The organism is Sphingobacterium sp. HSC-15S19, assembly GCF_050433745.1.
Taxonomy (GTDB): Bacteria; Bacteroidota; Bacteroidia; order Sphingobacteriales; family Sphingobacteriaceae; genus Sphingobacterium; species Sphingobacterium siyangense.
In genome coordinates this window covers 1-115,343 of the sequence record NZ_JBNPWQ010000005.1, presented here as the reverse complement: position 1 = coordinate 115,343, position 115,343 = coordinate 1, and the positions used below count along the sequence as shown (strand labels likewise).

Here is a 115,343-nt window from a genome sequence, read left to right as displayed (position 1 = left end):
CTGGGGTACCTATAGTCAATGGGGAATCGTTGAAAGCTGGAGTATCTGTCCTGAAGATGAAGGCTGGACCCAACGCAAACCCGAACATGGTAAAACTTATTTTGAATACCTCAAGAACTACGAAAATCTACAGACCACCTTTAATCCTACGGATTTCAATCCACAAAAATGGGCCGATGCCGCAAAAGCTGCCGGCATGAAATATGTCGTCTTTACAACAAAACATCACGATGGATTTGCCATGTTCGATACCAAAGAATCGGATTATAAAATTACATCCTCCAAAACGCCATTTTCCACAAACCCAAAGGCAAATGTGACCAAAGAAATCTTCAATACCTTCCGCAATGACGGTTTTAAAATTGGGGCTTATTTCTCCAAACCGGACTGGCACTCCGATTACTACTGGTGGTCATACTTTCCGCCAAAAGACAGAAATGTAAATTATGACCCTAAAAAATATCCGGATCGTTGGCAAAAATTCAAAGACTTTACCTACAATCAAATCAACGAGCTGACCTCAGCATATGGCAAAGTCGACATTCTTTGGTTGGATGGTGGTCAGGTGCGCCCCTTAGAAACCGTTGACAAATCTGTTGACTGGCAACAGACAATCAAAATGGATCAGAATATTGACATGGACCGCATTGGGGGCATGGCAAGGAAAAATCAACCCGGCATTATCGTTGTCGACCGTACAGTACCTGGAAACTGGGAAAATTATGTCACGCCTGAACAAGCGATTCCTGAACATCCCTTGGATATTCCATGGGAAAGTTGTATCACCATGGGAAATTCGTTCAGCTATGTGCCCAACGACCAATACAAACCGACCAAAAAGATTGTTGAAACATTGGTGAAAATTATTTCCCGCGGTGGAAACTACCTATTGAACATAGCCCCTGGCCCAACAGGAGATTATGACCAGGCAGCATACGATCGCTTGAACGAACTGGCAGCCTGGATGAAAATCAATCAAACTGCAGTGTTTGCAACACGTACGATTGCTCCATATCACCAAGGTGACTATTACTACACTAGAAGCAAAGACAGTAAAGTGGTCAATGTATTCCATCTTTCTGAAGGTGATACTTACCAGCAGCCAAATGAATACGTCTTTCAAGTACCTGATAATTTTAGCGTAAAGAAAATCGCTATTTTGGGTCATAAAGGTAAATTAGACTGGTCTCAACGTGGTAACCAAATTACCTTGAGAAGCCCTAGTACACGATTTAGTTATGCGACTGCAATTCAATTACAAAGCAAATAATATAAAATTCCGTTGGATATAATCTAACGGAATTTTATCATTTAACAAGGTCATTGTTTACCGATCACCGCCTGAACATCTCAATATTCCCAAAGCCTCTGCTCAGGAATAAGAAAATAAGTCATCAACAAACTATGGGGTTTTTAGAACCTTAAATTCCAATGAAAAAAATCAACCTATTTCCACTATTTATCCTTTTTTTTCTATCCTCGTGTGCAACGTATAAACCTCAGATCCTGGTATCAGAGCAAATTTTTAAAACAGGCCAGGTTCCATTCCAACAATGCCATGCTTCCACGATTCAAGTCATCGGAAAAGACAGTTTATTGGCAGCCTGGTTTGGTGGTACACATGAATCTAACCCCGATGTTGTCATATGGAGTTCACTGTATAGCCATGGACAATGGCAGCGTCCTGTACAGATTGCAGACGGTATCCTTGGTGACAACCGCTTTCCAACATGGAATCCTGTCTTCTATCAATACCCGCACAGTGACACCCTATCTTTGTATTATAAAATAGGGCCCAATCCCAGAGAATGGAAAGGCTATGTCAAACATTCACTGGATAAAGGAACGACCTGGTCTGCAGAGCAGCAGTTGCCTGAAGGTATTTTGGGGCCCATCAAGAATAAACCGCTCACCTTGACAAACGGACTGCTTCTCTCCCCTTCCAGCACGGAGTCCAAAGAAGAAATCTGGAAAGCACACCTGGAAATCAGCCGCGATCATGGCCGCTCCTGGTCCGTCAGCGCAATACGCCCCGATACCAGTATCCAGGTTATTCAGCCAAGTGTGATCCAACATACAGATGGACGCATTCAGGTGCTCTGTCGAAGTAAAGAAAATAAAGTGATGGCAGCATTCTCAGCAGATGAAGGCCTTACCTGGGGCCCCTGGCAAGCCACAAACCTGCTCAATCCCAATTCTGCCACAGACGCCATCCGTTTAAATAATGGTTTATTTATGATCGTCTTCAATCCGGCTATCGCTGGCAACGACTGGTGGGAAGGACGCACAAAACTGCATGTTGCCATATCAAAGGATGGCTTACAGTGGAAAGATGTCCTAACCCTTGAAGATGGGGTAAAGAACGATGAGTATTCTTATCCGACAATTATTCAGGACACAAACGGTCTTATCCACATCACCTATACCTGGAATAGGAAAAGTATCAAGCATATTGTGCTCAAATAAGAATGATAGTTGTAACAAAAATGGCAGTAACTTCGTTGTATGCTAAAAACCAAGTTATGAGATCAATATCAAAATTATTAACATTATTAGCATATATTGTATCCGTAGGTTGCTCAAAGGAAACTGCTAATCACAACCTCTATCTCGAGGGAACCTATTCAGGAAAATTTATAGTCAGCTATAAAAATCAGGACCAAACTTTCACTGGAGACGTAACTGTACGGTTTAAAGCGGACAGTTTCTTTTGTACAGCAAACAAAAATAGATTTCCTGCAGGTGGCTCAGGAACATATGAGATTAATGGCGACCAAATTATTTTCAAAGATAAAAATGTATGGACCGCCGACTTCGATTGGGCTTTAATATTGAACCACAATTACACCTATTTAGTGAATGGAAACGATCTAACTTTAACAAAAGCTCCCCATCAACATAATAGCTATATCTATAAATTAACGAAGGATTAATTAATAATCCTTCGTTAATTCCAATTCTCCCTTCAACCGGATATCATCGGAAGATGCGCCGACCAAAAGTTTAAACCTGCCTTTTTCCGTCTTCCATTCGTTACCTGCATTCCAAAGTTTGAGGTCCTCCTTGGTCAATTGAAAAGAATAACGTTCTTTCTTTCCTGCGGCAATGTTTTTACGCTCAAACCGCTTCAACTGCATAACAGGTGTCACCACCGAACTTACTTCATCCACAACATACAACTGAGCGACTTCATCGCCCGCCAATTTGCCCTGGTTTACCACGTCGAACGACACTGTACATACAAAATCATTGCCGTTCTCCTTCAGCGAGACCTGTAAATTGGAGTAATCAAAACTACTGTAGCTCAACCCATAACCAAAAGCATACAATGGTTTGGCCGACATTTCCACATAATCGTGATGTTTAGGTTTTGTATGGTTGTAATGTACAGGAAGCTGGCCGACCGAACGAGGTACCGAAATCGGTAATCTTCCAGCCGGATTATAGTCACCGAACAATACATCGGCAATAGCCAGGCCTCCCTCCTGTCCCGGATACCAGGCATTCACGATCGCAGGCACATGTTCAGCGGCCCAATTTAAGTTCAATGGTCTCCCCATAATCGTAACAAGTACAACCGGTTTTCCGGTCGCCTGTATCGCTTTCAGCAACTTGATCTGATCGCCCATCATATCCAAAGAAACGCGATCAAATCCTTCTCCGCTCTCCATATCACTTACCGTATTGGGATCCACATTGGCTGCTCCAGTTGCTTGATACGACGTTTTAAAATCACGTGCACTCGAACCACCCAGGACTAAAACCACCGCATCGGCCTGCTTTGCAGCTGCGACGGCGGCAGCGATATCGGAATTGCTTGTATCACGGATTGCACAACCTTTCACATAATCAACCTTGGTACTGTTACCAACTGCCGCCCGTATTCCGGTCAAGAGGGTCTGAACTTTCCCCTCAGCTTGTGGAGCAGTATAATCGCCCAGCTGATTATAGGCATTGTGGGCATTCGGTCCTATAACGGCTATTCGTTTCAACGATTTACTTAAGGGTAAGATATGCTGATCGTTTTTAAGCAAAACAATCGACTCGCGGGCCACCTGTCTTGCTACCGTTTTATTTTGTGCCGTAGCGACTTTTTGCGCTACCAACTTTTCATCCACATAGGGATGATCAAAAAGCCCCAAATTGAACTTCATTCGCAGTACACGGGCTACTGCTGTATCAAGAACAGCAGGTTCAACGAGCCCCTGTTGGACAGCCTTAAGCAGATTTGAACCATAACCAGTCCCGCTTAGATCGACATCCAATCCGGCATGTATACTTTGTGAAGCCGCTTCTTCTGCAGTCGCTGCTGTTGCATGCCCTCCATTGAGCCCTGATATACTCAGTAGATCCGATACAACAAACCCCGTAAATCCCCAGTCTTTACGTAGAATGTCTTTTAGCAACCAGGGGTTGGCAGAACAAGGAATACCATCAATGCTATTATATGCTGTCATTACCGACCCAGCTCCCGATTTTACAGCACGCTCAAAAGGCGGCAGAAAATACTGTCTCAGGCTTCGTTCTCCAACCGATACGGACTCACCATTGTGACCGCCATCTGGAGCGGCATAGGCTACAAAATGCTTTAAAGTTCCTATTATTTTATCGCGCTCACCTAGCTTCTCACCCTGAAAACCACGGATCATTGCAGTTCCCATCTGACCGATCAGATAGGGATCCTCCCCATAGGTCTCTTCAGTGCGCGACCAACGTGGATCTCGTGCCAAATCTAATACAGGACCATAGCCGTTTTTACCACCCACAGCATAAGTCTCCATGGCGATTGTTGATGCCATATCCTGAATCAACTGTGGGTTCCATGTACTCGCCTGTCCGATCGCGGTAGGGAACACTGTTGCACCAATCGCCATATGTCCATGTGGCGCCTCCTCAGACAACAACAATGGAATCCCTAGTCGAGTACTATCCACCATATAACGTTGGATCGCATTTGTAGCGCGCGCAGCTTCCACAGGGCTCAGGCCATTCAGTAAGGTTTTCTGTGTCCAAGGATCTGCACGTAAGGTTGCCCATAACAATCCGATATGCTGTTCTTTTACTGCCTTTCGCAATTTATTGCTGATTGTAACCTGCTTTCCGTTTTTGCTATACATTTCCCAGCCCAGCAATTTGCTCAATTGCCCGACTTTCTCTTCCACAGTCATTCTTCCCAATAGATCACTTACCCGTTTTTCAATTGGTAATGTACTATTCTTATAGGGCAATTGCTGGGCTTGAAGTTGTGGGCAGAGCAATGTCGCCATTGCCGCCATAAGTAATATACGGACTTTCATAAGTGGATTATTATTTATCTAGTTTTCTTCATTAATCGGATCCGGTTTTATTATTTCACATTATCTATGCAACCGGTTTCCAAACCACTAAATTAACGATTTAGCCTAAATAATCAAGTTAAATTTTGATTCCTAATTCTTTTAATAATCATAGGGCGGCAGCATCGGTTTGAACAGCGTTCATCTAAACAACCTAACACAGGCTTTACTTTATGTATTGAAGTAGAGGAGAGCAAATGGCAAATATCCACGAAATTCATTCTTGCACGTTGGGCAACAACAAAACAGTTAGACAAAGAAAAAACTAATGTGAAAGATTCAATTGCAATTTCATCAAAACAGAATTGAACAAAAAAATAAAGACAGCAAGCCGTCTTTATTTTGAATGTTAAAGGAAATATACTACTTATCTTATTTTGTTGCAGCCGTTCGCTTACCTTGAAAATAGTATTCAATTGGAGCTGCGTATGCTAGAGGATTATTATTGCGCGAAATTAATATGAGCTGATCACCATCAAGCTGTACCTCATAACTTTGGTATGGGCTACTGTCGGCAAACTTGATACTTTTCTTCTCTTTATCATAGGCAAATGCGCGATGCTGTCCTTCAGCAAAAATCAAACTTTCAAATGTCAACTTATCATCCCCACATAGTTCTTTACCACGATTGACAGTGAACTTATTCGCTGATTCAGCAAATGTAAATGTATACACATTATCCTTTTCACAATCTTTCGGTTTGTGCTTCAATTGCTCGTTTGTCGTCCCTTTCGCAGACACGATGGGGCTCCATTCAAAACTTTCCAGCTGTTTTTGAACATCCATAGGTACAGTCATTTCATTTTCCTTACTACAGCTCGTCAGTAAAAAGAGGATTGCAAAACTCCCTGTAAATAATTTATTCATTACGGTTTCCATTAGTTATATCTTGAGAACGATCGTTCTAACAATATCGCTACAATAAAATCAAGCATTTTTAATTAAACAGATAAAAATAGACTAAGATCCGGAAAGCACTTCGCGCCACAAATTAGGATGATCTGTTTGAATAAGACGTACAAAAGGATATTTCTCCAAAAAAGATCGATAAGCTTTCTTTCCCTCCTGTTCTGCTTTGTCGTCATATTCCCCCAAACTATTCATCCAAAAATAAATGCCCTGTTGGCGCAATGCATTAAGTTTTTCGGCATCAATAAATGATTCATCAAGATGGACAATTGAGGTTAATTTCATCTTTAGTATGGCCTCTAGATCCTTCATATTACGTGCCCTCGGAAAAAGCGTGATCGCTGGATTGAGTTTGTAAATCTTGAGCATGTCTTTATAATCATAGAGAAAAAATAGTACCTGGTCTTCCATCCCCTCCTGTTCAACAAGCGCATAGGTTTTCTTAATAAACTCTTTGCGATCTTCTTTAAAATCGAGATCAACAAGGATTTTTCCCTTTGCAACGCGCAAAGCTTCCGATAGCGTTGGTATAACATGATCCGAGCCTTCACCATTAGCCTTTTTGCGTAAGTGAAGCTGTTGAAGCTCGGCATAGGTTTGTTTGGCGACCTCTCCTTGCCCGGTTGTCGTCCGATTGACTGTTTTATCGTGCATCAATACAAGTACACCATCTTTGGTGGCCCGCACATCGACCTCTACCACGGAAGCCCCCTGCCGAATGGCTTCTTCGATAGCAGCAATTGAGTTTTCAGGTTGCTCCAGATGAGCTCCCCGGTGTGCGGCAATGTGTAAACTTTTTTGCTCTAACTTTTTTATTAAATCGATCGACTGAGCATATAAGTGGGTCGTAGAACTTACTATTATACCCAACAGAATAGTAGAAAATAAAATCTTTTTCATTGCTGTATAGTTATTTTTTTGCAATCTCTTTTTGTTATACCTTAAAAACCGGCGATCTCGCTGCAGTTACATCTCAATCGCGTCATGGAGTGAATCCCGCAATTATATTGACGGAAAGTAATCCGGTTTGAATGGATTACCTTCCGTCTATGACGTTCTACTTTTTCGACAACTCGAATGAATCAAACAACTGCCCATTCAGCTTGTAGCTTGAAAAATACAATTTATTTTCGGTCAGCTTGATCACCTGATACAATTGCGTCTGTGACGTTGCAACTTCCATCCAGCGTTCAGAATCAGATTCATACATCTTAGGCCCCGCTACAGACAGGAGATAGACAGGTCGCTTTTTACCCAGCCCGCCACGAGCGTAGGTATGATCGTGGCCCTGAAGGACCAAATCGACACCATATTTCTCGAAAATAGGTTTGAAACGTTCTCTCAAGATGGTATTGTCACGATTTTTTGCCGTAGAGTATACGGGATGGTGCATGACAACAATATTCCATTTTTTTGGTGATGAAGACAACACTTTCTCCAACCACTTTTCCTGTATCGTTGCTGCAGTAGAGTCGAGCATAATCAATTGAGAATTTAGGGAGATCATACGTAGATCCTGGTAATCGAGGTAGTAAACAGCATCTTGTATACCCTCAGGGCCATTCCTTGGCAAGTTGAATTGTGCTTTCCAATGCGGGTCAAGTACAAGCTTCCCAAGCGAGTCGCGACGGTACTCGTGATTACCCGGTGTTGGAACAGCAGGGATCATCTGATGAATAAATCCTGCGGCCTCATGCCATTCTGCCCACTCCTCGTCTGCATTCGAACGATTGATCAGATCGCCCGCGTGAACAATAAAGCGTGCATTCGCTTCCTGCTGGAAAGCACGCCGAATGGCACGTGCCCAGCGTGAACGTAAGTCGTTCTGTGCATCACCCAAATAGATAAATGAAAACGCGCCTGAACGCTCCGCAGTCCTAAATTGGTTCCAGGCACTCCAATTGCTGCCATCTCCAACGCGATAGGCATAAACTGTACCGGGTTTCAGGTCACGGAAGGTTACCTGTCCATAAGCATCCTCTTGCTGTCCTCGCTCGAGCGGTAGCGCTGTTCCATTTATTGTGATCGCGTTTTTTTCAAGTTCTGGATTGCTCTGTTCTTCAGCAATCTGACCAATTATTTTGGTCCTATCCGCATTGATCCGCCAAGAAACAGACTGCGTACTGCTGGGCTCATCGGACCAGGTCAACGTAATCCGATCAGGTTGTTTGTCTTTATTATCCGTCTGGCTTTTCCCTTCCAATAAAGTGCAGCACAGTACTACAGCAAGAAGAATATGTTTGATTTTCATTGTGATATTGATTTTATAAGCGATTTGATTACTCTATTTAATAACTTTTAATTGATGATTACGAATTACCAGGGTTTGTTTGTTCCTTGCAATAACCAAGGTTTTGACCAAGCGCTATTTTCATTATCCGCTTGTGAATAAGCGGTCTTTTCAATACGTTTCAAGGCCTCCTCGGCATTTTTTTGATTCACACTCATTTCGGTTTGCATATAAGGTACACGAACAGGAAGCTGTGTACGAATGGCTGCGGGGCCGGCCTTTAAAGCGGGGTACCCTGTGCGACGATAATCAAACCAGGACTGTGCGGCAGTTGACCAACTGGCGATCCATTTTTGTTCAATGATCTGCACTTGCGTATTTTCAAACGCCACACCTTTCTGACGGATATAGTTGGAATAGTCTGCGCCCTTTCCCCAGCTTGCCAACGATTCCTGTATAGCACGCTCATAATAGGTCTTGGCTGACTCAGGCAGCCCCCATCCTTTCCAGGCTGCTTCAGCCAAAATAAAATTAACTTCGGCAGCAGAAAGCAAGCGTGCTTTTAACAAACTTCCCTTCGCCGAACGATAGCTATCATTCAGGTAAGAAACATGCGGATTGATCGAGGTTTGCCCCGGTGTTGGATTGAGGTTGTAGGCCGAAGGGTTTTTAGATACACTTGGCGGCAGTCCAACATACTCCTTATCGGTATCCACCGGAACGCCTTTGACGACATCTGGCGATACAATCCGAACACCATTAACGATCTTATCTGTACCTGCGGGCTCGTTACTGCGGATCTCAATGGGTATGTCTACCTTTCTTGCCCAAACCGCCAAACGAGGGTCGCCAAGTTCCTGTAGCCGGTCGACCAGTGTTGCACACATTTTCATTCGTCTAAAATTACTTCCACTGGCATCATACACCGTATTTGACGGCCAGGAGTCATTTGCATTATTTCCAACAAAATCCATCAATACATCATCAGTGGTACTCGTAATAATTGGAAATTTATCGGGATTGGCAACAATACTTTCAATCCCCTGTTTGGCAAAGTCAGCAGACTTTGCTGAAATGCGCATATAATACCGTAATGCCAAAGAATTGGCAAAACGACGCCATTTGGAAGCCTTTCCGCCAAAGTAAACATCCGCATTCGCCAGCACCTCATAAGAACCATCGGGGCGGGATAGAAGTTCATTGGCTTGTTTCAACTCGTCGATAATTCCCTTATAGATTATTTCCTGACTATCGTATTTCGGAAAATTATATACAGCATCTCCCAGTTCCGCTTTTAAGGCATCGGTATAAGGAGCGTCTCCCCAGAGATCAGTCATCAATCCGAATAAGTAAGCGCGCATCACCAGCGAAACTCCTGTATGAAAATCCAACCCTAATTTCTCCGCGCGTTTACGCATAAGCTCATTGTCACGTAAAAAGCCATAATAAGCATCCCAACTCAGAATCCCTCCTGTCCATTCGTAGTCATTATGTGAATTGAACCATGCATCAAATTGGGTGTGCTGCATAACTCCGCCAAGATCTGAGAAACTCAATTCGTTGTATTTTTTCGCTGTTCCTGTCAATATCGTCGGCAATAACAGATTGGGATTGGCGTCTTCCTCACTTACACCGTTCGGATTGATATTAAGTTCAGTCAGATCTTTACAAGCTGAAATATTCCATACCATCCCAAGGCCTACTACAGCCATGGTGAATCTCTTCAACTGATTTTTCATTTATGTCGTATATTAAAATGTCACATTTACTTTAAATCCAATAGGCATTGACCAAGGAGTAACGTTGTAGCGCTCAATCCCCTGTTTAAATCCAACACCAGTTTCTGGCTGAAAGGCCATTTCCGGATCTATACCTACTTTCGCTTTGGTCCATAAGATCAGGTTACGGGTATAGACTCCCACGCTGCCATTCTCTATTCCGAGACGTTTCAGCCATTTTCCTGATAAATCGTAGCTAAAGGACAGTTCCCGAAGCTTGATAAAAGAAGCATCAAATGTCGCTGCATTCATAAAATCCCAAGGGTAATTGTCTGAATAAGCGATATATTTTGTTCCTTCACCACCAAGATTCTCTGTATAACCTGTGATATTACCTTTATCATCATATTGTGCGATAACACCTGGATTAAACACCCCAAAATTGCCAACAAGACCACCCACACTGATCGGATAACCACCATACTCTTCGCCTGGTCCTCCAACAATGGGATACCTATTGCCTTGCACGCGAACAAGATTGTTATCGACCAAATAATTGCGTAGCGTTTCGCCTGTCATCCCATTGGGGTTGATCATCTGATCAAGAAAACGCTGCGTGGTTAGGTTCGATTCGAAATAGCGATAGGTCTGCGACATAAATTTCCCGCCAAAACGCATATCTGCGGCAATATTCATCGTCCATTTTTTATAGCGAAGACTTGACTGTAATCCCATCGTGAAATCGGGATTGAAGTTTCCGATTTTGTTTCGGCTATTATTGATCCGTACAGCCTGCCAAGAACCATTTTTATTGAGAATAGGAAAACCATAGTACGGCGACGATTGATCCTCTACGGTCACTAACTTGGAATCGTACAGATCCCCGATCTCTTCCCCGACATAGGTACGTGCCCCACCCCGACCGTCGGTCCAAAAGGTATAGAATTCTACACCATCAGAAAGCTCATCGATACGGGTACGATTGCGATGCCAATTGACACCAACGTCCCAGGACCAATTTTCCTTGGCAATAGGTCGCCCGGAAACAGCAAGTTCAATACCGCGGCTGCTTAACAGTCCGGCGTTGATATTTTTAGAATTGAAACCACTTGATCCGGGAAGTGTTGTTGAAATAATTTGGTTTCTGTTCTCCAGCTTATAGTAGGTTCCTTCAAACTTCAGTCGATTATTCCACATGCCTAGATCCAAACCAAATTCGTAAGATGTTGCAATTTCGGGCTTCAGATTAGGAACCAAGAGTGATCCCGAACGTGTTAGCCGCAATACATCACCCCAGCTACCGGGATTACTCAGTACATTGGAGAGATTATAGGGATAAGTATCATTTCCTACACGTGCAATACCCGCTCTCAGTTTTGCCAAATTGATCGTTTTAGGCAGAGAAAACACCTGGTTAGCCAACACACTTAGGGATGCCGAAGGATAGAAATAGGACCGATTGTTCACAGGTAAGGTGCTGGACCAGTCATTGCGCCCAGTCACATCTAAATAAACCATATCCCTGTAACTTAGATTGATCAGTCCGTAAACACTGTTTATGGCTCTTTCAGAAATTGTACTGTAGAAATCCAAATTTAATGGACTGATATTGGCCAATGTGTAGAGTCCCGGCGTGATTAATCCAGCGCCATTCTTTGAGGTATTTTGCACGGATTTACCACGATTATACCGCAAATTTCCACCCAGTGATCCTGTGATCTGAAAGTCGCTCATCTTCTTTGTATATGCCGTCAGAAAGTCGATATTCTGTTCCATATTCATCAGATTAACAATCCCATAAGCACCTCTGGGTTCGTTCGTATAACTGTAAGGGATTTTTGTTTCCCTATTTTCCCAATAAATATCCGTTGCGTACCGTATCATGGCCGTCCAATCTTTTTTGATGGTCCAATCTAACCGTAAGTTTCCAAAGACGCGGTCTCTTGTAAAAGCATTATTCACTCCATAAGCAAGGAAATACGGGTTATTGTGGTTGCCAATAGACTGTGAACGCTGTTGGATCTGCTCCTGCCCTGGCAACCAATAATCCTGCAATTCCAGAATATTGATGTGAGGTGCAACTTCATAGGCCGCTTGCATCGGATTGGTTCCCCGATTTCCTGCAGGTCTATTGCTGGAGTTATTTCTGCTGGCATCTAGCGAAAGCCCCAATGTCAAACTATTGCGAAGGCGCATGGTCGAATTGATATTCAAGGTGTTTCTGAACAGATCCGAATTGGGGATAATACCCTTATTGGCCATATTGGAATACGAGAAACGATAGTCCAATTTTTCGCTTCTGTTGCTCAGGGAAATCCCATTGGTACTTGTGACCCCAGTCTGGACAAAGTTTTTAATGTTATTTGGGTACGCTTTTAGTTCCGTAGGAATGGGCTTACCGTTCTCGTCAAGCGGACTATTCCATTGGACAGCTTTATACCCCTTATCCAGTGCAGGGCCTACCATAACACTAGACTCCTCCTCAATAACTAAATTGCCGGGCAGGTCGCCTGGTCGCCATGGCAAGGTACCGCTTGCAAATTTGTTATGCAATTCAATAAATTTATACGGGATATCAAATACTGTGTTACTAGTCACAGCAATGGTCATCTTCTCCGCATTCTTACCACTTTTGGTTGTGATCAGCACTACACCATTACCTGCACGTGAGCCGTAAAGCGCAGCTGCACTTGGCCCCTTCAAGATAGAAATATTTTCAATATCTTCGGGATTGATATTGGCAATTGCATTACCATAATCCACTTTGTTGTCGTCACCGATCTGACCAACATTATTTAAACTATTCATCAAGGGCACTCCATCTACGACAAATAGCGGCTGGTTGTCTGTACTTAGCGATGATGCCCCCCGAATCACCATATTCACGCTGGAACCGGTGGGTCCTGTAGAACTAATCGAAACCCCGGGTACTCTACCTGCCATACCAACCAGAAAGTTATCATTATTGACCCGATTGATATCCTCGCCCTTAATTTTACCGACAGCATAACCGAGGGAACGATCCTGCCGTTTGATGCCCAATGCAGTCACGACCACTTCATCCAATTCGTTGTCATCTTCGTTTAAGACCACCTGACGTATACCTGCTGTGCTGGCATCGAGCTTGAGATCGTTCAACTCTTTTTTTTCATATCCAACATGGCTTATCAGTACATCATATACGCCGGCAGCTAGTCGAATAGTCACTTCACCTTTGGCATTTGACAAGGCGCTCTGTCCAGTCAGTGGAATATGCACGGAAGCTCCCCCAATAGGTTGTTTTGTACGATCGACAAGCTGCAATTTCAAGTCATAAGATTCCTGTTTACCCGTATTTTTTACAAGGACAATACCCCCTGACACTCTTTTTGACTTAATGTTGGTCCCGTTCAGGATATAGGCAAGGACTTCCTCGAAGCTCGCATTCTGGAATTTTTTTTCGGCAATTAAAATCCGATCTAATTGGAGCATACTCCGATCGTAGCCGATCGCTTGACCTGTTTGTTTTGACAACTGCAGTACCGCCTGCGCGGCGTTACCACTAGACAAATGAATATTGATATTATCCCAGTAAGTGCGATTGATCTTTTCCAATCCCTCAGCATGGCTATTGGTTACAGCACAAGAGACCATAGCGCAGATGGCAAGCTTTGTCGCAAGGCCGGTAAGCTTAATTATTTTATACATATATTTGTATGAATGTTTTAAACATGAATATTCAGGTGCTCACTGGTCGATTTAGCGGTTTGCCAGATGAGCACTTTTCTTGGGCAGATAAATTATGCTGTTCTACCCCCTACAGCTTATTTGTATAAGATTATTTCATTTTTCTCCCTCCTAAATTTGATTTGATGAATATTGCAAACGATATTCAGCACCTGGTCTAATGACTGTACATGTGGTATCATAAGCGAATAATTGAATGGATCTGTATTCAGATTTTCGGTAAGCAACACAACACCGAAGCGGTTATAGATTATTTCTTTCAGTTCCTTGAAGCTGATGTTATTCAATTGCATACCGCCTTGTGTCCAAAGGCTGATGTAAGCTGGATCGCTATCGAAAGTTTTAAAATCATTTTTAACTACGCTATACCGGACGGCCTTACCTGCTGTAAGGATATGGTTTGCTCCATTTTTTGCATTTAGAACACTCACCCGCCCAGTTTTAACTTCGACCGTCACATGTTTAGTAGACATCGAATTGTTGACGTTGAATGATGTTCCTAGGACTGCAACAGAAACGCTGCCTGTTTCTATCTCAAATGGGTGTAAAGTATCCCGTCTGACCCGAAAGAATGCTTCCCCTCGATCTAAAAAGAATTTTCTATTTGATGCAAAATTCTTACGATCGTAGCGGATACGTGTATTTCCGTTTAAAAAAATAGATGTGCCATCAGGTAACTGAATTTCTTTCAATTCGCCCGCATTCGTAACCGTTTCCGTCAGTAATGCGACCGCTTCTGTCCGCTTCCGAGAAAGCGACATCGGGTTGTGCTGTAAAAATAGCAGACTGATGCCTCCTAGGACCAAAATAGCCGCTGCTGCTGAAAGCCAAGAGAATTTTCTGACCGGTATGTTGGCCACCTTCTTTGCCCTCGCAGGTGCTTCAGCTATTCCTACACGAATAAATAATTCTTGTTTGATTTTTTCCCGATGATTTGCATCGCTAAAGGGATTAATATCATCGTTTGAAATAGACTCGTACCAGTCGTCAACATGACCTTTTTCCTCCTCAGTCAATTTTCCTCCGAGATAATCTGTTATGATAAGTTTAAAGCGTTCTAAATTCACCTGCATTAATTTTTATACTAATACAGATCAAAACGGGCAAAGTACTTTAATTAAATATGTTCTTTATATTAAATAATCATAAAGGAGATAGCTTCCTGCGAGCAATAAAAATACAGAATCGTGGTCCGCAAACCTTCTTGTCAATTCGTACCGCATAATCTTTTTGGCCTCTGACAGGTAGTTCTTAACGGTCTGTTCAGCCAGATTGAGTTCCTTGGCAATTTGTGTTATTGAATAATTGTCAGAACGCATTAAGTAGACTGCTTTCATCAATCTAGGTAATTTGTCTATCGAATCATCCACAATAGCCTCCAGCGCCTTATACCTGGCAAAGGCCTGGCTATCCAAATTGGAAAAAGCGTCCATACGTTCCATTGATTTCTCCAAGACCTGTTTTCGTACACGCTCCGAGGCGTAGTAATTCAGTATTTTGTTTTTGAGGGCTTTGTGGAAATAGAATTTTATATCGGAGTATTCAGTACTCACGAGCGATCGTTTTTCCCAGATATGGATGAATACTTCCTGCACAAGATCCTTAGCCTGATCCTCTTCCCGAAGATGACGAAAAGCGACGGTGTATAGATCCTCCCAATACCGCTCAAAGAAATGGGCAAAGGCAATGGGGTCACCTTCTTTAAAACGCAACACATAGTGGCTATCTACATTGGCTTCGGTAGTTTTCACCTAACAAAGATAGGTTCGTCAGATTATCAAAATGTTAATTTTTCGGGAAGCTTTTATTTGAATACGCTCTATTATTTGAATGAACTGCGCTACTCAAATGAACTGCGCCATTTGAATACACTCCGCTTAGTCTTTGTAAAAAACCATCCCAGGAATTGTTAATAAACATGTTAACTTTCTAGTATAGAGCAGATCTTTTGTTAAAAACGTAGCGGACGTCCTATTTTTTTACAATTAGGCATTTAGGACAAAAACAGTTCAGCTAAAATGTTAACAACAATGTTAATTAACTTGTAATCAGCAACCTTTATGTTAATAACTACTTATCAGTAAAACCTATAAAATTTCATGTAATGACATGTGAATTTAAGTTGAATCATACATATTCGCGGCGTGAAAAACAAAAAATTAGGTAAAAGCTAAGGGTAAATTGAAAGTCGGCTGTCATAAAGATAAAAACTAATCTTTTATGAAACTATCGCCAATCTTACTTATTGGATTATCGCTTCAAGCAGGGTTTACATTCGCCCAGCAACCAGCAGCGCCAAAGCAAAAAAATCAGGTTGTGACCGAAACTGTCAAAGGAACCGTGATAGATAAAAATACCAGATTACCGCTTACAGGTGCCACAATTGTCATTTCATCCAGTGATGGAACAAAGTCTGTAAGTACAGACGCACAGGGCATATTTCGGCTGCAGCAAGTTCCGGTTGGGCGTCAACAGCTTCAAGTTCGCATGGCCGGATATAAACCAGAAGAATTTACAGAATTACTGATCACCAGTGGACGGGAGAATATGGTCAATGTGGAAATGGAGCCGCAAATAAATGCATTAACTGAAGCTGTCGTCTATGCCAATGCCGGAAAACAACCGCTCAACCAGATGGCAATGACGAGTGGACGCTCTTTTTCGCCGGAAGAGACCAACCGCTATGCTGGCGCCTTTTTTGATCCCGCCCGTATGGCACAGAGTTTTCCAGGTGTTGCTGCCGGCGGCGATGACAATGAAATTATTGTTCGCGGAAATTCTCCCAAAAGCTTGCAATGGCGGCTTGAAGGTATCGAAATTGTAAATCCCAATCATTTTGGAGCCGAAGGCGCTGCAGGCGGCGGAATCAGTATGCTCAATACCATGGTATTGGGAAAATCTGATTTCTATACTGGTGGACTTGCCGCGGAATACAGCAATGCAACAGCGGGTGTTTTTGATCTTAGGTTCCGTAAAGGTAATACCGACAAACGCGAATACACATTCAACGTCGGAGTACTGGGCGTAGGAGCAACGTTAGAAGGGCCTTTCAAAAAAGGAAGTGACGCTTCCTATTTGATTAGTTACCGCTATTCTTCATTGAGTCTACTGGAAAAAGTAGGTGTAAAAGTTTCAGACACTGGCGTCCCAAAATATCAGGACCTTTCTTTTAATTTTGTATTTCCCACAAAAAAAGCCGGAACCTTTTCCTTATTCGGTATAGGCGGTTTGGGGAAACTTCAACAAACTGCCGAGCGTAATTACGAAAAATGGGACGAACGAACAGACGCCCAAGATCTAAACTTAAAGTTCAACGCGGGGAGTGCTGGACTAAAACATCAATACATTGCAAACGACAGATTATATTTCACCAATATTGTTTCCATGTCCCTTAGCCGTAATTCCAATAGCACTGATACATTAACACGGGACTATGTTTCCAGCCTCTATCACAAGGACAAATTTACGAATACGGCTCTTCGCTATGCGGGTACGCTAAACTATCGCGCCAACAGTAAAAACACGATTAGAGCGGGCTTAAATGCAAGTTTATTACACTATGACCTCTATGCGCTGTCCTACGACACCGAGCTAGCAGCATTGAAAGAGCGGATTAATGAGACTGGGAATACAAGTACTTATGATGCTTTTGCACAGTTAAAAACAGTTTTGAACGACAAACTAACGCTAAATACAGGAGTACATGCAAATTACTTCGCCTTGAGCAAGAGCTGGTCTATCGAGCCAAGGCTTGGCCTAAACTGGCGTGTAGCCGCAGATCAAACGATATCTTTTGGGACTGGTCTATATAACCGACTGGAGCCCTTGGTCTACTATTTTGCTAAAAGTAGCGATCAAACAAGCCTAGAGCCAAACAAGCCTCTTTCGCCAACGAAATCTGCTCAGGCTGTTATTGGCTATGAAAAGAACCTAAGCAGAACACTCCGGTTTAAGACAGAACTCTATTATCAGCATCTTTATGATGTCCCAGTATCTACAGATTCCGACATCAACTTCTCCTTACTCAATGTATCGGATATTGCAGCTATTGGTACATCAAACTACCGTCAGCTTATCAATAAAGGAACCGGCAAAAATTACGGCATTGAGCTGACGCTTGAGAAGTCGTTAAGTAAGGGGTATTACTTCATGGCAACGACCTCCTTCTTTGATTCTAAATTCAAAGCACGCAATGGCAAAGAATACAACACCACATTCAATACGCGTTATGTAGGAAATTTATTGATGGGGAAAGAATGGACCGTGGGAAAGAGTAAGAATAATCTGTTCGGTCTTAATGCCAAATTAATTTATGCCGGAGGAAGAAAGTACTCTCCTGTTCTGGAAGAAGAATCGCTTCGTTTAGACGAAGAAGTTATTGATCAAGATCGCATCAATACCCTGACTGCCGATCCCTACGTACGTGTTGATTTCTCATCGAGCTATCGGGTTAACCGCAAAAAAGTAAGCCATCTTTTTATTTTGGATATTCAGAATCTCCTTAATAGAGAAAACACTGTGGGTATGCACTACAATTTCAGCAAACGTATCATTGAACCTCAAAAATGGACTGGTATCATTCCGACCATTAACTACCGGATTGAATTCTAATGCCCAATAGTAGCAAGTACAACGGAAAGATTTATTTCCAATCGTTTGTCTCCAGACACGAGGCGCTGAAGACAAACGATTGGATTAATGAGACAAGCTCATGCTTCCAACAATACGCTTATTTATTCACTGTTTTTAAGTTACTAAAACCGATAGCCAACTGAAATACCCAAGGAGCGATTACGTATAGCATTCCCGGATTTATAATCCCCCCATTTGGATTCTAAATTGGCAATTCCTTTCTGAAATTCTATACCGACAAGATAATGTTCCCTAAAAAGATAGTTTACTTTTGCACGAGCGCCATAATCAAAAGGTCTCCCAAGTGTATAATCCCCATACTCACCTTCACTCGAATCATTTTTGAACTTGATATCTCCCTTGTTATCAATTGCAATATCGTCCAGGTAAACAGATTCTGAAGTTTTCCATTTCCCGCCCAATCCATAACCGATATAAGGGCCTATACCGACCTCCAACTTACCTGTACCGATCGTAGCATTAAAGACAACATCGATAGGCATTTCTATATAAGACGTATTCGCTTTAAAATCTTTACCCCAGCCTATAAAACTTCCATCTTTTCGTTTAAAGCCCCGTTTAGCAAACACAAATGCCGGTTCTAAAGAGAAATTATCACTGAGGCGTAATGTGGGACCGAGTCCCAAATACAGGCCTCCGACCGCGGCCGTGCTGGCCTTATCGCCCGCTTTATTTTTAGCATCCACATTTGAAAAGGCGACTCCGGCTTTTACATTCCATTTTGTCTGTGCATAGCCTGCATATGCTCCAAGTGACAGACATAACAATAACGCGGTTTTTTTGATATTCATCATACGAAAAGAAATAGGTTTACATAATTTCCTTATTAAACGACAATCGCTTACAGACGCTACACTGACCTTTGAATTATTGATCCAAATACTCCCAGCAGGCATACCTTTCTAAACAGATATTAACCAAAAATCTTTCGATTTTTAGGCAGGCTGTTACGAAAACGATTGCGAGAAAACGTCCTTATTGTTCTCTATCAATACTGTAAATTCACTTCACAGAAAATTCATTTTTCAGACCAATTAAATCTAAAAGCCTATGATCAAGATCAAGAACACATCCGTTTCGACGAATCGTTGGATGTATCCGGCAATACCATTATCCTGCTTGTTGGTCGTATCTAGCCTGACAACACAAGCGACTCCATTTGCATCTGTTAAGACAAACAGCAAGCTTTCACTGGCCATGCAGCAGACAACCATTCGGGGTAAGGTTTTAGACAAAGATGGCAAAGGCATCGCCAATGTCACCGTTCAGATTAAAGGAACGAATCTAGCAACATCGACCAATGCAAGTGGTTCATTCGAAATCAAAAGTCAACAGAACGACGCAACATTGGTTTTCACGAGCATCGGTTATAAGAGTATCGAAACGAAGGCACAAGCTGGCAACCCGCTTACGATCACCTTGGAGAATGAGTCCAAGGGACTCGACGAGGTTGTTGTTGTCGGTTTTGGTACACAGAAAAAAGAAAATGTAACCGGTTCGGTCTCTTCCATCCAGATGTCCGAGGTTGTGGAAAGCAGACCTGTAACCTCCTTGTCAGCTGGTCTAGCTGGACAGGCGCCGGGATTATATGTTAATCAGGGCTCAGGCAGACCGGGCAGTGATGGGGGAACACTACGTGTTCGCGGACAGGGAACACTCAATAATGCCAATCCACTTGTCGTGATCGACGGTGTTATTGGCGACATGAACTTGATCAACCCACAAGATGTCGAAAGCATATCGGTTTTAAAAGATGCTGCTTCAGCGTCAATTTATGGTTCAAGAGCCGCAAATGGTGTTATCCTCATTACAACGAAAAAGGGTAAATCGGAGCAATTTAAAGTTATTTACAACAATTATTTCTCGAGTCAAAAACCATCCAATACCATTGGAATGGTTTCCAACTATGCCAACTATATGGAGCTGATCAATGAAGGCTATCGCAATGGCGATCCAAATGCTAAGCCCATATTTTCGCAGGAAAAAATTGACCTTTGGCGCCAGGACGCAGGACAGGATCCATTGAAATATCCCAATACGGACTGGGTTTCGGACCTTTTCCAGAACAAAATCAGCCAAAACCACAACCTTTCCTTTACCGGAGGTAGTGACAAAATCAAGTTCTTTGGTTCCTACGGCCTCCTCAATAACCCTGGAATCATCGAACAAGCAACCTATAAACGTCATACCGGACGTATCAATCTAGAAGCTGATGTAAAACCTTGGTTAACGTTGGGAGCCAATATCAATGGTGTCGTTTCCAAAACAGATATAGGCACCAATATCATCGATGATGTATTTACTTTTGCCGCAGCAAGTACTCCGGGGATGGTCCTGCGTGCTCCAGATGGAAGATTTGGTTCGCCAAACAATCCGGAAGATGACCCACAGTCTAACAACGTGCTACACCGCCTTTATGCGCAGAAAGGCAACATCAACAAAAACCGTTTCGTGTCGCGCTTCTACGGAAAACTGAAACCCGTCGAGGGACTTTCCATCGAAGGATCGTACACCTATACCTATGACGATGATTTCGTCTACTCTCAACCCGTGTTCAATGACCGGTGGAACTTTTTGACAAATACAATTGCCTCAGCGGGTACAGGCCGTTCGTCGGTAACTAACGAATCAATCAAATCCCACCGCTATTACATGGATGGAATTGCCAAATATAAAAACAAGCTCTTTGAGAAACTGAACTATGAAGTCATGGTGGGTGCCAGCCAGGAGTATTTTAAAGATGGTTGGTTTGCGGCATCCAAACTCGACCTTGTAGATCCATCCCTGACCGTTCTGAATGCGGCGACTATGGATGCCTCCGCTTCTGGCAATATCACCGATTGGGCTATGCGTTCGTTTTTTGGCCGGATCAACCTATCCTGGGATGACAAATATTTGTTGGAAGCCAATCTACGGACAGACGGTTCATCTCGTTTTATGAGCGGAAAAAGCAGATGGGGAACATTTCCATCCGCTTCCTTTGGCTGGAAAGTTTCCTCAGAAGACTTTTATGACATCAAATGGATGCCTAACCTGAAATTCCGTGCATCATATGGTGCCTTAGGTAACAATGGAACCTCCGATGAGTCTTTCCGCAAAAACGCCAACATCAACAATTATGAATATCAAGCGCTTTATAATCCAACAAACTATGTGTTAAACAACCAGCTCTATGTAGGTTTTGCGCAGACCGTATTGAGTAATGCGCTTCTGACTTGGGAAAACACTTATATCCTGAATGCTGGTTTAGATTTTGACCTTTTCAATTACAAACTAGGGGGCTCGATCGACGTTTTCAACAAAGTAACCGACAACATCTTAATCAACCTGCCTGCTCCGCTTGTCGTTGGAAATGCGACAATACCACGCACCAATGCGGCCAAAGTACGTAATAATGGTGTCGAGCTGAATTTGACTTACCGCGATAAAATTGGCGATAATTTTAAATTCAACATTGGTGGCAACTTTACCTTTATTGACAATAAAGTGGTCAAATTTAAAGGCAATGACAAGTCTATCAGTGGTTCCAATTTACTTCAGGAAGGTTATGCCATTAATACCCAATATATCCTGTTGACCGACCGCATATTACAGACAGATGCTGATATGCAGCTCGTGCAACAGATGATCGATAATGCGCCAATCGATCCAAACACCAATCAAAAAGTAAATCCATTCGCATCCTATGGTACACCTAAAAAAGGGGATCTCTTGTATAAAGACACCAATGGAGACGGCGTCATCAACGACAATGACCGGGTTCCGGTAGGTCATGGTACGGCGCCACGGATGACCTATGGTTTTAACATGGGATTCGATTATAAAGGATTTGATTTCTCGGTCTTCTTGCAAGGTAATGCAGGCAACAAAGTCGTGTGGACGGATGGTTATTACACACCCACTGTTCGCTGGGGCTATCAAATCAATCAGGAAATTGCTGATGGCCGATGGACTGAAGGTGCAACAGATGCAAAATTCCCGCGATTGTTGCCTTATACCGATACAAGAAACACCAAAAACAGTGATTTCTGGTTACAGAACAAGGCATTTATCCGCGTAAAAAATATCCAGCTGGGCTATACAATCCCGAACGATATCACTAAGCGGATACAGGTGCAAAACCTACGCGTATTTGCATCGCTGGAAAATTTTTGGACCATTACCAAATATAAAGGTTTCGATCCGGAGATCAGCGGTACCAACTATCCAACAATGAAACAGGCTGTTTTTGGCGTTAGCTTATCTTTCTAATAAGAAAGAAATGTAACTGGAGGTATCCCCTTCCTGTATTAAATAAATTATGGACAAAAGTTGAGGAGGTGGTTTAACACCTTTGAATATAACACATATCATGAATAATTAATTAAACCTCATGAAAAAAATTTCACTACTCATAGCCGGATGCATTGCTTTATCATCTTGTTATAAGCTTGATACCAACCCCTACAGTCAGGTAAGTGCTAGCACATTCTGGCAGAATGAAGACCAAGCCCTAGCTGGCGTACTGGGCTGTTATAATGATTTAAAGAAAGAAGCCACCTTTGGTTTGCAATTTTCTTACGATGGTCTTACCGATATTGGTCTGGGCTATGATCCCCCGGGTTTGGGCGAAGTGATCAGCGGTACTTTTACGGACCGTTCGTCAATTATTGTGGATAGATGGCAAGCGGGCTACGATCTTATCCAACGTTGTAATCATGCAATCGCGCATATCCAGCCTATGACCATAGACAAGGCCAAACAGGAGGGCTTTATTGCGGAAGCGAAGTTCTTACGTGCGCTGATGTACTTCCAGCTCACCAATCTATATGGCGCCTTGCCGATATACGATGAAACTGTCGACTTGAACAAAGATTTCGCTGATCTTAAAAATAGTCGCTCTTCTGTAGAAGATGTCAATAAGTTTATCCTCAATGACCTGAACTATGCAATTGAGAAATTGCCGGTAAGCTATGATGCAAAGTATTATGGAAGAATCACTAAAGGTGCAGCGTATGCTTTGAGAGGGAAAGTAGCCCTTTACAATAAAGATTGGGCTGGAGCAATCCGGGATTTTGAAGAGATTGTTTACAACAAGACCAACACGTATGGCTATAGTTTAAACACAAGCTACTCGGCCTTATTCACCATGGATGGTGATCAATCGCCGGAGATGATTTTTGCCATTCAGAATATGGGTGGTACGGGTTTCCCTTATGGTATGCCCATGGCCTTCTATATGGGAACGCGTTCAACCTTTGGTAGCGACTGGAACAACTGTATGCCGAGCACACGTCTTGCTGATCGCTACGAAAACCGAGATGGTAGTCCATTCAACTGGAATGATTATTTCCCCAACTATACAACCGATAATGCGGTCAAAAAACAGGCGATGGAGTCTACGCAATCTGGCGGCACACTTACCAAAGTACCAGATACAGCAAAACTGCGTCAGATCTATGCCAATCGCGATCCTCGGATGAATCAAACCTTGATCGTACCATATTCGCATTACTTAGGATGGAATGCAAACAAAGAAAGAGATATGCAGCTGATATTGGCAACCGGTGTAAACGAAAACTTTGGTCAGATCCGCAACAATCGGGGTTGGTACACCTATCTATGGCGGAAATTTGTTCCTGAAGGAAACCTAAAAGGCGCCATTACCGATCGTGCACATACACCGATCAATTTCCCTATCATACGTTTGGGCGATGTACTTTTGATGCTTTCCGAAGCGTACAACGAGTCCAATCAATTGGATAAAGCGATTACTGAGCTTAACAAAGTACGTACACGCTCTAAAATGCCCGCACTAAATAGTGGCAGCTCATTTTTGGTTGTCGGTAACAAAGCAGATATGAGTAAACGTATCCAGCACGAACGGGCCGTAGAACTAGCAGGTGAAGGATGGCGTTATTTTGATCTTAAGCGCTGGAACCTCTTAGAAAGCGTCTCCAAAGACTACATCGAAAAAAGTATTACTGGAGACAATCTCGTCACCCGGGGTTACCAAAGCCGTCATAAGCTTTGGCCAATACCAGGGCAAGAGATTGAAATGAACCCGGCATTACTACCACAAAATCAAGATTGGTAATTATGAGAATTTACTTAATCCTACTATTTTTCCTTAGCAGTTTTTCTTTCCAAAGACTGCTAGGGAAAGATCTGAACCTGCTAACAGGAGCATTTAAACAAGAGAACCTGAAAGCCAGCCTAGGCAATGACAAATCTTGGGTTCCCTACCCGGCTTATTCCGACCGTTTAGCCTGGGATAAGCTGATGGCTCCCTTTAAAGAGCGTATTATAAAAAAGGGAAACGAGGCCCTGAACTACCAGTGGCAGGTCGTCAAAGCAACCGACTACCTTGAATATGAGCGTTCAGGCAACCGCAGCATAATGGAAAAGCCAATGAACGAAAATTGTACTGCGCTGACCAACCTACTGTTGGCGGAGCTTGCAGAAGGACAGGGGCGCTTTGTTGACCAAATCCTAAACGGCAGTTGGCAATTGACGGAAATGGCAACATGGTCTCTCTCGGCACACCTTGGGGCCTTTCAGTCCAGTAAGCGATCATTGCCGCAAGAGCGCACACAAGTAGTCGATCTGATGGCCGGTGATGTAGGCTCTCTCCTCTCCTGGGTTCATTATTTCTTCCGCGATACGTTCAATACAATAAACCCCGAAATCAGTACCCGTCTAAAACAACAGATCCAACAACGCATTATACAGCCCTATCTGGATCGTAACGACATGTGGTGGCAGGCATTTGAACTCAAGGAAGGACAGTTGGTCAATAACTGGAATCCATGGTGTAACTTTAATGTTCTTACGGCCTTGCTTTTGGTTGAGGACAATCCCGATATACAACTGGCGGGAATTTATAAGACAATGTCTTCTGTGGATCGCTTTATCAATTATGTCAAAACAGACGGTGCCTGCGAAGAGGGACCCTCCTATTGGGGCCATGCTGCGGGCAAACTGTACGATTATTTAAAAATACTTTCGCTTGCCACCAAGGGCAAGATCAATATTTTTGATAAACCTGTAATTCGCGATATGGGTGAGTACATCGCACAATCCTATATTGGCGGAGATAAATGGGTAGTTAATTTTGCCGATGCTTCGGCAAAAGGTGGCGGCGATCCACTATTGATCTACCGTTATGGACAGGATGTCAATAGTAGCGAGATGATGCAATTTGCCCGATATATGGAAAATACCGGCGACAAAACTGCAAATTTCAAACCTTCAAGGGATATTTTTCGTGCCTTCGAGGACCTGAGATGCTATCCACAATTAGAGCGTGTTACCGCTTCACTCCCTCAAAATAATGCCAAGTGGTATCCGGAAACACAATTTATATATCTAAAAAAGGGCCCGTTTTTCTTTGCCGCCAAAGGTGGTTTCAATAATGAAAGTCACAACCATAACGATGTCGGGAGTTTTATCTTATACGAGGATCAACAACCACTGTTCATTGACGCCGGTGTCGGCACCTATACCAAAAAGACCTTTAGCGATGACAGATACAGTATCTGGACAATGCAGAGTGCTTACCATAATGTTCCGATGATCAATGGAGCAGACCAATCTTTTGGAAAGGAATATAAAGCTGAAAATGTAGCATTTCTGCCTGCACAAAATAGATTCCAACTTGATATTGGAAAAGCATATCCGAAGTCGGCGAATGTTGAACACTGGAATAGAAGTTACACCCTCGTACAAAATGGGCTGGACATTCAGGATGAGTTTAAAATCACAGGTCCTAAGCAGGCCAATATCATCCATTTTCTGGTTGCTCAGGAACCAAAAATTGGCAAAGGGGAAATCCTCCTCAATAATGGGCACGCAACCCTACACTTTGATGCTGGACAGTTCACGGCGAGCTACGATGTCATTCCTCAAGATGACCCACGTTTGAGTCAGGTATGGGGTAAGGAACTCTATCGCATCAAACTCACCGCTAAAAGCATCAAATCCGCTGGAAAATATACCTTTACGATTCGCCAAGAGGCTATAAAATAAAAAGAATCAGATTATTATGTAACTTACTAAGAATATAAGCCGTTATGAAAAAAAGAAAACCTGGTCTAAAAGCACTTTTTGTGATCACATCCAGTCTGATTGCACTGAGTTTTACAGATCAAAAACCAAGCTTTATTGACACAAGTTTTAGAGCTGCAGAAAAACAATATCAATTTTTAGAACAAGCAGCAGAAAAGCAGCACAAATTTCCACGCACATTGAGTCCTGCAGGAAAACTGGTAGGGACAGACGAATGGGATTGGACCGGCGGTTTCTTTCCAGGGTCACTATGGTATATCTACAACCATACCCATAATAAAGAGACCGAAGCTGCGGCGATCAAATGGACAGAGGCGCTTGAAAAAGCCAAAGACCTTGATCAACATCATGATATTGGTTTTGTGATGTATTGTTCCTATGGCAATGCCATTAAATACCTTAAAGATCCCAAAAAGGTTGCCGCTTACAAGGATATCCTCATCCACTCGGCCAATACTGCGCTTAAACGTTATAATCCGCAGGTGGGCGTCATCAAATCATGGAACGAGAAGAAGTCTTGGGACGGCAAGACCCTATGGAAATATCCAGTCATTATCGACAACATGATGAACCTGGAAATGCTGTGTTATGTGTCCGACTTGACTGGAGATACCAAATATAAGGATGTGGCCATCAGTCATGCCACCCAAACCATGAAAAACCATTTTCGTAAAGACCACAGTACTTACCATGTTGTCGATTACGATGGTAATGGCCATGCTATCCACCAACAAACGAACCAAGGCTATGCCGACAATTCAACCTGGGCACGCGGTCAAGCCTGGGCTATTTATGGATTTACCATGATGTACCGGGAGACCAAAAAACCAGAATTTCTTAAAACGGCAAAAGCGGCGGCAAAGTTTTACATGACCCATCCGAATCTTCCAAAAAATAAAATTCCGTATTGGGATTTTAATGCCGGAAAGCCGGGTTATAAATCGGATGCTGATTTTTCTTCCTTGAAATTAAATTTTGTGCCGCGCGATGCCTCAGCTGCAGCCATTGTTGCTTCTGCACTGATTGAACTCTCAACAATGACCACTGGCACCGAAAGCAAATCCTACTTGACATTTGCTCAGGAAAGCCTGCAAACACTATCAGGAGCCACCTATTTTGCTAAATATGCAAGCAATGGCGGTTTCTTATTGCAGCATAGTGTGGGTAGCTTACCCCATCATTCGGAAATCGATGTTCCGCTGACCTATGCAGATTATTATTATCTGGAAGGTTTGACACGGTTGGAGCAGCTCAAAAAATAAAAATACAAAGGGGAGATATTTAATATCTCCCCTTTGTATTTTTATAAGCTTTCCAATTGAATCTGGATTATTTCTTCCCGATCGCGATTTGGTTACTTACAGTACTCCCTGCGTATTCGCCCTGTGGAAGCGAAACCTCCAGCGATTGATTTACACGAAGCTGTTTATTGACGAGTTGAACCTTCACTGTTTTGGCTCTTTGGAGTGGATCTGCAACATCAAGCTGCATGCTAGTTGTTTCGCGCATACTCAATTGTATGATAGCAGGTTGATCGAGCTTTATAGACCAATTGCCAACTTGGTACGTTCCTGCTTGATAACAAACAATTTGTAGAATCCGGCTCCCTTTATGCTCCACCGCCTGTATATCCGATGTATTCTGCCAAATTTTTAGCTGCTGCATTGCTTTTGTATCAACAGTTTTGGTACCAGGCACAACAATATAAGCATAGCTCGCATTGTTTGGAGCAACAGCATGATCAAACCAAAGCTTGAAGACCTTTCCATGTACAACATCTTTGGAACGGGAACGGTTGATCCGGTACCAGGAACCAACCTGATCTTTGGTTGTCAATCCAACATTCATAGCTGCTGGAAAATAATACAGAACATTGTTATGGGTTATAAAATCGCCTACTTTGACAGATCTCTGTACTGAATCGAGTGCAGACATTTCCTTTCCATTCCAGACAACGGGTCCATTCAGCCAGGTTTGGTTTAAGGTTGTTACCACAGCTTCTGGCGCAGCACAGTGAATCCCAGCCCCCAAACAAACGATTTCCCGATCGAAAAAGAACCAGGCTTTTTGAGCCTTGACCCCGTCGTACTGGACCGACATAGCTGAGGCTCCTGTCTTATCGTTGCTTACGCCGCCTGCAAAGTTATTTGCAGCAAGTGCTCCCCATTGTTCTTTCAATTCCAGGTCGCCCGGATAATCTCGTGTTGTCGTTCCAGGAATTTTATCCCATTCCCATACGGGCATAATATTATAATATTCGGGTCCAAATACCTGAATATTGGTCACACCATCTGACATATTGCGCCCAAGAACGTTTTCTCCATTTCCAGACTCCGATTTATTGGTACGGCTACTGGCCAATCGAACATTAAAGTGGAATTGCTTACGCAGATGAGTCGTGTAGTCTCCTTTCCAGTAATGGCGGTGGACCTCGATATGCTCAGCGTCATAAGGCTGGACGCTATCTAGTTTTGCTAGCGCTTTGTTCCAAATGGTATTTTTGGCGGGATCAATCAACTTCATTTGTTGTAATATGGCGGTCTCCTGTGTTTTTTCCAAGATATTGGGGCGTGAGATCCCGCGACCATGTACATTAAAATCGATATAGCGCGAACGAATAATTGGCAGGTAGGTTTCAGTAAGAAATTGTTCAAAAAGGCCGAGCCTCTTCATGTCTACAGCATAAGGTGTCTCCCGCACATAGGCCATAACTTTTGAGATCCCCTTCAGAAATTCCTCCCCATAGCCTGCAATGTATAATTGAGGGCCATGTTGTAAGTAAGAGAAATCATATTGCAGTCCTTCCTTGCCATTCACGAGCTGTATCGGAAAAAGCAGCTGCTCCATCGCAGCAGCTAAAAGATTTTCATCTTCCAAGATCAATGCACGATAAAAATAGTGCATGGCAATATCACTTTTATTCGCCCCTGTTTTTGTGTAAGGATCGCCACGCTTCATCAGCTCAACAAGTGGAGTCTCTAGTGTAGTAGGAATTTTTTCCTTTCCAAATTTCATCAGGATAAGACAGACACCGATGGCTTTTGGCGAAGCGATCTCGTTATGCCACCAATTTGAAGACTCAAAACGATTATTTGCCCAATATTGTGCGGCAAGCAGGATTTTATCGTAAAGTGATTTTTCCTGATAAGATGCACTTTGTGGAGACACATAGGCAACAATAAGTGTCCTTAACCGATCCAAGTGCTCTCCCGGAGGCCAAAGCGATATTGACTTACTGCTGTAATCGATATCTGCCCAAGTACCGTCAGCACGCAGTTGATTACATAGGCTTAACGTTTTATCTGCATTTGGCAATGGGCCACTTAACTCATCATCGTATACATGCTTTTTAATACGCACAAACGTATCGCTGTTCTGCGCCTTTGCCATAACCAAGGCAAAGGACAATAAAAATAGGATTAGTCCTTTCATCTGTTTTTAGTATTCATTACTTAAGGATATTGTCGTTCTGCGGCTCGTCCGACGACTTCCATCCGGTGTTTCATCAGTTGATTTTGATCATTGTCCAATACAGAGCTTAGCCATTTTGGATTCTCCAGTCCCTTTTCCCATTCCTTCAGTTTATTCAGCATCTCCTTTACACGCTCAGGATACTTCGTGGCTAGATTATGCTGTTCCCGAAGGTCATCCCTAAGATTGAACAATAATATCGGATCATCTTTAACCACAATCAGTTTCCATTCTTTGTGTCGCACAGCACGTGCAATCCCTCGACGCCAGAATAAATAGTCGTGTCCATTTTTCACATCCTTATAGGAAGATAGCAAACTGATGCCATCGATTTGCTGCCCCTGGATGTTCTTCCCTTTTATTGCCTCGATGCTGGTGGGTAAGATATCCATTCCCGATACCATGGCATCTGATGTTATCCCTTTCGGTAGCTTGGCTGGCCATTGCATGATAAGGGGAACCCGGATTCCACCTTCCCATTTCGATCCCTTTAAACCACGCAATTGTCCATTGTCTGCGCCATTATTTGTTGCCGCTCCATTATCATTCATAAAAATGATTAAGGTGTTTTCATAAAGTCCTTCTTGCTTTAAATGTTCAACCAGACGTCCAATATTTTCATCCATATTATCCAGCATAGCCAAGTAAGCACGACGCAATGGATCAGCTACATTTTTATACTTATCAATAGTCTTCAGGGGCGCTTCGACAGGTGTATGCACTGCATTGAAAGCTAAATACATAAAAAAGGGCTGGCTTCGATACTGTTGAATATACGCAATTGCTTTATTGGTCAATGTTTCAGTCAAATAATGAATTGAGTCTTCGGGGACTATACGTCGATCGTCATAAAGCAGCTGCGTTGGCTTCACGGCACCATGGATTGGGAAGTAAGGCCGGTCACCACCGATAAAACCATAGAAATGGTCAAACCCACGTTTCAATGGATTAAATTGTGGACCATCCCCTTGATGCCATTTGCCAATCGCTACAGTTTTATAGCCGTTATACTTCATGAAGTCAGCAATGGTGGCTACCTGCGTATCCATTCCGATATCTTCAGGTGCGACACCCGCAGTGGGACGTTTCGAAATATTATGTTCAAAACCAAAGCGCTGCTGGTAGCGGCCAGAAAGTAAGCCCGCCCGAGAAGGAGCGCATACTGAAGCTGAGGCATAGGCCGACTGAAAACGTACGCCATTTTTCGCAAGTGCATCAATATTGGGGGTATAGACCTCCCTACCGCCGTAACAACCAAAATCATCATAACCTCCATCGTCGCTCAGGATGACAATAACGTTAGGATGTTGCTGTCCGAATACAGAAATCCCAAACCTAAAGAGTATATTCACAAGAGTTAATATACTATAGCAAGTAAATCGGTAGATCATAACATTAGATTTATCCTTAAATGTATCGTTAAATGTATAGGATTTTTTGTTAAAAAACCGCAAACGATTTCGTTAGGCTATTTTTAGACGATTAAAAATAAAGGTCAGAGATGAAAACAGATGAAAAAAAATTGGTCGGTACACTTGCTCATTTTTTGGTCAGTGATTCGGATGGCACTGCATTAAGCTCGTTTTTGTGTTCATTGACCTATCACCCCAGTACCATTAGAACCGAACTCGTTCAATTGTTGAACAAATGGCAAAACAAAGCAGCTGGAACAGTATTTCCCGGGGAGGACCTCTGGACAGATTTTAAGCAACTTGTGGGAAGCAATCCCGATCTTGGCGTGGCTGTGGTTGATGGCTGTAGCATCAACGATATTGCAAGTTTTTACGAAGAAATCAATGCCGTCTACATGTCCAGCGAAAGCTGGAAGATAGGAAGCCTAGATGGCTTTGACGATTTGCTTTACGGTGGATTTGGTAACTTTAAAGATGCTGTTTCACATTGCATTGTTTGGAAGGATATTGCACACAGCAGGGCATCATTGGGCGTTGAAACAACTTTGGCCTATTATAGAGGGAAACTTGGAGCAGAATCACCATTCAATCAAACGCATTTTCAAAAGAAACTAGATGAGCTAAAAGCTGGTCGTGGAGAAACCTATTTTGACATTGTTGCCGATATCATCCAATCGCACCGCAAAGTAATCTGGATTTACAACGGGTATCCTCAGCACAAATCGGTATATTTATAATAACTAAACTTAACATATGAAGCATCTTATCCGCCTAGTTTTCCTGCTCCTATTCTTCCAACAAGTTGCACAGGCCAGTGAGCGACTTAAAGTTGCTGTTGCGGGGCTCAACCATGACCACGTATTCTTGCTTTTAAATTTATATAAGGATAAAAAAGTCGATATTATCGGTATTGCCGAACCGAATCAAACCTTATCAAACAAAATACGAACGCAGTATAATTTACCTGACACAATCTTCTACCATGACTTACCAAGCTTATTGAAACATGTCAAACCGGATGCGGTACTCGCCTACAATCCAACCGATGAGCATATCCTCGTCGCAGAGACCTGTCTCCCGCTTAAGATCCCTGTAATGGTAGAGAAGCCTCTTGCTACGACTCTTTCTGACGCAAAACGTATTGCATTTTTGTCCAAACAGTTCGCAACACCCTTTTTGGTAAATTACGAAACGACCTGGTATAAAAGTAATCAACAGTTGAAGCAGTTGGTCGACAAGGGTGAAATTGGAAAAATCACACGTATACTTGTAAAAGACGGTCACGAAGGACCTAAAGAAATCGGCTGCAGCAATTACTTCCTCGACTGGCTTACTGATCCGAAAAAAAATGGTGGCGGTGCAGTGATGGATTTTGGCTGTTATGGCGCCAATCTGATGACCTGGCTCAAAAATGGAGAAAGGCCAATTTCAGTGACAGCCTTTACACAACAGCTCAAGCCAGAGGTTTATCCAAAGGTAGACGACAATGCCACCATCATACTAAGCTACCGTGACGGCAGCACGGGCATTATTCAAGCTTCTTGGGCTTGGCCATACAGTGTTAAAGATCTGCAGGTTTTTGGCACAAAAGCTCAGCTCTACGCTAAAAATGATAAAGAGCTTCTAAAATACAAACAGCAGAATGATCCACCTACACATATACCGACTACGGTCCCCTATTTTGAGAACCATATTGCCTATCTCGAACAGGTTCTGAAAGATGCTATGGCTCCAGAAAATGATCTCGGATCGATCAATAATAATGTCACTGTGGTCGAAATCCTGGAAGCGGCAAAACGCTCGGCTAAAGAAGGAAAGTCCATTATTTTAAAATAAAAAAGGTCCGTAGCTTGCAATGCTGCGGACCTTTTTCATGCCTTCCCATAAGCCATAGACAAAGCCGATCTGCTCAGTTAATAGATTAGCAATCGGCCTAGTTAGTTGGCTAAGGGTCTAAGGGGTCATCAGGATCGATCGTATAGGCCTCTTCTTTTGCCTTGAACTCGATGATCACATCTGAAATTCGTTTACCCAATGTATAGGGAATATACCCCAATTCACGCATACAACGATCGCCCATCTTTTCCACCGCATCAATGTGCACTTTACTACTGTTAACGATGGCGTATTTATCTTTCGGAAAACCATAATTTAACAGGATACGTGCTGTATTACGCAAATTTGTGGTCGTATGTCTCGCATGTGGATCAATCAATATTGCCGCTTCAGGTACTCCCATAATCTCGATCAGATACTTTTTCATTTCTATTGCCTCAATAAAGCGAGTCTTATAGGGATGTACTTTACCGCCAGACAACACAATAAAAGGGGCCAATTTTTCAAAGTAGCTTCGGGCTGCCATCCGCGCACGTAACATTCCACCTGGACTAATAGGCTGTCCATACACCTCGGGGCCTGCACCTAAGGTCAGCAACAGACTATAGGGATAGCTTGCGAAATCGGTATTTTTGACCGCTTCGTAAGCTTTCTTGTTTTCGAGTTCAATCAGCGGTTCTAGTTGTGCCGCGTCCCATCGCTCATTAATTTCCAACAAGCGTACAGCAGTCATCATGGTCAAAAAAAATGCCGTTTTATGTGTTGGAATATCCTTGCGGACGTCTTGGCGAACATCGTCCAAAAGATGAAGGTAGGCCGCACGTTTTACATCGAAAGAGATCGAATCTATTTTGGGGTAATTGGGACTTTTACCTCCGCCATAGACGTCCACCACATAATTCATTGCCTTTAAATCCTGTTTCAAGGCTTTCGTAAAATAGGCCTTTGCCGTTTCATGATGCAACACACCATAGGTCATTGATGGAATAAGACTAGCCTGAACAAGCTGGTCCAATTTCTTGTTATGCCCAATTTGCTCCGCCAGCTGCTCTGCCAACAGGTCAATTTCGTTCTCCTGCCATTTGAAGGCATTCAAATAGCACATGAGATCGGGACAACTGGCGCTGTTGTTAAAACGTTCGAACCGTTTTTCCAACACCTGTGCTATCGGCTTGGAGCCCACGAGCTCCTGTATAAGGGCAGGATCTTTTAAGAGCAAATAGGATGCATAATAATTCTTCTTGATCAGCCAATCCTGTGGACCGTCAGGCATATTGTTTACTTGACCTTTGGAAATATGCAGGCAGCATATTCCCAAGGTAAGTAACAAGATCTTTCTGATATTTTTTATCATATCTATTCCATTGCAGATTAATAACCAGGATTTTGATACATACGTACCGGATCCAGCTTATATTCATCAAAAGGAATTGGATAGTATCGATCTTTTGTCGAGATATTGGAGATTTTAGCATTTCCATAATCAGCCTGGCTCTTCGTTTTGAAATAAGTCACCAGTTCTTGTGCATTATAATTACGGATCAAATCAAACCAACGTTGGTTTTCAAATGCCAGTTCTACACGGCGTTCATGCAATATGGCCTCCTTTAAGGTTGGATATTTACTACGATAGGTAGTATTTAGCATTGAAGTAGCATACGAAGGCAATCCAGCACGTTCACGTACCTGATCCAAAAGCGCGATAGCTTCCGCATCTTTACCCAAGTGATATTTTGCTTCTGCCAACAACAGCATCACATCGGCGTAACGGATCAAGATCCAGTCGTTTCCGCCCCAACCATTGGTACCTGCAGCGTCACTGTTATCTCTAAATTTGGTTACAAACCAATCGTTAACTTGCGTATTGGCGGCAAACTTTACCGAGAAGCCTTTTCGGATATCGTCTTGCTCGTAATCTTTAATCAAATCTAGTTTCGCAACTTCGCCAGCACCTGTAGAGTTATAGCGTGAGTTGATGGTCTCCCCTCTCGCCTGGTAATTACGGGCAATACTCGAGCTATAGTTTTGGTCACCTTGTTTGTACTGAATCTGAAAAACAAGTTCTTTACAGCTATTTTTCTTGGTCACATCGAAAACATCCGCATAGGGGATTTCGTTCAGTTTACCAAAAGTTCGCATTTGGTAGGCCGCATTAAGGTACTGTTCTGCCTTCGCAAAATTTTCTGCACTCCCCGACGTCTGCGTTGCTCCCAACGTTAAGTATACTTGTCCCAAAATTGCATTAATAGCCGATTTAGATGCTCTGCCAATGACGTAATCTTTCTGTGTATTGGGAAGATTGCTGGACAATGCCTCTGTCAAATCCTTAATGATCTGTTCGTACACAACCGACTCTTTTTGCCGAAAAGCCAATTCATTTGCTTGCTCTTTACTGGTCACCTGTACCGTAGATAATGGAATATCTCCGAATTTACGCACCATATGGAAATATAATAATGCACGAACGAATTTCGCTTCCGCAATATAACGTCCTTTTAATTCTGCACTCGTAAAGGTCACATCGTCGACATGTGACAGAACCACATTACAGCGGCTGATTGCCGCATACATAGCCGACCAATGCGTCTTTAGATAGGTATTACTTGGCAGCAACGAAAAGTCATTGAATTGGAATGGCTCGCCGGCGTTGGATTGGTTATCATTACGTCCACTATTATCCGAACGTTCCTCATTATACAATGTACTGGATTCTCCGATCGTACTTCCCGAACGAAGGGACTGGTAAAGACCGTTAACCGCCAAGAGCACATCATTTTCTGACTTGAAGTAATCATCAATCGTAACGGCGTTGGGATTTTTCTGATTTAAAAAATCTTTGGTACATGAAGACAATGCCAACAAAACAAAGGGTAATATATATCTTTTTTTCATCCTGTTATTTTTTTATTTTTCATCAGCCCACGGAACTACAAAGAGCAGTCTGTAGGACTATTTTACAATACTGGAGCTTAACACGGGGCTTTCCTTGATATTCCTACGCACAACAGCTCCTCGATCCTGCTATTAGAACGTTACTTTCACACCAAGGTTATATGATCTCACCAATGGATAAAGCCCATAATCCACACCTGGAGTCAGGTTGCCGCGTTGATTATAATCGGGTTCCGGATTGTAGCCTTTGTATTTAGAAATCGTAAATGGATTGTCCACGGTCGCGTAGACCCTTACCCCAGAAAGTGTTAATTTTTCTGCTAGGCTTTTGGGAAGATTATAACCCAAGGCAATATTTGTCATACGCAAGAATGAACCGTCCTGCAGATAAAAATCGGAAAGACGTGTACTGTTACTTTGCGTACCGCCACGCGATGCACGGTAGACTTTACCATTTCCCGGATTTTGAGCCGAACGGTAGCGTTGTGCGACATCCGCATATTGGTTACCGGAACCTTCCATATTGTAGAGGTAATAATCATAGCCATCCAGCACTTTATTCCCTTGGGAGCCATTAAATGATGCCCGTAGATCAAATGCCTTATAGCGTGCGTTAACGGCAAAGCCATAGGTAAAATTAGGATGCGGATTGCCGATCACACGTTTATCGGCATCATTGACGATACCATTGCCATCTACATCTTCAAAATAAAGATCTCCTGGTTGCAGTGGGGTTGTTGAAGCCGCAGAAGGTGCGACAGTTTTATAGTTTTCCTCTGTTGCAACACCCAGAACTTTAAAACCATAGAACATACCAATTGGACTTCCTTCTTGTGTAATATGCGTTAAGTAGGAGCGTTCAGCACCATTCGTCAGAATGGTAGAAGCCCCACCAAGATCGAGCACTTTATTTCTGTTGACATTGATATTCCCACTGAATCCTAATTCAAATTCATTTTTGCGAATCAGTGTTGCATCAATCTGTAGATCAAAACCTTTATTCTGCACCTTCGAATTTGGCAGATTGGTCAGGATCGTTGTTGATCCAGATACAGCGGAGAGTGGCTGGTTGAATAATAAATTGAAGGAACGGCTCAGGTAAAAGTTGGTCATAATGTTGAGGCGGCCTTTCAACAAACCGAGATCAAGACCGGCGTTGTATTGCGAAGTTGTTTCCCAGCTCAATTTTGGATCGAGTAGATTGCCAGCCGTATAAGAGGTTTCTACTTTATCCCCAAGGATCACACCTGCTGGTGAGTTGATCACGGATATCGCATTGTAATCACCAATATTATTATTTCCACTACGTCCCCAGCTCGCTCTTAGTTTGACTGTCGATTGTTGCCCTAACCAATCCGTATAAAACTCCTCCTTGGAGAGGGTCCACCCGGCTGAAACCGATGGGAAAGTTCCCCATTTACTGTTCGGTCCAAAGCGTGACGAACCGTCAGTACGAATGGATGCCGAAAGGAAATATTTCGAATCGAAGCTGTAATTTACGCGGCTGAAATAAGACTGGAGCGTTGTCGTACGTTTGAACGTATCGTCTTTTAGCAATTGGAAATTAGAAGGATCCGCTCCTTTATCTGTAATTTCCCCAATTGCATTATTATTAAAACCGTTGGCTCTCACACCTTGATAATCATAATCTGTTCGTTGCGCCGAATAGCCCAATAAAGCGGATACCTGATGTTTACCACCAAAGGTCTTGTTATAGTTTAACGTTGTTTCCAGCAATTTGTCCAATTCATTTTTTGTCTTGGCATCTGCATAGGCAGCAGAAATTGCCTGCGGTGAAAACGGTTTGTTGTTTCCATCGGATATACTTGTCGGACGGAAATAATCATACTTCTCGTCATAAGTAGACAGTCCACCGTTTACTTTTAGATTTAGGCCATCCATAATGGAAAAATCTGCAAAGGCGTTATATACCCCTCTCTTTCCACGACGGTTGTTTTTAATCTCAGTAACATAAGCCAGTGGGTTTTCAGGGTTCTGGATACCGTAATTATTCGCCGAAAGATCGGCCATCAGGTATTTGGCATAGGTTCCATCTTCATTATAAACCGGCAGTGTCGGCAGATAGATTAAAGCCGCCATAGACGGACTTCTGTCGTAACGGCCTGTCGTCACCTCGTTATTGTCGTTATATGTAAACGATACGTTTGCGCCGACGGTCAACCTCTTGCTTACTTTGCTATCGATATTGGCACGAAAATTAAAGACTTTTTGATCCGTCCCCAGCATGATCCCTTGTTGATTCTGATAAGATCCACTTAGGAAATAGCGATTTTTTTCGTTACCGCCATACGTAGAGAGATTATGACGTTGGAAAGAAGCATTACGGTATAAGGCATCCTGCCAATCCGTATCATATTTCGCTTTTTTTGCGGTACCGGACGCAAAGTCATAGTAGTCTTCAGGAATACTTACTGAACCGGCATTTCCGACATTGGCGATACGCGTTTTATTATCATCAAAGCGTCTACTATCGCTCCAAGCGATCCCTTTCGTAGCCAGAAGGTCTTTATAGGAATTGTTACGACCATCAATCAAGAGATCAATAAACTGTTCCGAATTTAAAACATCGATTTTCTTGGAAAGCTGACCAAAGCCGCCCAATACTTCGTAGTCCACATTACTTTTACCTTCCTTGCCACGCTTGGTTGTAATCAATACAACACCACCAGCGCCACGGGACCCATAGATCGCAGCAGAAGCGGCATCCTTTAAAACATCGATAGACTCAATATCATTGGGGTTGATATTGAGATTGTTCCCTGCTGGATAACCATCAATAACGTACAATGGATCCGAACCAGCATTGATCGATCCCATTCCGCGAACACGCATTTTGGTCCCATCGTATGGAGCACCACTTGTTTGCATCACCTGTACACCTGCTACTTTACCAACCAACGCCTGGGATAATTTTGGTGCGCTCAAATTGAGTTCCTCGGCCTTAACACTGGCAATAGCACCAGTGACATCCGACTTTCTGATCCGCTGGTATCCGATAGAGATGGTCACCTCTTCCAGTGTGTTCTCATCAGTCTGTAGGAAAAATATCTGCCCATTGGATTGGGTAACAGCTTGCACAAGTCTGCTATACCCAATAAAGGAAACACTCAGGTTATCGCCCATTTCGGCTTCGATCTGAAAATTTCCTTTTTCGTCAGACTGAACAGATTTTTTACTTTTCAAATTTTGAACAGTTGCTCCGGCGACAGCATTTCCTTGGGCGTCGACGACACGGCCTTTGACCATCCCCTGTACATGCGTAAATTGGGACGTGGTTAGTGTGAACGATTTGGCTTGAACAGCGGGTGAGCTCGCTGCAATGGCACATAACAACCAAAAGACATTGTTGGCTTTAAATTTCATAAGTAGCGCATTTGATTTATGGTTACAAGATTACAAATGCTATATGAAGGCAGGGTCAATAAAACATTAACAGTTTTTAACTAAACCGAGTTAGCATGTCATGAAAGCTTAACAAAAGGATAACAATACACCTAAGATTTATTTCCTAAGATTCCTGCTAACAAAGCTATAAATCAATAAAATCAGAAGATATAAAGTAGCAGAAAAAAGAATATTGCCGATCAATTTTAGAGGTTCAAATTCATGGTATCCAACCTGCTCATTAAGATCTGGGCTATAGCCGCTTCCTTCCCTATAAAATGTCCAGGGAAATCCTATTGTCAAGTTGCCGTCAACGTCAAGTTGATTATGATAGAAACAAGCTGTCAAAATAGCAAAAACACCAATAGTACCAATAAAAACTTTACATAATACTGGTACTAATGATGTTTTTCGTTGTTCAGGTTTTGCATGCATGATTAAATATAGCAATTCATTTTGATTGCATGTTATAATCACTATCGTTAGCCAATTAATGACGAGTTAGGTTTAAACATTTTGATCGTCGTATTTTACAAGGTTGATCAAACTTAACATAAAGTTACGCTATATCGTCCCCTTCATCTTCTTTCATAATACTATGAATACGATCCTCTAAAACTTTTTTGTGCCAGGCATCCAACAGTAGTCTTGTATTTCCGATCAGATCATCTCCACCAGTCTCCATCATTTTCACCCACTCTTCTGCAAATTCCCTATATTCAACAATACTGTTTTCGGACTGTGTATATTGGATCAAATATTCCATCGCAAATAGATTAGCCCAGCGATTGGGTTGTATTGGATCACACATATACTCTGCAATGTCAATTTTATCAATAAATTCCTGTACAACTTCTTCCGGTGTGAAATTGAACAGATCGCAGAACTGTTTAAATGCTGTTGTCAATTTAATATTTTCGAATGTTTCCATTATTTATTTAATTTAAGAAGTCATCATTTTTTTTATCCTAGTTACCTCTATTTAACCGCTGTAAGATTACGCCATCTTCATCAAAAGACAGGTTGTTTCCCAAACTTTCCAAAGGTTGTTTATAACTCAAATTAGTCCTCCTTAGTTTCCAAAAGATTATCTAGCCAGACGTGATAAAGTGCAACTCTTTGATCAAGATCCCGATAGAAAAAATATCGTTTATTAAGCTCCTGCAAATCCATTATAAATCGTTTAAAAAAAGATGTATTACGATATTCCCAATCAATAAGGCCGCCATAACCGTCAAGGACACGATGAATAAATCCCAAAACTGGATTATAAGTCGCTTTATCGAGGTGCATTGCTGCTAAAAAATCAGGTGTTGATGCCTGCAGCATCATGGTATTGATATAATGCGATGGATGAACGGAATTCATAATGCAAGTCAGCAGAAAATCCTTACTCAATTTAAAGTATATGTTTTCATCTAAATAAATTCGATCTTTAAGCATTACCTTTTTAGCAAAAAGATCATAAAGCTGCGCAGTAATAATACGCCCTCTATTTCTGCGTTCGCCGGTACTATAATTTCTATTGACTGCTAATTTTACCTGACGTCGCAATAATTTTATCCCAACATCCCTGTCATTATCTTTGAATTCGATCTTCAAACGATTATGGTCTTTAGGAATTTTATCGTTGATAAAACGTATAGCCCTAGTCACAATATTATAGCTCGAATTATCTTTAAAATTCTGATCTATAAAAGAGTAATGATCTAGAAACAATTGAATAAAAGCTGGCACAGCGATACCAAAAAGCTCACATATTAACCGAAAATTTCGTGGTACCTTTAAAGGTACTCCAATTATATCTTCCATATTTTTTAATATTTTTTATTTATGTGCGATATAGCGGAAGCCAAAACTCTTGGCTTTAGTTTTCCGCAGCGGTGCACTCCCTTTCTTTCCTACGAACACGCCAATTTCATGCATCAAGCTTTTTATGCAAATTTTTTCTCCCAGATACTTTTCCGCATAACGCCATAGTTCAAGCGGTGTTCTATATTTCTTAAAATAATCCATCTCGATAAGCTTACCCAAAACGATTTCCACTACCATGCAATCGCATGCGAACTGTTCAGCTTGGGCTGAATCTTCTACCCTGATTTCCTCCATTAATTGAAAAAAAGTCATAGTTTCAACGGAATTGATAAAATATTCCATTTGATAATATCGAATAGCCTTTTCTTCCCAAATCGTCAACTCAAACTGATAGCTAGATTTATTGTCAAATCTACTGATATCTATACCCCTACGATTAAATACCCAACTGAGATGCACCATAACTTCAAGATTTCCGGCTGGGATTTTAAGTTCTTCCATTTCCTTAACATAGGTTTGCTCTTGTCCCATTAAGAAAGCCATTTCTTCACGGGTAAAACCGCAGCTGATCCGATTTAATATCAGGAGATAAATAATACCCGCATAGTACATGGAAAATTCTGCGCGAAATCTCTCTCTGCCAATATCATTAATTAAATTTTGCATGCTCCTCCTTTCTATCAACAGGATAAAAAGAATACCTTCCTTCCACATTTCTGACGACCAACCTGTTTTGCTGAATGAGTCCATACAGCACATTTTTCAAATGCCTTGGATAAATCTGGAGATGAACCTGTCCCGTTTCCTTAACTTTCCGAAACAGTTGCCAAGGAGCTGCACCATGCCCAAAGAACTCCAGATCCAATAGCCCTTCAATCTTTTGGCGCACATGTAACATCGCATCCGATTCAAGCTGGACATCTTTTTCAGCTTTCCATTCCTCAAATTGCAATGCAATTGAAGACTTTTTTTGCGAGACAAACCGCCAAGGAATTTCGATAGAATAATGCCACCTGACCTCGTCCTCTTCAATATGAAGACGGACGAGACGTTCTTCGGTAACTTCATATCTTTCGCGATTGAATTCCATCGGTTCAATGCATGAGCTCATGTATATTCGATCCAGCAAGATCGATTCCTGGGTCAAAAAACTTCGTACCTGATACATTTTTTCAAAGTCTAAATATGCATGATCAGGTCTACCAACCAAGAACGACAGTTCTTCAGGTCTCCAGCCCTTTTCTATTCTCCGTTTTAGATAGGTGTACCATAGTTGAAAATCGTGCGAAAACATCATTCCCCCATAGGATGCTTTTTGTGGAGATACTTTTTTGATCATTATAGTGTACAATTGGTTATTCAAATAATTTAAGCAGCTCATCTTTACTGATCGATTTCATTAGATTAGCCTCATCTAAAATCAGTCCTTCGGATATTCGTTTTTTACTTTCTTGAAGGGCTAAGATGTGCTCCTCAACGGAATCCCGACAAACAATCTTATAAGCCATCACATGCTTTTCTTGCCCTATTCGATAACAACGATCTATCGCCTGTGCTTCGGCAGCAGGATTCCACCAGGGATCCAAAATATAGACATAGTCGGCAGCCGTTAGATTTAAGCCGGTTCCTCCCGCTTTAAGGCTAATGAGAAACACACGGCATTCGTCCTCGTTCTGAAATCTTTCGACCGCATTTTGCCGCTGATCTTGATTCATCTTACCATCAAGGTAGACATAAGCTATTCCCTTATTTTCGATTCGTTGAGCCACCAGCTTAAGCATGGAAGTATACGCCGAAAAGAGAAGAATCTTATGATTTGGAGCTACTTCATCCATGATCTCATCAATAAAATCCAATTTAATAGATTCATGACCGAAGCCGCCATCTTTCATCAGAATGGGGGAGTTGCAAAGCTGCCGTAGTTTTTGCAGCGCCTCGATCGCTAAAAATTTGGATTTCGTGGAATCAGCGCTATTCAGATTATTTTCAATCTCTCCCTTGAATATTTTTCTGACCTTATCGTATATTTTCCTTTGCTCTGGAAGCATATCCATATAGAGAATTGTTTCGGTCTTTTCAGGAAGGTCCAAAGCAACCTGTTTTTTTGTACGCCGAAGAATAAAAGGTTGGATCATCTTTTGGAGGCTAGAAGTCGTCTCTTGAACCATATCTACCTCTTTGACACCCTTATATGCCTTATTAAAATTTCGATAATCTCCAAAGAAACCAGGATTAACTAAAGACATTTGCGCATAAATATCTTGTATACCGTTTTCAACTGGCGTTCCTGTCATCGCTACACGGTAATCGGCCTTAACCATTGACAGCACCTCAAAACGCTTCGAATTACGGTTCTTGACGGCTTGGGATTCGTCCATAATCAGATAGCTAAAGTCTAAACTGGTTAAATACGCCGCATCAGTCAACATCGTTCCATATGTCGTAAGAACTACAGTGCCTTCCTCTTCAAAAATAAATGCTTCCCGGTGTTTCCCATGATAGATTTCTATTTTTCGATAGGGGGCGAACTTTTTATATTCATTTTCCCAATTGAACAAAAGAGAGTTCGGGACAACCACTAAAGCAGATTTTCCTGTAGAATGCTGTTGATAAAAGTATTCCAGCACTGTTATAATCTGCAATGTTTTCCCTAAACCCATATCATCAGCCAAAAGGCCGCCCCACTGAAATTCATTCAAAAAAGTGAGCCAGCTGAAACCTACCTGCTGATAAGGTCGTAATTGCGCTTTTAAGCTTCTAGGGATTTCCAAAAGAGGGATTTCATCCAAAGCTGCGAGTTTTTCACGACGTTCCCGAATACTGTCCTGAATAATTTTTTTATCTATTTTATCCAAAACCTTCTGCATAGACACAAGTTGAATTGTATTTAAGACAAAACAATCTTCTTCTCTTCTTCCTCCTAAAAACAATGGCCTGAAGATTTCTCGGTCAGCGCGGCGTATAATGCCAAAAGCCCCTTCAGTAAGAGTAAAAACTTTATCTGTTCCCATAATCAAATCCTCAAATTCATCCATTGAAATTGTGTGTCTTCCAAATTTCGGCCCCAGTAGAATTGAACATAGGTTATTTTCCAGACGGATATTACGTACAGTACAATTTAGAGGGAAAGGATAGTATGCGCTACCTTGCTGAAGATGGTCAATTTCTAACGAAATTTCATTGAGAGAGCAGCTTTCCATGAAATCAAATAGCCAAGTGGTATTTTCAATTTCTTTCAAAGGAATCAACCAGTTATTTTCTAATGCTGTCTCCTTAAGAATCGGATGTTGTGTTTTAACAAATTCCTGAAAAACCTGTTCTTCGAGCTTATCCCTTTCAAAATATGCCAATTGATTCTGTCTCTCCCCTAAAATCAAATTGCTACTGGAGTTTAACAAAAACCTACCCTCTTTCTCATATTCGGCAAAAGCCGCTATACAAAGGAATTGGTCAATTACAGAAATAGTAGCTATTTTTTTAAACGGCTTAAAGACTTGAGGAATTGTCATATTTTCCCCTACCCTATTTAAGATGACAAGCTCCGCTATTTTTGATAGGGGTATCAGATAATCGTTCAAGAAGGTATGATAATTCTCTTTAAAGACAGTCAATCTATATTTCCATTGTCTAAACTTTTGCAATACTCCAACCTGGGTCAGGTTATCAATAAATAAAATTTCCTCGTTAGATATTTTCAGAAAGAAACAATTTTCATCCCCCAAAAACTCAGGACAATCTATTAGCTGGTTTCTGTAATAGAGACAAATTCGCATTTTCAGATATTGATCCTGATCATCAATTTCGACTTTGAGCTGCAAATCCCCCTGTGCTTTATTTAATGTAGCAGCACCCAGCACGCTCGAATTTTTCAAATTAATCTGATGTGCAAATCGATAGCGTTTAAATGTTTCGGCAAAACGTAATTTAACTGGAAACGGAGGATCCTCCAGTAAATCACGCCATACCTGTATAATTTCCCATTGTTTCCGCTCGAAGTAGTTGATATCTTCACTGATTAGATCCTTCTTCTCTTCCCGAAGTATTTTATCTTCATTAAGGAGGGCGGCAAATCGACGACTGAACAATTCCAGATACTGATCATAAGAATTTAAAGACATCTTCAAGTTACTTTCGTCCAATAGATAAGAGTGCGAAAAGGAACGAGAGCGTTTAAATTTATAATGAAAAGGGAAAAAAACAGGCAGACCAAAAGCGGAAAAATTTATTGTAACAAAAAAACATACTTCATCGTTTCGCTGTAAATCGAGATATCCTTCCAAGTTACGTGCAGGCAGACGAAGTCCACTCTCATAATCATTAGGAGCTAAACGATAAAATCGTCCATATTCATTATTCATTTCTACAGTTAACTCCGCATAAGAATAGTTCTCACAGACCTTAAATGGCACGATTTTTTTCTTCCATAGTGGCAAATTATTGATTTCAGCCCGATATAGGCCCTTTAAATAATTGGGGCAACTATCCAGTAATTTATTCGATAACAGGGTTGCTTCGTGTACGCAAAGCCCTGTTACATCGTCGCTACAAGAACAATTAATGCCGAGGTGTTCCGTAGTCAGTTCGACTTTAACCGTAGTACCCGAGAACTTTTTTAACTTAAGTTCATATTTTGGTGGATACGGTCGGACCTGAATAACAATATTCTCTCGTTCCATAAATGGAATCTCATCATCAGCATAATATTTGCTCAGGTAGCGCGGAGTCATTCTCCCTATAAATCCATCTTCCCAAGGAATTACAAGAGGTTCACTAGAATTTCTTTTTGGAAGTATTTTTTCGGCTGAACGGATCTTAGCATCCGTCGTAATGCAGTTAAAGCCAATTCCCATCATATCACTTCGTTTAATTTACCTTCAGATTTCACTTCCATATATTTTATACTTCGGTCGCACAAATCGACAAAGAAATCTGTAATTTCTCTCGCTTTTGACCTAAAGTAGTCCATATCAAGCTGAGCTAATTGTGAAGGAAGCTCATAGACCCGCCCTTTCATCTGTTTTAATAACTCTGCATTCAATATTTCTTCTACATCACCTCTGGCGGTAAAAAACTCCTTAACCTTTTTATCACAGATACAGGTCCAGTCCACCAGATCGGCTATCGTCACATTCATTGGGGCATAACCGATCCGTAGGTAGAGATAACTGTATAGTCCAATTGAAGTCAATTGATTTAAAAATAATACAGCCAATTGTGGACTAGCAAGTCCTTCAAAAGCAAATACACCTAGCAGATCCTGCATGAGTTTTGAATTGCGTGTCCATGAAATGGATGTCTTAAACAATGTATCATGCCAATTGATCGGAGAAACGGAATACGTCGGTTTATAACTCGGACGACGGTAAACAACAACAGATTCATTCCAGATGGTATGGGAGAAACGGCTGCCCAGATCCAGTTTTGTTGCCAGGAAATCTGTACTCATAAAAGCTACAATTGCAGTAACTCCACCATAAACGATTTTTCGAAAATGACAGTGACCTATTTTCTTTTTTATTACTGCAAGGTAGATTTCTGCCTTTTCATTTTCCTGCGGTGGAAAATGAAAAAGTCCTTTCCCATGCGCATCGCTGACGTAATAATTGAGCAGCATCATTTGTTCGGGATTATTCTCCTGACGAATCTGAGCCAGCACATGAAGTATATCTGTCTCATACCGCTCCGGCCAAGGAAATGCATGAAACTGCGAGGCCGTAGCATTCGATAATGCAGCGTCCTTCGCCGCCAGATTACCTACTGCAACTTCGACGTTTTTATTCGCGACTTTTTGTTCCGCTATTGCCAACAATTTTTCATGGCCCGCTTTAAGGCCTTCCATAAAACTCAGGTACAGCTGTTCAATCGTATAAAGAACAAACTTGCAATGCTCATAAAGCCAGGAGGCGTCAAAGGCGGAGATTTCGAGATCCTTGTTTTGTTTCACCGCATCAAAGGCGCTGTCCAATAATCTAAAACGTTTCTTTTCTTCCTCATCCTTTCCGACAATGGACTCCCTTAACATGGAAAAATGTTCATTGAGGCTTTTAATTCTGTTATTAACATGATGTACATTATTGGCTTTTCCGTCAATCATTAGCTGTAAAAAACGCAAATGATTTTCCATACTTTGATGTAACATAAATACAGCCCTTTGATAGTTCCCCTGCTGACCAAATGTTTCAGCCCCCTGTAGGAATCCCGCTGAAATAGGCAAGAGCTTCTGGTAATATTCATCAGCTATTTCTAGGACACTTTTTAGTTCTTTCGCTTGAAGGGGTGGGTTCTTTTTGCTACTAGCCTGATATATGGTATTTTCGGGTAGGGAGGCATAGGAATAATACAGGCTGCCCACTTTGACTTTACTGAGCATTTCAGCAATTGGCACCAGCTCAAAGGAAATATTCTTCTGATCCATTAAACATAATTCCACAATAGGTTTTAATACCTTCGGTGAAAGCCCGCTCACATGCTTGAGCGCAAGAAGCAAATGATAATGATCCTGCCCGAGAAACTGATATTTAAAAAGATAGGCACGATCGAGATCCATACGCTGAGAAAGCCTATCGATAATTAATTGGCTATTAATTTCCATACTAAATGATTTAAGATTAAAAATTTGGCACAATAAATTACCCCAACAGATCAGACTGTTACAGATCATTATTGCAAATAATCAATACTTTATTGTAAAAAAACAGTATTACAACCAAGGAGACTAAAGAGGGGTTAACACATTACTACATATAGACGTTCGCCCCTTGGCTTTTCAGGAAATACCAGCATTTAAATCAACATGTATTCAAATCATTCATTTAGCGAAAAAGTGTTTCACCGTCGCTGGCAATATAGACAGAGCAAACACTTTGTTTTCCCATGAAAAGAAAAACAAAATAGAATACATTAATATAGTTTATATATACAAATATATAAATAAACAAAACCAAATCAAAATATTATTTATCATTAAAGTTTTAAATAAAGGATACCGGCCTGTACATAGACACACGACCATTTATTTCCAGCTTTTACACATTATAAATATATGCTGCGAATTGTAAACAACTCACGAATCAATTATATATTTCTACTATTTTTAGGCTATTCAATTATTAAGCTATCAGAAAATACGCTATTTCTTTAATTGCATTAATTTTAACAACGATATCCATGACCAATACCAAATTATTCCTCATCTTTTGTCTTGTTTTCTTTGTTCGACCAATATATGGTCAAACCACCTGCAACTGCTCACAGGCACTTAAGCAATTAATTGTAAAAATAGAGAGCGAGTACCCTGGTTTTCCAGAAAAAACCAAGCAGAATAAGGACCTGTATCAAGCTAAAAAAAATATATTGACGAAGAAAAGCTTGCTGGTTTCAAATGGGAGCTGTATGCGACTTTTGCAGGAATATCTTGACTTCTTCCAGGATGAACACATTGTCTTAGATGATCTTTCCAAAAAGAAAAATGCTCCACAGACAAGTACCGAAAACCCAAAAGCAGAACCAGAAGAGGAAATAAGTTCAAAATCGATCAGTCCCGATATATTTTATATTAAGATCTCAAGCTTCGGGTATGAAAACATAGCCCCTTTCAAAGAGCTGATCGAAAAAAACAAAGAAAAGATCGAAAGCAGTAAAGGACTTATTATAGATGTACGAAACAACGGTGGTGGAACGGACGATGTATACCAGCCCCTGTTGCCCTATATCTTAACTAACCCGATCCGGATTATGAGTGTTGAGTTTTTTGCGACACAGACCTTAGTCAATGGGTTGCGTGATTATGCCATCAAAAATATCAAGCAGGATTCTCTGAATGAAGTAAAAAGAATTGACGAAGATCTGCGGGAATACAGGGAGAATATCGGAAAATTTGTACTGTATGGTGACAAGAAGGTGATCATAGATACGATTGTCCTTAATAAAAAGAGTCCGCAACAGGTCATTATCCTAGCCAATAGAAATGTAGCCAGTTCAGCGGAGAATTTTTTATTCAGTTCCCGCCAGAGCAAAAAAGTAAAAATCATGGGAACCCCGAGTATGGGTGCCCTTGACTATGGCTCTATACGTGAGTTCAAATTTGGTTGCGACAACTACCAGCTCCTTTTGCCAACCTACCGATCTACCCGTTTACCGCAATATCCGATTGACAATATAGGTATACAGCCCGATATCTATCTGGATGAATCCATTTCAGACTGGATCGATTTTGCGGTGCGTTACATCAATGAATAATCAATAATTGCGATAAAGTATAACGTTGGCGAGTATGAAAAATATCTTAAAAATGGGTATAATAAGTGCTTTGATAGGCCTGCTCTTTTCCTGCAAAGAGCAAGTGAGTCCTTTGTCTGAAGATTACTACAAAAAGAGCGGTGCGATTTATTTTATACCGGGCGGAAACGGTTTTGAACGAGGTTCGAGAAAGATGGTTACCGATCTGGCAAGTTTTGCTGTGATCAAAGAGGTCTATGCCCGCGATAAAGATCACGTCTATTTTATGGGATGCCCGCAAGAGCTGGTCGATGTAAAGACCTTTCAACTGAAAAACAACATTCCAATCGATCAGGCGCATGTATTCAAGTTTGAAGGTTTTGCTTCGGCTACTTCATCGTGCAATCAAAACCAGCTCACCATTATCGAAGGTGCCGATCCCGCAACTTATACAACGTTATATCATCAACTTCCAGCACTAGCTAAAGATAAAGCACATTACTTTTATAGGTATCAACCGCTGAACGTCGACTATGCGTCATTCAACGTAGTTAACAGTAATTTCGTAAAAGATAAAAATCAGCTTTTCGTAGTAACAGACAAAGCGATTCTTCCGCTCCACTATAAAACAGAGAACGTTAAGGCTCTCAATATAGCCTATCTACTACTGAATGACCGAATACTGCTCTACTACGAGCCTTATCAAAACATCGGTATACTGGAGATCGAACTTCCTTCATCAAACAACATAAAATTCCTTAATGATAAGACAGTAATCATTGACGAATTGGTGATTATCTCGGGTAAGCAATTTGAATATGCAGCGGTCGATGCCGAAAGTTTCGAGCTATTGGAAGGGGCAAATGGAAAAGTCCTGTGGTCGCGCGACAAAAATCATGTCTATTACGAGCAACAATTATTTGCCGAAGCAGATCCGAAAACCTTCGAGGTTCTCAAGTTCGCTGTAGCGAAAGATGCGAACCACATTTTCATTGGAAATAAAATATTCAATGGCCCTGATGTAAAAAGCTTCAGAAAGGTTGATAAGTCGCGAGTAAACCATGATTTCGAAGATGACCTGGGCAACAAATACTGGTACCAAACCAACAAAGGGGAGGTTATTTTGGTTCCGGTTACTAAAAAGTGATCACACTAATTGGCTCAACAATAAGCGAAATTTGAGCCGATTAACCAATTTAATCGGCTCAACCCCAAAATTAGCGCTGCTCCTTCCCGATATCATCTGTCCAATCAACGGTTAATATTACACGCCAACAGGCTATAACTTACAATATACGGTATTCCATTTCACTTTCATTACACTAAATCTCTCCTGATTGCCGCCAAGATAATCACTGAAATCGGCTATTTTTCCAAAGCTTGTTTTCCACTACTTTAGCTTCGAAACCAACGCGTTTCAGAGCGTGTACGATTCGCATTCGGCCTCGATCAACGAGAGCAATTGCAATAACATGCGAGTTGCAAACAAACAGGTTCAATTTATAGAAAAAAAGGATGATCAAATCAGTATTACTAAGTATAACAGCTATGCTATGTATCACAGCATGTGCACAGGAATCCGCCATAATCACAAAAAATGACCGGGTTAAATGGATTCCCTATCAAACCAAAAACAAGCAGTTTGTCTATGTCGACAGTGCATTCCATAAGAAGCTATCCCAAGAGTTCCATTGGGCTCAGCCTTTCACGTCCACAGGATATGCACTGGTAGCCAATGAAAAGGATCAAACGGGGATCATTACCAGTAAAGGTGAATTTATCGAACATTATTCCGACGCAGATTTACAGCTCTTAGACCTCAAACAGCTGACTCTTGTAATGAAACGCCAGGAATATGAAAAGAAATTACCCTTCTGGAAATGGGACTGGAATATCCTAAGCAGTTATATCAAGAAAACAGCTACTTATGTTAAGCTCGAAATACGGGTATTGGAAAGCAATCAGGTCCTGTTGAAAAAAGATATTCCTTACGATGAGAACGAGTATAACCTTGCAACTTACCCCTTAGACAATAAGCACCTGATCCTCAATGGAAACCTGTATCTGCTAAAAGATCAAAAACTTAAGAAAATAGAAGAACACATTGAAATGCCCTTGGAAAACGGACGTTATATTCCAGCATCAACAAACAGTTTTGCCATCCTTGATATCAAAAGCAAAAAACCGGTTTTATCCGCTTTGACAGGCATTGACAAAATAGACCTTCTTTGGAAAAATGAGGTCATACAGCTCGATTCCATCAATCAGGAGCGCTACAGCCCAACAATCCCCAAACTACTAAAGGACAATAATACAGGGACTATATATGCCTTTCCACAATACGACAAAGCTTTTCCAAAACAAATTAGACAAGCCAATGCGACACAGATTGCCTTTCTAAAAGAAATATCCTTAGTTTATTCGGTGACTAATTCGCCCTATTTTATTCTGGGCAGATTTAACTACGATCATGCGATCTGGGCTTATGATTGGTTATATATAGATAAAGATGGCAACTTATTGGACACCATCAAAGCCCCGAATTTCTATATCCTGGATCAAGTGGGTAATTTGGTCTGGCCAGACAAACACATGTTACTCACCTCGAATGCCATGGAAAAGAATTGGAAGACCGGAAAAATAAAATACATCGATTCATCAGAAGATCTTTATTTAATTGATGTAAAACGAGGTGATCTGCAACCTACAAAAGGCCTATGGAATTCAAGTGCAAAGACTTGGGATATAAACCCCGATTTCGAACATATTGAAACCTTAGATGGTAAACGACAAATCTTCGCATTACAGGAACATAAAGATGGTCGCTATACTTTATACAACAATAAGACAAAACAACGAATCGGCAACAAAAGCTACATAACCATCAATCCCAACGGTTGGGTACAACATAAAAATGAGCAGAATCAGGACGATGGCTATTTTATTGACATTGCTACGGGCGAGGAGTATAAAGAATAAAAATATACCGCTCAATTTCAGCTGAAATTCCAAAGATTAATTTATAACAGACAAAATATACTCTTTAAGATTTATTAACCTTAAAGGAATACTGAGTTATTAGCTTTGTCCAATTAAAACTGATCTTGTGAGCGAATTATTGATAGCATCATTAAAGCAAGGTGACCACTTTGCCATGGAACAGATTTTTAATCTGTATTGGGAAGCCATATTTGATGCAGCTTTTAAGAAAATAGGTGACGAAAATGTGGCTCAGGACATTACCCAGGAAATCTTCATTTCACTGTGGGAAAACCGTGAACAGGTTATCATATCTGGTGGCCTTGCAGCCTATCTACATGGGGCGGTAAAATTCAAAGTAATCAACCATTTTCGGAATACGACAGTTAAAGATGGACACAAAGCCGAACTTGCGACTTTAATGAACCAACAATATGCAGATTCAGCGGACGACCTGCTGATCCTAAAAGATGCGCAGCAAAAAGTTGAAGAAGCGTTGATGCAGCTTCCCGAACGTATGCGACTGGTCGTCACAATGAGCCGCAAGCAAGAAAAATCAATCAAGGAAATTGCGAGCGAGCTGAATGTATCGGTACAAACCGTCAAGAATCAAATTACCTCGGCCATGAAACTGCTCAAAAAAAGCCTCTCTTAGGCAGTTCCTACATTTTTTTGAGTGTTAACAATAATTTAATATACTCCTAATATTTTCAACTAGTACCAATTCCCATTTGAAGTGACATGTATTCAAATGATGGAAGAAAAAGCAAAGCAGCTACTGCAAAAATATTTAAATGGAGAGGCCAGCGCCGCCGAGATTAAACAAGTCGAAGATTGGTACGCCCAACTGGATAACGCATCAAAAAAAATTCCGCAGGAACGCAAGGCAGCACTGCGCGAACAATTATTGGCCAATATCCAGTCCGGTATTTCAGAAAAGGAAAATAAACGACCTTCCCTGCTGTATTCACCTGTATTCAAAATAGCGGCCGCTATTTTAATGATTGCTTCTATAGGACTTCTTTATTGGAAAGTAAATAATCAACCTATCGCACCATCTGCGCAGATCGTCACGACAACCCTTGCAGGTGAACATAAAAAGATTGTATTGGCAGATGGTTCGGAAATTATCATGGAACCATCTTCAAAAATCAGCTATCCAAGTAAATTCAGGGGAAATATCCGTGAAATAGCACTTACTGAAGGGGAAGCTTTCTTTGATATTGCCCACGACGAGCAACACCCATTTCAGGTACAGCTTGCATCCAAGCTAGCGGTTAAAGTATTGGGTACCTCCTTTCGGATAAAAGCCTATCAGGCTTCCGACCAAGTCGAAGTCACTGTTGCTACCGGTAAGGTTGCGGTACAGCAACAAGATAAAATCTTGGGTATATTAACCAAAAACCAGAGTTTACGTTACAGCAAAGAAACCGCACAATCTTCGCGTAGCGTAGTAGAAAAAAATACCGCTGTCGCCATAGCATTTGATGGTACAAACCTCCAAGAGGTCGCAAAAAAACTGGAATATATCTACAACATTGAAATTATCTTAAAGGATACATCGCTTAGGTCTCTAAAAACAACAGCCACATTCAATAGCACACAAAATCCAGCAGAAATACTGGATATCATCTGCAGCCTACATCATCTTAAGTACAGTACGATTGAAAAGGATAAAGTATTTAAAATCCACAAATAATGTCTAAAAATTTACCTAAAACATCTTAGTCACCATGCGTAATTCATTACCTAATTATTACAAAAAAATGAAAACACCTGCATTCAAGAGAGAATTCTCTTTTTACCGGATCATGAAGTATCCCTGCATCGCATTTTCGATTACTTCAGTATTCTGCAGTTCATTGATGGCCTCCCCAAGCATGGCCCAACGTTTGGACAAAAGCAGCGTAAACATCAAAATAAGCAAGGGCGAAAAACTCGATGTGATTCTCCACAAAATCGAGAGTCTTTCGGGCCTTCATTTTGTTTACAATCCCGATCTATTGCAAGAACGGAACACAGTCTTAAGCGGCAGCTTTAAAACTGAACCCGTTCGCGCGCTCTTGAATAAGCTTGGAATCAATGCAGTGGAAAAAGAGGACTATGTGATCCTGAACACGCAAGCAAACATCAAGGCAGACCGCATCGTTACCGGTTTTGTAAGAGATACAACAGGGGCTGCAATTGTAGGTGTTTCTGTAAAAGTAGTGGGTACGCAGGTAGGAACCACAACAGATACAAAGGGTGCATTTCGAATCGAGGCTGGACCACAGGCCGTACTTTCTTTTTCGATGGTCGGATTCCATTCTAAAGATATTACCATCGGTGAAAATGAAATTATTAATGTAACGTTAAGCGAAGAGCGTTCGACCCTATCCGAAGTTGTTGTTGTTGGTTATGGAACCCAGAAAAAAGAAACACTAACGGGTGCTATAGGTGTGGTATCCCTTGATAAATTATCCTCACGATCGGTAAACAGTGTTGGCGAAGTATTGGCTGGAAAATCTCCTGGTGTCATTGTGACAAACGAAGGTGGCGATCCAACTTCGCCTCCTCGCATTAATATTCGGGGTGCCGGTGGTATAAATGGTGAAAATGTACTCTACGTTATTGACGGTTCAATTTTCCTAGGCACCCCACAGCTCAATCCAAACGATATCGAATCCATTTCGGTCCTTAAAGACGCGTCGGCAGCAATCTATGGAGCGAGAGCTTCTGGTGGTGTGGTATTGATCACCACTAAAAAAGGGAAAAAAGGACAGATGCAGATCAGTGTTGATGCCAAAATCGGCCAACAAAGCGCTTGGCGTAAATTACAGCCTTTAAATGCGGAACAACGCGCTGAGGTAGCAGCAACGGCAGCAAAAAATGGTGGAACAGCCATTTTACCAGCTTTCGATCCAACAAAATATCCAGATGGGCTTGTCACAAAAACCAATTGGATGGATGAAGTATTTAGAAATGCGACATTGCAAGATTACAATGGTGCTATCAACGGTGGAAATGAAAAGTCTAATTTTTACCTAAGTTTCAATTACCGTAAAGCAGAAGGTATTGTACTCAATACAAAAACACAACGTTACAACTTCAGGATAAACTCAGAACATCAAATTACACCCTGGTTAAAAGTAGGTGAAAATCTATCCTACAGCAATACCAATGGAAATGGCGCTAATACGAGCAGCGACTACACAGGAGCGTTATTGTCGGCCATTTATTATCCAACAAATGGAACACCTTACAATGCCGATGGAAGCTTTGCTGGTTTGCCAGGACCTTTCCCTGGCGACTATGGTGATATCATTAACCCTGTCGCAGAATTGATGCGCATAGACATTAATAATCCTGTCAGTGTCCTGGTTGTAAATCCATATGCCAATATCCAATTAGCAAAAGGCTTAACATTCAGATCTAACTTAAGCATTACCAAATCGAACATTAGATATAAAAGCTTTACACCAAAACGCCCTGAAATAGGTAAACCCGTTTTGAGCAATAGTCTAGTGGAAAGAGCGAGTGACGCAAATGATATCCTTGCCGAACAGGTCCTAAATTATAAAACTAAATTTGACGTTCATCAGCTCGATTTGACCGGAGGCTACAGTTTTCAAAAAACCAAAAGTAGTTATTTGAATGCTTCGGGAACCGGCTTTGACGATGAATCCAAGCAATACAGATACCTGAATAACGCGAACACAATACAACCGTCGGAAAGTGGTTATGGAGCCACAGCACTTTCGTCTCTTTTCTTACGGGCAAACTATAATTACAATGAAAAATACCTACTATCCTTAATTGGCCGAAGAGATGCTTCATCCATAATTCCATTAAAAGAAAATAGAGCGCGGTACTATTATTCAACATCTGCTGGATGGGCTCTACACAAAGAAGATTTTTTGAAATCTGTAGAATGGTTAAACGAGCTTAAATTAAGAGCTAGTTACGGTAAATTGGGTGGTCTAGCCAACCTAAACCCACTGGATGTTAACCCTCTTCTTATTCGTGCCGATGCCTATTTTGGTGAAAATCCAAAACTACAAAATGGATATGCTCAGAATGTGTTACCCAATATGGATATGCGATGGGCTGAAAGCAAACAAACCAATATAGGTTTAGATCTTGGAATTTTGAATGGATTGAGCTTGGTAGCGGATTATTTTGTCAAAGAAACAAATAAGATGATCTTAACCAAACCTCTTCCGGGAACAGCGGGTTTGAGCACACAAACGATTAACGGGGGTTTAGTAAAAGATAAAGGTATTGAACTAGGGCTAACTTATAGTAGTGCTAAAAATAAAGATTTTTCGTACTCTATTAATGCGACGCTAACCAAATTAACCAACAACGTTCAAGAATTGGCTCCTGGATTGAACAATATCGCAGTAGGTACTAATTTTAGAAATGAGCTAGCTCCGTTGACAATTACTGTTGGCCAACCTCTTTACAGTTACTACGTATTAAAGACCGATGGTATCTTCCAGAGTCAGGCAGAAGCTGATAACTACAAAAATGCCAATGGACAAAAAATTCAACCCAATGCAAAAGCGGGCGATTTCAAATTTGTAGACATCGATGGGAATGGTTCGATCGGACCTGAAGATCGCTATTACGCCGGTAGTGCATATCCTGATTTTTCTTACGGTCTGAGCTTCAATGCGAATTACAAAAACTTTGATCTCAATATTTTTGCACAAGGTGTACAAGGGAACAAATTGTTTAACGCCATCAAAAGAACAACCTACAGCGCGAGCGGTCCCTCATACAACAAATTAGTAGGAATCCTAGATGCATGGTCACCAGAAAACCCGAATGGGAAAGTGCCTATTATCTCAAGTTCAGACGCTAACGGAAACTTTAATGCATCAGATTTCTATATCGAAGATGGTTCTTTCCTTCGTATCCGAAATGTCACATTAGGTTATACACTGCCAAAATCTTTGACTGACAGATATAAACTTGGAAACGTGAGAGTCTATGCGACTACGAACAACTTATTTACGTTTACAAAATACACTGGTTTTGATCCAGAAATTGGTATGGATAACAATGGACTTGATGTCGGACGTTACCCACAAGCCCGCAGCTTTATCTTCGGTCTAAATGTCAATTTTTAATATTAGCAGAATGCCAATGGGATCTAAACGAAGCTTACTTCATACAAGGATTATTTAGTTTAAGATCTTATCGATTATTAAAACGAGAAAAATAAAAATGATGAAACCGAAAAATAAAAGTTGTCATTCACAGACGGAAGACTTTACCCAGGTTTTATCAGTCATAAAAAAAATAAAACGATGAAAACGAATATCAAATACCTTGCAATAGCAGCAGCAGCACTTTTTGCATCGTGCGACAAACAGTTGGATATAACGCCTGAGGGTTCACCTTCCGCTCAGAATTTTTGGAAAACCGAACAGGATGCCATCAAAGCGGAGGCTGGTATGTATGAAAAATACAATGAAGAGGATTATTACGGCCGCGGAATGTTTTGGTTTATTAATGCCAGTGACGACATGGTAACAGGGCGTAACAAACCGGAAGCCGATAATATCAAAAATTTCAACCGCAATTACATCGGTGGTGGTTATACCGAATCTCAATGGAGCATGCGTTATGCGATTATAAAAAGAGCTAACGATATTATTATCAATGTTCCCAATATAACCATGGATGAAGCTCGAAAAAAACAGATCATTGGCGATGCCTATTTCAATGCAGGTCTGGTTTATTTTCAATTGGCGGCAAACTATGGTAATGACAAAGCTGGAATTCCGATAGTTAAACCTGAAACTGACGCAACCGTACCCGTACCCCGTGCTAACAATGTCAACGAGAACTATGATTACATTGCCTCTTTATTTCTAAAAGCTGCAGAGAACCTTCCATATTTCTCAGACATGAATACCTCAGATTACGGTAAAGCGCACAAAACTGCGGCATGGGCCTATTTATCAAAAGTATATCTCTACAAAAAGGACTATACAAATGCCGCCAAATATGCAGATATGGTGATCAATTCGGGCAAACATGATTTACTGCCTAATTTTGTCGATGTGTTTAAAGCTGCCAACAACTGGTCCAAAGAATATATCTGGTCAGTGGTCTGTACGCCAAATGGCGGTGGTACTGGATGGGGAAGTAAGCTTCCAGGAGTTATGCTCACCAACAAGGCCTGGGGAATCTACAATGGCTGGGGCTATTATCTACCGACAAAAGAACTGTATGATTCTTTTGAATCTGGAGATCTACGCCGTGAAGCGACGATATTGAAACCTGGGGACAAATTCCAGTTTTTTGGCGCAGAACGTGCATTTACAAAAGATGGTGGCGCTACATCGAGTTACCAATTCAAGAAATACATGGAGCCGTTTTCTTATAAAGACCCTATTCCAACACATGTCAATCCAAATGGCGATAATGGAACAACAGACCTCAATGTACCATTGATGCGTTATGCCGAAGTATTATTGACTAAAGCTGAGGCTGCCATTAATTTAAATGGGGCTGGAGCCGGTGATACTGAATTAAATAAGATTAGAAAGCGAGCTGGTTTGGTAACAAAAAGCGGAATGACCCTTGTAGACCTAAAACGCGAGCGCCGCAATGAGCTTGCTGGTGAATGGGCAGACCGTCACCGTGATTTGGTCAGATGGGGTGATGCGCAAGCTACATATGCCAAACCTTTACACGATTTCGATGGTGCTGTAATTTGGCCGGCTAGAAATTTCAATCCGCAAGTACATGATGTTTGGGCAGTTCCACAACGCGAGATCGACAACAGTTCCGGCGTCATTAAACAGAATGCAGGATGGTAAAAAACAATAAATTAATGTGGCTGCTCTTTGCCGGCCTAAGCATTCAGTCAGTTTCTGCACAACAGAAACTGACTGCCAATGCAGGTCACAGCCACAATGATTACAAACAGCAAATCCCGCTGTTGGAGGCTTACTATGCTGGAATGGGCTCTATCGAAGCGGACGTCTTCTATCGCAATGGAGAGCTTTACGTCGCCCATGAAAGCAGCGAAATCAAACCAGGGAAGACGTTAAAAAAACTTTACATCGACCCTTTAATTGCTTTCTTTAAGGAGAACGGCAATAAACCTTATGCCAAACCTGAGCAGACCTTACAGCTCGTGATTGATATCAAGGAAAATTACGAACAGGTATTGTCTAAATTGTTGGCCGATCTGAAGGGCAACGAATCTATATTCGACCAGCAGAAAAATCCTTCCGCCATTAAAATTGTCGTCAGCGGTGAAATCCCGCCGCCCGAAAAGTTCGACAATTATCCATCGATGATTTATTTTGATGGCCGGCCGGAAAAAGATTATACGCCGGCACAGCTCAAACATATTGGGATGATCAGTCAGGATATTAAGCAGTATTCTGTCTGGAATGGCAAAGGGACACCTACTCCACCCGACCTAGAAAAGATGAAATCTGTGATAGACAAAGCGCATAAATTGGGGAAACCCTTTCGTTTCTGGGCAACCAAAGACAGCCCCAATAGTTGGAAAGAGCTTGGTCACATGGGGGCAGACTGGATCAATACAGACCATCCTACTGCGCTTAAGAATTTCTATTTAAACAACGCTAAAGTCGAATACGCAAATCCAAAGGCCTACGTTCCCTATCAGCCAACCTATAAAAATGATGGTGCAACGAGCAAGGTTAAGAACGTTATTTTACTTATTGGTGATGGAATGGGCTTGGCTCAAATACAAGCGGGTTTAAGTGCCAATTTTGGTCAGTCCAATATCATCAATATGAAACATATTGGTCTTTCGCGCACCGAAGCATCCAATTCGGATTTTACCGACTCCGCTGCGGGCGGGACAGCTTTGGCTACTGGACATAAAACCAATAACCGTTACATTGGCATGGATGCTGACGGTAAATTGTTGAGCGCTATTCCCGACACACTTGCTCAACACGGGATCAAAAGTGGTATCATCAGTGCGGGAGATATTACAGATGCCACTCCGGCTGCATTTTACGCACATCAGATCGATCGAACAATGTCACAGGAAATTGCGGCAGATTTCAAAAATAGCCATGTGGATATCTTAGTTGGATCCCGTCGCGAAAGCTTCCTCAACAACAAGGATAACACGCTGATAAAGCAACTGACCGAAAAAGGGTATCAGCTTCAGCAAAATTTAGACGACTTTGAAAAAGCGACATCGGGCAAACAGTTGGTGCTCCTAGCTGATTCTGCGACAAGAAGAATCCTCGATGGACGAGGAGAAATGTTAAAAAATTCCCTCTCAAAAACGATTCAGCTTTTGTCTAAAAATAAAAATGGCTTCTTTATCATGGCCGAGGGTGCACAAATCGACTATGGAGCCCATGCCAACGATCTTCCCTATGTTGTTACCGAGCAACATGACTTTGATCGGCTTGTCGGGGAAGCCCTAAAATTTGCGGACCAAGATGGTGAAACACTAGTCATTGTCACTGCAGATCACGAAACTGGTGGACTTTCCCTATTGGATGCCAATTATAAAAAGGGAACTGTTAGAGGCAATTTCAGTAGCGATGACCATACCAATATTATGGTACCTGTCTTTGCTTACGGACCAGGTGCGCAAAATTTTATTGGCATTTACAACAATACAGCCGTTTTTAAAAAGATTATCCAAGCCTATAACTTGAAATAATCGCTTTAAAGTTTTCATACAACATGAAACCCCTTAGTTTAAATACGAGGGGTTTTCACTTTTTCACCGACTACATTCCATAGTTTACAACCACTCCAAAATCCAATTTAAGGATTGATGTTCGATTTTTTGCCTATCTTGTAAGTCAAAAAAACAGAACAACCTTTATGATACCATCAATCAAGCGACTACTGATTTTGTCATTATTGCTATTCAGTATTTCGACCCAACTATTTGCACAAACTTCTGAAAAAGCCTCTTGGTTTAAAGATGCCCGCTTTGGCATGTTCATTCATTGGGGACTATACAGTGCGGCTGAAGGCATGTGGAAGGGTGAACCTTTACGTTATATGAATAACTATGCCGAGTGGTTAAGATATCGCAACCGCGTTTCCAAAGAAGAGTACGGTACTTTGGCAAAACGTTTCGACTGGAGTAAAATAGATCCTGAGCAATGGGTTCTTCTAGCAAAAGAGGCTGGGATGAAATATATCATCATCACCGCCAAACATCATGATGGTGTTGCCCTTTGGGACACAAAAGTTGGTGATTATAGCCTCCCAAAATTGAGTGGTTCCAATCGGGATGTCATCAAAGATATCGCAGAGGCTTGTAGAAAGCACGGCATGAAATTAGGTTTTTACTATTCCCATTGGATTGACTGGGAACATCCATACGGCTGGAATCATCAACAGGAGCTGTCGGGACATGTTACCGATGCCCAATACAATCAATATTGGCAGGAGAAAGTTATCCCTCAACTTCGCGAACTGATGACCAACTATGGCGACATTGCATTGATATGGTTCGACATGTGGATCCCTTATCAAAAGTCGATCATAAAAAAAGAAGAATTACTGCAAGTTGTCAAACTGATCCGTGAACTACAGCCTAATTGCTTGATTAATTCACGTCTAGGTCTTCCTACAGATGCGGAGAACGTGGATTTTGAGACATTAGGAGATAACCAATTTGGCAGCAATTACATTAACCATCCATGGGAAACCCCTGGGACGATTGCCCATTCATGGGGTTACAACGGTCAGGAGAATGAATGGAAATCAACCAGTCAAATTTTCCAATCGTTGATCTCCAATGTAAGTCTCAACGGGGGCTTCACCTTAAATATCGGGCCACGTGCCAATGGAACAGTTCCCTACGAAAGTGTCAGTCGTCTGCACGAAGTCGGAGATTGGCTAAACAGTTATGGAGAGGGCATCTATGGCAGCACCGGCCTTGATCTAAAAAACAACCATTTCGATTGGGGTTACCTCACGACCAAAAAAGAAGGGCAAAAAACAGTCGTATATGCGCACGTCTTTAATTGGCCCTTAGATCATACACTTCGGATTACAGGAATCAAATCGACCCCAGAACAGGTTTCACTGATGAACGGAAGTGTATCTACGGCGCTAAAATTTGATCAAAGTCTCAGTCTAATCCATATCCAATTACCTGACGCGCAACCTGATCATTATGTTTCAGAAGTTAAATTGACTTTTAACAGCCCGCTAGAATTGGACAAAAATACAATCCCGGAATCAACCTTTGGTGGCTTTTCGTTGAAATCAACCAATAGCCTCAACCAAGGACTCAAAATTGTACGCTATAACGGCAAAAATCCAACGCATGCGATCCTGACGGGTGATACGAAGATCGATTGGGAGGTAACCATCCCTGAAGCAGGCGTCTACTCACTCGATTTTTCAGCACATAATCCCAATAAACAAAACAGTGTTTTTGAAGTCAGTACTGCCAATCAGCGGTTGCAAGGAAGTTTTGCTCCTACAAACAAAATGGTGGTCGAGCCCAATGAAAACAACTACACAGAAGAATTTGTCGAAAACCGCATCGGCAAATTTAAATTCGATAAGCCCGGAAAATATATCGTAACCTTTAAAAGTAAAGAACTACAGCCACTTTGGTTTAACTGGATTTGGCTCGAAAAAATGAAGAATTAAACATACGTTCCTCGGTACAGAACATGTAAAACACCAGCAGGCAGATTACTATGCCTACATAACAATCTGCTTGCTAGTAATTTATACAAAAAGTTACATATTTTAATATTTATTTATTATTTTGGGGTAAAAGTTACCAATTTTGCAAATAGGGGCTGATAGGCCACTTATGCTTATAAATGAGAAAATTAACCCTAAACATTGTTAGATAATGCATCTGCAACGGGACTCTTTATCTGTGCTTTCTGACCAAACTGTAAATACAAGGTTGGAGGGATTAATCACGACCACCGATGATGGCACTATTCTACTGTTTAACAAACGCGCACAAGAGCTTTTAGACCTCGAAAGTACGGCAACCACCAACAAACTACATGATTTAATTACATTTTACTCAGCAGATGATCTTTCGGAACTATCGCCTACAGAAACGCCATTTTTTAGTGCTCTTTCCAAAAACCAAAACCAAAATGAAATTATCCTAGGAAGAAAAAAGGATCAAGAGTTTAGATGGTATCAATTCAATGTTCATCTTACTATAGAAGACAATAAAAAAGGTCTTTCAATCTCATTTATTGATGTATCGAAATTGGTCAATAAAAATCGTGTCCTAGAAGATAAACAACACCAACTTCAATTGCTTGTTGCCTCATTGAATGATCTTGTATTCGAAGTAACCGATACTGGAGTATTTAAAAACTACTGGACCAACAATCCGGATCTATTGTTCTATACGCCAGAAGAATTTCTAAATAAGAGCCTCACGGAGCTTTTCCCACCTGATCTTGCAGTGCCCGCTCTTCAATTAATACAAAGTTCATTAAAATTGGACCGCGAACTTAAGATGGATTTTCAATCCAATTTAAAAGAGCACAAAGACAAATGGTACCGTTTACAGATAAAACCTATACATAGGGCGCTGAACCGGGTAGCCCTGGTTATTTCCGACATTACAAAACAAGTCGAGTCCAATGAAAAGAGTAAATTCAATGAACACAAATTTAATCAAGCATTTTATTTATCTGGTCTGGGAATCTCTTTGACAAGCCTCGAAGGTTACTGCATAGAATCCAATAACATGTTAACCAAAATTCTTGGTTATTCTCATGAAGAAATGTCGACAACCAAGTTTACTGATCGAACACACCCAGACGATATAGATAAAGATGTTGAACTTAGAGAAAAACTTGTCAGGGGCGAAATTGAAGCATTTACGCTTCAAAAACGCTATTTACATAAATTAGGACATTTTGTATGGTGTTCTGTAACGGTTGCGGCAGTTTTTGATAATGCCAATACCGCACAATTTCTGATCGTCCAGGTGCAGGATATTTCCGAATCAAAAAAGAATATAGAAATTCTAAAGAGGCAAAAGATTGAATCGGATCTAGTCAAAATAGATCTTGAAACCAAAATACGACAACTGGAAGAATTTGCTAACATCCTCGCTCATGATCTAAAGGGCCCACTCAGTAATATACAGATGCTTATTGACGAAATCAAGGTAACGGATGACGAAAAAATAAAAGCAGATTTTATGAACCTTCTGGATATTAGCAGTGACAACCTGACTGAAACATTACATGATTTGGGGGGTATACTTGATATCAAATCAAACAATTCACTGATTTACGAGCAATGTAATTTTCTCGATGTATTCAAAAAAGTGCAACAGCAATTTCTGGAAGAAATACAGCAAAAAAATGCGACTATTTCCATCGAATTCAATGTAAAAGATATTTATTATCCTAAGATTTACCTGGAAAGTATCTTAAGCAATCTCCTGAGTAATGCACTCCGATTTACGGCAAAAGATAGAGCCCCTAGGATCGAAATACATACGCATCTGGAACAAGAAGGAACCTTATTAACGGTTAAAGACAACGGGCTGGGTATTAACCTACCAAAATACAAATCTGAGCTGTTTATGTTCAAAAAGGTTTTTCACCGTGGATTTGAGACTAAAGGTGTCGGATTGTTTCTCATAAGATATCAGATCGAATCATTGGGCGGAAAGATCGATGTACAAAGTAAAATCGATTCGGGTAGTACCTTTTATGTCAAATTTTTAGAAAAAGCATATAAAGATCCGCTGATACAACTATAAAAAATAGCGTTCAATCCTGTTCGTAGAAAATAACTGCTAAGATCCTGGACAGCGTGATCTCACAAGTAAAAGAGTAAAAGAAAAACTGCGATGTCAATCAACGACAAAGATGAGGTTTATTGACACGATGAAAACAATTATTAATCAAAAAGACCATGACTCCTGAAACTAAAAGAACGATCATTCTCATTGATGATAATGCCATTTTACGTACTATTTTCGGCCATATGCTACAGGGATTTACCGACTATGAGATTGACTTTCATTCCTTCAAAAATGCACTGGATGCATTGGATTTTTTTGGATAACAATGACATCTGCCAGTCGCTGATGCCACCCATACTCTTTGTGGATATCAATATGCCATTTATGACTGGTTGGGAGTTAATGGATGTACTTGAAAATAGGACAGACTTCATCAAACGAACCAAGATTTTTATTGTCAGCTCCTCTACGAGCAAAAGCGATCAGGAGCAACTGGCTAATTATCCTTTTATAAGCGGTTTTATTCTGAAACCTTTTGGAAAAGAATCTATTTACGAGATTTTGAAAAAAATCGATTAAAAAAAAGCCCCCCAAACTTTATTACTTAATTATTGGAGGGCTTTTTATTTTGACAACTTATTGTTGTGGACAGCGGACAGCCACTGTCGTTATTCTTTTTGAGCGATTAAATCGCCTGACACTTGTCTGCCAACCAATTCTTTTCCTCAACCGTAAGATGAGTCGATAATTGATCAAATACCCACTGATTATAGTTATTTAGCCAGGCAATATGTTTCTTATCCAATAAGGATTTTTCGACTAAATCGGTTGCGATATAACACATTGTTAGTGTCTCAAAGTCCAGGAAGTCTCCAAATTCGGAAGATCCTGCTTTACGGGTCAACACGAGGTTCTCAATGCGAATACCATGTTTGCCGACACGATACAATCCAGGCTCTATTGAAGTGATCATACCTGGTTCAACAGCAACATCTATTGCTGCTGCATTGAACACTTGTGGACCTTCGTGTACATTCAAGAAGAAACCGACACCATGTCCCGTACCATGTCCATAATTGCGTAATGTTTCCCACAATGGACGACGCGTAATTGCATCGATCTGATAGCCGCGCGTTCCAGTAGGGAAGATAGCCTGAGAGCCTTCTATTGTTCCCTTGAGCACAAGGGTATAATCCTCTTTTTCCTCCTGCGTAAGACCTCCAAGCGTTACCACTCTGGTAATATCCGTTGTCCCTGTAGTATATTGCCCCCCAGAATCGACCAATAGTAAACCTTTAGGCTCTAGTGTATAATTCGATTTTTCATTAGCCGAATAATGCGGCAGGGCACCGTGATCCAAATATCCCGCAATAGTCGTGAATGAGACGTCAACAAAGCCATCTTGACTTTCACGAAATCCACGTAATTTGTCAGCAATAGATAATTCAGAAAGCTCACCAGAGGAGACATTCTCTTCCAACCATTTGAAGAAACGAGTCAACGCTATACCGTCTTTTACAAACGTATGGCGGTTATTTTCAACTTCAACCTTATTCTTAATTGCTTTTAAACTCGTCGAAGGGTTTATTTTCTCAACAATTTTAACCTGTTTAGGTACGCTGTCGAAAACAGCAAAACAGGTACGTTTTGGATCGATAAGAATAGATGCAACCTCCAATGTCGGAACTATCTTAAAGAGATCCTCATAAGCTGCAATATCCACTCCATAGCCCTTCAGTTCTTCCGTTGCCTGAGTTGTCAACTTCGAAGGTTCAATATAAAGCGTTGCTTTTTCTGCTGTAATCAATACAAATCCCAAAACAACAGGGTTACAAGGTACATCTTGACCACGGATGTTTAATAACCAGGCCAGGTCATCCAAAGATGAGATCAGATGAGCCTCCGTTCTATTCTTTTTCATCTCCGCGCGGACAGCTTCAATTTTAGAAACCGTTGACTGTCCCGTAATATTTTCGTCCAGCAGGTAGGCCTGTGCCTTAGGAAGCTCTGGTCGTCCTTCCCATAATGGTGACAACAGGTCAACATGACCATCTACTTTAATCTCCAAAGGCTCCAAAGTATGCTGAACAGATTGGGCCACCAATAAAGAAGCGAGATTGCCATCAAAAGCAACCTTAGCACCAGCACCCAACTGCTCGCCCAACCAATCAGCATATTCTGCAGCTCCCTGCACTTTCAATTTCACCAATTCAAAACCTGTTCCTGCCAATTGCTCCGCTGCTTGGACAAAATAGCGAGAATCGGTCCAAAGGCCGGCAAAATCTTGTGTGATTGCCAACGTACCTGCTGACCCGGTAAAACCCGAGGCCCAGGCAATGCATTTATAACGTTCCGGTAGATATTCACTAATATGAGGATCTGAAGATGGAATGATATATCCATCGATTCCCTGAACCTTCATCGCCTCACGAATGGCAGCTAATTTTTCGATATGCTTCATGTCGTCTATACAATTTTATGCAAGTTAGGATTTTTTAGGGTCGAATGCCTAACTTTAAGCCAAATAAAACAAACGAAGTACAGCGAACGCTTTTCCCTTAAAATAGGCTGCGTTCAAGTCATCATGATAAATCCAATGGAATATCCATGATTGCCTGCACGAATATAGATAACCGTGTTTGCAAACTCATTGAAGATAAACTGGGATATACCCTAGGACGATAAAAAAAATAGTATATATGAACCAATTTCTGCTAAGTACCATTGCTTTTTCTACTTACGCGTTAACGACCGTTACCACTCCATTATTTGCGCAGGATCTTCGCAGTAAAATTCAGGATGCTTTTACGCAGTTTCAAAATCAGGAAAGCCTCAGGAATGGTTTGAGCTCACTGATAGTTTTCGATGGAAAAACAGGTCAGACTGTATTCGCAGCAAATGAAAATATCGGACTAGCAACCGCGTCCACCATGAAGGTAATCACTTCGGCCACGGCATTGGACTTCCTGGGTAAGAATTTTCAGTTCAAAACAACCCTGTATTATACAGGTGAAATCGACGAGAACGGTGTGTTAAACGGAAGTATTATTGTGACAGGTACGGGCGACCCTACCCTTGGCAGCGCTCGCTATCCGGAGACTCAGGCAACAACGATACTGAATAAGTGGCTTACAGCGATCCAAAATGCCGGTATCAAAAGTATTAATGGCGCTATCATTGCCGATGATCGGCTTTATAATGGGAACCAGCTTCCGGGTGGCTGGATCTGGACTGACATGGGTAACTACTACGGCGCGGGGATTTCTTCGCTCAATTGGTGTGAGAACGCTTTTGGCATAAATTTTACCCCAAGTAATAAAATTGGCGCCAAAGCGGAGATCCTTAGTTATACAGCCCAAGTTCCCTACCTGGAAATTATCAATGAAACAACCACTGGTAAATCAGGAAGCGGCGACAATGTATACGCCTATGCTGCCCCCTATTCAACTAAGATATTTGTGCGTGGTTCCTATGGGCAGGATCTCAAGAAAACAATTGAGCTCTCCTCTCCCGATCCAGCTTATGATCTCGCTTATCAATTAAACGAAGTCTTAAACAACAACGGTATTGTTGCCAGCGAACGGCCTGCTACCGGAACGAAGATGGATTCAGTCGATGTTTCAAAAAAACAAACCCTGGATATTCACCTATCTCCAACCTTAGATAAAATTGTCTACTGGTTTAACCAAAAGAGCATCAATCTCTATGGAGAAGCCCTATTGAAAGCGATAGCTTATACAACAGCGGGTAAAACAGGTACCGACGATGGCGCCTATTATATCCAAAAATATTGGAACGCCAAATTAGGCATAAAATCCAGTGAACTCAATAGTATGGATGGTTCGGGACTATCACCTCAAAATCGAGTGACCACAGCCGCGATGAATAAGATTATGCAGTATGCACAAAAACAAAGTTGGTACCCTGCTTTCTATGAAAGTCTTCCCACCTATAACAATATGAAGATGAAAAGTGGAACAATCGGCGGCGTACTTGGTTATACAGGTGTACATACCAATAAAACAGGACAGTCATTTACCTACACGTTACTGGTTAACAACTATGCTGGGTCGGCCTCCAGCATGCGTCAGCAAATGTTTAAACTGTTGGATGTCCTGAAGTAACATATTATTGTCTAATTATAATAAGATATTGGCAAATATTTCCAATTATCAAAAAGAATGATAGATTTGTAGCCTTAAATTAATAAAATCGTAATGAGTAACACTAATCGTAAACAGGCAGCGTTAAACTACCACGCAATGGGTAGACCTGGTAAAATAGCTGTTGTTCCGACCAAACCAACAAATTCGCAAAGAGACTTATCATTAGCATATTCTCCAGGTGTAGCGGAGCCATGTTTGGCTATTGCTGAGAACAAAGAAGATGCTTATAAATATACCGCAAAAGGAAACCTTGTTGCTGTTATCAGTAATGGTACAGCAGTATTGGGCTTAGGCGATATCGGCGCCCAAGCTGGTAAACCAGTCATGGAAGGTAAGGGTTTATTATTCAAAATTTTTGCCGACATTGATGTATTTGACATCGAAGTGGACACCAAAAATGTCGATGAGTTTGTCAACATTGTCAAAGCATTGGAGCCTACTTTTGGAGGGATCAACCTGGAAGATATCAAAGCACCGGAATGTTTTGAAATCGAACGCCGTCTAAAAGAAGAAATGAACATCCCGGTGATGCACGATGACCAACATGGTACAGCAATCATCTCAGGTGCAGCATTGATCAACGCCTGTGAAATTATCGGTAAAGATATTTCAAAAGTAAAAATCGTCGTCAATGGCGCTGGAGCAGCTGCAATGTCGTGTACTGCAATGTATATTTCAGTAGGTGCTAGCAAAGAAAATATTGTGATGCTGGATAGCAAAGGTGTAATCCGTACTGATAGAGAAAATCTAGACAGTATGAAAGCACAATATGCAACAGATCGCGATATTCGCACCCTGGCAGATGCTGTAAAAGATTCGGATGTATTTATCGGTTTATCGGCAGCAGACGTCATGTCGGCAGAGATGTTGTTAACGATGGCTCCAAACCCAATTGTATTGGCGATGGCAAATCCAAATCCTGAGATTGCTTACGATTTGGCGATGGCAACACGTAACGATATTATCATGGGTACAGGTCGTTCAGATTATCCTAACCAAGTAAACAATGTATTGGGTTTCCCATATATCTTCCGTGGTGCTTTGGATGTACGTGCAACAGCAATTAACGAGGAAATGAAAATTGCCGCAGTGCGTGCCATTGCAGACTTGGCGAAACAACCTGTTCCAGAAGAAGTAAATCAAGCCTATAACACGAGCAATTTAAAATTCTCGGAAGAATATATCATTCCAAAACCTACCGATCCGCGTTTGATCACTGAAGTTTCCATGGCTGTTGCAAAAGCTGCCATCGCATCAGGTGTGGCAAAGACCGTAATCGAAGATTGGGATCAATACAGCGATGCCCTACGTAAACGTCTTGGTAAAGATGATGCGATTATGCGCAATTTGACTATGGCTGCAAAAAGAGATCCTAAACGTGTTGTTTTTGCAGAAGCAGACAATTACAAAACGTTGCGTGCGGCACAGATTGTTAAAGAAGAGGGCATTGCGATTCCAATTCTTTTAGGTAGAAGAGATAAAATCGAACGTTTAATCAAAGAATATGCTTTTGAATTGGATGGTCTTGAAATTATCGACCCAGTTGCTGAAGTCGACAACGAAACGGAGCGTTCAAAGAAATTTATTGAGCATCTTTACATCAAAAGACAACGCCGTGGTATATCGAAATACGATGCCCGTAAGTTGATGTACGACCGCAACTATTTTGGTGCCTCTTTAGTGGAATTTGGCGAAGCTGATACCCTAATTTCCGGTATGACCAAAAATTATGCAAATACAATCCGTCCGGCATTACATGTAATCGGTGCTAAACCAGGCAGCCGTGTCGCAGGTATGTATATGATGTTAACAAAAAAAGGACCAATCTTCATGGGTGATACAACCGTAAATGAAGACCCTACAGCACAAGAACTAGCAGACATTACCCTGTTATTGGATAAAGCTGTGAAACGCATGAACATTCAGCCACGTATTGCATTACTATCTTACTCTAATTTTGGTTCAAGCGAAGGAAAAACGCCAACAAAAGTAAGAGCGGCAGCGCAGATCCTACACGATCAACATCCAGAGATTATTGCTGATGGTGATTTACAAGCAAACTTCGCCTTAAACAGCGAAATGTTGACAGCAAATTTCCCCTTCAGCTGCTTAAATGGAAAATCTGCGAATACACTCGTATTTCCTAATTTGGAGTCCGGAAATATCGCTTATAAATTATTGCAAGAAGTTGGTGAAGCTGAGGCTGTAGGTCCAATCCTTTTGGGTATGAACAAACCAATTCACGTATTGCAATTGGACAGCTCTGTACGCGAAATCGTCAATATGGTTACCATTGCCGTAGTCGATGTACAAGCACATCTTAAAAATTTATAGAATAGCTTAAAATCTTCCTATATTCGTATACTATGTACGAATATTTCAATGGAAAATTAGCATATAAAGCCCCCACTCATGTTGTTATCGATGTGAGTGGGATTGGTTATTATGTCCACATCTCTCTCTATACCTTCTCCCAAATCAAGGATCAGGAAAATTGTAAACTATTTATATCACTTCAAGTTCGGGAAGATTCACACACGCTTTATGGCTTTGCGACAGAAGGCGAGAAAAAATTATTCGAAAATTTGATCTCTGTTTCTGGTATTGGCCCCAATACAGGCCGCATGATCCTATCGTCAAACACACCGGATGAGATCCAGTCTGCCATCGTCAATGGCCAGGTTGCCCTAATTCAAAAGATTAAAGGAATCGGCCCTAAAACAGCACAACGTCTTATACTGGAACTTCAGGATAAATTAAAAAAACAGGGCTTCGAAGCCTTGGCATCACCTATCCAATCCCAATCTGTGCCAGAAGAAGCTTTATCAGCGCTGGTTATGCTCGGATTCAACAAAGTCGCGGCAGAGAAGGTGTTAAATACCATTTTAAAGACCGAAAGCAATCTTTCCGTAGAGGATATGATCAAATTAGCATTGAAACGACTTTAATGCATAAACATTAGCAGTACGTATCCGATATTAATCATTAGATAACGGATACGTACTGCTAATGCTGTAGCGTAAAAGATATAAAGGAACCTTCGGGTTCCTTTGTTATTTCCCGAACCTCAGTTTTGCAATAAATCGAGGGCTAAAAAGGAAGCATCACAACAGCGATTTATTCTTTACAAAGGCGAGCCCTTTCCTTCTTTTCGCTTTGGTTTTTAGATACAGCAAACGGACATCAAATAGGGATCAAATGTGGTATTTTGACACTGTTTATTCAGTGCTTGCTCAGTGATCAGTCAGTGAAGACTGAATAAGCACTGAGTAAGCACTGTCTAAAAATTGATTAAATATTATCCTTATTTTGAATTTGGTATCAACCAATTATCGCCATCTTCAAAATGGCGCTTGAGGGACTGTTACCAGAAAAGCAGATTCCGTTGTGCTCTACTGAACAGCTGCTCAGTAGAACACGGATAAATACAGTTAAAAGGCATATTTTTTTTACCTAAATTTGGATACTATTCTCCAAAGTAAAATATCCCCTTTAACAGACTAAACAAACGATTGATCTACCCCAATGACGCTATTATCCAAACTACTTCTAAGTGCCCAAAAACACTTTCAGCAGTATTTTCATACCCTATTTGTTACATTTCCTCTTTGCTAAAACGTATTTATTCACCTATTTTTAGGACTTCTTATTTCAGTTATAATCTCACGCATGAAGAAACTATTTTCACTTGCGCTGGCTCTAAGTGTAGGAGCAGCAGTATTTGCGCAAGAAAAGAAAGATGCTACCTTGAACATTGTGCCATTACCGCAACAGGTTCAAATTAAAAATGGTACGTTTAAAATCAACGCTAACACCAAAATCGCCTTTGATAGCGAAGAGGACAAAAAAGTTGCAATGCTGTTTCAGGATTTCCTAAAAAGCAACTACAATCTCAATTTATCAGTAGTGAAATCAGCGAGCAGCAATACGATCTATTTCTCCTCCAAAAACGCAAAATCCACTAATGTGGAAGCATATGAACTTAACATAAGTTCGGACCGCGCAACTATTAGCGGAAAAGCTGCCGGTCTATTTTATGGTATGCAATCGTTGATCCAATTGCTACCTGTAGATAAAAAGGCCAGCATAGAAATTCAACAAGCTGCAATCCAGGATGAACCGCGTTTTGCCTATCGTGGATTACATCTCGATGTTGGCCGTCACTTCTTTCCTGTAGAATTTGTAAAAAAATACATTGATATTCTGGCATCTTACAAATTGAATACGTTTCATTGGCATTTGACAGACGACCAAGGCTGGCGTATAGAAATCAAATCACATCCAAAATTGACTCAAGTTGGCGGTTACCGCAAGCAAACACTGCTGGGTAACTACAAGACAGATGGCGATTATGACAATACACCTTATGGTGGTTTCTATACCCAGGACCAAATCAAAGAAGTGGTTGCCTATGCAAAAGCTAAATATGTAACGGTTATACCCGAAATCGAGATGCCAGGACATGCATTAGCAGCACTTTCGGCTTACCCAGAATTGGGTTGTGGTGAAAAGCCAGGACCTTACACAGCTGCTCAGACTTGGGGAGTGTTTGACGATGTTTTCTGTGCCGGAAAAGAAGAGACATTCAAATTATTGGAAGATGTAATTGATGAAGTCATTCCCCTATTCCCTAGCGAATATATCCACATCGGTGGTGATGAGTGTCCAAAAACAAAATGGAAAACATGTCCATTTTGTCAAAAAAGAATCAAAGACAACAACCTCAAAGATGAACATGAGTTACAGAGCTATTTTATCCAGCGTATGGAAAAATACATCAATAGTAAAGGTAAACGTATCATTGGATGGGATGAGATCTTAGAGGGTGGTTTAGCGCCTAATGCGACTGTCATGAGCTGGAGAGGCGATCAAGGCGCAATTGATGCAGCCAATCAAGGTCACGATGTGATCATTACGGCAAACAGCTATGGTCTATATTTTGATCACAAACAAGGTCCTGATCAAAACAGAGAACCTTTAAGTATCGGCGGACTTTCCACATTGAGCAAAGTATATTCGTCAGATCCAATGCCTAGCAAAATTGCTGAAAACAACAAGAAACACGTTTTAGGTGTACAAGCAAATATTTGGACAGAGTATATTGGATCATCCAATAAAGTCGAATTTACAGTGTTACCGCGCGTTTTAGCGCTTTCTGAAATTGCCTGGACACAGCCAGAGAAAAAGAACTGGAAAAATTTCTCAGAACAACGTGCAGCAAATCAGCTGGCTAAACTTGACCAAACCAATACATTCTATCGTGTACCGGAAGTATATGGCATAACAGATACCACCGTATATGCTTCGGAATATACGATCAGAGGCTTGAAACCATCTGTTGAAGGAGCCAAAATTTATTACACATTGGACAACTACGATCCTTCAGAATTGGATTTAGAATATACAGGTCCAGTGAAAATTACGGTTCCTAATAGTAAGGAACGTGTTTTCAAAGCCGTTGTTGTAACGCCTTCCGGCAAAAGAAGCAACTACATTCGGGTGAATATTATCAACACCAAGAAATAATAACATTTGCCTGATAAGAAAGCGCTAATATTCTGTTAACTTTGAACAGCGTATTAGCGCTTTTTCATTTCATGCAGGTTGGAACTCAATATGCCCTGAAGCTTTCCGGACAGGCAAAACATGCTTGGCAATTGTAATCCTGATAGCAAATGCATGATTATTTTTTTACATAGATTTTTATGGCAGAGGATTTACAAATAGCTAAAGGTAGCAAAGAAGAACAATATCAAAATTTACTTCCTCAGATTGGAGGACTATTGCAAGGCGAGCCTAATCAAATAGCCAATTTGGCTAACATCGCTGCTGCACTGAAAGAACAATTCAATTTTTTCTGGGTTGGTTTCTATCTTGTTGATGGAGACGAGCTCGTATTAGGCCCTTTTCAGGGCCCCGTTGCATGCACGCGTATCAAGAAAGGCCGTGGCGTATGCGGGGGTGCTTGGGCACAGGAAAAAACATTGATTGTTCCTGATGTAGAGCAATTTCCGGGACACATTGCCTGTAGTTCGCTCTCGCGGTCCGAAATAGTGCTACCCGTTTTTAAACAGGGACAGATTATCGGTGTGCTGGACGTTGACAGCAGTGAATTAAATAGTTTTGATGAAGTCGATGAGAAATACCTTACGCAGGTATTACAGCTTTTAGACAGCGAATAGATAAGCTGCGCTATTTTTGATCATTTATTTATTTTCAAATTCCCAGACTTTCACTAATTTGTCGTCACCGACACTAAAGAAATATTGTCCATTTTCGGACCATGATCCTGCATTTACAGATAAATGATGGCCATCTTGCATCTTCTCGCGGCTCATATTTTTCAATAGTGCAAAATCGGCTGTGGACCAAAACTTCAACGATTTATCGCGACTGACAGTTGCAAAAATTGGCGCTTCAGGATGGGGATATATTCCGTATACGGTAAAAAGATGAGGTACAAAGGAAAAATTAGTTGTCAATTGATTTGGATCTGAAATCACCAATTGCGCATCCCTTCCACCACTTAGCAATTTATTATGGATAAATGCCAGCGACGTAGTGGGCATACTATGCAATTTTGAATCAGTAATAACATGAAAGTCAGTACTGTCCAACATATAAACCTGTCCATCTTTATCGCCCAATGCTATTCGTCCAAGTCCTTCATCAATTGCAATTGCCCGAATTGTTGTTGGGGATATACGCTTCTCGTAAATACTTTTATAAGTTGCCAAGTCAATGACATACAATGTCCCCTCTTCACCTACCGCCAAAAGCTCATTTTTCCAGGACATATAAGCCAATGCAAAAATAGCTTTGGTGCTCAGTTGTATGCTTGCTACAAGCTTTTGCTCTTCTACATGTACAAAAAGTAGCTTGCCCTCGCGCAAGGCTATGGCCAGAATCGGCGTACCCGTTATCAACCGTAAAGCGTATACCGATGAACTTACTGCGCAGAGAATACGCTTAAATGCATTCTGCTCAATATCCCATTCGACAACGCCCTTATCGTTACCAGCTGTAAAAAATGTGTGCGTATAATAACCCTTCTCTACACAAAAAATAGGGTTTTGATGTCCTGGTAATGTCGATTTTAATGTAATATCCATAGTAATTTCGCTAAAACTCCTTCTCCAGCCGGATCGCATATTTTACGCCCAGTTTTTATGCTGTAGGACTCCACTGATCGAACTGTGAGTCCAGTAAAAATCAATACAGCAATACGTATTGTTAGCCGACAGAAACAAGAAGTGCAGTATATCCACAAATATACTGCACTTCTTAGATTATTTTGTCATCTTAGCTTAAAGCCTTCTCCCCGTTTCGGATTTTGTTCAACGGTGTTGCCATCTTCCGATTTTAAGTGAGCTAGGAGCACGAAGTAAGATGTCCCTTCAAATACCTATTGATGTCTGCTCTCGAGGTTTTTCGCAATTGTTTCCAAAGAAAATCCTTTCTCACGCAACAATACGATCAAATGAAACAATAAGTCTGAAGTTTCATTGATAAAATCAGCATCTGTTTCTGTCAATGCTGCAATTACTGTTTCTACAGCTTCCTCGCCAACCTTTTGCGCAATCTTATTGATACCGCGAGAACGCAGGCGGTTGACATAAGATTCATCAGAAGGATGTTCATAGCGATGGTTGACAATACGCTCTAACTCCAACAGAAAGTTTTGGTTAAAGTCTGTACTGAAACAGCTTCTGCTCCCTGTATGACAGGTAGGCCCCATTGGTTCTGCTTTGATCAAAACAGTATCCTTATCACAATCAACATGGATGCTTTTTACATTCAAAAAGTTTCCACTCTCCTCTCCTTTTGTCCAAAGGCGATTTTTGCTTCGGGAGAAAAACGTAACACGTTTCTCTGCTTGTGTCTTCTCCCAAGCTTTCTCGTTCATATAGCCTAACATCAATACTTCCAACGTTTGGAAGTCCTGCACAATCACTGGAACGAGGCCGTCACTTTTTGCAAAATCTAACATGATTTTAGTATTTCAATTTTTAATTATTTTCGAAGAACCGTGAGCTCTCTTTTAACTTCTCAGGATTTCATCCAGCAAGTTTATGACTTACTTCTCCTTGATCAATCTTGTTTTCTATCTTACGACAATTCCATTTTGACGCAAAGTAGCTTTAAGATCGGGAATCAATATTTCACCATAATGGAAGACCGATGCCGCCAGGGCAGCATCTACGTTAGCTTGCTGAAAAACATCCACAAAATGCTGTTGATTACCAGCTCCGCCAGAGGCAATCAGTGGAATATGAATGCGGTCATTTATTGTTTTTAAAAAACCATTATCAAAGCCATTTTTTGTTCCGTCATGATCCATTGACGTCAGCAGGATCTCTCCCGCTCCACGTTCCTGCGCTTCAAGTATCCAATCCGCTGTGTTCAATTCCGTCCTAATGCGTCCACCACTCAGATGGACAAAATGCTGACCGTCGGTGGACCGGGTATCGACAGCAACAACAACAAATTGTGCACCAAAAGCTGCAGCCATCTGATTGATAAGATCGGGGTTACGTACCGCCGCGGAATTGATGGAAATTTTATCTGCACCTGCATTCAACAGGATGTCAGCATCTTTGATTTCATTGATACCACCGCCAATTGTAAAAGGAATATTCACTTGACGTGCGACTGCTTTGACTAAATCAATTGTCGTTTTACGCTCCTCATGTGTCGCTGTAATATCCAGGAAAACGAGTTCATCAGCCCCTTGTTGAGAATATTCATAGGCCAATTCAACGGGATCACCCGCATCGCGCAGATCCACAAAATTGACTCCTTTTACAGTCCGCCCATCCTTAACATCCAAACAGGGAATTATACGTTTTGCCAGCATTTTAAAATCTGATTAACGATTTTAAATTCCAATCTTTGATTTCATCGATCGAGATTCTATTTTCATAGATTGCTTTACCAACGACAACAGATTCTACACTGCCCAGTTCCTGAAGTTTCTGAATATCGTCCATTGAACTGATCCCGCCAGAAGCAATTAACTTGATAATCGGAGAATGGTTCAACAACTTTTGGTACAATTCAACACCTGCACCGCCCAATTTACCATCTTTACTAATATCGGTACATAAGAATCTAAAGAACCCTAAAACCAAGCATTTATCAATATATTCGATCAATTTGATTGGAGAGCTTTCCAACCAGCCGGAGTATTTGATGACTTCATCCAATACGTCGATCGCTATAACAATGTGGTCTGCATATTTTACTTTACCTTCATTCAATGTCGCCAGTTCCTCCAAGAATGAAGGATTTGTAATTGCCTGTGTTCCGACAATAACGCGATAAACACCCGCATCTACCAATTCTTTAACCTTCTCTATGCTTCTAACACCACCGCCATATTGAATCTTCATATCCGTCTTCTGGATGATATCAAATAAATAGGCCTGATTGCTGAAGTCTCCTTTTGCACCATTTAAATCAATGATATGGACGAGTTCCGTACCATTTGCGCGGTAGGTTTCGATTTGCTCTTCTAAACTAATCGCATACGTTGTAACGTCATTGTAGTTACCCTCTCTCAAACGGACAACTTTTTTGTCCAAAACGTCTATTGCTGGAATGATATACATAGTCGAATATTTTTAATCAATTTGAATAGTTGAAAAATTGAGCAACAGCTGCTCTCCTGCTTTTCCAGATTTCTCTGGATGAAATTGTACGCCAAAGAAATTGTCTTTAGAAATTGCAGCCGAAAAAGGCTGTCCATAGACACATTTTGCCGCAGTATATGTCGCATCGAATTCGATAAAGTACGAGTGGACAAAATAAAAATAAGTTTGATCTTCAATATGTGCAAATAAAGGACTATTTGCTGGCACGGAAACACTATTCCAGCCCATATGTGGTACTTTACCCGACTTTTCGGCATCAAAATGTAACGTCTTCAAAGGAAAAAGCTTTAACATTTCGGCATTTCCTTCTTCTGAAAAAGCCGTCAGTAATTGCATACCAACACAAATCCCCAATACAGGCTTTTTTAGCTTTTTGATATAAGGCACCAATCCTGATTCCTGTAGTTTGTCCATTGCTGCGCCAGCATGCCCCACTCCAGGAATGATGATACGATCGTATTGATCGATCTCATCTGCGGTATTGACCATACCATAGGTAAGCCCAACACGATCCAGTGCCGCTGTCAAAGAGAAAATATTCCCCGCACCGTAATTAATAATTCCTATCATCTTACAATACTCCTTTTGTACTTGGCAATTGCATATGGTCGGCATCGCGTCTTACCGCTTTCTTGATAGATTTAGCAAAAGCTTTGAAGATCGCTTCGATCTTATGGTGCTCATTGTCACCTTCAGCTTTAATGTTTAAATTCGATCGTGAAGCATCTGAAAACGACTTAAAGAAGTGGAAAAACATTTCCGTAGGCATATCGCCGATCTTCTCCCGTTTAAATTCCGCATCCCACACAATCCAGTTGCGGCCACCAAAATCCAATGCAACCTGAGCCAAACAATCATCCATTGGCAACGTATAGGAATAGCGCTCAATTCCACGTTTGTCCCCTAAAGCCTTCAAAAAGACCTCACCCAGTGCGATACCCGTATCTTCGATTGTATGATGTTCGTCGATATGAAGATCACCTTTCGCCTTGATGGTCAAATCAAGTGCTCCATGTCTAGCCAATTGATCTAACATATGATCGAAAAACGGTAACCCCGTTTCGATATCAGACTTACCCGAACCGTCCAAATTCAACTGAATAAAAATATCCGTTTCATTGGTTTTACGATGATGTTCGGCAGTGCGCGTACCCAATTTAAGAAATTCATACACCGTCTTCCAATCTGTTGTCTCTAAAGCTATAACAGTTGAATCTATCGCAAGGTTTTCGAAAGCACCTAATTGATCGTTAGCACGCAGCCAAATTGCCTTTGCACCGAGATTTTGTGCTAATTTAACATCATTCACACGATCCCCGATGACGAAGGATTGGCTCAAATCGTATTTCGACGTATCAAAATAAGCTCCAAGCATACCAACTCCCGGTTTTCGGGTTTCCGCATTCTCGTGTGGAAAGGTTTTATCAATATGTTCCTCGGCAAACACTACTCCTTCTCCTGCAAACGTATCAATCACAAAATGATGGACTGGCCAGAAATTCTCCTCCGGATGGGAAGACGTTCCTAAACCATCTTGGTTGGAAACCAAGATCAATTCGAAATCCAGCTCCTTTGCGATACGTGGAAGATACTGCAAAGCACCAGGATAGAATTTTAATTTGGCAAAAGAATCGATTTGTTCGTCTTCAGGTTCCAAAATTAATGTTCCATCGCGGTCTATAAACAGTACACGTTTTAAGTTATCAGGCATAGTATTATTTATTGATTTGATTAAGTTTTTCTAACAATATTTGATTTTCGGCAGGCGTTCCAACAGTGATCCGTAGGCAGCCTTCACATAATTCGACTTTGGATCTATCTCTAACGATAATTCCATATTGAACTAGATAATCGTAAACTTCACGTGGCTGCTCCATCTTGACCAAAATAAAGTTGGCATCAGAAGGTGTAATATGCTGCACATAGTCCAGTTCAAGCAATTCACGCACGAGTTTCTCGCGCTCCGCCACCGTCTCCTTGATCCAGTCATTGACTTGATCAACCTGATCTAAGGCTTCCAATACAATATCTTGTGTAGCCTGGTTAATGTTGTATGGTGGTTTTATTTTATTGTAAACAGCTATAATCTCTTTACTGGCAAAAGCCATGCCCAGGCGTAGCGCCGCAAGCCCCCAAGCTTTAGACAAAGTCTGCAATACCACTAGATTGGGGTATTCAGCCAGTTCTTGCGTAAATGACTTGACAGCAGAAAAATTAATATAAGCCTCATCGACAACAACAAGCCCCTGAAAATTATTCAAGATCGTTTCAATATCCTGGCGACGGATTGAGTTTCCTGTTGGATTATTTGGAGAACAGATAAAAATCAGTTTAGTATGTGCGTCTATTGCATTGGCAATACCATCCAAATCCAGCTGGTAATCAGCAGTAAGGTTTACTTTTTTGAAAGCAACATCATTGATGTTCGCAGAAACTTCATACATCCCGTAGGTTGGCGGAACTAATATGACATTGTCAACACCAGGGGTACAAAATGCACGGTATAAGATATCAATAGCTTCATCACTTCCATTTCCCAAAAAGATATGCTCTGATGGTACACCTTTTATTTTAGAAAGTTTTGCTTTAACTTGATGTTGGAGAGGGTCTGGATATCGGTTGTAATCATGGTTTAAGGGGGATCCAAAAGGATTTTCATTGGCATCAATCAATATGGATGCCTCCCCTTTAAATTCATCTCTTGCGGATGAATAAGGTACGAGCTTCTTAATATTTTCCCGTAGTAGGTTGTTTAAGTTGAATGGATTATCCATTATAAAAAAATTAGAGCCGTAAACTTAGATAAATTGTTCATCATATGCAATATAATAAGCAATTATTCATAGGCGACTATTGGATCTTCAGTTGCATTTATCAGCTTGTTCTACCTGGTAGTTTGCTTGTATCTATTCGTTTTGGGGTCCTGATTACTTCTCCTTTATCGCTATTTCATTGGTCTTTACCCGTTAATCGCTGGGATATAAGAGAAAAATCAAAAAAACTAAACGGAAAACCATCTACCTTCCACAGAGAGTTCCGTATTTGGGAATACAGTTCTCGCTTCTTCCAATAGGGGATTTAAGTCTCTGTACCGAGCTGAATAATGACCTAATAGCAACTTCTTTGCGTGAGTTTCCTGGGCGATTTCTCCGGCTTCCAGCGCTGTTGTGTGAAACGTCTCTTTTGCGCGATCGACCATATCGTGCAAGAATGTAGACTCATGATACATCAGATTAGCCTTTTGCACATAAGGCAGATATTCTGGCGTCCGTACGGTATCCGAACAATACACATAACTGCGCGATAAGGGGGCAGGAAGGCTCAGGTCGTCTGCACGATATATTGTACCGCTTTCATCGACGTAATCAAATCCTTTTTTGATCATCGGAAAATAGGCGGTCGGTATATTTAATTCCTGCACGACATCGCCCAGCAATGTTCGCGCGCGGGGTCCCTCATCAAAACGAAAGCCGGTGCAGGCGATACGGTGCTTTAATGGAAAAGCACTTACTTTTAATGTTCTGTTTTCAAAAATAACGCCAGGCTGTTCCGGTGAAATCGGATGAAAAACAAGATTATAGCGTAAAATAGTCTCGGAATGCAAAAACTGCACGTCTAAAATTTCCTTTAACGCAGGTGGGCCATACAAATGGAGATCACTTTTTCGGCCGACAAGGTGCATCGATGAAAGCAGCCCCACCAAGCCCAAATAATGATCCCCATGCAAATGGCTAATAAATATATGTCCTATGCGATTGCTTTTGATGCCGTATCGGCTAAGTTGCATTTGTGTGCCTTCTCCACAGTCGATCAAAAACAATTGCTCATTAAAGTTCAACACTTGGCTAGTCGGATGACGATCAAACATCGGCGTTGCCGAGCTATTTCCCAATATCAGAACTTCAAACTTCATATTAATCCTCAATAGTCCCCCGATACTCAGATTCCAATTCGTGCGCAAAGATTAAATCCTCCGCAACCTTTAATGATGGTGCTATTTTCAGCGATTTATCCAAATGCGATACACGAACCATATCCATTAACGTTGGACAAAGATTAACCAAAATAAATATGCCACCAACAGACTGACATAAACGATGGGCAAGCACGCCTAAACGGATACCTACCTCGTCCGTTTGCTTAACGTGGATCATATCCAAAACAATATTCCGTTGTCCAATCGTATTCCGCAACAAAAACTCCCCTTTGAGTTTAGCGGCGTTATCCGCGTCAATCACATCGACATGAGGTTCTATGACAATATAGCGATCGTGCTTATCAATGGTATACTTCATTAGTCTATCTCCTTTGTTTGAGGATACAATGTACTAATAATTTAGCGTTTTCAAGGCGTTTGCCACATTTCTTTCCACACGTTCCAGTACGTTTTCCTGATCTGGATACACAAACTTCTCTCCGACGATATGCTCGTATAGCTCAATATAACGTTCAGAAATGGAAGCCACGATCTCATCGGTCATCTCCGGAACGACCTGACCGTCTTTCCCTTGGAAGCCGTTTTCAATTAACCATTTGCGAACAAACTCCTTCGACAATTGCTTTTGTGACTCACCTTTTTCCTGGCGTTCCTGATAGCCTTCTGCATAAAAATAACGGGAAGAATCTGGTGTATGAATCTCATCGATCAACACAATTTTTCCATCTTTTTTTCCAAACTCATATTTTGTATCCACCAAAATTAGCCCTCTTTGCGCAGCAATTTCAGTACCTCTTTGGAACAATGCTTTGGTATATTGCTCCAATTGAATATAATCTTCCTCGCTTACGATACCCTTTTTCAAGATATCGGCACGTGAGATATCTTCATCATGTCCAACAGCAGCCTTTGTTGTCGGTGTAATAATTGGCTCAGGCAATTTGTCATTTTCTTTCAGTCCTTCTGGCAATGCCTCACCACATACTTCACGTTTGCCTGCAGCATATTCACGCCAAGCGTGTCCCGACAAGTAACCCCGAATAACCATTTCTACTTTAAACGGCTCACACATTTGACCGATAGTAACACTTGGATCCGGAACAGATACGACCCAATTTGGAATAATATCAGCCGTAGCCTTTAAAAATTTGGCTGCAATTTGATTCAACACCTGTCCTTTATAGGGTATAGGACGTGGAAGTACCACATCAAATGCCGAAATACGATCTGAGGCAACCATCGCCAAATAAGTATCGGCAATCGTATACACGTCACGTACTTTTCCCCGGTAAAAAGCAGTCTGATTTTCGAAATTGAAATTTGTTTCTTTTATAGCATTCATGTTCAAAGTAAAATTCAAATGTAAGTAATTGTTCATTTATGACTGCGTTTAATGGCATTCATAAATGCAGCGCATTTATTTAAGAGCTCGCTCGGCTCGATTTGTCTTTTAATATTAAATATCACCATACGCTTCGAGGATGCGGCGAACCAATTTATGGCGAACCACATCTCCACCGCTGAGGTGGATAATGTCTATTCCTTCGATATTCTCCAATAAACGAATCGAAGTAGACAATCCAGATTGATTTTTTTTCGGTAAATCTACCTGTGTCATATCACCTGTAACGATAAATTTTGCCGTCGGCCCCATACGTGTCAAAAACATCTTCAGCTGCATATCCGTTGCATTCTGAGCTTCGTCCAGAATCACAAAGCAGTTGTCAAGTGTTCGCCCACGCATAAATGCTAAAGGAGCGACCTCAATGGTCCGATTTTCCAGATAACCTTTTAGCTTCTCTGCTGGAATCATATCGTCCAATGCATCGTAGAGCGGTCTCAAATAGGGATCTACCTTCTCCTTTAAGTCGCCAGGTAAAAAACCGAGATTTTCTCCGGCCTCTACGGCTGGTCTCGTTAGAATGATCCTTTTGATTTCTTTATTTCGAAGTGCTCGAACAGCTAATGCAACCGCCGTATAGGTCTTTCCTGTGCCCGCCGGTCCGATAGCAAATAAGATGTCATTTTTCGAAATACTATCCACCATCTTTCGCTGGTTGGCCGTACGTGCACGTACAATAAGACCATTAGGTCCATACACGATCGGTTCAGATCCAAAGGCTGCATGTTTGGCCGCAAGTTCTTTTTCTTGTTGAACAGCAGAACCTGCACTTGCTCCAAGGAGATTTTCAAAATCCAATAAAGTAATGTTGTTAAATTTCTCCAGATGAGCCATGACTTCCTTAAACGATTGCTCAAACAGATCTAATTCCTTCGCGTCTCCCAACACCTTCATTTCACTTCCGCGAGCTACAATCCGCAGTTTTGGGAATTGCTTCTTCAAATAATCGAAGTGCTCATTGTCTGCTCCCCATAATATGGGCAAATTCAGACCATCTAATGCAATTAGTAATTCGTTCAAATTTTATCCTATTTAGAATTAATTAGATTGTAGCCATTACACAATATCGTTCCTGTATAATACTATTCAAAATTAACGTATTCTAACGAAACAACCAAGAAGATACAGCGTACAAACGACGATGATTTAGAAGCTTATGGAGACAGCCCACAAAGGGGCACAAAGATTTCATTATACATAAAATCTTCGCTATGTTTGTGTATATCAATCGAAAAAAGACAGATTCAAAATAAGTTATCCAATTAGCTTTATAAATCATCTGATAAATAGTAATTTTGTCCACTATTTAGATAAATATAAGGGTATATTTAAGGGAATTCGACAGCAATTCGATCTAGGATTTAGATTATAATGGCAGTAATTACATTAACAACAGACTTAGGACACAAAGATTTTTATCAAGCCGCGTTAAAAGGTAGTCTTTTATCGCAGTTGTCCGGTGCCAATATTGTTGATATTACCCACGAAATTCCAGCATTCAACATCCCTCGGGCGGCCTTTGTATTAGGTAACGCTTATCATTATTTTCCTAAAGGAACCGTACACATTATCGGAATTAACACCCTGTTTCATGAAGAGTCGAAATATATCGGCATGAAATACAACGATCATTATTTCGTCGGTGCCGACAATGGTATTTTCAGTCTATTGCTGAATGGCAATGAACCACAGGAACTCTATGAGCTCAACTTAATGCAAGACCTTCGGTATCTTCACTTTCCGCTCGCAGATATCCTTTCTAAATCCGCCTGTCATATTGCCAAGGGAGGCAAACTGAAAGAAATCGGAACTTCAATGCAACAGCTCATCGAAAAAGTAACTTTGCAGCCTATCTTTGATAAAGACATGATCCGAGGCAACGTCATTTATGTGGATGCTTTCGGCAATGCCATTACCAATATCTCGAAAGATCTATTCAATAAAGTTCAAAAAGGACGTCATTTTGTCCTTTATTTCAAACGCAATGAAACCATTACCAACCTTTCCTGGCATTACAACGAAGTCGGAGAAGGCGAGAAACTTTGTTTATTTGGTATTTCCAACTACCTTGAAATCGCCATCAATAAAGGTAATGCAAGCCAGCTACTCGGACTTCACGATGACGATTCCAATGTAATTCGTATAGAATTTAAAGATTAATTTCATAAATTCATCTGTAATGCTTTCGCTCCAATTTTTTTCCTTGGTCAAACTGATCGTAGGGCTAAACTTGTAGCTGTAGCTTTATGGCAAAATAAAATTTTACCATGAACGTTAGTTTAAACTAAACATTTGATAAATAGATCGTCCAAATACATGATGAAATTTTTAAGATTCCTTCTTTCAATCACCGTTCTTTTTTGCTTCTTTGGACAGGCCAAGTCGCAAAACAACCCAGACTCCAGCTCTTTTGAGGTACAACGAAGCCGTGTAAATGACCTACTCGATGCCCGTCAACAGAAATTCGGGGCTTATGACACGAGCCTCACACAAAAAACAGGACTTTTTGGTCTTTTCAAATCAAAAGGTGACATGCAAAAGAGCATCGATATCCTTAAAGATATCGTCATCACAGATAACAACATTTTCCTGGAAACCCAAAAACTATTGAAAATCAAAGATTTTGAAAAAGATAAATACCAACAATTGGCAACAGATTACGACAAGCAGGTATCAGCCTATATAGGTACCATAAGTAAACTTCAAAAAGAAAACGAAAAACTGCGGGCACAGGGAGAGAAAACATCCGGAAATCTACCGCTAAGCAACATCCTCCTCTATATTGCTTTACTTGTTATCGCCGTATTAGGCTATGTACTCTATAAATTTAAAGCGCAACAAACAGCTTCAAAACAACAAAATTTAGGATAAAACGCCACAGCAATAGACATCTGCACAACGACAAGCCACTTAAAACTGCTGTTTAAATCAGAAAAAGTACGATTCTATTCAAAAATTGACTAAAGTATGATAGCAATATATTTTTAATCTCTTTACATTTGTCCTCGCAACAAAATTTGAAGTAGCGGATATGGCAAGAGGATTCAACAGCGGTAATAAACAAGAAGAAGATCTACCAAAACCAAAATTGAATAAGGAGCTCCTATTGAGAGCATCTAAATTGATGACCTATTTAAAACCATATCGGTTTAAATTTGGGGTCGGCATGTTTTTCTTGGTATTATCCAGTTTGGCCATGCTCGCCTTTCCAGCTTTGCTTGGTGCCATGATTGATGCTGCGCAAGGCAAGCAAACTTATCCCTGGCTTGCACCACACGTCTATTATATTGGTGGAATTGCCTTTATTATTCTGTCTTTTCTATCAGTCGTCTCTTTTTTTCGTATACGCATTTTTGTTGAGATTGCAGAACGTACGCTATCCGCATTACGCAAGGACACCTACCTCAAACTCATTTCATTACCAATCGAATTTTTCGCCAATCGCCGTGTCGGGGAATTAAACAGCCGCTTGTCTGCAGACCTTTCACAGATTCAGGATACGTTAACAACAACATTGGCTGAAATCTTAAGGCAGTTGATTAGTCTTTGTTTCGGTGTATTCCTTTTGGTTTGGGTATCTCCCAAACTTGCGCTCATGAACCTTTGTATATTACCGATCATTGTTGTGGCTGCTATTATTTTCGGAAAATTCATCCGCGAATTATCCAGACAGGCACAGGATAAAATGGCCGAGTCAAATAGTATTGTCCAGGAAACATTGTTGGGGATAAGCAATGTAAAAGCCTTTGTGAATGAATATTTCGAATTCAACCGTTACAGTAATCAGATGGATTCGGTCGTGAAATTAGCGGTCAAAGGAGCTACCTTCCGAGGTGCTTTTGCCTCTTTTATTATCTTCTGTATTTTCGGAGCTGTGATCGCTGTCATTTGGTATGGAGCTGCATTAGTTTCTATCCATGAAATGACAGTAGGCGACCTAACGACCTATATTCTATATTCGATGTTTGTAGCAGGTTCTATGGGTAGTTTTCCGGAGCTATACGCTAATATCCAACGCTCTTTGGGAGCGAGTGAACGGATTTTGGAAATTTTGGATGAGCCACAAGAAAACCTTAATGTGAAACCAACTTGCAAGGAAGTCCACAAAACCATGACCGGTAAACTAAGCTTCAACCATGTTTCCTTTGCCTACCCAAGCCGTCCCGATATTGAAATCCTGAAAGACATCAACTTTACAGCCAATGCGGGTGATAAAATCGCTATAGTTGGCCCAAGTGGAACCGGGAAATCAACGATAGCTTCATTGATTCTACAATTCTACACAGCAAAAAAAGGGGAAGTAAGTTACGACGACAGACCTGCATCCGATTTTGAGCTTTGTGATATCCGCAACCAGGTCGCTATCGTACCACAGGATGTTTTGTTATTTGGCGGGACAATCCGTGAAAATATAGCTTATGGTAAGCTCGAGGCTACAGAAGATGAAATTATAGCAGCTGCGAGACGTGCCAACGCGCACCAATTTATTTTAAATTTCCCTGAAGGCTATGACACCATTGTTGGTGAACGTGGCGTTAAACTCTCCGGTGGTCAGCGCCAGCGCATTGCCATTGCCCGTGCACTTTTAAAAGACCCTGCAATTCTTATTCTGGACGAAGCCACCTCTTCCTTAGACTCAGAGTCAGAAAGACAGGTACAGGAGGCATTGGAGGAATTAATGCGTGGACGCACCTCGATCATTATTGCACACCGACTATCGACCATTGTTGATGCTGATAAAATTATCGTTGTCGAAAATGGAATCGTATCTGAAAGCGGTACTCACTTTGAACTGCTCCAAAAAGAAAGCGGTCTCTATCAGCATCTGTATAATCTGCAGTCAAAGCAGCAGAAAATTGATATGTAAAATTTTGTTAATTATTGATTCTTTTTAAACAAATTCACCCTGTGATTGTTCATTTGGTATCATACTTGATTATCATTTGAATATATAACAAAATAGAAGAATTATGAAAAATAGCAAAAATGGATTAGTGGCATTTGCTTTGGTAGGATTAGCTGCGGGAGCTGCTGCATGGTATCTTTTAGGAACTGATGATGGAAAAAAACAATTAGATCGTGCAAATGATGGCATTAAAAGCTTAACTAAGTCATTGAAAGATCTTTCAAAAAAAGAAGCTAAAAAGGCACAAAAACTAGCCAACAGAGCTTCGGCTGAACTAGACCATTTGAAATCAAAGGCACAAGCAGCGTTCAGCAGAGCTTCAGATGATGCAGATGCATTGAAAAACAAAGCAAAAGAAGCCGGCAGAGAAGCTTTGGACCACGCCAATAATGCCGCTCAAAATTTGGCAAGCAAAATCGACAATACAACTGATGCTGCAAAATCCAAAATTTCTAACGCATAAGTAAAAAAACAGCTTTTTTAAGAATTGATGGTTTTGGTCACTCTCGTGGTCAAAATACATTTGTATCTTTGCTGCATATGACTTTGCTGCAACAGGTAAAAACTTTAATTCTTAAAGACATCATTCTGGAATGGCGTTCAAAATATGCTATTAACGGAATTCTACTATATGTCGTATCAACTGTTTTCGTTTGCTATCAAGCGTTCAAATCAGTTGATACGGCTACTTGGAATGCATTATTCTGGATCATTATGCTCTTCGCTTCGATCAATGCAATCAACAAAAGCTTCGTCCAAGAAAACCCAAACCGGCAACTTTACTATTATTCACTGGTCGATCCCAGAGCAATCATTTTAGCGAAAGTCATTTACAATATGATGATGATGACCCTGCTGGCGGTCATTGCCTATTTTGTCTATTCGACGATATTCAGAAACCCTGTCGGTGATCCAACCCTTTACTTCATTTCGGTCATCTTGGGCAGCATAAGTTTTGCTACTGTTTTTACCATGATCTCGGGGATCAGCTCCAAAGCAGGCAACAATAGCACCCTAATGGCCATCTTGAGTTTCCCCGCCATTATCCCGCTGTTAATCGTATTAATCAAGCTGTCTCGCAATGCAATAGAAGGCCTGGAAAGGGCTACCAGCAGCAAAGAAATAATCGTATTACTTGCAATTAATGTAATCACCATCACTATTTCTTTGTTGTTATTTCCGTACCTTTGGCGAGATTAAGTGTCAGAATTGAGAACAAACTAAATTCAATTTATCCATGAGAAAAAAATGGTGGAAAATATTAGCGGTAATGATTATCTGTGCGGTCATTATCAATGGTCTTTTAGGACCTGTTCCCCGCCTATTCATCCTTCACGAAAGCATACGAAATGTTTATTTTCATGTCCCAATGTGGTCTGCCATGTTCGTTATGTACTTGGTTTCCGTTATTTACAGTATTAAATACCTCAATACGGGCAAACAGGAGTATGATTTAATGGCCATTGAAGCTGTCAATACCGGAATAACATTTTGTTTTCTTGGACTTGCCACAGGCATGCTTTGGGCAAACATTACCTGGGGAGAACCCTGGCCAAACGATCCGAAGCTTAATGGCTCCGCAATAGCAACACTGATGTATCTGGCCTATTTGGTACTCCGTAATGCGCTGGAAGAAGAGCAAAAAAGAGCAAAAATATCCGCTGTGTACAATATCTTTGCATTTCCAATTATCATCGTGCTACTTTATATTCTACCGAAGATGACAGACTCTCTTCACCCCGGAAGTGGTGGAAACGCTGCCTTTGGCGATTTAAAAATGAGCAGCGAGCTACGTCCTACATTTTATGCAGCGATGATTGGCTGGCCAATGATTGCAGCTTGGATCTGTTCACTCCGCTATAGAGTACGTTTGCTCGAAAAGAAAGATTTGAACGCATAGAATTGAACGGCTAATACAATCCTCTATTTCTATCATAGAGAAATCGGGTAAAGCCCAATCAATAAAAAACAGGATATTACATAAATCAAATAGCGTGTATCGAGTCATGTATAACAATGAAAACGACACGAATAATATTTTAAACAAATGAAAAAAATAACATTGTCAATCGCCTTACTACTCTTATCGACTTTGAGCACATTTGCACAAGATGATGTCGAGATGGCGACTGGATTGCGTAGCGAAGGTAAAATCTACGTTGTTGTATTGGTCATGTTGGTCATTTTTTTAGGTTTGGCTTTCTTCCTTTTCTTGCTCGATCGCCGTATCAGCAAATTGGAAAAAAAGAATAAATAGCATTTTATTGATCGCATACAATGATTATAAGTCAGTTTAGAAATTATTCACCCATCAATATTTTATTTCTATCCCTCGTGGGTTTTGTTTTATGTTTAGGCATATTTCTTCACCTTCCGGACAAACTTGATTCTGTAATCTTTGAACCTGCCTTGGGGAATCTTTTAGGAGAAAATAACTTAATCAACCTCTCTCCTTCGACCAATGTTTTTATCACACTGATCTTGACGATTTTTCAAGCAACGATACTCAATCGCATCACCAGCCATTTTAACCTGCTGGGCAAACCCAGTTTCTTGGTGGCTTTGATGTATATGACACTGGCCAGCTTGTTTTTACCATTTTTGGTACTGTCCCCGACCCTGATCTGTAATTTTATTTCGATATGGATGTTAAGCAAGTTGCTCTCCCTCTATCGGCAGACAGATGTTAAAGCCGAAATGTTTGATCTCGGTATGATTGTAGGTATAGGAAGTCTGATCTACTTCCCGTTTCTGAGTATGTTCTTCCTATTGTGGATAGGCCTACTCATTTTTAGGCCCTTCAATTGGCGTGAGTGGATCACCCCTTTACTTGGCCTGGCAACAGTTTATTTCATCTTAGCGGTTATCTATCTATGGATGGGTAAAATGCAGCAGTTTTATACCATTTGGCTGCCGTTTACCTACAAATTCCCTACTGCTATTCGCATTCAATTAGTCGATTATCTGGTACTCGTCCCGGTAATCTTTACGTTAATACTCTTCCTTTTGGTATTGAAAGACAATTTTTTCAAAAGTGTCGTGCATATTCGCAAGTCATTTCAACTGTTGTTTTTTATGTTATGCCTAGCGATCGTCTCTTTTTATTGGAATAAAAAACTAACGGAGGCCCATTTTTTACTTTGTGCCCCTTCTATCGCTATTTATATGGCTTATTATTTCACCTATGCCAAAAAGAAATGGTTTTTTGAAGTCGTATACGCCATCATAACACTTACCATAATCTACTTTCAGTTTTTCTAAACTACTGTACAATAAGTGTTTAACCTTTTTTAACAAAATCGGCTTAACAAGCTCGCAAAAATTGAATAGTTTTGTATGCGATTAAAAGCAAAGAACATTTAATATAAGAGTCAGATAACTCGAAAATTTCACTAAAACTAAATAAACATTAGTTTCTCAATTTTATAGATTGACCATGCAGAAACGCTTTACAAGCTCTCTAAGAAATAAATCACTCCAACTGTTGTTAGCAGGTGGAATTTTAGCTAGTTCTACTACCGCATTTGCACAAAAAACGACATCCGCATCACCTTATTCTCAATTTGGACTTGGTCAGATGCGTGAAGATTTATTGCCACAATATAGAGGCATGGGAGGTGTCAATACCGCTATCCGGAGAATCAATGGTGTATACAATACCAACCCAAGCAACCCTGCATCTTATTCTGCAACACAGTTTACAACCTTTGATGCTGGTTTATACGGGAATTACACGCAGTTAAATTCGACGACCAGATCCGATAATACTGCTGACTTTGCCTTTAGCCACATCACGATGACTTTCCCAATGAAACGATTTGGCGGTATCAGCTTGGGTATCCTTCCCTACTCAGATATAGGCTATCGGACATCTTCAAGTGGAACAGTCAATTCTGATCTCTATACGAAAGTATTCACGGGCGAAGGTGGTTTAACTAAAGCCTATGCGGGTTGGGGTGTACGCATTGTAAAAGGTCTGAGTATTGGTGCCAATATGTCTTATCTATTTGGAACCTTAAATGATTATAGCCGTGTAGAGTTTTTGCCTACATCCGGAGCATTAAATACGCAACAACAAAATAAGCGCGAAATCCAAGGAATTATCTTTGATTATGGATTACAGTACGAACAACCTTTAAATAGAGAATATTCGTTGATCGTTGGTTATTCAGGATCGCTAAATAATGACATCAAAGAAAGAACAACAATTTTTAATACAAGAATTACACCTTCAACGGATCCAAACAATCAAAACATTCCTTTGGATAGTACCTATGTTTCTGGCCGTAGCAGCAGGCATTTGACGCTTCCGTTGAAACACAATGTAGGTATTACTCTTGCACGTAATAACCGCTGGTTGGTAGGGGCCGATTTTAAATATGCCGATTGGTCAAGATTTCAGACAAGAGCGGGTGAAAACGAACTACGAAAGAATTATGGCGTAGCCATTGGCGGTCAGATTACACCAGATGTTACTTCGCTCAAATATTTGAACCAAGTAGACTATAGAGTTGGTTTCAGGTATAATAAAACACAATATTTCTTAAGCGACCAGAATATCAACGATATGGCGGTTACTGTAGGCGTAGGTTTGCCATTAGCAAGAAATCAATTTTCAGGGGCCTTCTCTAAAATAAATTTCTCTGCAGAATTTGGCCAAATGGGCAAAATCAGCAATAACCTCCTACGTGAGCGTTATATTAACTTTAATATTGGCTTTACCCTAAATGACCGCTGGTTTAGAAAACCTCCTTTAGATTAATTAATACGATGGTACGCAAGACGTTTGCTTCATCCATATTCCAAAATATATCGCCCCTAGTAATATTATCTTTACTAGGGGCGCTCTCATTGACCTCTTGCGAACCGGACCTCAAAGAGGTGGATCGCCTTGCCAACATGAAAAAGGAAGAGGCGGTCGACATTTCACGTCATGTCGATATTATCTATAGCGATTCCACACGGGTAAAAGCGAATCTCACAGCGCCCGAAATGCGTATCAAACACGATAGCACCGAAGTATACGAATTTCCAAAAAGCATAAAAATCATCTTTTATGACGACAATTTAAAGGAAACCCAGCGAATCACTTCCGACCATGCCATCCGAAGGGAAAAAGAAAAGACGACCACCTTTACAAAAAATGTGGTGGTAACGATGGCCGACGGTTCTGTCATCAAAACAGAAGAGATTATCTATGACGAAAGTAAAGCCGATAGCAACAGCAACATGACCTTTTATAATCATGTTCCCATTACGGCATTCTTTCGAGATAATCGCGGTAACTTACAAGGTTCATCATTTACTTCGGACAAAGATTTTAAACATGTCAATATAGCCAATGCAACTGGGTATACGGTCATTACCAACAACAACCTCTTCCCTTCGTTAGGTAAATAGCTCATCGTGGGCCATAAACCAGATTCCGGTTTGGTTTAAAAGCAGCTATGGATCTGATACAATGGCTCCAGACTGTTTATTTATACGATTAAGTTATTCAAAACGAATCATTTGAACTAAAAGAGAACAAAAAACTCCACTTTATACAAATAGTTTTCAAATTTGTTTTGCTACATTCAGGAAAATATTCCTTTTTTTTTTATAAAAATTGTATCTTGCACCGCATTTTGCTATGCTATGCATAAATTAACGAAATACAAGTATTTACACAATATAAACACAATAAGCAGACTATGGGATTAATGGGCTTTTTGCGTAACAAAGCTGGTGTCATCTTGACCGCGGCTATGGCTATCGCAATTTTAGCATTTTTACTAGGCGATGTCGTTCGAGGGGGAGCTCCTTTTTGGGCGAGACATCAAAATCGTGTAGGGGAAGTCAACGGAACTGAAATTGAATATCCTGCGTTCAGTAAGCAAGTTGAACAAACAGAGGAAATGTTCAAACAACAAATGGGCGGTGCAGTCACCCCTCAAATGCGGACCTACGCTGTTCAACAAGTATGGAATCAATTTTTGTCAAGAGAGATCTTGAAAAAGGAAATTGAAAAAATTGGTTTGACTGTCGGTAAAGACGAATTAAATGATTTAGTGCAAGGTAACAACCCTTCGCCTCAAATCGTTCAAGCCTTCACCAACCCACAAACAGGACAATTTGACCCGAGTCAACTGCGTGCTTTTATCACCCAAATGAACACATCAGGTAACCAACAAGTGGCTGAACAATGGGAAGAACTACTGAAAGGCGTTAGAGATGAGCGTTTAAGCAGCAAATATGGCGAATTGCTTTCCAATAGCGTATATGTTACTTCTTTGGAAGCAAACGAAGAATACCAAGAGCGTAATAAACTTGCAGACTTCAAATACATTCTTTTAGATTACGCTTCTGTTAAAGATGCTGATGCTAAATTGACTGATGCAGATTACCAAGAATATTATAATGAACATAAAAACATGTTCAAAACACAAGAGGAAACACGTGCGATTCAATACGTAATGGTGGATGCAAAACCTCTTGCGAAAGATTCATTGGCCGTAAAAGAGACGATCAACAAATTGAAACAAGATTTAATCGTTGCTAAAGATGACTCGTTATTTGCTTCGATCAATTCAGACAACAAATTTCCGTTTACTTATGTGAAAAAAGGACAATTGAGTCCTTCATTGGATTCAGTTGTATTCAATGTCGCTGCCGGAACAACAGTTGGACCTTTCTTAAACAACAATGCATTTGAAATCGCAAAAGTTGTTTCGACGATCGTAAGCCCTGACTCTGTGAAAGCATCACACATCCTATTGGATCCTGCTGCCGAAGGTGGAATGGATAAAGCATTGGCGAAAGCAGATTCTATCAAAGGTTTGATTCAAAAAGGAGACAATTTCGCAGCATTGGCCGTTCAGTTCAGCAAAGATCCAGAGAGCAAAACGAATGGTGGAGAGCTGGGTACTTTAACAAGAGGCCGTATGGCACCAGATCTTGAGACAGCCATCTTCGAAAGTAAAACAGGCGATATCAAAGTTGTAAAATCACAATATGGTGTCCATGTCATTAAAATTGAGAAACAATCAGGTAGTTCAAAATATGCTAAAGTTGCCATCATTGACAAAGTGATCAACAGTGGGAAAGAAACGTTGAACAATGCGCATAGCAAAGCGACAGCATTCTTATCTGCAGCTACAGCACAGAACTTTGCTCAGGAAGCGAAAAAACTTGGTCTAGAAGCAAAAACAGCCTCACGCGTAACAGCGATGGACAATGTACTAGATGGTGCCGAAGCTCCGCGTGATTTAATCAAATGGGCTTTCGAAGCGAAAAAAGGTGAGATTTCAGACAAAGTATTTGAGACTGAAACCTCTTATATCTTAGCAAGCCTGGTCGACATACAGCCTAAAGGAACCCTTTCCTTGGATGCTGTTAAGAAAGATATTGAACCTGCAGTAAGAAATATGGTTAAAGCTAAAATCTTGAAAGATAAATTTGACAAGGCTTTAGCAGGTACATCTTCTATTGATCAAGTTGCACAAAAAGTTGGTAAAGCAGCTATTCACGTTGAAAATGTTGTCTTCGCAAATCCAGTTATCCCTGGTGTTGCATTAGAAAACAAAGTAGTTGGTACTGTTTTTGGACTACAGCCAAACAAACCTTCCAAAGCTATTGAAGGTAATACAGGTGTATATGTTGTACAAGTAAATGGTTTTACCAATCCTGCCGCTATTTCGGATATCAACGGGCAAAAGAAACAAATGCTTGCAGCAAAAGCACAACGCGCTTGGGGATCTATTTTCCGCGCATTACAAGACAAAGCTGAAATCATTGACAATAGAGTGAAATTCTTTTAAAAGATTTTTAAGTAAATTTGTAGCCGGACGAATTATCGTCCGGCTTTTTTTTGATGTAAATATGGATATTCAAACAAATATTGTCAACAAAGTTGCGCAAAGTGGGTTAGTCACAGTTGACTTGGCCAACTACCATCCTAAGGCAGACAATGTAGTATATGATATTAAGGATAATCTCTTCCATGGCTTGATTCTTAAAGAAAAGGACTTCCGCGAGTTCATTAAGACACACGACTGGTCGCAATACGCGGGTAAACATGTCGCCATTACGTGTACTGCCGATGCCATTGTTCCGACTTGGGCTTATATGTTATTGGCCAACAAATTGGAGCCCTATGCAACGACAGTTATTTTTGGGGATTCAGAAGAGTTATTACGCATTCAGTATGCTGCGGCAATTGAACAGATCGACATGGAACAATTTCGGGATCAACGTGTCGTTGTGAAAGGTTGTGGCGATACTTTTATTCCAGAGTCTACATTTGTACAGTTTACAGTAAAACTAAGTAAGGTTGCAAAAAGTATTATGTACGGTGAACCCTGTTCTACGGTCCCCGTATTTAAGCGGACACAGCCTAAATAAATCAGCTCAGAATTAAGTATAAGTCATCGTCCATGAACGTCTCATTAACTCCAAAAGTTAAATTTATTTGAATGAAATTAACATTTCTTTTTCAAACAAATTTCGTAAACTTACGTACATGAAACTTATATCGACTTTGCTCCTTTACTTATCCGTTATCGTAAGTACTGCTTTCGCTCAAGATTTACCGCATTTAAAAGAATCGGCATTTAAAGGTGGTGAGAAATTAAAATATAAACTCCGTTATGGCTTTATTTCAGCCGCAACAGGGACATTAACCGTTGAGGATACCAAGGACGGAGCTGGAAACCCTTCCTTTCATCTATATGCTGCCGGCAAAACAGCTGGCGCCTTTGCGATATATACCGTAAGAAATGAATACAATTCGTATATCAACAGCAAAACATTTTTACCGTATTATTATACAGAGAACATTCGTGAAGGAGGATATAGACGGAATGATAAGGTACGCTTCAACCAGGAGACAAATAGTGTTGTAGGTAATAAAGGGACTTTCAACTCGAAGGTAGATCAGACTTTCGACTTGCTTTCTTCCTATTATTTTGCCCGTAATCTAGATCTGTCGACTGTTAAACCAGGAGAATCTTTTAAGCTGACTTATTTTTTGAATGATGAGATTGCCACCTTAGGCATACAATATATTGGAATAGAAAAAATAAAAACAGAATTAGGCACTTTAGAATGTCTCAAATTCAGTCCTGAGATTAAACCGGGACGTATCTTTAAAAAAAATAGCAAGCTTTATCTGTGGGTAACCAATGATGGCAACCGTATTCCGGTCAAAGCCAATGTAGATATTCTCATCGGCTCGGTAACATTAGAATTACTCGAAGCCAGTGGATTAAAATACAAATTGGGACAAAAAGCAAGCTACTCAAAATAATTAGAATGATTGAAGTAGGAAATGTACTGGTGCACGAAGATCTAATCAACAATGACTTTGTGTGTAATTTATCAAAATGTAAAGGAATCTGTTGTATTGAAGGCGATTCAGGCGCCCCTTTATTGGAGAGTGAAAAGGCTATATTAGAGGAGATTTATCCCAAAGTAAAACCCTATATGACCGAGAAAGGTATTGAAGCGATTGAAGAGCAAGGGAAGTATGTTGTCGATGTTGATGGCGATCTAACGACCACCTGTGTCGATGGGAATAAAGAATGTGCCTATGTGACCTGGGAAAATGGCATTACAAAATGCGCTATCGAAAAGGCGTACGAACTTGGCGAAGTCCATTGGCGCAAACCCGTGTCGTGTCACCTCTATCCTATCAGGACAACACATTATCCCGAATTCGACGTACTTCACTATGACCGTTGGCATATCTGTAAAGATGCATGCTCATTTGGCAAAGAATTACAGGTACCTGTATTTAAATTTTTAAAGGATCCTCTCATCCGCACCTATGGTGAAGAATGGTACAAAAATCTTGAGAAAGCAGTCGAAGAGTTGTAACAAAATCACTATCTTTAAGCTTTAACTATTTTGGTATTTCACCCCAATTCATGTCAAAATTAAGAGAGATCCAACGCCCTATTGCCCACGAACTTGAGGCTTTTGAAAAAAAATTCAAAGCTTCAATGAAAAGCTCCGTCCCCTTATTGGATCGTATTACACAATACCTGATCAAACGTAAAGGCAAACAAATGCGGCCTATGTTTGTGTTCTTTTCTGCTGGTATATGCAACGGAATTAATGAGTCCACTTACCGAGGAGCTGCTCTCGTAGAATTGTTGCATACCGCCTCACTCGTACATGATGATGTGGTGGACAATTCCTATGAACGCAGAGGTTTTTTCTCCATCAATGCATTATGGAAAAATAAAATTGCTGTTTTGGTGGGTGATTTTCTGCTGTCTAGAGGCCTGCTCCTTTCTGTAAAACATCAGGATTATCACTTGTTAAAAATTGTCTCGGAAGCTGTGGATCAGATGAGCGAAGGTGAATTGCTTCAAATCGAAAAGGCCCGTAAACTGGATATTGAAGAATCTATTTATTTTGAGGTCATACGGAAGAAAACAGCGTCGCTGATTGCGTCTTGCTGTGCCTGTGGATCGGCTTCTTCCAATGCAGATCAGGAAACAATAGATAAGCTCCATCAATTTGGTGAAAAAATCGGAATTGCATTTCAAATTAAGGACGATTTATTCGACTTTGGGTTAGATGATGTCGGCAAACCGCTCGGCAATGACATCAAAGAGAAGAAAATGACCTTACCGCTAATCTATGCCTTGAATCAAGTAACTTCAAGTGAAAAGCGTAGGATCATTAATTTGATTAAAAACCATAATGAGGATGCACACAAAGTGGCCGAAGTCATTGCCTTTGTCCGCCAGAGCGGAGGGCTCGAATACGCTACAAATAAGATGCTGGAATACCAACAAGACGCTTTCCGGATTTTGGAAGACTTTCCCGACAGTGAATACAAAGCGGGGTTGGAGCAGCTGGTAAAATATACAACAGAAAGAAAAAAATAAAATGAGTCACGAATTAATGTTTTTTGGCGGATTCCTCATCTTTATTGCACTTATGCTAGCAATAGATCTAGGCTTATTCTCCAAAGGCGACAAACCTGTTAGCCTAAAGATGGCTAGCATCATGAGCGCCATCTGGGTCTTATTCTCATTGGGTTTCTATTGGCTTCTTCGTCACTATGGATTTGAACTACACAACATCCATGACTTAGACCACCTTCAGGAAATCATTACCAAACACCACCACGATATTAAAATCATTCCGGGTGATTTAGCGGCGAGTCTCGAGCTCTACAACAAAAATCTTGGGCTGGAATATCTCACCGGTTATGTTGTGGAATATGCCCTATCCGTAGATAATATCTTTGTGATGGTATTATTATTTACTTCTTTTGGGATTCCGGAGCGCTATTACCATAAAGTTTTGGTATGGGGAATTTTGGGCGCAATCATTATGCGTTTCTTATTTATTTTCCTTGGCGCTACCCTGATTGCTAAATTCGGCTGGATTCTATATGTTTTTGGTGCTTTTCTGGTCTTTACAGGTGTAAAAATGTTTATCAACCGTAACCAGGAAGAAGAAGTAGATCCACAGAACCACCCAGTTGTTAAATTCGCTTCCCGATACTTTAAGGTAACACCAAAATTAGATGGCGGGCACTTCTTCCATGTAGAGAACGGAGTGAAATATATGACGCCACTATTTCTTGTATTACTGGTCATAGAATTTACGGATTTGATTTTTGCTGTGGATTCTATCCCTGCAATTTTCTCGGTTACCAAAGATGCCTATGTTGTATTTTTCTCCAATATTTTTGCCATACTTGGATTGCGATCTATGTTCTTCCTTTTGGTCAATATTATCCACAAATTCCAATACCTCAAAGTAGGTTTAGCATTTTTGCTGGTCTTCATTGGTCTAAAGATGCTGCTGCATCACTGGTTGGCCGAAGTAGGTTTTACAACAACACATTCATTGATTGTTATTGTCAGCATACTTGCATTGAGTATCATTGCTTCGCTGCTTTTTCCAAAAAAGCCTTCACCGGCTGATTAAGCGATTATTGACAAGCTACCGGTGGTCATTGTCCGACAAGAAACACCGGTAATCAGCGCTAAATTATAAGCGATACAAAACACTATGGTCAGAAAGAAATTTCTGACCATTTCTATTTGATGTTAACATTTCTTATATATCCTATTCTCCAACAAAAGATTAGCAAAAAAATAGTAGATTTTTAAGAACAATTATTTTACAGAGGAATTTACCTTACTAAATTTAATTTATTTAATTTAGCACCACACTAAATTAACAAAATACTAACAATGAATTGGAATAAAACGATTGTACTAGCTGCTTCACTTTTCGCAGCTTCGTTCCAAGTACAAGCACAGGACAATTTGATCAATGCACTAAAAGCAAATCAAAATGACAATAGCAAATCTGGATTTACATTTACTGAAGTTATCAATCTAGGTAACACATCCATCAAAAACCAAGGTTCATCAGGTACTTGTTGGTCTTATTCAGGTAATTCTTTCCTGGAGTCAGAGATGATCCGTATGGGTAAAAAACCAGTTGAGATCTCCCAAATTTATACTGCGCGCAATACGTACTTAGACAAAGCTCGTACTTATGTACGCCTTCATGGTGGATTATCATTGGGTGAAGGTGGTCAATTCCATGATGTTTTGAACTCATTCCGTAAATACGGTACAATGCCGCAATCTGCTTACACAGGTCTTCACTACGGCACTACACGTAACAACTTTGGTGAAATGACAAATATGTTGGATGCGATGTTAGGAGCAGTAGTAAAAGGCAAAACATTAACGCCAAACTGGGAGAAAGCATATACCGCAGCGATGGATTCTTATCTTGGAGAAGTACCTGAGAAATTTGATTACAACGGTAAATCTTATACACCACGCACTTTTGCAGATCAGGTAATCGGTATCAATCCGGATGATTACGTTGGTATTGCTTCGGTAACTGACCATCCATACTATAGCCAATTCGTATTGTTGATTCCTGACAACTGGTCATTCGACCGTTTCTATAATGTTAAGATGAACGATTTAACGGACATCATTGACAATGCGTTACAAAAGGGCTATACTGTAGCTTGGGCAACTGACGTATCAGAAAAAGGCTTTTCTTGGAAAAACGGTGTAGCTTATGTGCCAGAAAAACCTTTCGAGGAAATGACAGATCAGGAAAAGTCAACGATGTTCGTTGGTCCTAAACCAGAGTTAAAAGTAACAGCGGAAGAAAGACAAAAAGCTTTCGACAACTGGCAAACTACAGATGACCACGGCATGCATATCGTAGGTCTTGTAAAAGATCAAAACGGAAAAGAGTATTACATCGTTAAAAACTCTTGGGGCACAACAAATGACTATCATGGTTATTTGTATGCGTCAAAAGAATTTGTACGTTATAAAACAACTTCTTTGATGTTACATAAAGACGGTCTAACAAAAGATTTAAAATCGAAGATAAATATCAAATAAGCGATTTATCAGTCCACGAAAACACCTCTGAAATTAATACTTCAGAGGTGTTTTTGTTTTCAGATTAATTTAATAACTTAAACATAATTATGAATCTTTTGTTGAGTGAGTATGAGAAGTATAATCGCATTATGCCTTACAATTTTATTCGGGAATTTGGCTCAGGCCCAGACCAAGGGGGTGAAATTTGTAGAAGGGTTGAGTTGGAAACAAATAAAGGAGCGGGCACAAGCTGAGAACAAGTTTATCTTCGTAGAGCTATTTGCAACCTGGTGTGGCCCATGCCAATATATGAGCAATGAGATCTTTCCCTTAGAGCAGGTGGGGCAGCCAATTAATCAGAACTTCATTAGTGTCAGGGTACAAATGGATTCCACAGAGTCCGACAATGCCAATGTCAAAAAATGGTATGCCGATGCGCGTGCTATTTCCAATGAATACAATATTCAATCCTTTCCCACATTTCTTATCTTTAATCCCAATGGGCAAGCGGTACACCGGATTGTCGGTGCAAGTGACGCTCCCGAATTTGTCGGTCATGTGATGGATGGACTCTATCCCGAAACACAGTATTACACGCTGTTAAAAAAATTCGAGAAAAGACCTCAAGATATTTATACAGCAAAGCAGATGCTGAAAGCAGCAAATATCGCTTACGATGAAAATACAGCACGAAAGGCAGAAAATACCTTAGCAAATTCATTGGGCACGGATGAACTATTCAAAAAAGAAAATGTCCATATTTTATTGGCGGCTGCCAAATTCACCAATTCAAAAGCTTTCAATCTTATTCGCAACAATAAAGAGAAAATTGATATTCTATTAGAGTCACCAGGTATTGCCAACCGTACTCTGGCAAATGTTGTCGTCAACGAATTATTTCAGATTAAAATAGATGCCAAACATGAACCCAACTGGGATAGTTATCAAAATGAACTTGCTGCAAAATATCCAGACATCGATTTCGTTCCGATGTTCAAGAAGATAAAAGCACACTACTACCTTCAGGTGAAGAATTATGTAGCCATGAAGAATACGATCAATGATTACCTTTCGTCAGAAGATTTTACTCCACATCAATTAAATACCTTTGCCTGGACTATTTTTAACAATAGTAGCGATGCTGCATGTATTGAATCCGCGTTAAGCTGGAGCAAGAAATCCATCATTGAAGATCCAAGCAGTGCATTCTTGGATACCTATGCAAACCTACTCTATAAGAAAGGAGAAAAAGAAAAAGCCATAAAGTGGCAAAACAAAGCTATTGAAATGGCCAGTGAGGACGATCGTCCTATCTATCAAGAAACACTGGACAAAATGATGAAAGGAATAAAAACTTGGGAGAACTAACCTTATCCCAACTAATGCGAACGATTAAATTAAAAATCTAAAATACCAACATTATGAAAAAATTGATTTTAATGCTATTTCTAATCCCTACCCTACTGTTTGCGCAAAGCGAGGGGGTCAAATTTGAGCATGGGCTCAACTGGAGTCAGATTAAAGAAAAAGCGGCTAAAGAAAACAAATTCATTTTTGTAGACTGTTTTACAACCTGGTGTGGCCCTTGTAAATATATGTCGAGTACTATCTTCCCACAAGCTAAAGTAGGTGATTTCTTCAATGCAAAGTTTATCAATGCAAAAATTCAGATGGATAAAACCAAGAATGATAATGAAGATGTAAAATCATGGTACGAAGAGGCCGACCGTTTTGCCAAAGATTATAAAGTTAGGGCATACCCAACTTTTCTGATCTTTGATTCAAAAGGTACCCTTGTTCATCGTATCGTTGGTGGCGGTGAAGCGGACGATTTTATAGCGAAAGCACAAAAATCACTTGATCCAAATACACAATATGAAACGCTATTAGCAAAATTTAATGCCGACCCAACTAATGTAAACATTGCTAAAAGTATGGCTATGGCAGCCAAAGAAGCTTATGATCAAGAGACACAGGCAAAAGCGGAAGGAGTCGTATTAGCGTCCTTGACTACAGATCAAATCTTTACAAAGGAGAATATCAATTTATTACTTTCGGCGGCAAATGTTGTCGATTCTAAGGCTTTTAATTTAATCAAAGATAACCCTGCTAAATTTGACGCCGTCAGTGAAAAAGTAAAAGCAAATGACTTCTTGTCCCAGCTGTTGGTTAGTAACGCCGTAAACACCAAAATCCGTGCAAAGGAAACGGTTGATTTCGCAAGCATAGAAAAAGAATTGGCGCAAAAATATCCAACTGTCAATACAGAAAAAGCAAGTCTCGAAATGCAACCACGTTATTACGGTTATACCAAAAATTACCCGGGCTTAAGAGATAGCTTCAATAAATATATTGCAAAATATGGTTCGACCATCACAGCAGCGGAATTGAACAACATGGCTTGGTCTATTTTTGAAAACTGCAATGATCCTGCCTGTTTAAAAGCAGCAGCGGAATGGAGTAAATTGTCCAATGAGAAAGAAAAAGATGCGCCGATGTATCTAGACACTTTTGCAAACATATTGTATCGCCTTGGAGAAAAAGAAAAAGCTATTAAAACGCAAGAAAAAGCAATTTCACTTATCACAGATGCTACCCAAAAAGAAGAATATGTAGCGACCTTACAAAAAATGAAAAAAGGTGAAAAGACTTGGCAATAAGAAGATATTCTAATCGTCGATGAATAAAAAAGCCGCGGTCAATAACTTGATCGCGGCTTTTTTATTCATTGCTCTACAAACAGTGCTTTGAACCAACAGATAATGCTTTGAGCACTGGAAAACTGTCTACTTACTTTAACTCTTTAATACCCATATTCCAGAGCGCGAAAGCATATTTATCAACTGTACTATTGATCAGAACTTCTGTTGACCGTCCAGCACCGTGGCCAGCTTTTGTCTCAATACGAATCAATACGGGGTTATCACACGCTTGCTTTGACTGCAGTTCGGAAGCAAACTTGTAGGAGTGCGCCGGTACCACCCGATCATCATGATCTCCGGTAAAGACCATCGTCGCAGGGTAACAAACCCCAGATTTCACATTATGCACCGGAGAATATGCTTTCAGATAATCAAACATTTCTTTGCTATCACTGACCGTACCATAATCATAGGACCAACCTGCACCAGCTGTGAAGGTATGATAACGCAACATGTCCAAAACACCAACCTCAGGCAGTGCGACCTTGGCTACTTTGGGATCTATTGTCATTGTTGCTCCAACGAGCAAGCCACCATTTGAGCCCCCCGATAAAGCAGTATACTCGGGTGATGTATAACCATTCTCCTGAAGATAATGTGCCGCGGCAATAAAATCGTTAAACACATTCAATTTGTTGAATTGTCTACCGCCATCATGCCATTTCTGACCATATTCACCCCCTCCGCGCAAATTCGGAACAGCATAAACACCACCATTGGCCAACCAAACTGCAACGGAAGTACTAAAGGCAGGTGTCAAGCTGATATTAAAGCCGCCATAACCATACACAATCGTCGGGTTTTTCCCATTTAAGACAATCCCCTTTTTGTACGTAATAATCATCGGAACCTTAGTACCATCTTTGGATGTGTAGAAAACCTGTTTCGATTCATACTGATCGGAATCAAATTTCACCTTAGGTTTGATATAAAGTGTAGACTGACCAGAATTTACGTCAAACTTATAACTTGAAGAAGGTGTAATGTAATTTGAAAAACCAAAATAGATTTCTTTTTCCTTTTTCTTACCCGAAAAACCACTCGCCGTACCCACACCAGGCAATTCTATTTGCCGAATCTTTTTACCCGTATAATCGTATTGAATCACAACCGAAACGGCATCTTTCAAATAGTTTGCAAAAAGATAGCCTCCACCCGTACTGATCGAAAGTACATTTTCAGTTTCTGGAATAACATCTTTCCAGTTCTCCTTTGCAGGATTCTTCAAATCAACTTTTACCAAACGGTTGTTGGCAGCCTTGTAGTTCGTCTCCAATAAGAAACTATCCCCAATATTGTCAACGACACCTGTATTTGCGTCAAAATGATCTTGTAAGCAGACAATCTTGCCGTTCGGCTGATTGAGATCCTGATAATAAAGTTCATTTCCTGTTGTCGTATTTGCAGCGGAAATAATCAGGTAACGTTGATCGTCTGTTAATGAAGCTCCTATATAACGTCTCGGTGTTTCAGGGCCACCAAAAATCAATTTATCTGTAGATTGGGCTGTTTTAAGTTTATGGTAGTATAATTTATGTTGGTCTGTTTTTTCAGAAAGTTCAGATCCTTTTGGTTTATCGTAACTCGAGTAATAAAAACCATCATTTCCTTTCCATGCAATACCAGAGAATTTGACATCCACTAGCGTTTCACCTACAGGCGACTTATCCTTGGCATTCAGTACAATGACTTTCCGCCAGTCTGATCCTCCTTCAGAAATAGAATAGGCGACTAAACTGCCATCCTTTGAAAACGAAACATCGGCCAATGAAGTTGATCCATCTTTCGAGAATGTATTTGGATCCAAGAAAACTTCTTCTCCTCCCGTCTCCCCTAGTTTACGATAAAGCACAGCATGTTGCTGTAAGCCGTTATTCTTAAAAAAATAAGTATATGCACCTTCCTTAAACGGAGTCCCTATTTTTTCATAATTCCATATTTCGGTTAATTGATCTTTTAATTTTGTACGGAATGGAATTGCATTCAAATAGTCAAAAGTCACTTTATTCTCTGCCTGTACCCAGTTTTTTGTCTCAGCTGAACGATCATCCTCCAACCAGCGGTAAGGATCTGCAATCTTTTCACCCCAAAATTCATCCACGACGGTTCCTTTATTTGTCTTCGGATATGTTAACTGTTGTCCATAACCGGTCGTCGCCGTACCTGCCATACCTATCATCATTAGAATAAGGCCAAAATTTTTGTTTATCATAAAAAATCGTCTACTTGTTTCAACCAACCTAAGTTTTATTCACTTAGCACCTGAAAATTCAATTTGAGTTGAATATAAATAAATTTATCGATCTCTTATCTTAAAATATACGATACACCTGCATTTTTTAACGCACAACAACCTATCCAGCAACATTATACACATATTTCTTTGCGGTATATTTTCATAGCAACCGAAATTTCTTTAGATTTATTTAAATCTTGAAAATATCACAACAATGTTTAAAAAAGTCATATATCTCTCTTTGTCAATTTCCATTCTTCAAATTGGAATAAGCGAAGCACAACAACTTCCCATAGATCAACAATATCGAGCCACTCCTACGAAGATCAACAATCTTGTCCACACCAAGCTGGATGTTCGTTTTGACTATACCAATCAATTCCTCAATGGAAAAGAGTGGATCACGTTACAACCCCATTTCTATCCAACAGATTCCCTTCGTCTCGACGCAAAAGGCATGGATATCAAACAGGTGTCGCTAGTCAATGGCCAACAATTGGTCCCTTTAAAGTATAGCTATGACAATAATTCCCTGCTGATCAAGCTGGACCGTAATTACGTTGCCAAGGAACAATATACAGTATACCTCGATTACACAGCAAAACCCAACTTATTAAAAGTTCAGGGCAGCGCAGCGATTAACGATGCTAAGGGACTATATTTTATCAACCCTGATGAGCGCGCGCCGAACAAACCTCGTCAAATATGGACACAAGGTGAGACTGAAGCATCATCAGCCTGGTTCCCGACGATTGATCGCCCCAACCAAAAGACTACAGCAGAAATCTCCATGACTGTTCTTGACAACTATGTCAGCCTATCGAATGGTGTATTGAGCAAGCAACAGAAAAATAATGACGGTACCCGTACAGATACCTGGACAATGGATTTACCACATGCCCCATATCTATTTATGATGGCCGTTGGTGATTTTAAAATCTATCAGGACAAATACAACAATATCCCCGTTGACTATTACCTTGAACCGAAATATGCGCCCTATGCCAAAGATATCTTCGGTAAGACACCAGCGATGATGGACTTCTACAGCAAGACTTTGGGTGTTCCTTACCCTTGGAATAAATATGCACAGATCGTCTGTCGCGATTATGTCTCAGGTGCCATGGAAAATACAAGTGCAACACTACATGGCGAACATGTACAAAAGACGAAACGCGAATTGTTGGACGATAATCAGGAAGGAACGATTGCGCATGAACTATTTCACCAGTGGTTTGGTGATTTGGTCACAGCAGAATCTTGGTCCAATTTAACCATGAACGAATCTTTTGCCACTTTCGGCGAAGTTATCTGGCGTGAGCACGATGGCGGTAAAGATCGTGGAGATAAATCTAGATTTGAAAAACTCCAGTCCTATCTCAAATCGACTAAAAATGGGAAAAGCCCGACTTTAGCCCGTTATTATTATCATGATAAAGAAGATATGTTTGATAATATCAGCTATGCGAAAGGCTCATTGATTCTCTATGCCCTAAAAGAGCAAATGGGTGATGAAGCGTTCTATCAATCGTTGAAAAAATACTTGACAGACAATTCCTTTAAAACCGGCGAGCCGCAACAGCTCCGTCTAGCAATGGAAGAAGTGACCGGCAAAGACTGGGCTCCGTACTTCAATCAATGGTATTACCAAGGCGGACATCCAATTTTGAAGATCACAACAAGAAACGGAGAGAACAGTGTCATACTGAATGTAGCCCAAATTCAAGATTCTACGGTACAGACTTTCCAGCTTCCCTTGGCCGTCGATATCTATACCAAAAATGGAAAGATCAGACAGACATTTCAACTCAACAGGCGGAATGCCCAATTTATGATCCCGCTACCTGCTGCTGTTGAATTTATTGATATTGATCCCGAAAAAACACTCGTGGGTCAAATTCAAATCGATAAATCAGATGCCGACTATCTATATCAATATGAGCATGCACCTTCATTTGCCAACCGCGTCGGTGCGATTGCCTATGCCTCAAAAAATCCGACAAATACCATCAGCCAGCAAATCTTAACAAAAGCATTGGCGGATACCGATGCGGATCTTGCCGCAACAGCGATTCAAGGTCTCGATCTAAGCAATCCCGCGGTCCGTAAGTCAGCCGAAAAAACCATCTTGGCACTTGCAGAGAAGTCCGAAGCCTCTGTTATCCGTGCCTCTGCGATTCAAAAGCTTGCACAGACAAAAGATAAAAAATACAAAAGTCTAATTCTGAATGCTGTAACCGACAAATCCTATATGGTTATCGCAAGTTCAATCATGGCAATAAAAAGTGCTTATCCAGATCAACTTCAGCAGTCCTTGAAGCGCATTGATCCCGATGCTACCGAATATCTAAAAGCGCTGATCACCGAATTATCTAAATCATAGCAAAATATATTGTGGAGGCGAATTTTGTATTCGCCTCCATTTTTTTTAGTTTTGGCCACATGTCAACAAGAACAAAAATTTATTTTGCCTCCGACTTTCATCTTGGATCTTACCCCTTGGAACGTTCACGGGAAAGGGAGCTGCAAATTATACAGTGGCTGGACCAGGTCAAAACGGATGCTGCACAGCTCTATCTTGTTGGTGATATTTTTGATTTCTGGTTTGAATATGCGACTGTTGTCCCAAAAGGCTATATCCGCTTTTTGGGTAAATTAGCCGAAATTGCAGATCTCGGCATTCCCATTACTTTATTTAAAGGCAACCACGATATGTGGATGTTTGATTACCTCAAAAAGGAATTAAATGTACGCATCATCGACAATGAGCTGGAGTTACATCTCAACGGAAAACATTTTTACATTCACCACGGCGATGGTTTAGGTTCGGGAGATTACAAATACAAGATACTCAAGAGAGTATTTCGGAGCCGTCTCTGTCAATGGTTATTTGCACGGTTGCACCCAAATCTCGGAATCGGAATCGCGACACGTTGGTCCAAACATAGCAGGCTTTCGAATAATGAGGACGAAAAGTTTCTGGGCGAAGACAAAGAATGGTTGATCGGTTATGCAAAGGAACTGGAGTCAACCCAACATCACGACTACTATATCTTTGGCCATAGACATCTTCCCTATGATGTTGAGCTGAACTCCAATAGTCGTATTCTAAATTTAGGGGAATGGATCAATTACCATACCTATGCAGTTTGGGATGGTGAAACTTTACGTTTGGAAAAATGGGCGAGCAAATCCTAATTTCTTTATCCGATTGCCTGAATGGTTATCACTTTTTAACGCCTGAAAGTGCTGCAAAATTGGAGCAGGTCAGTAAGAAAATTACGGCGAAAAGAAATAGCCTGTTGATCGAACAGGACAAAATTCAAAAAGACATCTATTTTCTGGCTTCAGGATTAGCCCGCGTTTACTACGAGACGGCCAACCGCCAGATTACCCTGGATTTTGTTTCACCCGGCGGAACACTCATATCCATGAATAGTTATGTCCATGATACACCGGGTTATGAAAACATAGACCTTTTAGAAAATAGTGTTGTTTATCAGATAGACCAAAAGCAACTTTTTGACCTCTACGAAAGTGATATTGCCATTGCAAACTGGGGAAGAAAGATGGCTGAACTTGAATTCATCAAGGCCGAACAACGAACCATGTCCAAGCTCTTTAATACTGCCCAAGAGCGCTATGCCGAGTTACTTCAAAAATACCCCCAATATATCCAGCGGATCAAACTTGGTTACATCGCCTCCTATCTCGGCGTCAGTCAAGTTACCTTAAGTCGGATTCGCGCAACTATTCACACAAATTTTTAACATTTGTAAAAATTATTATCGGCCAAAAGCTGGAACTTTGTACCAAAATAAAAAATAGAAAACGATATGAACTGGATATTTTTAATATTGGGCGGATTATGTGAAATTGGTTTCACCACGTGTTTGGGTAAAGCCAAGGATGCAACCGGGAATGGGCAATGGTTCTGGTATGGTGCCTTTGTTGTATTCCTATTTGCAAGTATGGGCTTATTGATCAAAGCCACACAGACACTTCCCTTGGGCACCGCTTATGCTGTTTGGACCGGAATAGGTGCGGTAGGTACTGTTTTAATGGGGATCTTCTTCTTTAAGGAGCCAGCAGATTTCTGGCGCATATTCTTTATTTTCACGCTGATTGCTTCCATCGTAGGACTAAAAGCAGTTTCCTCTCATTAATAGCAGGCTAGGTTGTTTAAAAGCAACAAAATTTCCTTACTTTTGTACACTCAATAGTAATCTAGGTCATACATTCCTAGAAGAAGCATTTTTGATATATGTTAGACAAATTACAAGCGATAAAAGAAAGATGGGAAGAAGTGGAAGCTGAATTGAGCAACCCTGATACCATGCAAGATATGAAACGTTTTGCCAAATTGAATAAAGAGTACAAAGATTTGGGCAAAATTGTGGACCAATACCATATTTACAAAAATATGGTGAGTAATATTGATACCAATAAGGACATCATCATGAACGAGAAGGATCAAGAACTTCGTGAGATGGCCAAAGAGGAATTGGATCTTTTATACGTAGCAAAAGAAGAAAAAGAAGAAGAAATTCGCCTAATGCTTATTCCGAAGGATCCTGAAGATGCGAAAAATGCCATTATCGAAATTCGTGGTGGATCAGGTGGTGATGAAGCAGCCTTATTTGCGGGTGACCTTTACCGCATGTACACACGTTATTTCGAAACCAAAGGCTGGCGCAACGAAGTAATGGACGTTACCGAAGGAACCTCTGGCGGTTACAAGGAGGTGATTTTAAAAGTTATCGGTGAAGACGTTTACGGACAATTGAAATACGAATCAGGAGTACATCGTGTACAACGCGTTCCGGATACCGAAACTCAAGGCCGTGTACATACTTCTGCGGCATCTGTTGCAGTTCTTCCTGAAGCTGAAGATGTCGATGTTGAGATCAATCCTGGTGATATAGAATTACAGACATCCCGTTCGGGTGGTGCTGGTGGACAGAACGTCAACAAGGTCGAAACAAAGGTACAGTTGACGCATAAACCGACGGGTATCGTTGTTGTTTGTCAGGTAGAACGTTCCCAATTAGCCAACCGTGAGTTAGCGATGGAGATGTTGCGGAACAAACTTTATGAGCTCGAGTTGAACAAAAAGAACGGCGACATCGCTGCAAAAAGAAAAACTTTGGTTTCTACAGGAGACCGTTCGGCAAAAATTCGCACATATAACTACCCTCAAGGTCGCGTAACGGAGCACCGTATTGGAATGACGATGTACAACTTACCGGCAATTATGGACGGTGATATTCAAGGAATTATCGATGCATTGCAGTTTGCTGAGAATGCAGAGAAGATGAAAGATGGCCAAGTAGATTAGTTTTTTTTCAAAAAATCTTTGCAGATACGTAAACAAACGCTATATTTGCACACCTTCTGAGGAGAAGGGTTGAGGTCTGGTAGTTCAGCTGGTTAGAATACATGCCTGTCACGCATGGGGTCGCGGGTTCGAGTCCCGTCCAGACCGCTTCAAAAGAGAGAGAAATCTCATACGTTCTTTAACAAAATAAGTTTTTAAGATTTTTAGGTCTGGTAGTTCAGCTGGTTAGAATACATGCCTGTCACGCATGGGGTCGCGGGTTCGAGTCCCGTCCAGACCGCCAAAAATTATTAAAAACAATCCTTAAGATTTTAGGTCTGGTAGTTCAGCTGGTTAGAATACATGCCTGTCACGCATGGGGTCGCGGGTTCGAGTCCCGTCCAGACCGCTAAAATTTTAAAAACACAATTGTTGGTCTGGTAGTTCAGCTGGTTAGAATACATGCCTGTCACGCATGGGGTCGCGGGTTCGAGTCCCGTCCAGACCGCCAACAAAAAAAGCATCATTTAATTATAAATGATGCTTTTTTTTTGCCTTAACAATACAACAGCTATTATTTTTTTATTTCGTACTGAAGAGCTCCCGAAGGACAGTGCTTGATCTGTTCAATCAATTCGGCCGTACTCGCATTTTGGGCCGTAACCCAGGGCTTATCTTTCGGATGATACACATTCGGCAGACTCTTTACACAAACTGCAGCATGTACACAGCGTTCCGGTATCCAAAGGACGGTTATCTCTCCATTTGGATGTGGATATCTAACTATTTTTTCCATAATTCCATCTCTCTTTAACAATTCATATTTTAAGAACTAATAACGATAAAGGCAATTTTGTTTTAAGAAACAGCGCGCCGTTTTTTGATCATACTACTTACCCGATAGATCATAAAAATACCGACAATGGAAAGTAGAATAACAATCATCCCCAATGTCGGGTAATGTTCCAAGGGGCTTTCTTTTGTTTCTTGGACAATGATTACACCTGCTAATGAAGCAGCAACACCACCTGCCAGCTGTTGCAACGAAGAACTGATACTCATAAATGCGCCCCGATCTTTCATCTCGGGAACAGCAGTGATCAAAGCCGAAGATGGCGTCATCCGACTTAAAATGCCGGCCATCATTAAAATGTTTAAGATAACAACGATATAAAATGGCGTAACACCTAGGTTCGTGTAGATAAATACGACAATCATAAGCCAAAGGGAAGCGAAAGCAAAAATCTTAAACTTATCGTAACGGTCACTCAATTTTCCTACAATAGGCATAATAATCAAGGATGCAATACCTGAAATCATAAACAACATCGGCAGCTGTTCGTGGCTTACCTTTAGATTATTGACTGCAAAAGCACTTCCAAAAGGCATCATCATATAACCTCCAATTGAGAGCAAAGCTGTTGCCATAAAGCCGACGCGGTATTCTCGCTGTGAAAAAGTCAACCAAAGATGCTTTAACGCAGATTGATGTTTCTGAAGACCTATATGCGCCGTAATAGGAATGAGTTTGACCGCTATAATAACGACAATAATCAAAGCCATCACTGCAATCCACAAGAAGGCACTATGCCAACCCCAATTATTTGCAATATATAATCCTATGGGAATCCCCAGGACCTGACTTGCACCGAAGCCCATCTGCACAAAGCCCATCACACGTCCGCGCTGTTGGAGCGTAAAGATATCGGTGATAATAGCCATAGAAATCGAGCCGATAACGCCGCCAAACAGCCCGGTGACGATTCGTGCAGCAACCAAAGTCCAGTAATCGTTGGCAAAACTGCAGCAGAAGGTTCCGATAATAAAGCCAGAATAGAAAAATAACAGCAGTTTCTTCCGATCAAAACGATCGGCAAAGCCCGCGGTCAGCAGCCCCGAAGCACCGGCACTAAAGGCATAGGCCGAAACCGCAATACCAAATTGAGCCGGTTTGAGATCTATGGCTTTCATCAGGATATCCCCCATCGGTGACATCACCATAAAATCAAGCACAACCGTAAATTGCGTCATGGCCAATAAAAACACCACAAGTTTTTGATATGCCGTAAAGGGCGCGTTATCAAGTTTATTTATTTCCATACTGTTCAGATAGCCTCGGTTCAAACTGGCCTAAAAATACAGAAGTGCGCGAACATTCTTTGTAATATGTTTGCAAAATTATCGCGCAAGATTCTACCTTACCTTACCTTACCTTACCTTACCTTACCTTACCTTACCTTACCTTACCTTACCTTACCTTACCTTACCTTACCTTACCTTACCTTACCTTACCT

86 protein-coding genes and 4 tRNA genes (1 of these 90 running past the window's edge) are annotated in these 115,343 nt (G+C 40.8%); 55 read left to right on the top strand and 35 right to left on the bottom strand.

Annotated elements, in window-relative coordinates; translation table 11 throughout:
• The 3 genes from L1283_RS05665 to L1283_RS05655 form a co-directional block, all read left to right on the top strand.
• Positions 1 to 1,270, top strand: the 3' portion of a protein-coding gene (locus L1283_RS05665) for an alpha-L-fucosidase (protein WP_145328863.1). The gene continues 167 nt to the left of window position 1, outside the view; only the last 1,270 of its 1,437 coding nucleotides appear in the window; the start codon falls outside the window, past its left edge; it ends in the stop codon at positions 1,268 to 1,270.
• 161 nt (positions 1,271 to 1,431) lie between these two features.
• Positions 1,432 to 2,466 carry a sialidase family protein gene (locus L1283_RS05660; RefSeq protein WP_204990936.1) on the top strand — a complete coding sequence of 345 codons (1,035 nt, stop codon included), beginning with the start codon at positions 1,432 to 1,434 and terminating at the stop codon, positions 2,464 to 2,466.
• A 56-nt stretch (positions 2,467 to 2,522) separates the two neighbouring features.
• Entirely contained in the window at positions 2,523 to 2,933 is a 411-nt protein-coding gene (locus L1283_RS05655) for a hypothetical protein (protein WP_145328865.1), read from the top strand.
• Here L1283_RS05655 and L1283_RS05650 read toward each other — a convergent pair whose 3' ends face one another.
• The 8 genes from L1283_RS05650 to L1283_RS05615 all read right to left on the bottom strand — a co-directional run bounded on the left by L1283_RS05650 (position 2,934) and on the right by L1283_RS05615 (position 15,670).
• Positions 2,934 to 5,297, bottom strand: coding sequence for a glycoside hydrolase family 3 N-terminal domain-containing protein (locus tag L1283_RS05650; RefSeq protein WP_182983310.1), 2,364 nt, complete (start codon positions 5,295 to 5,297; stop codon positions 2,934 to 2,936). It abuts the gene before it with no gap.
• A gap of 411 nt (positions 5,298 to 5,708) precedes the next feature.
• A complete protein-coding gene (locus L1283_RS05645; protein WP_145328867.1) occupies positions 5,709 to 6,203 on the bottom strand; it encodes a hypothetical protein in 495 nt (164 codons plus the stop codon).
• A 93-nt stretch (positions 6,204 to 6,296) separates the two neighbouring features.
• Positions 6,297 to 7,145 carry a glycerophosphodiester phosphodiesterase family protein gene (locus tag L1283_RS05640; RefSeq protein ID WP_145328869.1) on the bottom strand — a complete coding sequence of 283 codons (849 nt, stop codon included), beginning with the start codon at positions 7,143 to 7,145 and terminating at the stop codon, positions 6,297 to 6,299.
• 157 nt (positions 7,146 to 7,302) lie between these two features.
• Entirely contained in the window at positions 7,303 to 8,496 is a 1,194-nt protein-coding gene (locus L1283_RS05635) for a purple acid phosphatase family protein (RefSeq protein WP_145328872.1), read from the bottom strand.
• 65 nt (positions 8,497 to 8,561) lie between these two features.
• A complete protein-coding gene (locus L1283_RS05630; protein ID WP_429625947.1) occupies positions 8,562 to 10,214 on the bottom strand; it encodes a SusD/RagB family nutrient-binding outer membrane lipoprotein in 1,653 nt (550 codons plus the stop codon).
• Positions 10,215 to 10,226: 12 nt separating this feature from the next.
• Positions 10,227 to 13,880 (bottom strand): SusC/RagA family TonB-linked outer membrane protein, encoded by a 3,654-nt coding sequence (locus L1283_RS05625; protein ID WP_208734298.1) that lies wholly within the window; start codon positions 13,878 to 13,880, stop codon positions 10,227 to 10,229.
• A gap of 116 nt (positions 13,881 to 13,996) precedes the next feature.
• A complete protein-coding gene (locus tag L1283_RS05620; RefSeq protein ID WP_158638904.1) occupies positions 13,997 to 14,986 on the bottom strand; it encodes a FecR family protein in 990 nt (329 codons plus the stop codon).
• Between the two features lie 63 nt (positions 14,987 to 15,049).
• Positions 15,050 to 15,670 carry an RNA polymerase sigma factor gene (locus tag L1283_RS05615; protein WP_070563451.1) on the bottom strand — a complete coding sequence of 207 codons (621 nt, stop codon included), beginning with the start codon at positions 15,668 to 15,670 and terminating at the stop codon, positions 15,050 to 15,052.
• A gap of 469 nt (positions 15,671 to 16,139) precedes the next feature.
• On the opposite strand from L1283_RS05615, the gene L1283_RS05610 reads away from it, so the two are divergent.
• On the top strand, positions 16,140 to 18,530 hold the full coding sequence (locus L1283_RS05610) for a TonB-dependent receptor (RefSeq protein WP_286850336.1): 2,391 nt from the start codon (positions 16,140 to 16,142) through the stop codon (positions 18,528 to 18,530).
• A gap of 143 nt (positions 18,531 to 18,673) precedes the next feature.
• Here the strand turns inward: L1283_RS05610 and L1283_RS05605 are convergent, their stop codons facing one another.
• Entirely contained in the window at positions 18,674 to 19,366 is a 693-nt protein-coding gene (locus tag L1283_RS05605) for an outer membrane beta-barrel protein (RefSeq protein ID WP_158638906.1), read from the bottom strand.
• A gap of 256 nt (positions 19,367 to 19,622) precedes the next feature.
• Between L1283_RS05605 and L1283_RS05600 the strand changes: the two genes are divergently transcribed.
• From L1283_RS05600 to L1283_RS05585, 4 genes are all read left to right on the top strand, one after another.
• Positions 19,623 to 22,823 (top strand): SusC/RagA family TonB-linked outer membrane protein, encoded by a 3,201-nt coding sequence (locus L1283_RS05600; protein ID WP_312350966.1) that lies wholly within the window; start codon positions 19,623 to 19,625, stop codon positions 22,821 to 22,823.
• 121 nt (positions 22,824 to 22,944) lie between these two features.
• Positions 22,945 to 24,648 carry a RagB/SusD family nutrient uptake outer membrane protein gene (locus tag L1283_RS05595; RefSeq protein WP_145328882.1) on the top strand — a complete coding sequence of 568 codons (1,704 nt, stop codon included), beginning with the start codon at positions 22,945 to 22,947 and terminating at the stop codon, positions 24,646 to 24,648.
• Between the two features lie 2 nt (positions 24,649 to 24,650).
• The gene (locus tag L1283_RS05590; protein WP_070563443.1) at positions 24,651 to 26,579 is read left to right on the top strand and encodes a heparinase II/III family protein; all 1,929 of its coding nucleotides are present in this window, start codon (positions 24,651 to 24,653) and stop codon (positions 26,577 to 26,579) included.
• Between the two features lie 44 nt (positions 26,580 to 26,623).
• On the top strand, positions 26,624 to 27,880 hold the full coding sequence (locus L1283_RS05585; RefSeq protein WP_145328886.1) for a glycoside hydrolase family 88 protein: 1,257 nt from the start codon (positions 26,624 to 26,626) through the stop codon (positions 27,878 to 27,880).
• Positions 27,881 to 27,947: 67 nt separating this feature from the next.
• On the opposite strand, the gene L1283_RS05580 is transcribed toward L1283_RS05585, so the two are convergent.
• Together L1283_RS05580 and L1283_RS05575 are read right to left on the bottom strand one after the other, a co-directional pair.
• Positions 27,948 to 30,050, bottom strand: coding sequence for a polysaccharide lyase 8 family protein (locus L1283_RS05580; RefSeq protein WP_075991014.1), 2,103 nt, complete (start codon positions 30,048 to 30,050; stop codon positions 27,948 to 27,950).
• Positions 30,051 to 30,070: 20 nt separating this feature from the next.
• Entirely contained in the window at positions 30,071 to 31,480 is a 1,410-nt protein-coding gene (locus L1283_RS05575; protein ID WP_145328888.1) for a sulfatase-like hydrolase/transferase, read from the bottom strand.
• 110 nt (positions 31,481 to 31,590) lie between these two features.
• Here L1283_RS05575 and L1283_RS05570 point away from each other — a divergent pair, with 110 nt between their 5' ends.
• Both L1283_RS05570 and L1283_RS05565 read left to right on the top strand, forming a co-directional pair.
• Entirely contained in the window at positions 31,591 to 32,238 is a 648-nt protein-coding gene (locus L1283_RS05570) for a hypothetical protein (RefSeq protein WP_286777449.1), read from the top strand.
• A gap of 16 nt (positions 32,239 to 32,254) precedes the next feature.
• On the top strand, positions 32,255 to 33,337 hold the full coding sequence (locus tag L1283_RS05565; RefSeq protein ID WP_145328890.1) for a Gfo/Idh/MocA family protein: 1,083 nt from the start codon (positions 32,255 to 32,257) through the stop codon (positions 33,335 to 33,337).
• 109 nt (positions 33,338 to 33,446) lie between these two features.
• On the opposite strand, the gene L1283_RS05560 is transcribed toward L1283_RS05565, so the two are convergent.
• From L1283_RS05560 to L1283_RS05520, 9 genes are all read right to left on the bottom strand, one after another.
• The gene (locus L1283_RS05560; RefSeq protein ID WP_312351366.1) at positions 33,447 to 34,691 is read right to left on the bottom strand and encodes a YdcF family protein; all 1,245 of its coding nucleotides are present in this window, start codon (positions 34,689 to 34,691) and stop codon (positions 33,447 to 33,449) included.
• Between the two features lie 17 nt (positions 34,692 to 34,708).
• Positions 34,709 to 36,229: a RagB/SusD family nutrient uptake outer membrane protein gene (locus tag L1283_RS05555; protein WP_145328892.1), complete on the bottom strand. Its 1,521-nt coding sequence runs from the start codon at positions 36,227 to 36,229 to the stop codon at positions 34,709 to 34,711.
• A 132-nt stretch (positions 36,230 to 36,361) separates the two neighbouring features.
• A complete protein-coding gene (locus L1283_RS05550) occupies positions 36,362 to 39,613 on the bottom strand; it encodes a SusC/RagA family TonB-linked outer membrane protein (protein WP_429625946.1) in 3,252 nt (1,083 codons plus the stop codon).
• A gap of 580 nt (positions 39,614 to 40,193) precedes the next feature.
• Positions 40,194 to 40,565, bottom strand: a complete 372-nt coding sequence (locus tag L1283_RS05545; RefSeq protein WP_075991009.1) for a hypothetical protein — start codon at positions 40,563 to 40,565, stop codon at positions 40,194 to 40,196.
• Between the two features lie 131 nt (positions 40,566 to 40,696).
• Positions 40,697 to 41,446 carry a hypothetical protein gene (locus L1283_RS05540; protein WP_075991008.1) on the bottom strand — a complete coding sequence of 250 codons (750 nt, stop codon included), beginning with the start codon at positions 41,444 to 41,446 and terminating at the stop codon, positions 40,697 to 40,699.
• A 15-nt stretch (positions 41,447 to 41,461) separates the two neighbouring features.
• Positions 41,462 to 42,115, bottom strand: coding sequence for a hypothetical protein (locus tag L1283_RS05535; RefSeq protein ID WP_075991007.1), 654 nt, complete (start codon positions 42,113 to 42,115; stop codon positions 41,462 to 41,464).
• A complete protein-coding gene (locus L1283_RS05530) occupies positions 42,099 to 42,788 on the bottom strand; it encodes a hypothetical protein (protein ID WP_145328896.1) in 690 nt (229 codons plus the stop codon). The genes L1283_RS05535 and L1283_RS05530 overlap by 17 nt, the downstream gene beginning before the upstream one ends.
• Before the next feature lie 16 nt (positions 42,789 to 42,804).
• Positions 42,805 to 46,302 (bottom strand): DEAD/DEAH box helicase, encoded by a 3,498-nt coding sequence (locus L1283_RS05525; protein ID WP_429625945.1) that lies wholly within the window; start codon positions 46,300 to 46,302, stop codon positions 42,805 to 42,807.
• A complete protein-coding gene (locus L1283_RS05520; protein WP_088160190.1) occupies positions 46,299 to 48,041 on the bottom strand; it encodes a hypothetical protein in 1,743 nt (580 codons plus the stop codon). The genes L1283_RS05525 and L1283_RS05520 overlap by 4 nt, the downstream gene beginning before the upstream one ends.
• A gap of 575 nt (positions 48,042 to 48,616) precedes the next feature.
• Here L1283_RS05520 and L1283_RS05515 point away from each other — a divergent pair.
• The 12 genes from L1283_RS05515 to L1283_RS05460 all read left to right on the top strand — a co-directional run bounded on the left by L1283_RS05515 (position 48,617) and on the right by L1283_RS05460 (position 65,939).
• Positions 48,617 to 49,687, top strand: a complete 1,071-nt coding sequence (locus tag L1283_RS05515; protein ID WP_145328900.1) for a S41 family peptidase — start codon at positions 48,617 to 48,619, stop codon at positions 49,685 to 49,687.
• A gap of 34 nt (positions 49,688 to 49,721) precedes the next feature.
• On the top strand, positions 49,722 to 50,813 hold the full coding sequence (locus L1283_RS05510) for a DKNYY domain-containing protein (protein WP_429625944.1): 1,092 nt from the start codon (positions 49,722 to 49,724) through the stop codon (positions 50,811 to 50,813).
• A 368-nt stretch (positions 50,814 to 51,181) separates the two neighbouring features.
• Positions 51,182 to 52,645 carry a hypothetical protein gene (locus tag L1283_RS05505; RefSeq protein ID WP_429625943.1) on the top strand — a complete coding sequence of 488 codons (1,464 nt, stop codon included), beginning with the start codon at positions 51,182 to 51,184 and terminating at the stop codon, positions 52,643 to 52,645.
• Between the two features lie 127 nt (positions 52,646 to 52,772).
• On the top strand, positions 52,773 to 53,300 hold the full coding sequence (locus L1283_RS05500) for an RNA polymerase sigma-70 factor (RefSeq protein ID WP_112373850.1): 528 nt from the start codon (positions 52,773 to 52,775) through the stop codon (positions 53,298 to 53,300).
• Positions 53,301 to 53,396: 96 nt separating this feature from the next.
• Positions 53,397 to 54,344 (top strand): FecR family protein, encoded by a 948-nt coding sequence (locus L1283_RS05495; protein ID WP_088160186.1) that lies wholly within the window; start codon positions 53,397 to 53,399, stop codon positions 54,342 to 54,344.
• A gap of 67 nt (positions 54,345 to 54,411) precedes the next feature.
• Positions 54,412 to 57,759, top strand: coding sequence for a SusC/RagA family TonB-linked outer membrane protein (locus L1283_RS05490; RefSeq protein WP_244294521.1), 3,348 nt, complete (start codon positions 54,412 to 54,414; stop codon positions 57,757 to 57,759).
• A 180-nt stretch (positions 57,760 to 57,939) separates the two neighbouring features.
• Positions 57,940 to 59,460: a RagB/SusD family nutrient uptake outer membrane protein gene (locus tag L1283_RS05485; RefSeq protein ID WP_312351030.1), complete on the top strand. Its 1,521-nt coding sequence runs from the start codon at positions 57,940 to 57,942 to the stop codon at positions 59,458 to 59,460.
• Entirely contained in the window at positions 59,454 to 61,307 is a 1,854-nt protein-coding gene (locus L1283_RS05480) for an alkaline phosphatase (protein ID WP_145328908.1), read from the top strand. The genes L1283_RS05485 and L1283_RS05480 overlap by 7 nt, the downstream gene beginning before the upstream one ends.
• Positions 61,308 to 61,474: 167 nt before the next feature.
• Entirely contained in the window at positions 61,475 to 63,268 is a 1,794-nt protein-coding gene (locus L1283_RS05475) for an alpha-L-fucosidase (protein ID WP_286848372.1), read from the top strand.
• A 211-nt stretch (positions 63,269 to 63,479) separates the two neighbouring features.
• On the top strand, positions 63,480 to 65,375 hold the full coding sequence (locus L1283_RS05470) for a sensor histidine kinase (RefSeq protein ID WP_145328910.1): 1,896 nt from the start codon (positions 63,480 to 63,482) through the stop codon (positions 65,373 to 65,375).
• A 155-nt stretch (positions 65,376 to 65,530) separates the two neighbouring features.
• Positions 65,531 to 65,683, top strand: coding sequence for a hypothetical protein (locus tag L1283_RS05465; RefSeq protein WP_286848368.1), 153 nt, complete (start codon positions 65,531 to 65,533; stop codon positions 65,681 to 65,683).
• A complete protein-coding gene (locus L1283_RS05460) occupies positions 65,661 to 65,939 on the top strand; it encodes a response regulator (RefSeq protein ID WP_286848367.1) in 279 nt (92 codons plus the stop codon). Before L1283_RS05465 ends, L1283_RS05460 begins: the two co-directional genes overlap by 23 nt.
• Before the next feature lie 106 nt (positions 65,940 to 66,045).
• Here L1283_RS05460 and L1283_RS05455 read toward each other — a convergent pair whose 3' ends face one another.
• Entirely contained in the window at positions 66,046 to 67,821 is a 1,776-nt protein-coding gene (locus L1283_RS05455) for an aminopeptidase P family protein (RefSeq protein WP_182983330.1), read from the bottom strand.
• Between the two features lie 238 nt (positions 67,822 to 68,059).
• Between L1283_RS05455 and dacB the strand changes: the two genes are divergently transcribed.
• From dacB to L1283_RS05430, 5 genes are all read left to right on the top strand, one after another.
• Positions 68,060 to 69,484: a D-alanyl-D-alanine carboxypeptidase/D-alanyl-D-alanine endopeptidase gene (gene dacB / locus L1283_RS05450; RefSeq protein ID WP_120333575.1), complete on the top strand. Its 1,425-nt coding sequence runs from the start codon at positions 68,060 to 68,062 to the stop codon at positions 69,482 to 69,484.
• Positions 69,485 to 69,577: 93 nt separating this feature from the next.
• Positions 69,578 to 71,860: an NADP-dependent malic enzyme gene (locus tag L1283_RS05445; RefSeq protein ID WP_145328916.1), complete on the top strand. Its 2,283-nt coding sequence runs from the start codon at positions 69,578 to 69,580 to the stop codon at positions 71,858 to 71,860.
• Positions 71,861 to 71,892: 32 nt separating this feature from the next.
• Positions 71,893 to 72,474 (top strand): Holliday junction branch migration protein RuvA, encoded by a 582-nt coding sequence (gene ruvA, locus L1283_RS05440; protein WP_145328917.1) that lies wholly within the window; start codon positions 71,893 to 71,895, stop codon positions 72,472 to 72,474.
• 721 nt (positions 72,475 to 73,195) lie between these two features.
• The gene (locus L1283_RS05435) at positions 73,196 to 75,052 is read left to right on the top strand and encodes a beta-N-acetylhexosaminidase (protein WP_145328919.1); all 1,857 of its coding nucleotides are present in this window, start codon (positions 73,196 to 73,198) and stop codon (positions 75,050 to 75,052) included.
• A 179-nt stretch (positions 75,053 to 75,231) separates the two neighbouring features.
• A complete protein-coding gene (locus tag L1283_RS05430; protein ID WP_046672350.1) occupies positions 75,232 to 75,708 on the top strand; it encodes a GAF domain-containing protein in 477 nt (158 codons plus the stop codon).
• 24 nt (positions 75,709 to 75,732) lie between these two features.
• On the opposite strand, the gene L1283_RS05425 is transcribed toward L1283_RS05430, so the two are convergent.
• From L1283_RS05425 to L1283_RS05375, 11 genes are all read right to left on the bottom strand, one after another.
• On the bottom strand, positions 75,733 to 76,638 hold the full coding sequence (locus L1283_RS05425; RefSeq protein ID WP_244294523.1) for a WD40 repeat domain-containing protein: 906 nt from the start codon (positions 76,636 to 76,638) through the stop codon (positions 75,733 to 75,735).
• A 293-nt stretch (positions 76,639 to 76,931) separates the two neighbouring features.
• Entirely contained in the window at positions 76,932 to 77,516 is a 585-nt protein-coding gene (gene hisIE, locus L1283_RS05420; protein WP_088160174.1) for a bifunctional phosphoribosyl-AMP cyclohydrolase/phosphoribosyl-ATP diphosphatase HisIE, read from the bottom strand.
• A 114-nt stretch (positions 77,517 to 77,630) separates the two neighbouring features.
• A complete protein-coding gene (gene hisF / locus L1283_RS05415; RefSeq protein WP_182983331.1) occupies positions 77,631 to 78,383 on the bottom strand; it encodes an imidazole glycerol phosphate synthase subunit HisF in 753 nt (250 codons plus the stop codon).
• A gap of 1 nt (position 78,384) precedes the next feature.
• Positions 78,385 to 79,137, bottom strand: a complete 753-nt coding sequence (locus tag L1283_RS05410; protein ID WP_075990987.1) for a HisA/HisF-related TIM barrel protein — start codon at positions 79,135 to 79,137, stop codon at positions 78,385 to 78,387.
• Between the two features lie 12 nt (positions 79,138 to 79,149).
• Positions 79,150 to 79,749: an imidazole glycerol phosphate synthase subunit HisH gene (gene hisH, locus L1283_RS05405; protein WP_046672343.1), complete on the bottom strand. Its 600-nt coding sequence runs from the start codon at positions 79,747 to 79,749 to the stop codon at positions 79,150 to 79,152.
• A 1-nt stretch (position 79,750) separates the two neighbouring features.
• The gene (gene hisB, locus L1283_RS05400; protein ID WP_182983332.1) at positions 79,751 to 80,890 is read right to left on the bottom strand and encodes a bifunctional histidinol-phosphatase/imidazoleglycerol-phosphate dehydratase HisB; all 1,140 of its coding nucleotides are present in this window, start codon (positions 80,888 to 80,890) and stop codon (positions 79,751 to 79,753) included.
• 4 nt (positions 80,891 to 80,894) lie between these two features.
• Positions 80,895 to 81,953, bottom strand: coding sequence for a histidinol-phosphate transaminase (hisC, locus tag L1283_RS05395; RefSeq protein WP_075990985.1), 1,059 nt, complete (start codon positions 81,951 to 81,953; stop codon positions 80,895 to 80,897).
• A 227-nt stretch (positions 81,954 to 82,180) separates the two neighbouring features.
• Positions 82,181 to 83,092: a ribonuclease Z gene (locus L1283_RS05390; protein WP_182983333.1), complete on the bottom strand. Its 912-nt coding sequence runs from the start codon at positions 83,090 to 83,092 to the stop codon at positions 82,181 to 82,183.
• A 1-nt stretch (position 83,093) separates the two neighbouring features.
• The gene (locus L1283_RS05385; RefSeq protein WP_075990983.1) at positions 83,094 to 83,474 is read right to left on the bottom strand and encodes an STAS domain-containing protein; all 381 of its coding nucleotides are present in this window, start codon (positions 83,472 to 83,474) and stop codon (positions 83,094 to 83,096) included.
• Between the two features lie 33 nt (positions 83,475 to 83,507).
• Positions 83,508 to 84,458, bottom strand: a complete 951-nt coding sequence (locus tag L1283_RS05380) for a phosphoribosylaminoimidazolesuccinocarboxamide synthase (RefSeq protein ID WP_075994626.1) — start codon at positions 84,456 to 84,458, stop codon at positions 83,508 to 83,510.
• Between the two features lie 114 nt (positions 84,459 to 84,572).
• Entirely contained in the window at positions 84,573 to 85,538 is a 966-nt protein-coding gene (locus tag L1283_RS05375) for a PhoH family protein (protein ID WP_046672338.1), read from the bottom strand.
• Positions 85,539 to 85,889: 351 nt separating this feature from the next.
• Here L1283_RS05375 and L1283_RS05370 point away from each other — a divergent pair, with 351 nt between their 5' ends.
• From L1283_RS05370 to L1283_RS05280, 19 genes are all read left to right on the top strand, one after another.
• Positions 85,890 to 86,678: an SAM hydrolase/SAM-dependent halogenase family protein gene (locus L1283_RS05370; protein WP_046672337.1), complete on the top strand. Its 789-nt coding sequence runs from the start codon at positions 85,890 to 85,892 to the stop codon at positions 86,676 to 86,678.
• Between the two features lie 156 nt (positions 86,679 to 86,834).
• Positions 86,835 to 87,389, top strand: coding sequence for a hypothetical protein (locus tag L1283_RS05365; protein ID WP_157698360.1), 555 nt, complete (start codon positions 86,835 to 86,837; stop codon positions 87,387 to 87,389).
• Between the two features lie 160 nt (positions 87,390 to 87,549).
• Complete coding sequence (locus tag L1283_RS05360) at positions 87,550 to 89,385, top strand: ABC transporter ATP-binding protein (protein ID WP_088160169.1); 1,836 nt, start codon at positions 87,550 to 87,552, stop codon at positions 89,383 to 89,385.
• A gap of 103 nt (positions 89,386 to 89,488) precedes the next feature.
• Positions 89,489 to 89,887 (top strand): hypothetical protein, encoded by a 399-nt coding sequence (locus tag L1283_RS05355; protein ID WP_075990980.1) that lies wholly within the window; start codon positions 89,489 to 89,491, stop codon positions 89,885 to 89,887.
• A gap of 77 nt (positions 89,888 to 89,964) precedes the next feature.
• On the top strand, positions 89,965 to 90,624 hold the full coding sequence (locus L1283_RS05350) for a heme exporter protein CcmB (RefSeq protein ID WP_088160168.1): 660 nt from the start codon (positions 89,965 to 89,967) through the stop codon (positions 90,622 to 90,624).
• Between the two features lie 37 nt (positions 90,625 to 90,661).
• Positions 90,662 to 91,324 (top strand): cytochrome c biogenesis protein, encoded by a 663-nt coding sequence (gene ccsA / locus L1283_RS05345; protein ID WP_046672333.1) that lies wholly within the window; start codon positions 90,662 to 90,664, stop codon positions 91,322 to 91,324.
• Between the two features lie 147 nt (positions 91,325 to 91,471).
• Positions 91,472 to 91,681, top strand: a complete 210-nt coding sequence (locus tag L1283_RS05340) for a CcmD family protein (RefSeq protein WP_046672332.1) — start codon at positions 91,472 to 91,474, stop codon at positions 91,679 to 91,681.
• A gap of 20 nt (positions 91,682 to 91,701) precedes the next feature.
• Positions 91,702 to 92,685, top strand: coding sequence for a DUF6427 family protein (locus L1283_RS05335; RefSeq protein WP_075990977.1), 984 nt, complete (start codon positions 91,702 to 91,704; stop codon positions 92,683 to 92,685).
• A 175-nt stretch (positions 92,686 to 92,860) separates the two neighbouring features.
• Positions 92,861 to 94,186 carry a hypothetical protein gene (locus tag L1283_RS05330; protein ID WP_286848363.1) on the top strand — a complete coding sequence of 442 codons (1,326 nt, stop codon included), beginning with the start codon at positions 92,861 to 92,863 and terminating at the stop codon, positions 94,184 to 94,186.
• An 8-nt stretch (positions 94,187 to 94,194) separates the two neighbouring features.
• The gene (gene lptC, locus L1283_RS05325) at positions 94,195 to 94,824 is read left to right on the top strand and encodes an LPS export ABC transporter periplasmic protein LptC (protein WP_286848362.1); all 630 of its coding nucleotides are present in this window, start codon (positions 94,195 to 94,197) and stop codon (positions 94,822 to 94,824) included.
• A gap of 293 nt (positions 94,825 to 95,117) precedes the next feature.
• The gene (locus L1283_RS05320) at positions 95,118 to 97,223 is read left to right on the top strand and encodes a peptidylprolyl isomerase (RefSeq protein WP_075990974.1); all 2,106 of its coding nucleotides are present in this window, start codon (positions 95,118 to 95,120) and stop codon (positions 97,221 to 97,223) included.
• 61 nt (positions 97,224 to 97,284) lie between these two features.
• Positions 97,285 to 97,806, top strand: coding sequence for a DUF2480 family protein (locus L1283_RS05315; protein WP_075990973.1), 522 nt, complete (start codon positions 97,285 to 97,287; stop codon positions 97,804 to 97,806).
• Between the two features lie 118 nt (positions 97,807 to 97,924).
• Positions 97,925 to 98,710 (top strand): DUF3108 domain-containing protein, encoded by a 786-nt coding sequence (locus L1283_RS05310; RefSeq protein ID WP_070563318.1) that lies wholly within the window; start codon positions 97,925 to 97,927, stop codon positions 98,708 to 98,710.
• Positions 98,711 to 98,715: 5 nt separating this feature from the next.
• Positions 98,716 to 99,279 (top strand): DUF3109 family protein, encoded by a 564-nt coding sequence (locus tag L1283_RS05305; protein ID WP_046672325.1) that lies wholly within the window; start codon positions 98,716 to 98,718, stop codon positions 99,277 to 99,279.
• A gap of 50 nt (positions 99,280 to 99,329) precedes the next feature.
• Complete coding sequence (locus L1283_RS05300) at positions 99,330 to 100,301, top strand: polyprenyl synthetase family protein (protein WP_075990972.1); 972 nt, start codon at positions 99,330 to 99,332, stop codon at positions 100,299 to 100,301.
• A 1-nt stretch (position 100,302) separates the two neighbouring features.
• Complete coding sequence (locus tag L1283_RS05295) at positions 100,303 to 101,355, top strand: TerC family protein (protein ID WP_075990971.1); 1,053 nt, start codon at positions 100,303 to 100,305, stop codon at positions 101,353 to 101,355.
• A 269-nt stretch (positions 101,356 to 101,624) separates the two neighbouring features.
• Positions 101,625 to 102,812 carry an aminopeptidase C gene (locus tag L1283_RS05290; RefSeq protein ID WP_120333595.1) on the top strand — a complete coding sequence of 396 codons (1,188 nt, stop codon included), beginning with the start codon at positions 101,625 to 101,627 and terminating at the stop codon, positions 102,810 to 102,812.
• A gap of 111 nt (positions 102,813 to 102,923) precedes the next feature.
• Positions 102,924 to 104,162, top strand: a complete 1,239-nt coding sequence (locus L1283_RS05285) for a thioredoxin family protein (protein ID WP_075990969.1) — start codon at positions 102,924 to 102,926, stop codon at positions 104,160 to 104,162.
• Positions 104,163 to 104,215: 53 nt separating this feature from the next.
• Positions 104,216 to 105,454: a thioredoxin family protein gene (locus tag L1283_RS05280; protein WP_145328927.1), complete on the top strand. Its 1,239-nt coding sequence runs from the start codon at positions 104,216 to 104,218 to the stop codon at positions 105,452 to 105,454.
• Positions 105,455 to 105,584: 130 nt separating this feature from the next.
• Here the strand turns inward: L1283_RS05280 and L1283_RS05275 are convergent, their stop codons facing one another.
• Positions 105,585 to 107,708 carry a prolyl oligopeptidase family serine peptidase gene (locus L1283_RS05275; RefSeq protein WP_145328929.1) on the bottom strand — a complete coding sequence of 708 codons (2,124 nt, stop codon included), beginning with the start codon at positions 107,706 to 107,708 and terminating at the stop codon, positions 105,585 to 105,587.
• A 238-nt stretch (positions 107,709 to 107,946) separates the two neighbouring features.
• Here L1283_RS05275 and L1283_RS05270 point away from each other — a divergent pair, with 238 nt between their 5' ends.
• From L1283_RS05270 to L1283_RS05230, 9 genes are all read left to right on the top strand, one after another.
• The gene (locus L1283_RS05270; protein WP_429625942.1) at positions 107,947 to 110,115 is read left to right on the top strand and encodes a M1 family aminopeptidase; all 2,169 of its coding nucleotides are present in this window, start codon (positions 107,947 to 107,949) and stop codon (positions 110,113 to 110,115) included.
• A 59-nt stretch (positions 110,116 to 110,174) separates the two neighbouring features.
• Positions 110,175 to 110,930 carry a UDP-2,3-diacylglucosamine diphosphatase gene (locus L1283_RS05265; RefSeq protein ID WP_286834762.1) on the top strand — a complete coding sequence of 252 codons (756 nt, stop codon included), beginning with the start codon at positions 110,175 to 110,177 and terminating at the stop codon, positions 110,928 to 110,930.
• Positions 110,912 to 111,502, top strand: a complete 591-nt coding sequence (locus L1283_RS05260) for a Crp/Fnr family transcriptional regulator (RefSeq protein ID WP_286834763.1) — start codon at positions 110,912 to 110,914, stop codon at positions 111,500 to 111,502. The genes L1283_RS05265 and L1283_RS05260 overlap by 19 nt, the downstream gene beginning before the upstream one ends.
• Positions 111,503 to 111,568: 66 nt before the next feature.
• On the top strand, positions 111,569 to 111,898 hold the full coding sequence (locus tag L1283_RS05255; RefSeq protein ID WP_075990964.1) for a DMT family transporter: 330 nt from the start codon (positions 111,569 to 111,571) through the stop codon (positions 111,896 to 111,898).
• A gap of 98 nt (positions 111,899 to 111,996) precedes the next feature.
• A complete protein-coding gene (gene prfA, locus L1283_RS05250; RefSeq protein WP_046672315.1) occupies positions 111,997 to 113,070 on the top strand; it encodes a peptide chain release factor 1 in 1,074 nt (357 codons plus the stop codon).
• Between the two features lie 73 nt (positions 113,071 to 113,143).
• Positions 113,144 to 113,217, top strand: a tRNA-Asp gene (locus L1283_RS05245).
• Between the two features lie 59 nt (positions 113,218 to 113,276).
• A tRNA-Asp gene (locus L1283_RS05240) sits at positions 113,277 to 113,353 on the top strand.
• Between the two features lie 31 nt (positions 113,354 to 113,384).
• Positions 113,385 to 113,458 (top strand) — tRNA-Asp (locus L1283_RS05235).
• 25 nt (positions 113,459 to 113,483) lie between these two features.
• Positions 113,484 to 113,560: transfer RNA gene (locus L1283_RS05230), tRNA-Asp, on the top strand.
• A 63-nt stretch (positions 113,561 to 113,623) separates the two neighbouring features.
• Here L1283_RS05230 and L1283_RS05225 read toward each other — a convergent pair.
• Positions 113,624 to 113,845 carry a (4Fe-4S)-binding protein gene (locus L1283_RS05225; RefSeq protein WP_075990963.1) on the bottom strand — a complete coding sequence of 74 codons (222 nt, stop codon included), beginning with the start codon at positions 113,843 to 113,845 and terminating at the stop codon, positions 113,624 to 113,626.
• A 62-nt stretch (positions 113,846 to 113,907) separates the two neighbouring features.
• Entirely contained in the window at positions 113,908 to 115,149 is a 1,242-nt protein-coding gene (locus tag L1283_RS05220) for an MFS transporter (RefSeq protein ID WP_075990962.1), read from the bottom strand.
• Between the last annotated feature and the right edge of the window lie 194 nt (positions 115,150 to 115,343).

Bases quoted from the DNA above. Each gene is read 5' to 3' on its own strand.
- L1283_RS05660 (WP_204990936.1), top strand. From the start codon at position 1,432: ATGAAAAAAATCAACCTATTTCCACTATTTATCCTTTTTTTTCTATCC.
- L1283_RS05655 (WP_145328865.1), top strand. From the start codon at position 2,523: ATGAGATCAATATCAAAATTATTAACATTATTAGCATATATTGTATCC.
- L1283_RS05650 (WP_182983310.1), bottom strand. From the start codon at position 5,297: ATGAAAGTCCGTATATTACTTATGGCGGCAATGGCGACATTGCTCTGC.
- L1283_RS05645 (WP_145328867.1), bottom strand. From the start codon at position 6,203: ATGAATAAATTATTTACAGGGAGTTTTGCAATCCTCTTTTTACTGACG.
- L1283_RS05640 (WP_145328869.1), bottom strand. From the start codon at position 7,145: ATGAAAAAGATTTTATTTTCTACTATTCTGTTGGGTATAATAGTAAGT.
- L1283_RS05635 (WP_145328872.1), bottom strand. From the start codon at position 8,496: ATGAAAATCAAACATATTCTTCTTGCTGTAGTACTGTGCTGCACTTTA.
- L1283_RS05630 (WP_429625947.1), bottom strand. From the start codon at position 10,214: ATGAAAAATCAGTTGAAGAGATTCACCATGGCTGTAGTAGGCCTTGGG.
- L1283_RS05625 (WP_208734298.1), bottom strand. From the start codon at position 13,880: ATGTATAAAATAATTAAGCTTACCGGCCTTGCGACAAAGCTTGCCATC.
- L1283_RS05610 (WP_286850336.1), top strand. From the start codon at position 16,140: ATGAAACTATCGCCAATCTTACTTATTGGATTATCGCTTCAAGCAGGG.
- L1283_RS05605 (WP_158638906.1), bottom strand. From the start codon at position 19,366: ATGATGAATATCAAAAAAACCGCGTTATTGTTATGTCTGTCACTTGGA.
- L1283_RS05600 (WP_312350966.1), top strand. From the start codon at position 19,623: ATGATCAAGATCAAGAACACATCCGTTTCGACGAATCGTTGGATGTAT.
- L1283_RS05595 (WP_145328882.1), top strand. From the start codon at position 22,945: ATGAAAAAAATTTCACTACTCATAGCCGGATGCATTGCTTTATCATCT.
- L1283_RS05590 (WP_070563443.1), top strand. From the start codon at position 24,651: ATGAGAATTTACTTAATCCTACTATTTTTCCTTAGCAGTTTTTCTTTC.
- L1283_RS05585 (WP_145328886.1), top strand. From the start codon at position 26,624: ATGAAAAAAAGAAAACCTGGTCTAAAAGCACTTTTTGTGATCACATCC.
- L1283_RS05580 (WP_075991014.1), bottom strand. From the start codon at position 30,050: ATGAAAGGACTAATCCTATTTTTATTGTCCTTTGCCTTGGTTATGGCA.
- L1283_RS05575 (WP_145328888.1), bottom strand. From the start codon at position 31,480: ATGATCTACCGATTTACTTGCTATAGTATATTAACTCTTGTGAATATA.
- L1283_RS05570 (WP_286777449.1), top strand. From the start codon at position 31,591: ATGAAAACAGATGAAAAAAAATTGGTCGGTACACTTGCTCATTTTTTG.
- L1283_RS05565 (WP_145328890.1), top strand. From the start codon at position 32,255: ATGAAGCATCTTATCCGCCTAGTTTTCCTGCTCCTATTCTTCCAACAA.
- L1283_RS05560 (WP_312351366.1), bottom strand. From the start codon at position 34,691: ATGATAAAAAATATCAGAAAGATCTTGTTACTTACCTTGGGAATATGC.
- L1283_RS05555 (WP_145328892.1), bottom strand. From the start codon at position 36,229: ATGAAAAAAAGATATATATTACCCTTTGTTTTGTTGGCATTGTCTTCA.
- L1283_RS05550 (WP_429625946.1), bottom strand. From the start codon at position 39,613: ATGAAATTTAAAGCCAACAATGTCTTTTGGTTGTTATGTGCCATTGCA.
- L1283_RS05545 (WP_075991009.1), bottom strand. From the start codon at position 40,565: ATGGAAACATTCGAAAATATTAAATTGACAACAGCATTTAAACAGTTC.
- L1283_RS05540 (WP_075991008.1), bottom strand. From the start codon at position 41,446: ATGGAAGATATAATTGGAGTACCTTTAAAGGTACCACGAAATTTTCGG.
- L1283_RS05535 (WP_075991007.1), bottom strand. From the start codon at position 42,115: ATGCAAAATTTAATTAATGATATTGGCAGAGAGAGATTTCGCGCAGAA.
- L1283_RS05530 (WP_145328896.1), bottom strand. From the start codon at position 42,788: ATGATCAAAAAAGTATCTCCACAAAAAGCATCCTATGGGGGAATGATG.
- L1283_RS05525 (WP_429625945.1), bottom strand. From the start codon at position 46,302: ATGATGGGAATTGGCTTTAACTGCATTACGACGGATGCTAAGATCCGT.
- L1283_RS05520 (WP_088160190.1), bottom strand. From the start codon at position 48,041: ATGGAAATTAATAGCCAATTAATTATCGATAGGCTTTCTCAGCGTATG.
- L1283_RS05515 (WP_145328900.1), top strand. From the start codon at position 48,617: ATGACCAATACCAAATTATTCCTCATCTTTTGTCTTGTTTTCTTTGTT.
- L1283_RS05510 (WP_429625944.1), top strand. From the start codon at position 49,722: ATGAAAAATATCTTAAAAATGGGTATAATAAGTGCTTTGATAGGCCTG.
- L1283_RS05505 (WP_429625943.1), top strand. From the start codon at position 51,182: ATGATCAAATCAGTATTACTAAGTATAACAGCTATGCTATGTATCACA.
- L1283_RS05495 (WP_088160186.1), top strand. From the start codon at position 53,397: ATGATGGAAGAAAAAGCAAAGCAGCTACTGCAAAAATATTTAAATGGA.
- L1283_RS05490 (WP_244294521.1), top strand. From the start codon at position 54,412: ATGAAAACACCTGCATTCAAGAGAGAATTCTCTTTTTACCGGATCATG.
- L1283_RS05485 (WP_312351030.1), top strand. From the start codon at position 57,940: ATGAAAACGAATATCAAATACCTTGCAATAGCAGCAGCAGCACTTTTT.
- L1283_RS05480 (WP_145328908.1), top strand. From the start codon at position 59,454: ATGGTAAAAAACAATAAATTAATGTGGCTGCTCTTTGCCGGCCTAAGC.
- L1283_RS05475 (WP_286848372.1), top strand. From the start codon at position 61,475: ATGATACCATCAATCAAGCGACTACTGATTTTGTCATTATTGCTATTC.
- L1283_RS05470 (WP_145328910.1), top strand. From the start codon at position 63,480: ATGCATCTGCAACGGGACTCTTTATCTGTGCTTTCTGACCAAACTGTA.
- L1283_RS05465 (WP_286848368.1), top strand. From the start codon at position 65,531: ATGACTCCTGAAACTAAAAGAACGATCATTCTCATTGATGATAATGCC.
- L1283_RS05460 (WP_286848367.1), top strand. From the start codon at position 65,661: ATGCATTGGATTTTTTTGGATAACAATGACATCTGCCAGTCGCTGATG.
- L1283_RS05455 (WP_182983330.1), bottom strand. From the start codon at position 67,821: ATGAAGCATATCGAAAAATTAGCTGCCATTCGTGAGGCGATGAAGGTT.
- dacB (WP_120333575.1), top strand. From the start codon at position 68,060: ATGAACCAATTTCTGCTAAGTACCATTGCTTTTTCTACTTACGCGTTA.
- L1283_RS05445 (WP_145328916.1), top strand. From the start codon at position 69,578: ATGAGTAACACTAATCGTAAACAGGCAGCGTTAAACTACCACGCAATG.
- ruvA (WP_145328917.1), top strand. From the start codon at position 71,893: ATGTACGAATATTTCAATGGAAAATTAGCATATAAAGCCCCCACTCAT.
- L1283_RS05435 (WP_145328919.1), top strand. From the start codon at position 73,196: ATGAAGAAACTATTTTCACTTGCGCTGGCTCTAAGTGTAGGAGCAGCA.
- L1283_RS05430 (WP_046672350.1), top strand. From the start codon at position 75,232: ATGGCAGAGGATTTACAAATAGCTAAAGGTAGCAAAGAAGAACAATAT.
- L1283_RS05425 (WP_244294523.1), bottom strand. From the start codon at position 76,638: ATGGATATTACATTAAAATCGACATTACCAGGACATCAAAACCCTATT.
- hisIE (WP_088160174.1), bottom strand. From the start codon at position 77,516: ATGTTAGATTTTGCAAAAAGTGACGGCCTCGTTCCAGTGATTGTGCAG.
- hisF (WP_182983331.1), bottom strand. From the start codon at position 78,383: ATGCTGGCAAAACGTATAATTCCCTGTTTGGATGTTAAGGATGGGCGG.
- L1283_RS05410 (WP_075990987.1), bottom strand. From the start codon at position 79,137: ATGTATATCATTCCAGCAATAGACGTTTTGGACAAAAAAGTTGTCCGT.
- hisH (WP_046672343.1), bottom strand. From the start codon at position 79,749: ATGATAGGAATTATTAATTACGGTGCGGGGAATATTTTCTCTTTGACA.
- hisB (WP_182983332.1), bottom strand. From the start codon at position 80,890: ATGCCTGATAACTTAAAACGTGTACTGTTTATAGACCGCGATGGAACA.
- hisC (WP_075990985.1), bottom strand. From the start codon at position 81,953: ATGGATAATCCATTCAACTTAAACAACCTACTACGGGAAAATATTAAG.
- L1283_RS05390 (WP_182983333.1), bottom strand. From the start codon at position 83,092: ATGAAGTTTGAAGTTCTGATATTGGGAAATAGCTCGGCAACGCCGATG.
- L1283_RS05385 (WP_075990983.1), bottom strand. From the start codon at position 83,474: ATGAAGTATACCATTGATAAGCACGATCGCTATATTGTCATAGAACCT.
- L1283_RS05380 (WP_075994626.1), bottom strand. From the start codon at position 84,458: ATGAATGCTATAAAAGAAACAAATTTCAATTTCGAAAATCAGACTGCT.
- L1283_RS05370 (WP_046672337.1), top strand. From the start codon at position 85,890: ATGGCAGTAATTACATTAACAACAGACTTAGGACACAAAGATTTTTAT.
- L1283_RS05365 (WP_157698360.1), top strand. From the start codon at position 86,835: ATGATGAAATTTTTAAGATTCCTTCTTTCAATCACCGTTCTTTTTTGC.
- L1283_RS05360 (WP_088160169.1), top strand. From the start codon at position 87,550: ATGGCAAGAGGATTCAACAGCGGTAATAAACAAGAAGAAGATCTACCA.
- L1283_RS05355 (WP_075990980.1), top strand. From the start codon at position 89,489: ATGAAAAATAGCAAAAATGGATTAGTGGCATTTGCTTTGGTAGGATTA.
- L1283_RS05350 (WP_088160168.1), top strand. From the start codon at position 89,965: ATGACTTTGCTGCAACAGGTAAAAACTTTAATTCTTAAAGACATCATT.
- ccsA (WP_046672333.1), top strand. From the start codon at position 90,662: ATGAGAAAAAAATGGTGGAAAATATTAGCGGTAATGATTATCTGTGCG.
- L1283_RS05340 (WP_046672332.1), top strand. From the start codon at position 91,472: ATGAAAAAAATAACATTGTCAATCGCCTTACTACTCTTATCGACTTTG.
- L1283_RS05335 (WP_075990977.1), top strand. From the start codon at position 91,702: ATGATTATAAGTCAGTTTAGAAATTATTCACCCATCAATATTTTATTT.
- L1283_RS05330 (WP_286848363.1), top strand. From the start codon at position 92,861: ATGCAGAAACGCTTTACAAGCTCTCTAAGAAATAAATCACTCCAACTG.
- lptC (WP_286848362.1), top strand. From the start codon at position 94,195: ATGGTACGCAAGACGTTTGCTTCATCCATATTCCAAAATATATCGCCC.
- L1283_RS05320 (WP_075990974.1), top strand. From the start codon at position 95,118: ATGGGATTAATGGGCTTTTTGCGTAACAAAGCTGGTGTCATCTTGACC.
- L1283_RS05315 (WP_075990973.1), top strand. From the start codon at position 97,285: ATGGATATTCAAACAAATATTGTCAACAAAGTTGCGCAAAGTGGGTTA.
- L1283_RS05310 (WP_070563318.1), top strand. From the start codon at position 97,925: ATGAAACTTATATCGACTTTGCTCCTTTACTTATCCGTTATCGTAAGT.
- L1283_RS05305 (WP_046672325.1), top strand. From the start codon at position 98,716: ATGATTGAAGTAGGAAATGTACTGGTGCACGAAGATCTAATCAACAAT.
- L1283_RS05300 (WP_075990972.1), top strand. From the start codon at position 99,330: ATGTCAAAATTAAGAGAGATCCAACGCCCTATTGCCCACGAACTTGAG.
- L1283_RS05295 (WP_075990971.1), top strand. From the start codon at position 100,303: ATGAGTCACGAATTAATGTTTTTTGGCGGATTCCTCATCTTTATTGCA.
- L1283_RS05290 (WP_120333595.1), top strand. From the start codon at position 101,625: ATGAATTGGAATAAAACGATTGTACTAGCTGCTTCACTTTTCGCAGCT.
- L1283_RS05285 (WP_075990969.1), top strand. From the start codon at position 102,924: ATGAGAAGTATAATCGCATTATGCCTTACAATTTTATTCGGGAATTTG.
- L1283_RS05280 (WP_145328927.1), top strand. From the start codon at position 104,216: ATGAAAAAATTGATTTTAATGCTATTTCTAATCCCTACCCTACTGTTT.
- L1283_RS05275 (WP_145328929.1), bottom strand. From the start codon at position 107,708: ATGATAAACAAAAATTTTGGCCTTATTCTAATGATGATAGGTATGGCA.
- L1283_RS05270 (WP_429625942.1), top strand. From the start codon at position 107,947: ATGTTTAAAAAAGTCATATATCTCTCTTTGTCAATTTCCATTCTTCAA.
- L1283_RS05265 (WP_286834762.1), top strand. From the start codon at position 110,175: ATGTCAACAAGAACAAAAATTTATTTTGCCTCCGACTTTCATCTTGGA.
- L1283_RS05260 (WP_286834763.1), top strand. From the start codon at position 110,912: ATGGGCGAGCAAATCCTAATTTCTTTATCCGATTGCCTGAATGGTTAT.
- L1283_RS05255 (WP_075990964.1), top strand. From the start codon at position 111,569: ATGAACTGGATATTTTTAATATTGGGCGGATTATGTGAAATTGGTTTC.
- prfA (WP_046672315.1), top strand. From the start codon at position 111,997: ATGTTAGACAAATTACAAGCGATAAAAGAAAGATGGGAAGAAGTGGAA.
- L1283_RS05225 (WP_075990963.1), bottom strand. From the start codon at position 113,845: ATGGAAAAAATAGTTAGATATCCACATCCAAATGGAGAGATAACCGTC.
- L1283_RS05220 (WP_075990962.1), bottom strand. From the start codon at position 115,149: ATGGAAATAAATAAACTTGATAACGCGCCCTTTACGGCATATCAAAAA.